Source organism: Collinsella sp. SGI.180 (assembly GCF_050313455.1).
Classification (GTDB): Bacteria; Actinomycetota; Coriobacteriia; order Coriobacteriales; family Coriobacteriaceae; genus Collinsella.
In genome coordinates, this window is record NZ_JBNPLL010000002.1 from 57,672 (window position 1) to 173,014 (window position 115,343).

Here is a 115,343-nt window from a genome sequence, read left to right on the forward strand (position 1 = left end):
ACCATCGAACATATACACGATGCGCTTGGCAAAACGGGTGAGCGTCTTTACGTGATGTTCCGTCAGCGCCGTGCCCAGCGTGGCGACGACGTTTTTGATCCCCGCCTCCCAGCAGGCGATGCAGTCGGTATATCCCTCCACCACGATGGCGGTATCCTGCGCGACGATAAACTCCTTGGCCCAGTTAAAGCCGTAGAGGTTTCTCTTTTTATGAAACACGCTCGTCTCGGCGGTGTTGAGGTACTTGGGTTGGCCGTCGCCCATAATACGACCGCCAAAGGCGATGTTATGACCCTGTTCGTCAAAGATGGGAAACATCACGCGGTCGTAAAAACGATCGGCGAGCTGTCCGCGCCCGCGGCTCACGGCCACGTTGGCGTCGATCATCTCCTGCGGGGTAAAGCCCTTCTGCGACAGATGGGCCACCAACATATTGCGACCCGGCGCAAAGCCCAGGCAGTAGCGACGGCAGACGTCGCCACCCATACCGCGGCTGGCAAAGTACTCGCGCGGACGGCTGTCCTTACCGCGCATGAGCATGGTGTGATAGAACTGGGCCGTCTCGGCGCACAGGTCATAGATGCGGGCGCGCTTGGTGCCGCGATCGCGCTGCGCGCCGGTATCGTGCAGCTCAATTCCGGCACGATCGGCCAGGTAGCGAATCGACTCGGGAAAGCTCAGGTTCTCGCGCCTCATGATGTAGGTGAAGACGTCGCCGCCCTCGCCACAGCCAAAGCAGTGCCACACCTGCGTAGCGGGGATAATGTGAAACGATGGGGTCTTTTCGCCATGGAAGGGGCAGCAACCCCAAAACTCATGGCCGCGGGGCTTGAGCTCAACCGTTTCCTGCACGATGGCAACCAGGTCGGACGCAGCGCGCACCTGGTCTTTCTCCTCATCGCTAATCACGGATGCCCACCCCCTGCTCACCCAAGTTATGACGGATGTCGTCAATATTACCCTCGACGGTCGCGATAAGCTCGTCCAGCGAATCAAACACGCGCGAAGGACGCAGCCAACGCGTAAACGCCAACGAAACCGAACGTCCATACAGGTCGCCCGCATACCCGATCAAGTTGGCCTCGAGATGCGCCGAGGCGGCATCGTCGGCATACGTCGGCGGCAGGCCCACGTTGACGGCAGCGGGCCACACGGTATCGTCGACCAGCACAAGGCCCTCGTAGACGCCATCGGCAGGCAGCTGGATTCCGTTTGGCACCAGCAGGTTTGCCGTCGGAAATCCCATATCGGAGCCCTCGTGGCGACCGCGAATCACGCCGCCGCGCACCATATAGGGACGGCCGAGTAGATCGGCCGCCAGCTCAACGTGGCCCAAGCTCAGCTCACGTCGAATGCGGGTGGCGCAGATAGCCTCGCCGGCCTCGCACAGCAAATTGTGCCCATACACGTCAACACCGCGCTCGACACCCCATGCCTTCATCTCGGCAACGCCCGAGGCACCGCCGCGGCCCAGCCTAAAATCGCTGCCAACGCGAATGGAGCGAATGTCGACAGCATGCGCCAACAGCTCAAGAAAGCCCACGTGGTCGAGCGACGCTACCGCAGGCGTAAAGGGAACAGCCACCACGGCATCGACCCCAGTCTGAGCCAGGGCATGTAGGCGGTCGGCCGTCGTCATCAATTTTTGAGCGGGCGCAGGGCTCACCACAACATCTGGATCAGGGTCAAACGTTACGACAACCGCTTTGCAGCCGCGGACGCGCGCATCGCGAATGACCGCGTCGATCAGCTCACGATGTCCCCTATGTACGCCATCGAACACGCCGATGGCAATCGAGGCGGCACCCATAGACTCGCAGTCACCAAAAGCATCAGCCAAAACGATGCGGGCCTCCGCCGCCGCGCCCACAAAAAATGTGCGCGCGAGCTCGCGAGGGTCCAGCATCATCGAACACCGCCGATCGCCTGCGGAAAGACGTGCTCCATCACAAAGCGACCATCCTCGATACGAGCCAAAGCCTTGAACCCGCCATCGAGCACCAGCGCAAACGGTGCTTTAGACACATCGAAGCCGGCGAGCGCGCGATCAATAGGAATACGACGACCGCACAGCAGATCGTCGGCAAGATTGCCCGGCAAGTCGACGCGCGTGGCGCCGAGGGCCGCAATGGGGTCCAAGGCAAAGCCGGCAGCGGACTCGGCAGAAAGCTCCTCGACTGCATGGCAGGCACCGATGGAGACAATGCCAGAAGCGGTACGGCGCAGCGCGGAAATATGCGCGGCACTATCGCAGGCGCGACCCAGGTCGCGAGCGAGCGCACGGATATAGGTGCCCTTGCTCACCGAGAAGGCAACGGTCCAAATGCAGGAATCGCCCTCGCCACTCACGGCGATCAGGTCGGCAGAATATACCTCGACCGGGCGCGCAGGCAACTCAACGGCATTGCCCTCACGTGCAGACTTATAGGCGCGCACGCCGTTGACCGAAATAGCCGAAAACGCCGGCGGGACCTGCATCTGAGGGCCCAGCATGGCGCTCAAGCGCTCACGGGCATAGGCCGGATCGCGCAGATCAGGTGCAATGGCAACAGTACGGATGGCCTCGCCTTCCGCATCGTCGGTATTGGTCTCGGCGCCAAACGAGATATCGGCGACGTAACTTTTGGTATCGAGGGTAAGCATGCCCAGCAGACGCGTAGCCTGGCCCACGCCCACCACCATGACACCCGACGCCATGGGGTCGAGCGTGCCGGCATGACCGACGCGCCGCTCATGGAGGGCGCGCCGGCACCGCGATACCACGTCGTGGGACGTGCAGCCCACCGGTTTATCGACGGCGAGCAGCATATTCAATTGAGAAGGCGTACGACGAGCCATGTACCATCCAAAAAGTTAAAGCTCGACGGTCACCGAAGCGGGGTCCTCCCCTACCAGCTCGGCCAGCATGGGAAGTGCCGCGGTGAGCGTCTCGAAAATCGTTCCGTTATTGGTAAAGCCGGCGGCAGCGTGATGTCCGCCTCCGCCAAAGTTGGCCGCAATCTCGGAGACATCCATGTCGCCCTTGGAGCGCAGGTTTCCGCGCACCTTGGTATCGCCCTCGATGCCCTTAAGGAACAGGCAGACCTCGACACCCATCACCGAGCGCACCACATCGACCAAGCCGTCGCACTCATCCGAGGTGACGCCACATTCCTTAAGGTCGCTTTCGTACGCGTAGCTATACGCCACGCGCCCGTGCGCGACCGTCTTGATGCGGCCCATGACGATGGACTTGAGGTGCAAGAACTCGACGCGCATGCTCTGATAGACCTCGAGCGCGACACGCGCCGGGTCGGCACCGTGCGCCACCAGGCGCGAGGCCGCATGGAACGCAGCGGCATCGGCATTCTGATACTGAAAACGACCGGTATCGGTAACCAGGCCGCAGAGCAGACAGGTGGCGATGCGATCGCGAACGACAATGCCGCAATCATCCAGAAAGCGGTCGATGATCATGGCGCACGCCGCAGCATCGACACGCCTCAGGCTTACCTCGGCAAACTCCTCGCGCGCCGGATGGTGGTCAAAGCACACCACATGTTTGGAGCGGCGGAGCACGTCGGCCGAGTTGTTCAGACGCTCGACAACCGGCACATCCACCGAGATAAACAGGTCGGGATCGCCCGTAAAGCTCGAAGCCGGCACCAGACGATCGGCGCCTTCCATAAAGCGGTAAATACGCGGAACGGGATCGTCGTCTGCGAGCAGCAGCGCGATGTCCTTGTCGGGGAACGCCTTCATGAGCGAGAGACCCAGGCCCAACACGGAGCCCAGGGCATCGCCGTCGGGAGAGGTATGACCCGAGATCGCAATGGAGGACGCACCCTCGATAAGCTCGAGGATGCGTCGTTTAATATCTGCAGACTCGCACGAGACGAGGTCGGCGGAATTAGTCATCTAAAGCTGCCTCCTGGGCGGCATCCGCTATGGGATAGCCGTCCTCGTCCTTTTCGATCGCCAGCGTGGCCGGGACATTCTCCAGCGCACGCGTAATGCGCTCGGCCTCATCGGTCGAGCGATCGATGCGAAAATCGAGCTCGGGCGTGACGCGCCAGTCGAGCGAGCGAGCCAACAGGCTGCGAATGCGACCCTTGGCGCTGGCGAGCGCCTCCATGACCTCATCGTAGCGGCTCGCATCGCACGACACGTACACGCGCGCGAACGAACGGTCCACCGCGACCTCGACCGCGGTCAGGGTGACCAGGTCGAGACGCGGATCGGAAACCTCAAAGAGAAGGATATAACCGAGCTTCTCGCGAAGCTGCTCGCCCAGACGGCGGGTTGCCTGCGTTTGCTTCATAGCGCTACCCCCTACTCGGTACGGGCAACCTGGTCGATACGGTAACCCTCAATCTGGTCGCCGGGCTTGATGTCCTGGAAGTTCTCCAGGCCAATGCCGCCCTCGGAACCGCTCTTGAGGCTCTTGGCCTCGTCCTTGTAGTGGCGCATCGAGGCGATCTTACCGTTAAAGACAACGATGCCGTCGCGCACCAGGCGCACGGAATCGGTCGCGGCGATCTCGCCCTCCTCGACGCGGACACCGGCGGCGATACCGACTTTGGGCACCTTAAAGGTGTCCAGGACGGTCGCGGTACCCGTGGAGACCTCGACCTCGGTGGGCTTGAGCATGCCGATACGGGCAGCGTCGAGCTCCTCGAGGCACTTGTAGATAACGTCGTAGCAACGAATCTCGACGCCCTCGCGCTCGGCAGCGGAGCGGGCCTTACCGTCGGGACGCACGCCAAAGCCAATGATGATGGCGTTGGAGGCGTCGGCCAGGACGACGTCGGTCTCGTTGATGGCACCGACCGCGGAGTGGATCGTGTTGATGCGGACCTCGGACTGATCCATCTTGTCGAGCGAGTCCTGAAGGGCCTCGATGGAGCCCTGGACGTCGGCCTTGATGATCAGGTTGAGCTCCTTGACCTCGGCGTCGGCGATGGTCTCGAAGAGGTTCTCGAGCGTGACGTGCTTCACGCGGCTCTGCTCCTCGATGCGGGCCTTGAGCGAGCGCTCATCGGCCAGGGCGCGCGCCTCGCGCTCGTCCTCGAATACCCGGAACTCGTCACCGGCGTTGGGAACGGACTGCAGGCCCAGGATCTCGACGGCGTCGGAGGGACCGGCCTCGGTGACGGCGCGGCCCTTGGGGTCGAGCATGGCGCGAACGCGGCCATAGGTAAGGCCGGCGACCAGCGTATCGCCCACGTGCAGGGTACCGCGGGTCACGAGCACGGTAGCGACCGAGCCGCGGCCCTTGTCGAGCTTGGCCTCGAGGACGTTGCCCGAGGCGAAGGTATCGGGATTGGCCTTGAGCTCGAGCACATCGGCCTGGAGCAGCACGGTCTCCAGAAGGTCGTCGATACCGATCTTCTGCTTGGCCGAGATGTTGACGAACATGTTCTGTCCGCCCCACTCCTCGGGGATAACGCCGTACTCGGTGAGTTCCTGGCGCACGCGGTCGGGGTTGGCGCCGGGCTTATCGATCTTGTTGACGGCGACGACGATGGGAACGCCGGCGGCCTTGGCGTGGTTGATCGACTCGACCGTCTGGGGCATGACGCCGTCGTCGGCGGCGACGATCAGGATGACGATGTCGGTCACCTTGGCGCCACGGGCACGCATGGCCGTAAAGGTAGCGTGGCCCGGGGTATCGATGAAGGTGATCTTGCGGTCGTTGATCATGACCTGCGATGCGCCGATGGCCTGGGTAATGCCGCCAGCCTCGCCGGCAGCAACGCCGGTGTGACGGATGGCGTCGAGCAGGCTCGTCTTGCCGTGGTCGACGTGACCCATGACGGTGACGACCGGGGCGCGGGGCTTAAGGTCGGCGGGATCGTCGTAGAACGAGAAGGTGTTCTCCTCCTCGGGGGTGATGATCCTGATCTGACGGCCCAAGTCGTCGGCAACGAGCTCGACAAGGTCGTCGGACATGGACTGCGTCATGGTGAGCGGGGTGCCCAGCAGGAACAGGCGCTTGATGATGTCGTTGGCCGGAACGTCGAGCGCCTCGGCAAGCTCCTGGACGGTAACGCCCTGGGAGACCTTGATGGCGTCGAGCTCCTCGGGGTTCACGCCCTGGGCCAGCGCCTCCTCAATCTTGCGCTCCTCCTGAGCCCTAGCGGCCTCGCGCTCGCGCTTCTCCTTGCGCTTCTTGCGGCGACCGGTGGACTCGCGAGAGGCCTCCTCGACGGCGGCACGGGCCTCCTCGAGAACCTTCTCGCGGCTGTACTCCTCGGCCTCGCGCGCCATGCGGCTGTAGTGGTCCTCTTCGCTGTTGTGACCACCCTTGCGCTTCTTGCCCTTGCCCTGCTTATCGGGGTTGGGGAAATCCATGCCGGCAGCGACATTGTTGCTGGCATTGGTGCGATGGCTGTGCGGGCGGCTCTCGGAGGCGTTGCGGTCGTTGCGACGGCCGCCACGACGATCGCTGTTGCCGCCGCGACGGTTGCCGCGCTCGGCCTTGGCCTTGTCCTCGGCGTCCTTCTTCTCCTTGAGCACGGTCTCCTGTGCGGCGATCTGATCGAGCAGCGAACGGAAGCGCGAACCGGAGTCGGAAGCGGGAACGGCGCGGCGCTGGGCCTCGCGAGCAGCCTCCTCCTTCTCGCGGGCAAGGCGCTCCTGCTCGGCCTTCTTCTTGGCCTCGGCCTCGGCACGGGCTGCCTCCTCGGCGGCCTGGGCGGCGGCAAACTGGCGGCGCTCCTCCTCGCGTGCCTTCTCGGCGGCGATGCGCTCGCGCTCGGCCTCGGCGGCACGCGCTGCCTCCTCGGCGGCGGCAGCCTCCTCCTCGGCCTGCTTGGCGGCCTCGACTTCCTGGGCGCGGGCCTCGATCACCGAGGCAAGCTGCTTGCGGACCATGGCAACATAAGCGTCCTCCAGGGCGGAGGAAGCAGACTTAGCGGGAATCTTCATTTCGGCGAGGTGACCCATCAGTTCCTTGGAGGTCATGCCGAACTCTTTGGCCAGGGTGGACACACGGACTTTTGCCATATGACTTCACCTACCCTTTCTGGCACCTTGGGTGCCTAGAGACTGAACGAGCGTGGGATGTGCGCCGGAACCTGTCCAGCGCAACCGCGCGCTAGATCAGGTCCTCCGCATCATCGAAGGCGTCGGTGTCGTGGACACCGCAGAAACGGGAACCGGGACGGGCCTGGTTGCGGCACTGGATGCCGTCCTCGGACACGTACTCGCAGCGACGGGCGTCGTCATCCTCCTCGTCACCGATCAGGTCGGCGGCAGGCTCCTCGTGAACGGGAACGTTCTTGAGGATGTCGGCGGCAAGGGTCTCGGACTTAATGTCGATGTGCCAGCCGGTCAGGCGTGCGGCCAGGCGGGCGTTCTGGCCCTCCTTGCCAATGGCGAGCGAAAGCTGGTCGTCGGGCACAATGACGCCGGCATAGGCCTTCTCCTCGTCGATAAGGACGCGAGTGACCTTGGCGGGCGACAGGGCGTTGGCGACGTAGACGGCCGGATCGGCATCCCACAGGATGACGTCGACGCGCTCACCGCGCAGCTCACCCACGACGGCGCGCACACGGCTGCCCTTGGGACCGACGCAGGCGCCCACGGGATCCAGGCGGTCATCGAGCGAGTGGACGGCGACCTTGGAGCGCTGGCCGGGCTCGCGGGCGATCGACTTGATCTGGACGGTGCCCTCGTAAATCTCGGGCACCTCCTGCTCAAACAGACGACGCATGAGCTCGGGGTGGGTACGCGAGATAACGATCGGCGGACGGCTGTGCTCGCCGCGAACCGGCGGAAGCGTGGAGTTGGGGTCGCGAACGTCAATGATCACGGCCTTGATGTGCTGGTTGTGCAGATAGCGCTCGCCCATGGGACGCTCGTTGCGCTCGTTCTCGTAGCGGCGCTGATCAAAGTGCGGAAGCTCGGCCTCGACGCCTTCGCGGATCTTGACGATCGTAAAGTCGGGTGTGGACTGCAGTACGGTACCGCTGATGAGGTCGCCGATACGGCCGGAGAACTCCTCGTAGATCTGCTCGCGGGCGGAGTTGCGCACGATGGCGTTGATCTCGGCCTTGGCGTGCTGGGCGGCGATACGGCTGGTGTTCTTGGGGGTGACGTCGATCTCCTCGAACTCGGTGAAGTTGCCCTCCTCGTCCATGGAATCGTCGATCGGCTCCAGGCGGTAGACATAGATCTTGCCGGTGGTGCGGTCGATGGTCACCTTGGCGCCCCACTCAAGATGCAGGATCTCGGCATAGCTCTTGGCGAGCGACTGCTCCAGGCGGTCGATCAGGTAGAGCTGGTCGATGTGCTTCTCCTGGCAAAGCTCCATCAGGGCGGACATCATGTCGGATGCTGCCATGTTAGTTTCCTTCCTTCGCGGGCTTGAAGTCATAGACGGGCTTCAACTTACACTTTTTAACATCGGAAAAATCGAGGGTGACAGACTCGCCGTCCTCGAGCTCGAGGGTTACGTTGGTCTCGGTCGCGGCGGCAATCTTGCCGGAGTACTTGCGACGGCCCTCGGTGGCGGTGGAGGAAAGCTCGCAGTCCTCGCCCACAAAGCGGGCAAAGTCACGCGGACGGCGCAGCGGGCGCGCCATACCCGCGCTCGACACCTCGAGCGTATAGCTCGAAGAGATGGGGTCGAGCTCCTCAATCACGTCGCCGACCCACTTGGTGTTGGCCGTGACGTCGTTGAGCGACAGGCTCTGACCCTCGGCACCCTCGATACGCACACGCACGCAGGGGGCCTTGGTGGCACCCACGAGCTCAACGTCGACAATATCGACATCGTGCTGGGGGGCGACGGCCTCGAGCGCGTCGATGATCGCCTGCTCGATCTTGGTCTTGACCATTGCGGCACCTCCATCCATACAAAAAAGAAGCGGGGCCGAAACCCCACTTCTTTCAATTACAACTTCATTTGCAAGCAAACTATACCAATACCTGCGAAAACGTGCAACCATAGCACAAACCCGCAGGTCAGCGTGAGCACAGGTTCTCCACAAGAAATGGATAATTGGGTGTAGTCGCAAGTATCCATATCCAAAAAGAGGGACGAACCAGCCGGATCGTCCCTCGTCTATTGTGCATCAACTATATGCGCAAGGTTTACTTAACCACCAGGTTGACCAGCTTGCCGGGCACGCAGATGGCCTTGACGACCGTCTTGCCCTCGAGCCACTTGGCAACAGCGGCCTCGGCGGCAGCCTGCATCTCCTCGTTGGAGGCATCGCGGGCCACATCGATGCGGCCGCGGACCTTACCGAGCACCTGGACCACGATCTGCACCGTGTCCTCGATGGACTCGGCCAGGTCAAACTCGGGCCAGGCGGCGGTGTAGGCGTTGCCCTCGCAGCCGAGTGCCTCGTGCCACAGCTCATCGGCCCAGAACGGGCAGATGGGGGCAAGGACGCTCACGATGTCCTTGGCCACGCCGTAGCACAGTGCCTTGTCGCGCGATGCGCCCTCGGTGGCGTTGAGGTAGGCGCTCGCCGCGTTGACGAGCTCCATGACGGCCGAGATCGCGGTGTTAAACTGGCCGCGATCGAAGTCCTCGGTGCACTTGGCGATGGTGCGGTGACGCTCGCGATAGAGCTTCATCGCGGTCTCGTCGAGCACGGACTTGTCGAAGGCAACGTTGGCATCACCCGACTGGACAAGCTGCCACACGATACGCCAGGCGCGCTTGATAAAGCGGTTGGCACCCTCGACGGCCTTGGGATCCCAGTCAAAGTCCTTCTCGGGCGGGGCGATAAACAGGATCGCCAGACGCATGGTGTCGGCGCCGTAGGGCTCGATAACCGAGCTCGGAGGCACGACGTTGCCCTTGGACTTGGACATGGTGTCGCCGTTCTCGTCCTTGACCATGCCCTGGCACAGCAGGTTGGTAAAGGGCTCGTCCACGCTGAGCAGACCCAGGTCGCGCAGCGCCTTGGTAAAGAAGCGGCTGTAGAGCAGGTGCAAAATGGCGTGCTCGATGCCGCCGATGTAGTTATCGACGGGCATCCAACGGTCTGCCGCCTCGCGGGAGAAGGGCAGCTCGGTGTTGTGCGGGTCGGTATAGCGCAGGTAATACCAGCTGGAACAGGTGAAGGTGTCCATGGTATCGGTCTCGCGCTTGGCCGGGCGGCCGCAGACCGGGCAGGTGGTCTCGTAGAAGTCCTTGCACTCGGCGAGGGTCTCACCGGCGCCCAGGTCCAGGTTCTCGGGCAGCGTCACCGGCAGCTGGTCCTCGGGCACGGGCACAATGCCGCAGTGCTCGCAATGGATGGCCGGGATGGGGTTGCCCCAATAGCGCTGACGGCTGATGAGCCAGTCGCGCAGGCGGAACTCGACCTTGCGACGACCGCAGCCCATGGCCTCGAGGTCGGCCACGATGGCAGCCTCGCCCTCGGAGTGCTTACCGCCGCGCATGCCGGTGTACTTGCCGGACTGAACGAGCGTGCCCTCGGCAGCGTGGGCGCAATCCCAGTCGACGGTCTCGGCATGGAAGGTATCGATGGTCTCGCCACTGGCCTCGACGGCAGCGCGGTCGTCATCGTCCAGGATGATCGGGACGATCGGGAGATCGTACTTGCGGGCAAACTCAAAGTCGCGCTGGTCGCCGCAGGGAACGGCCATGACGGCGCCGGTGCCGTAATCGGCAACGACATAGTCGGCAACCCACACGGGAACCTTCTCGCCGTTGACGGGGTTAACCACGTAGCGCCCCGTAAAGGCACCGTGCTTCTCGAGGGTGCCCTGGGCACGCTCGACGGCAGAGATATGCTTGGAGTCCTCGACGATCTTGGTCACGGCCTCCTCGTACTCCGTGCCCTCGACGAGCTCGTGCAGACGAGCGTACTCGGGAGCCAGGACAAAGAAGGAGACGCCAAAGAGCGTGTCGGCACGCGTGGTGAAGACGGTGATCTTGCCCTCGTCGCCCTCGATGGGATCGCCGTTGGCATCACACAGGGTAAAGTCGACCTCGGCGCCCTCGGAGCGGCCGATCCAGTTGGCCTGCATCTGCTTAACGCGCTCGGGCCAGCCGGGGAGCTTCTCCAGATCGTCGAGCAGCTCCTGGGAGTACTCGGTAATCTTGTAGTACCACTGCTCAAGGTCGCGCTTCTCGGGCTCGGTGCCGCAGCGCCAGCACTTGCCCTCGGTAACCTGCTCGTTGGCCAGAACGGTCTTGCAGTTGGGGCACCAGTTGACCGGGTTCTTCTTGCGGTAGACCAGGCCCTTTTCCCACATCTTCTCAAAGATCCACTGACCCCAGCGGTAGTAGTCGGGGCTGCAGGTCTTGACCATGCGATCCAGATCGTAGGAGAAGCCCATGCGCTTCATCGTGGCGAGCGCCTGGTCCATGTTCTTATACGTCCAGGCGGCAGCCTGCGTGTTGTGCTTGATGGCGGCGTTCTCGGCGGGCAGGCCAAAGGCATCGAAGCCAATGGGATGCAGCACGTCAAAGCCGCGCATACGGGCCTGACGGGCCATGGCATCGCCGATGGTATAGTTGCGCGCGTGGCCCATGTGCAGGTCGCCCGAAGGATACGGGAACATCTCGAGCACGTACTTCTTGGGCTTGCTGGCGTCGGTGTCGACGGCAAAGAGGTTGGAGTCCTCCCAGGCCTTCATCCACTTGGACTCAATGGCCTGCGCGTCGTAGGCAGGGATCTCGTCCTTATGATCTGTGCAATCGCACATATCAGCTCCTTTAATCTTAGCTGGGGTCGGTCGGCTTGGCTTTATTCGCTACTGCGGACAGTCCTGCGCAAGACGAAGAGCACATTAAGTGCTCTTCTTTGCGTGCGGAACTTGTAGCGAACAAAGCCAAGCCGACCGACCCTAAGGTTAACTTGACTGATGATAGCAAATACGACAAGCGAGATGCCTGCGACTTGCAGGCATCTCGCTTTATCTTAATAACGTGGTTGTGAATCAACCGCTAATTGTTACCTGCCCAAGCATGGTCGGGTTTTCCAAGTGCCGCAGATTGCCGTGAAAGAGGAGCGACGCGTACTTTGGTACGCGAGCGACGGTTTGAACGGCAAGGTGCGGTGCTTGGGAAAGCCGCTTAGCGGTAGCTGACGCTTTGCTGCGAATCCTTGACGACTACGTCGTGGGCGCCGCCTTCGACGATCGAGGTCGAGCTCACCAGGGTCAGGCGTGCCTTTTCCTGGAGCTCGGGGATCGAGAGGGCACCGCAGTTGCACATCGTGGACTTGATCTTGTAGAGCGTGCCGCCCACGCCGTCCTTAAGGGAGCCGGCGTAGGGAACGTAGGAGTCGACGCCCTCGACGAAGCTGAGTTTCGCGGCGCCGCCCAGGTCGTAGCGCTGCCAGTTGCGGGCACGCGCAGAACCCTCGCCCCAGTACTCCTTCATGTACTGACCGTTGACGTTGACGCGCTCGGTCGGGCTCTCGTCAAAGCGGGCGAAGTAGCGACCCAGCATCATAAAGTCGGCACCCATGGCAAGGGCGAGCGTCATGTGGTAGTCGTAGACGATACCGCCGTCGGAGCATACGGGCACGTAGACGCCGGTCTCCTCGTAGTACTCGTCGCGAGCGCGGCAGACGTCGATCAGCGCGGTGGCCTGGCCACGGCCGATACCCTTGGTCTCGCGGGTAATGCAGATGGAACCGCCGCCGATACCCACCTTGATGAAGTCGGCACCGCAGTCGGCCAGGAAGCGGAAGCCCTCGGCGTCAACGACGTTGCCGGCACCGACCTTAACATCCTCGCCGTAGTTGGCGCGGATCCACTCGATGGTGCGCTTCTGCCACTCGCTGAAGCCCTCGGAAGAGTCGATGCACAGGACATCGGCGCCGGCCTCGATGAGCAGCGGCACGCGCTCGGCATAGTCGCGGGTGTTAATGCCGGCGCCGACCATGTAGCGCTTATCGCCGTCGAGCAGCTCGTTGGGGTTGGTCTTGTGGCTGTCGTAGTCCTTGCGGAAGACGATGCCCATAAGGTGATCGTTGTCGTCGACGATGGGCAGGGCGTTGAGCTTGTTGTCCCAGATGACGTCGTTGGCAACCTTGAGGCTGATGTTCTTGTCGCCCACGATGAGCTGCTCACGCGGGGTCATGAACTCGGAGACCTTCTTTTGGTGGTCATCGCGGCTGGGGCGATAGTCACGGCTGGTGACGATACCCAGGAGTTTGCCCTTGGGAGTGCCGTCGTCGGTGACCGGCATGGTGGAGTGACCGGTCTTCTCCTTGAGCTCGATGACCTGCTCCATGGTCATATCGGGGGTCAGCGTGGAATCGGACTGGACAAAGCCGGCCTTGTGATCCTTGACGGCCTTGACCATGGCGGCCTCGGACTCGGGGGTCTGGGAACCGTAAATGAAGGACAGGCCACCCTCGGTAGCGAGCGCGACACCCATGTCGACGCCCGAGACGGACTGCATGATGGCGGAAACCATGGGGATGTTCAGGGTGATTGCCGGCTTCTCGCCGCGCTTAAAGCGGGTTAGCGGCGTCTTAAGAGAGACGTTGTTGGGGATGCACTGCGAGGACGAATAACCAGGGACCAGCAGATACTCCGAAAACGTGTGGGACTCACCGGGAAAGAACGTAGCCATGTTTCTCCTTTTTCCATGCGACCGGTCGGCTGCAGGCCTCGTAGGACCCAGCCCAACCTTGGGCGCCCAATACTGGGCAAGTATCTTAACGCACTTTGACTGCTACAATGCATGATTTAAGAAGAGCACACGAGGGCTTAACGCAGGCTTTGCGTTTGCCCAGCAAATACTTTAGCGGAGAGACGTGGAGCGCATGGAGTACAAGACGACGGCAAAACTGGTCATTCAGTCGTGCGACAAAGATCTGCCGGGCGTGTTCGGCCACGGCTGCGTCTTGCTGCTGCAGGGTATCGCCCGCGAACACTCGATCAACCGCGCCGCCAAGAGCATGGGCATGGCCTATTCCAAGGCATGGCGCATTGTAAACGAGGCCGAGGGGCAGCTGGGGTGCAAGCTCATCGAGCGCGACGGCGCCCGCGGGAGCTCGCTCACCCCCGCCGGCGAGCGAGCCATAGCGGCCTACGAGGAGCTGCAGGCCGACATAAACCAGGTCATAGCCGCAAGGGCCAACGACCTGATCGACACCATCAAAGAGTAGCTAATTTGGGACGGGGCTTTTTTAGCTACCCATCCAGAGCATTCTTAACTCATAGCCAAAAACTGACATTGGGTAGCTAAAAAAGCCCCGTCCCAAATTAGCTACTGCCGGAGGGCGTTATCGAGGGCGGCGGCTACCGTCAGGGGATCGTCGGTGCCGGCGAAGAGGCGGATGGTGTCCCCCTGCTTGCCACGTGGGGCCGAAAGACGCGTCGTTGCGCCGCCGGCGAACGATGTGCGAAACTCCCCCGGCAAAGCGTCGAACAACTCTCCCGCGCTACGCTCGATAAGGTCAAACTCAACTGCCGGGCCAAAGCCATGCTCGAGGATTCCCGTTGCAACCGCATGGTCAGGATGCGAGCTCAGCCCGGGATAGCGCACGTTGCGCACCATCTCGTTCGCGGCCAGATACTCGGCCAGCGCACGGGCGCGGTCGAAATGCGCCTGCATGCGAGCGTTAAGCGAGGAAAGCCCGCGCTCCAGCACGTCGGCCTCCTCAGCATAAAGATCGAGCGCCGACGCACCGTAGCCCACAAACAACGCATGCGCGCACTCAGCCGCGGCGTCCACACGATGGCGCTTGAGCTGCGATCGCGCCACCGAAGCGGCAACGAGCTTACGCGGGGCCTTACCGGCACACACGCGGTCGAGTGCCTCGAGCGACAGCACGGCGCCCAAGCTCAGCGGATTGCAGCCAAAGACGTCAGCCACGGTGTTGTCAACAACCAGCAGCGCATGGGCCTCACGCGCGGCGCGGCCTAACGCGCGCAAATCGGGCACACGCAAACCGAACGCGCCAATGGAGTTGGCGAACCACCACAGGTGCGGCCCCTCGGCATCAAGCGAAGCATCAAAGCCCTCGGACGCAGCAGCAAACGCCTCGGCGGACGGCGAGCCCACCAGCACGACATCGCAGCCCTCAAAGCCGCAAGCAAACGCTTCGGCAAAGTCATCCGCAAAGGCCACCAGGCGATCGCCGGGGCGCACAATCCCCAGAAGCGAAAGCGCCGCCGGCACATGCGAGGCTGCAACCAGTCGCACCTCGCGCGCGCCAGCCCTTGCAGCCCAGGCCTCTTCTAGCTGTTGTGCGTCCACGTGACACCGTCCCTTCAAAACAAAAGCCCACGATGCGGATGTTTCCCCAATCTACTCGCTAGGGTTCTAGCCGTGGTATTCGCCGTTGTATTGGATGAGCGTTAGGTCCTCCACGCCATCGAGGGCACGGATGGCGTCGGCATAGGGCATATCCACACCGTCAGAGAACACCTCGACGGCCATCTCCACCTTGTCGCCGCGCATAGTCTTGGACTTAACGGTGAACTTGGTGCGCCCAAACGCGCGCACGATATCGTCGCCAGCGGTCTGGCCCGTGTAGTGAATGACCATCATGTACACGCGCGACTTGTCCTGGCGGCTCGCAAAGCCGGCGATCATCAGCACGATCACTGCTGCCGTGAGCCCCACGAGTGCATACATGCCGGCTCCCGCCGTAATGCCCGTGGTAATGGACCAAAACAGATACAGCAGGTCGAGCGGGTCCTTGACCGCCGTACGGTAGCGGACGATGGACAGAGCACCGACCATACCGAGCGAGATGACCACGTTTGTCGAGATCGCGAGCGTGACCATGCAGGTGAGCACGCACATGCCCACGAGCGTCACGGCAAAGCTACGCGAATACACCACGCCGGTAAAATAGCGCTTGTACACGTAATAGATCAGGATGCCCATGGCGAGCGCCACGAGCAGCGACAGACCGATCTTGGCAGGGTCGACCTGACCAAACGCCTCCAAGACGGAGTTCTTAAAAAAGTCCCTGGTGCTCATGGTCTAAATATCCCCTCGGTTCTCAAAATCCGATTCCCAGTAGTCAAAACCGCGCAGGTAGGCGGTCTTTTCGTAACACAGGCAGTACTTGGAGACCGCCGTAAGCTCGGCCGCGCCCGGCGGCACCATATCGCGCACCAGCTGCGGACAAAACTCGGTAAACTTGACCTCCATCACCAGCTTGCCCGGCTCCAGCACGGGCAGCGCGGGCAGGGTCGCGTCAAAGATGTCAAAGCTACCCACCGCGGCACGCACGTTCATGTCAAACGTAATGCGCACGGTGCCCTCATCCATCACCCACGGCTCGCGCTCGTAGTCCACGATGGTCCGCGGGCGCATCATGTTGCAGATACACTCGATGTAGAACTCGCGGCAGAGTTGGTGCGGGCTCCTCAGCAAAAAGCCGTAGTCGCCAGCCAGAATCTGCTCAAACTCGCCGCGCGTGAGCGGCGCGTCCTCCTTGTAGATCCAGCTGCCGTACTTCTTTTTGCGCTCGAGCTTAATCACCCTGCCGCTGCCGTTATAGATGCGCACGCGATACTTTTTGCGCATGAGAATACCGGCGTCTTTTTCCTCGTAGGCCGAGTTGCAGTAGTCGTCAAAGTACAGGCTGCGAATGGTGTAGCCACCCGAGCGCGCATGCTTGTCCAGTTTAAAAACCGGCGCCATGCGACAGGCAAGCGCGGAGTGCTCGCCCTCGTTAATGAGATATTTGAGCTCGTGGCGATAACGCTCCTGCGTGGCACGCGCAGGCGGGGCCGCCAGGCGCTCAAGCAACGCGCTAGCCCTCCTCATACGTGTCCTCCACGACCTTACCGCCGTCTTGCACGTAAAAGCACTTCATGCCGTACTGCTTGCCATCGTCGGTCACATAGTAGTCAAACGCATCTTGCGTATAGCCGTCGGAGTTGGTGGCACGCACGCGTACAAAGTACTGGCCGGTATCGGGCGCATCGCACGTTACCTCGGGCAGCAGCACGTCCTCGGCCTTAAAAAGCACGTCATTGATGGCGTAGTCGCGCGCAAGCTCGACGGTATAGCGAATATCGCGCGCCTCAAAGTCGTACGCAGCATCCCAGTTCACACGCAACTTGCCGTTATCGATCTGCGGCACGCCAATGTAGAACGGCATGGGCTTCTTATAGCTCTCGCGGAAGCTCTGGTAGTTCTCCTCGATTTCGGACGGAATCGCCGCGGCGATCTGCTCGTATTCGTCCTTGGTCACGGGCAGATGCTCCAGGTCGGGCGCAGCAAAGACGAGCGGCTCCGTGACCTCGCGATAATGCTCGATCATCTTGCTCAGGCGCTCCTCAGTCAAATACGAGCGCAAGTCCTTGACGGCACGGTCGAGTTCGCTGCGGAACGACTTGCTGCGCAACGCGCGGTTAAACAGCACGTTGCCCCAGTAGTTGCTCACGCCGCGCTCCCAGCTCGCATAATCCGAGAACCCCGTCAGGCTCAACTCGAGCTTGCGCAGCATGCCGTCGTTATCCCAATCCAGGATGTACCAAACCTTGGAGTTAAGCGGGCTGTACAGATAGCAGTTACGGTTCTGCGTGTCGCAGTTGCCCGTCAGAATCTGAAACGCCAGCCAATAGACCAGGTTCTCGGTATCAAAGTAGGTGTCGAGCACGTCATCGATCTTTTGCGATTCGTCGTTGAGCGCATCGAGCATCTCGATGAGCTTGGTGTGGTCCGAGTCGCCCTTAATCTCGAGCATGCCCTCAAACGCCGCCTGGTTATAGTCGGGGTCATCGGTGAGCTTAATGGTGTCCTCAAAGCGATGGAAATCGAAGCTGTTCACCTTATACAGATGCCCGCTCTTATCCAGACCGTGGGCCTTGAGCGCCGTCTTGTTGAGCTGCTCGACCTGCGTAAACAGACCGTAGTCTTCAAAGGTGTCGTTGGATTTTTCGGTCTGGTCGCACACCCATAAGTGCACAAACTGCGTGCGCAGGCCCATCATCTGGGGAATGCCACGGATCAAATCGTAGGCCATCTTGTTACGAAAGCGCATGCCCTCGCCCATATGCTTGTTGAGCGCAATCGCGCGCTGCTGACGCCACGTGCCCTTGCCCTTTTTGAGCTCCACCTTGTAGTTCTTTTGCGTATAGGTACTCGACGTCTGACCGCGCACTTGCACGGTGGCGTTGGGGGCCTCCTCGCCATAGCCCACCTCGCCAGCAACGGGGCCCTTATCATCGCCTGGCTGCAGCAGGCCCATAACCTGATAGCGTGTCACGCCCATGTCGGCATAGTCGTACACCGAGTACGTATTAATCTCGGCCCAGCTATGATCGGTGTTCTCGGAGCTGTTGCCGCGCGAGACCGTCAGGTACATGGTCACAATGCCCGAGTCGTCGTAGACCTCGTACAGTTCGTCCTTATCGCGCAGGTGCTTGGCCTCTCCCGAGGTCTCGGCCTTGTTAATCTTGCCCTGCTTCTTGGCCTTTTTTGTCGAGGATTCGTCCTGCGCAGAGCAGCCCGAAAGCAGCAGTGTGCCGGCAGCCGCCTCAATCAAGCGGCGACGCGATATCATCCTATCGGTCATCAGGACCTCCCCAATGGTTGCGATACACACGGACCACCGTGCGTTCAAACGCGCCATGTGGCTCGCCCTTATGGCGGGCTTCCTCATAGCGCCGCTCGGCACGGTCGAGCAAGCGGCCCAGCTGTGTAAAGCGACCCGTCTTGTCGGTCGCCACCATGGGCTGCTGGCTCAGAATACGATACGGCAAGTTGGCAGTATAGGTGTCGAGTCGCAGCAGCGCCACGATAAAAAACACCGCCGCACCCAACAAAAAGCCAAAGCCGTAAAACTGCTGCGGCAAGAGCAGCGACACGGCAGTCGCCAGCCCCGCCACACCGGCAAACAGGCCCGAGGCCAGCACGGCCCCCTTGTAGTCGGTAAAGTACAGCAAGACGAGCATCACCGTATTGCCCACGGCATACAGGCCATAGCCCACGCATAGCGTGCGAAAATACCCGTGCATAAGACTGTTAAAGCCCAGCGGCAGGGCCGAGAGCACCGTGGTCTCGAGCGAAATGACCGCCGCCGTCACAAACAGCTGCTTGAGCGCGCAAAAGCGCAGTTCGCTGTTGAGCGTGGAGAGCATCTCCTCCTCGGCCACCACGATGTCGCCCACCACGCCGCCGTCGTTGAACAGGCTGTAGTAGTCGCGGTAGCGCGGATAAAAGTTGACCTCGACCGAGACCACAAAGTTGACGGTCGTCACCAGGATCGTCAAAAACGCGATGAGCGCCGGAACATCGTGGTAGGGCGCGCCATAAAACAAGCCCTTGACCTGCACGCCAATGGGGCCGGCCCAAATAATTACCAGGTGCGCAAAGAGCCCCAGGTTGGTAAACAGGCCCGTGAGCGCCAGCGGCATAAACCGATCGAGCCAGCGCAAAAAGAGCCAGGGGCTGCGGTCACTCTGCGGAAAATACCGGTACAGCAGCACCACGTCCCAGGCGAGCATGACGCCGTAGCCCAGGGCGATTGACGCCAGTAGGCCCTCGACCGGCGGCAGCCCCAGCGCCAGCGCGGCCAGGGCGCACAGGCACGCCACGCCAATGGCAGCCACAAAGCTGCACAGAATGCCACGGTAGTCCTTAATAGCGGTGAGGTAGTTCATGCCGTTCCAGTTGACGATCATAATGTTGAACAGCCACAGGCACAGCAGCCCCTGAAGCAGCGTGGCGCCCGAAAACAGCAAAAAGACGCCGTAGAGCGCCGCGCCCGTAACCAGCATGATGGCGTTGGAACCCCAAAACGAGGGCAGAATCTCATCCTCGCGCTCCGCAAACAGCATGTCCGCCAAAAAGCGCGTGACCGGCATGGAGAAAAAGCTCGTGAGCGTAAGCGACGCTAGCAGCGTATAGGTCACCATGCACACCAGCAAATCCTGGTTGGCGCGGCCCACACCCCACAAACCGCACAGCACCAAGATACCCACCTGGAGCAGCACGCCCAGCAGCATGGGGCCCGTGCACACAATGCCGGCGTAGCCGTAGGCGCGCATCGTGGCAAACAGACCCTTGCGTCTAAACAGGCGCTTGAGCTCAAAACCGATTCCGGCCACCGGCTACTCCCCCTCTCTGGGCAAATCATACGCACGCGCTGTCTCGTCGTACAGCGCGCGATAGTTGGCGAGCATCTGCTCGTGCAAAAAGTACGTGGCAACGCGACGCTGGCCGCGCTCCCCCATCTCGATACGGCGGGCACGGCTTGCGCACATGCGCTCCATGGCATCGGCCAGGCCCTTGCGATACATAGGCGGCGTCACAAATCCCGCCACGCCAAAGTCGTCGCCCGGGGCGCCTTCGAGCAGCTCACGGCAGCAGCCCACCTCGGTCGTCACGCAGGGACGACGCGCGGCAAGCGACTCCAGCACGCTGAGCGGCTGGCCCTCGGAGATGCTCGTCAAAATGGTAAAGTCCAGCTTTTCCATGTACTCGACCACGTTGACGCGGCCGGTAAAGATCAGGTCGCGCACGCCCAGGGTATCGACCAGCGCGTGGCACTCGGCGCCGTACTCCTCGTCGTCCACGCCGCCCATGATATGCAGGCGCACCTTAGGGACGCGCTCGTGCAGCTCAAAGAAGGCATAGATCATGGTCTTGACGTCTTTGATGGGCGCCAGGCGCACCACCGCGCCAATGTCAACCCAGCCGTCATCGGGCTTTAAGGGAATGTCCTTAAAGCGGTCGAACTGAATGCCATTGGGGATGACCAGGCACTTGTCCGCATCGCAGCCCATGTCGATCTGCGTCTTACGGGCGTTATGAAACAAACTGGTCACGCGGAAGGCGCGACGGTAGATCTCCTCCGAAAGCAGGTAGAAAAAGCGAATCCAGCGGTCCTTAAACGACGGCACCACCCAGTCGGCGCGAATAATCTCCTCCTCGCGCTCGCGCGTGTAGATGCCGTGCTCGGTGAGCAGCACCGGCGCATGGTGAACGCTTGAACCCAAGCAGGCGAGCAGGCCGCCGTAGCCGGTCGAGATGGCGTGGTACACATCGGCCACCGGCACCTCGCTGCCCAGCAGGTAGAGCACGGGCAGCAGCATGGAGCGCATGGTATGGAATGCGTCGGCAAAAGGCGTGTAGGGGTACTCGGCCAGGCACACGTCGCGAAAGATATCCATAAACGTGCGGCTCTGCAAAAACGAGAGCGGATGCACGCGACGACGCTGGAAGATATCGAACAGCACGTCCCAATCCGGATTAGAGAGCGACACCAGGCGGCGCAGCGCATCGCGCTCGCGGTCGTTAAAGTCGGCCTCTTCCTGCTCGCCCGAAAGGCGCAAGGCGTCGTCCAGAAACACCTCGTGCACCTCGACCACGTTTTTGGGCAGCTCGTAGACAAACTTGCCGCGGTCGGCCGCATGCGCGCCAATCACCCACAGCACAAACTCGTGCTCGGGCATGGCCTGTATATAGCCGTGCATCCAGGTGGACACGCCACCGTGCACATAGGGGTAGCAACCCTCGAGTACCAAGCAGATTCTCATTTGTCGCCACCCTCCTTGCGCGCAATAGTAACCGTCTTGTCCGTAGCTTTAACCAGGTACAGGTCGCCCGTCAGATGCGTAATCTCGCCACCCGTGACTGCTCCCGGCTCGCCGTTATTGGCACGGAACATGAGCCACGCCTCGTCGTGGAAATTGCCCAGGTTAAGCGTCCAGGCATCCGCGCCTGTATTCACGCTCACCGTCACGGACGAAAAGCGCTGGATGGCGCCCGAGCATTCCGAGCCGGTCTGGCGACGCAGGTCGGGCGCAGACTTGGTAAGCCAGTCCAGGTAGTCGGTCAGGCCGCCCTTATAGATCTCCCAGCCTTGCCTGGCGCCGCGATCGGGATCGAGCAAGTCGTCCGGGTGCATAAAGTGCGTACTCACATAGTGCATGTTGAGCTCGGACACGGCAGCCAGGCGCATATAGGAATCGTCGACCATGCCGCCCGAGACAATACGCGGCTGCTCCACAATGCCATCGCTCGCCACGCTAAACTCCTGCACGTACGGCAGGTCGGTACCATCCTCAAAATACGTACTGGCGATGGTCTTAATGCGCGGCACGTCCTCGCCAATAATCTTGCGGGCGCGAGCCGAAAGGATGTTTGACGGCGGCACGTAGACCGAGCCGTGCGCGTTGGGCAGCACCTCGTCCTGAAAGGCGATAAGCTCGTTGAGCGATGCAACAAGCGTCTCCTTGTTCTTCCACGTCTTGTAGTCGTACAGCGTGCCATAGTCGGTATCCCAGAGCGCCAGCGGCTGATGGTTGTAGCCGTGAAAGCCCAGCTCTCCGCCCATCTGCAGCAGCATGCCGCCAAAGTAGCGAAACTGCGTGGTATCGGCCTGACGCGCGGGCTCGGTCTGGTTGACCGCGTCCTCGTAGTTTTCGATCATCACACCGGTAAAGCGAATGCCGTATTTTTGCGCGAGCTTTTGCAGATCGGGCCACCAGACCTTGGCATAAAAGTCGGCGATGGAAAGCCCGTAGTCGCGCTTGATGTAGGTGCCGTCGCCCGAGGGCACAGGGCTGGGAAAGTCGTCCAGATAGAAGACGGCACTGTTGATGACCGGATAGGCCGTGGCATCGCCGAGCAGGCTGATCGCCGCGGCGTAAAACCCGCGCATGACCTTGTCGTAGACACCGATATTACATACCACGGTGCGTCCGCTACCGCAGTCATTGGACCAAATGAGCGGGGCGCCTGCATCGCCGGTCTTAGCCCACACACGCGCCGTCTCGCGCAGCGAAACCGAAAGCGACGAATCAAAGGGGTCCGAGAGCCCGTAGCGCTCTCCCCCGCCCAGCATAAAGTCCTCGCTCGGCACAATGCTTTCGGCTATTACATAGTCGTATCCGGCCGATTCAATACCAAGATTGGGAGCAATCACCTGCAGATAGCTCGAATTATCCGGCGGCATGGCGAGCATAAGCGAACCGCCGGCACTCACCCAACTCATAATATCGGTCAGGTGCGTACCGAGCCCATCGAGCGACGGCATGAGCAAAATCACGCGATCGAAGGACGTCAGCGAGGGAATGGCATCCGCGCCGTCCAGGGCAAGGTCCACGTCGCGGTGCGCGATCTTCATGTCGAGCAGAATCTGGTCGAACTGCTCCTTTACGTCCTCGACGCCCGTCTGATCGGAATCGGTAATGACCAGGCACGTGGGCTTTTGACCAAATATTGCCGAGGAGGCCGGCACCGCATCGTTGGCGGCAAGCATCCCCAGCTTATGCTGGCCCGCACTGTACTGCACGCCGGCACGCTCCACCAGCAGCACGGCGGCCATGGCAATAAAGACCGCCCACACCACGAGCAGGCCCCTCCAGCGAAAATGGCCCGCACGGTCGCGGATATGCTGAACCACGCTCATCGGGCCTCCTCCCCGTCGCGCCAAAAAGCCAGCTCCTCGCGGTTGGCGGCGCTCAAGTACACATGCTGTTTGTCGATCGCATCGATCACGCGGTGGACCTCGTCACCGTCGCGGCGCATCACGGCCAGGCGCAGGCAAAGCATCCAAACCTCCTGCTCCTCGGGCGCGTCGAGCACGAGCTGGTCGGTCACGGCCTGCGCCTCGTCGATCTGGTCGACATCGGCCAGCGCCGCGGCATACCGAATGCGCAGCTCAAAGGTGTCCTCGCGCTCACAGCGGCGCGCAAGCAGACGTGCGTACTGTTGACGCTGAATCTGAGCCACGCGCCCCTCAGCCAAACCCGAGTCTAAATACTCACCAAGAAAATCGCAGTATTCGTTGAGGTTTTGCGCGCTCGGGTCGGTCTTAAAGGCGCGCTCCAGCTGCTGCAGTTTAAGGTCGGACTCCTTGGAGATCTGCGCCACCGCCGTCGCGGCATAGTGCGCCACTTCAACGTCGTCGTTCAGCTTAGCCGCCTGCAGCTGCGCCAGGTACGCATCGGGCTCCTCGGTAAGCATGGAGAGCATGAGGCGGCGCCGGTCTGCCGGGTCGTTGACGATGAGCGCCTCCTCGAGCGGGATCACGCCCGCATCGGCTTCACGGTCGTGCACCAAGATGCTGCGATGCAGCTCGTCGTTAATGCGCAGCGACTCTAGCGTGGCGTCCTTAAGGTCCGCGCCAAACACGGCGCTACGCGTGATAAGCAGCACCACCAGCAGCGGTCCCCACAACGGCACGAGTACCATCACGGCCAGCATATGCCCGCGCACCGGCAGCAGGCCCAACTTCATAAGCGTCCACAACACCAGGCAAACCAGCGCATGAATCAGCAGCAAGACGGCAGCAACGACAAGCGAGATCAAGCGACATCCCCCTCACCGTCACCGGTGTCAGCGATGTGCTGCAGAAGCGCCACGATGTCCTCGCCGTCGACGGGCTCCACCGCAATCCGCTTCGCGCTCAGGCGCTCGCGGATAATGGGGAGGTCGCTCGCCTTTGCCTGGCGCATAAGCAGGTAAAGCACGTCACCGTCGACCAGGCCCGCCGCATCGCTCTCGCGGATTGCCGACCCAATTGCGCCCACCAGCTCGCCGACAGGCTCCATGCCCGGCACCACGCGCAGGAGCAAAAAGCTGCCCATCTTGCCATCCGACAGCGCCTGCTCGGCCGCGAGCTCTTGACCAAAGGCCGCCTGCTTGAGCACGCACGTGCCATCGACGCAGCGTTTATCCTGCGCCACCGCCTCATAGTCAAAGGCACGGCCCAGCGCGCTTTCGACCAGTCCGCACAAGATGCGGAACAGGTTTTGGTAATAGAGCGTCATTTGGTTCTCGGCCGCACGACGCACAAAGATCAACACGGCGGGCGCCCCGTCGCGCTCGATCGTATATCCAAACATGGGAAGCCCCGGCGTTAGCTCGCGATTGACCCACAGGTTCGAACGACCCCCGCCGCCCAAAAGGGGTGCAAGTTGCTCAAGCGTGAGCGAGCGCGTGGCGTCTTCGGCAATCACGGGACTCGCCGCCACCAGACGTGCAAACGCCCCGCCCGAAACGTGGTAGATCGTCACCGAATTGTTTTCGAGAATCTCACCCATGAGCTCACAGCACTTGCGGTAGATGTCGCGCGGGTTGAGCACGTCGAGCTCTTGCGTCACGGCAAAGATCTTGCCAAAGCTATCGTGACGCCCCACAATCTGGCGCTTGTAGGTGCGCTTGTCCTCGATAGCATCGTGATAGAGCTGCGTGAGGAACGTATTGCGATTACGCACGAGCTCGTTTTGGTCGCGCTCCACCTTAATGGCCTCGCTATTGCGCAGCTGCACGTAGCCGCATACGGCACCCACCACAAAGTACGCGATAAACGGCAGCCAGTTGGACGGCTCGTAAAAGAGGCCCTGGAAGGTATAGCCATACTGGGTAAAGTAGCTCACAGCCAACCCAACCGATGCCAGCAGCGCCGCAACCAGACCAAAGTCCAGGCCATACAGCGTGCCGATGAGCACGACGTAGAGCAGGCGATAATCGAGCACGTTGAGCTGGGCAGATTGCGAGAACAAATACTCCAGCACCTCGAACAGGACCCAGGCAACGCCCGTCTCCAGGCATTTAATAGGCAGCGTGTGCATCTGGATGCGGTCGATGGCGGCGCGCAAGGGGTTGACCTTCCCTGCGCGGCCAGCATCCCAGCGAGCATGAATGGTCGAAAGATCACGAAACGGGTCGTAGCGCTGAAACCAGCCATAGCGAACGCGAACGATGTCGCTGACGGGCAGGGCATAGCCGGCAGAATCGCCATAGGCAACTGAAAGCCCTGGGAACAGCGCCTTGAGGGCCTCGCCCACCTCACCTGACGTGTGATGGAAGGTATCGGCAACATCGAGCGTCTCAAAGGAGGCGTCCCAGCTGTCAAAGATGCGATGCACCAGCACCGCGAGTTCCTCGGCACACAGCAGCGGAAACGGCGCGTCCTCCGCGCCCTGCAAAGCGACCGATCCGGTTGAGCACGCGTCAAATAGCGGCACCAAAAACGGGTCCTCCAGTGCGGCAGACGCGGTATACAGGAACGGCACGCGCAGGATCTTGGTTTGAACGCCCTCGCGAGCAGCGTAGTAGCGGCACAGGTCGTTGGCTGCGCGCGCGATAATGCCCTTGCCCGTTCGCCCCGTGGCATCGGCGGCACCCGCGGCACCCGCGGGCCCCGCTACATACAGCAGCTGGACCCGGCGACCCGCGCACGCACGAAAGACCGAGCGCAGCAGCTCGATATCGCCCACGATATCGGTATGCGGGGTAAGGTAATTGGATAGGTAGACCACGCGGTCGAACTCGTAGGCCTGCTCCAAGTGCTGGAGGAGCTCATTCCACGAGGCATGGGGCGACGATTCATCGCGGCGCGCTTCCGCGGCAGCGACGACCTTAACGTGGTCCCCGGGGAACGCCTTGGCACAAAAGTCATCGTCAACATATGCGGTGTTGCCAACAACCAGCACCTCCATGGCGCACCCCTCCCCTGAATTCCACATTTGCCATAGTCAAACATGCGTATTGTACGCCGTCAACGCGAGCCGGGACGCCTTTAAGGCAGTTTTAAGAACATCTTTAGAGGATGAAAACCAAGCACCCTAAGGCAAAGGCACGATAAGAGACCACTCGGAAAACAACCTTTAGAGCAAATTGACCTAAATCTCCCGACGACGAGCCCGCCCTCCAGTATGAGCTTGCGTGCGCAGTTGCTGCTACGTCCAGCAATACCAAGCGAAGTGCCATAGTAATCAAGAAGAGCGAGTACCTTAGCCACCTCTGACTCGCGAACACCCTTGGCGCCGCATTGTCTGTTCCATCCCTTGCCCCCTTAACTTGCGTCCGCGACACACACGGATGCAGGGGCGTTAAGAACAGGCTTCTCGCTCGCAGCTAGGCGCAGTCGCAAAAGTACAGTTTTTCGTATCTTTCGACGAAGCTCGTTATACGGGTAAATTCAGATCGTTTTCCCAGCTTGCGCAAATTGCGGCGCGAGCGGGCACATCTCCATACCCCACTTCAAAAGCCTTTACCTTTTTGCACAACAAAAAAGGCGACCGCCCGCGAGGACGATCGCCTTTACTGCTTCTTGTGTTGTTCGCCTTAGGCGCGAGTCTTAATCTCCTCGGTCACCTTAGCCACAAACTCATCGACGCTCATCTGAACGGTCTCGTTGGAGCGATCGCGGACGGAGATGTTGCCGGCCTCGACCTCCTTCTCGCCCAGGATGAGCATATAGGGCACGCGGTCGATGCTGCGGGCCTCGCGGATCTTGTAGCCGATCTTCTCGTCGCGGTCGTCGCAGACCACGCGAATGCCGGCCTCCTCCAGCTTGGCGCACACCTCGTGGGCGTAGTCGCGGCTCTTCTCGGAGACCGGAAGCGCCTTGACCTGCACGGGAGCCAGCCAGGTGGGGAACTTACCCGCAAAGTGCTCGATCAGAATGCCAATAAAGCGCTCGATGGAGCCAAAGCACACGCGGTGCAGCATAATGGGGCGCTTCTTGGTACCGTCGGCGTCCACGTACTCCAGATCAAAGTTGAGCGGCATCTGGAAGTCGAGCTGCACGGTACCGCACTGCCAGGTACGGCCGAGCGAGTCCTCCAGGTGGAAGTCGATCTTGGGGCCGTAGAAGGCGCCGTCGCCCTCGTTGACCTCGTAGTCCATGTGCAGCTGCTCAAGAGCGGTGCGCAGGCCCTCTTCGGCGCGTGCCCAGTCCTCATCCGAACCCATAGAGTCCTCGGGGCGGGTAGAAAGCTCAACGTGATACTTAAAGCCAAACTTCTGGTACACGGAGTCGATAAGGTTGACCACGCCCACAATCTCGTCGGTCAGCTGGTCGGGGCGCACAAACAGGTGGGCGTCGTCCTGGTTAAAGCAGCGCACGCGGAACAGGCCGTGCAGGGCTCCGCGCAGCTCGTGGCGGTGCACCAGGCCAATCTCGCCGGCGCGGATGGGCAGCTCGCGGTAGGAGTGCGGCTTGGAGGCGTACACCAGCACGCCGCCCGGGCAGTTCATGGGCTTAATGCAGTACTCTTCGTCGTCGATGACGGTGGAGTACATGTTGTCCTTGTAGTGGTCCCAGTGGCCCGAGGTCTTCCACAGCTGCTTGTTCATGATGAGCGGCGTGGAGATCTCCACGTAGCCGGCCTTGTGGTGGATCTCGCGCCAGTAGTCCAGCAGCGTGTTCTTAAGGATCATGCCGTTGGGCAGGAAGAACGGGAAGCCGGGGGCCTCGTCTCGCATCATAAAGAGGTCCATCTCGCGGCCGATCTTGCGGTGGTCGCGCTTCTTGGCCTCCTCCAGCATGTGCATGTGCTCGTCGAGCTCTTCCTTGGTGGCAAAGGCGACGCCGTTGATGCGGGTGAGCATCTTGTTGTCTTTGTCGCCCTTCCAGTAGGCGCCCGAGACACCGGTGAGCTTAAAGGCCTTGAGGGCCTTGGTGTAGCAGATGTGAGGGCCGACGCACATGTCGATGTAGTCGCCCTGCTGGTAGAAGGTGATGCGGGCGTCGTCGTCCAGATCGCCGATGTGCTCGACCTTGTACTTCTCGCCGCGCTCCTCCATAAGGGCGATGGCCTCGGCGCGGGGCTTCTCGTACACGGTGAACTTGAGGTTCTCCTTGACGATCTTTTTCATCTCGGCCTCGATCGCGGGGAAATCGTCCTCGCTGATCTTGACGCCCTCGGGCAAGTCGACGTCGTAGTAAAAGCCGTTGTCGGTCGCGGGGCCGTAGGCAAAATCGGCCTGGGGGTACAGGCGCTTGATGGCCTGCGCCATGATATGCGCGGCGGAGTGGCGGATGACGTGCGTGACCTCGTCCTGCGGGAGCTCGGCCACCGAACCGTCATTGTAGAGTGCCTTCATGGGTATGTTTTCTCCTCTCGGATGCCTTGTGCAAGTGCTGCTTGGCGCCGTGCGGTGTGCATTGCGCTTGCCGGCGCGTGCGTTTTGACTTGCATCATTATAGGCAGGTTACCTAGGTATACAAGCGCCCGCCGCACCTGAATGGCACGGCGGGCGAATTTCTACGCATGCTTCATCGCGTGGGGCGCATGCGGAGCGCGCGGCGTTCGCGCGGCGCGCGGGGCCCGTGGCTTGCGGCCGGCCCGGCGATGGATGCGCTACTGGATGCGAGTTCGGCAGTAGGGGCAGACCTTCCAGTGTGCGTCGAGCGGGCGATGGCAGCTGGGGCACACGTTGCGCACCTGGGTATCGCACACCGGGCAGACCACAAAGTCCTTCTCGATGGGCGCACCGCACTGCGGGCAGGTGCCGTACTGGGCAAGCTGACGCTCGCGCAGGGCCATGTCCAGCTCCTGCTCCTCGCGGTCGGCCGCATAGGAGTGCGGGCGCAGGACCAGGTAGGCGATGAGGCCTACAAACGGGATGAGGGCAATGATGCCCCATGCCACGTAAGCGCTGGCGCCGCGGCGACGGGCGTCAATAAACACATAGACGACCGACAGCACGTACAGGGCGATGATAAAGCCAACAAAGGCATAGATGACGCCCATAAGCTGCGGCGACATGAGCTCGGAGATGTACTTGGACATAAGGTGGGCCTTTCGGGGTAGTTACAACTCGAGTTAGTGTAACACGGGGGTTAACGATTTGGCAGGTCGCAGGCATGGGCGGATAGAAACATCTCAATCTGTAACAGGTGAGAGCGGAATCCGGGTCCAGATGTTACAAAATTAGACAAACCGTTCTCTCCCCGACTACAATCTCGATCTGTAACATCTTGGCTCCAGAATCAGTCCCTACTGTTACAGATCGAGATGAGCGGTGAGCCCTCCGTTAAATATCTCAATCTGTAACAACTAGGGGCCAGAACCCCTTCTATCTGTTACAGATCAAGACAAAGGAAAATGCCCAATCTCAATATCTCAATCTGTAACAACAACTCGGCAAAAACAGGTCTAACTGTTACAGATTTAGACATTCGAAACCGACTGATGGGTTCATCTAAATCTGTAACATCTAGACCCCAAAACGGTACCGAGATGTTACAGATCGAGACAGATGACCTCTCCCTGACTTTAAATCTCAATCTGTAACACATAGGAAATCTGTAACACATAGGACCGATTTTCTACTCTTACTGTTACAAATCAAGACAAACAGAGGGCCCGCCTGGAAACGTCTCGATCTGTAACATCTGGAACCCAACTCTTCTGCTTACCGTTACAGAACGAGACAAACCTTTGACAACAGGGGTGCCAGACGAGGTCACCGATTGACCTGAGTCTCCCCTCGCCTGCCGTTGGCGGATGCAGCGGTGCTATTCGCCGCATTGCCGCTGCGCTGGGGGTGTGCAGACCGTAGGATAGTCCTATTGACAGCCTGTCAACTCGTCTGGGAGGCACTGTGACAGAAACGTTTGATATCGCGATTGTGGGCGCGGGCATCACCGGATGCGCCATCGCACGGCAGCTCGCACGCTATGACCTGTCCATCTGCGTGGTCGAGGCGGCCAACGACATTGCCCTGGGCGCGTCGAAGGCCAACGGCGGCCTGGTGCACGCCGGCTACGATCCGGCGCCGGGCACCGTAAAGGCGCAGGTCAACGCGCGCGGCTGCGAGCTATATGGCACGTGGGCCCAGGAGCTGGGGTTTTTGTTTTGCCGCACCGGGTCCATGGTGCTGGGCTTTAGCGACCAAGACCGCGCGCAGCTGGAGCAGCTGCAAAGCAACGGGCTGGCAAACGGCGTACCCGAGTTGGCGATCATCGGGGCCGAGCGCATCCACGAGCTGGAGCCGCGCGCCAGCGCCCAGGCCACGTGCGCGCTGTGGTGTCCCTCGACCGGCTATGTCGATCCGTTTGAGGTCGCCATCGCCGCGATGGAAAACGCCGTAGCCAACGGCGTGACGTTTGTGCGCTCTGCACCGGTGGAGACGATCGAGGTAGCTCCCGGCGCTGGCGACAGGAGCGGCGACGGGACCGCTCGTTTTACGCTGGTAACACCGGCCGGTGATGTGCGCTGCCGCTATTTGATTAACGCGGCGGGCAACGGCGCCGCAGACATCACGCATATGGCGGGCGCCGAGGAGTTCCAGATGGTCTGGCGCCAGGGCAACATTGTGGTGCTGGACAAGGAGCCGCGCGCGCTCATGCCGCTCTACCCCGTTCCCACGCCGGTTTCCAAGGGCGTCATCGTTACGGGCACCGTCCACGGCAACACGGTGATCACCGCGACGGCCGCTGTGCGCGAGCCCGGCGACACGCAGACCTATGCGGGCGATGTCGACGCGCTGCTGAGCGGCGCGCGCAAGCTCGTGCCCGATCTGGACACGCGCCGCGTGGTGCGAGCGTTTGCCGGCGGGCGTCCGGTCATTAAGGGAACGAACGACTTTTTTATTGGACAGTCCGCCGTGGTGCCGGGGCTGTTCCAGGCGGCGGGCATTCAGTCGCCGGGCGTAGCGAGCGCTCCGGCCATTGCCGAGCGAATGGAGCAGGTGCTGCGCGAGGCGGGCGTTGCTTTGCGCGAGCGGGCCGATTGGGATCCGATTCGCCGTGCGCCGGACGACTTTGATCGCGCGCCGCTTGCGCGCAAGGAAGAGCTGATCGAGTCCGACCCCGCGTGGGGGCAGATTGTCTGCCGCTGCGAGACGGTGCCCGAGGCCGAAATCGTGGCAGCGATCCGACGCCGCCCGGGTGCGGTTTCGGTCGAGGGCGTCAAACGCCGCTGCCGTGCCGGCATGGGTCGGTGCCAGAGCGGCTTTTGCCAGAGCCGCGTGGTGGCGATTCTGGCCCGCGAGCTGGGCTGCGACTCCAGCGAGGTACCGTTGGAAGACGATGGATCCTGGCTGGTAGAGGGACCGTTGAAGGGAGTGCGCTAGGATGGCGACGAGTATCGATATGGGTGCGGTATCGGGTGTCGAGTGCACTTGCGCAGATGCCGACAGGGCATCAATTGCTGCCGGCGCCGTGCAGACGCAGGCGTTCGACGTAGTCGTTATCGGCGGCGGACCTGCCGGCATGGCGGCCTCACTTGCCGCACACAAGGCCGGAGCGCGCGTGGCCATCGTGGAGCGCGAACAGCACCTGGGCGGCATCCTGCGCCAGTGCATCCACCCGGGCTTTGGCCTCTCACACTTTAAGCAGGAACTGACCGGTCCCGAGTACGCACAGCGCTTTATCGACCAGGTGCGCGAAACCGATATCGCACTGTTCCTGGACAGTATGGTGATTGGGATCGACTCAAGCGAGGACAAAGTCGCAGGCACGGGCGCAAGTGGCGCGGCGAGCGATGCCTCGGCACACACCGTCACGCTCATGAGCCCCGCCGGCATGTTGCAGCTCATCGGGCGCGCCGTCGTCCTTGCCATGGGGTGTCGCGAGCGCACGCGCAGCGAGATCAAGATTCCCGGCAGCCGCCCCGCCGGCGTGTTTACCGCCGGCCTGGCGCAGCGATACATCAACATCGACAACCTCAAGCCCGGCTCGCGCGCCGTCATTTTAGGCTCGGGCGACATTGGGCTCATCATGGCGCGTCGCTGCACGCTCGAGGGGATTTCGGTCGAGGGCGTGTACGAGCTTATGCCATACGCCAACGGCCTGCGCCGCAATGTAAAGAATTGCCTGGACGATTTTGGCATTCCGCTGCACCTGTCCACCACCGTCACACGCGTGATTGGGCACGACCGCGTGGAGGCCGTCGAGGTGAGCCAGGTCGACGAAAATCTGGCGCCCATTCCGGGGACCGAGCGCATCGTTCCGTGCGACACACTGCTGCTTTCGGTAGGTTTGATTCCCGAGAACGAGCTTTCGGTAGGCGCGGGTGTTGAGCTTGACCCGCGCACGCGCGGCGCCGTGGTGGACCAGAGCCTGCAGACGGGCGTGCCGGGCATCTTTGCCTGCGGCAACGTGCTGCACGTGCACGACCTGGCCGATAACGTGACGACCGAGTCCGAGCGTGCCGGTGCGGCTGCGGCGACGTACGCGCTGGGGACCGGCGCGGATGTCGAGACGGGCGTTGGCTGCCAGCTCACGGTCTCCCCTGCCGACATTGCCGGCTACGCGCTGCCGGGACGCATTACGGCCGTGGCACTCACCAGGCTCAACTTCCGCGTGCGCCGGCCGGTCGATGCCGCCCGAGTGCGCATTCTGGCGGGCGACGAGGAACTGCTTACGGGCAAGGTCCGCGCGTTTAAACCGAGTGTTATGGAAAGCTTCCCGCTGCCGGCAAAGGTGATACAGCGAGCGCTCGACCTGGGTGCCAGCGAGATTATCCTTTCCGTCGAGCCCGTCGAGGAGGCATAGCCATGGGCACAAATGCGATCGAGACGCTACAGTTCAACTGCACCACCTGCCCATCCGAGTGCCTCCTTACGGTGGAAGTGGAGCGCGGGGCCGACGACCGCGTGGCGACGGTGCGCGCCGTGACCGGCAACAGCTGCCCGCGCGGCGATAAGTTCGCACATCAGGAGCTCACCTGCCCCATGCGCGTCCTCACTACCACCGTGGCGGTATCAGGCGGCGACGAGGCGCTGCTGCCCATTCGCACGGCCGAAGCCATCCCGCTCGAACTCCATGCCCAGACCATGGACCTCATCCGCGGCCTAGTGGTCAAAGTCCCCATCCGCATGGGCGATGTAGTCCTCCCCAACCTCCTAGACACCGGTACCGACCTCATCGCCAGCATGGACATCGACCCGGCCTAAGCAGCTCGTTTGGGACGGTGCTCTTTTAGCTACCCCGCATCCGCCCCGCCCCTCCTCAATTGCGGTGAAATAATTCACGATTTCCGCCAAAACCCCGGCATCAAGGAACTATTCCACCGCAACTTGCCTTGGGATCGGTATTTAGCTTGTGCCTACTTTAGTGCCATTTCAAAACTATGCCGGATTACGGGGCTGATTCGGAGATCCCCACCCATACCGGCAATTTTCGATTTTTGATAAGCCTTCTACCTGCGGTTTTAATTTCGCTATTTTTCCCATGGTCAAGTAATACAGGTCCAGCCCCGTAATCCGCCATAGTTTTGAAACCAGCCCATTTGGGACGGGACCATATTGACTACTTTTACCTATCAGCTCGCATGTTTGACGCAGCTAAAAGAGCCCCGTCCCAAATTGACTACCCTGGCATTGGGGATACCATGGTGGCAACCTAACGAAAGGACGATGTATGGCACATGTCGATGACCAGCGCGTGGCACGCGTGCTCGATGCGCTCGAGGCTCAGCACCCCGGCGCGCAGCTGCTCGTAAACGACCCGTGGTCGATTTATTACCTGACCGGCTTTTATGCCGATATGTTCGAGCGTTTTTGCGGCGTACTGCTCGCACGCGGTAGCGAGCCCGTGATCTTGGTCAACGCGCTGCATCAGCTGCCCGAGTATGACAATGCCCGCGTCGCGTACCACACCGATACCGACGTCGTGGCCGACGCCATCGCTCGCGAGGTTGATCCGACCAAACCGCTCGGCATCGACACCGTCATGCGCTCCGGCTTCTTGATGCCCCTTATGGAACGCCATGCCGCGTGCGAATTCTTCCTAGGCGATTTTGCCGTGACCGCCGCGCGAACCTACAAAGACGCCGCCGAGCAGGAGCTTATGCGCGTGTCCTCGGCCGCTAACGACGCCGTGATGGCCGACGCGATCGAGCTCGTCCACGAAGGCGTGACAGAGCGCGAGATCGCCGACCAGATGCTTGGCCTGTATCGCAAGCACGATTGCGAGGGCTTTAGCTTTCCGCCCATCGTGAGCTTTGGCGCCAACGCCGGCGACCCGCACCACGAGCCAGACGATACGGTACTCAAGCGTGGCGACGTGGTACTGTTCGACATTGGCGGGCGTCGCCGCAACTATTGCTCGGACATGACGCGCACGTTCTTTTGGGGCGAGCCGGACGAGGAGACGGCACGCATCTACGACATCGTGCGCCGCGCCAACGAGGCCGCCGAGGCGCTCATCGCCCCGGGCGTGCGCATGTGCGACCTGGACCGTGCCGCGCGCGACGTGATTGAGGACGCGGGTTATGGCAAGTACTTTACGCACCGTCTGGGACACTCGATCGGCCTGCAAGACCACGAGCCGGGCGACGTCTCGCTCGTCAACGAGCAGGTCGTGGAGCCGGGCATGACGTTTTCCATCGAGCCGGGCATCTACCTCCCCGGCCGCACCGGCGTCCGCATCGAGGACCTTGCCCTGGTCACCGAGAGCGGCGTCGAGATCCTCAACGCCTACCCCCACGATCCTGTCCGCCTAGACTAGGCAATGCGGCAAAGGGACAGCCCCTTTGCCGCATCACATGAATGCCGCCACGAAATGGGCCTATCTACTACGTTTAACCCGCATGGGGCGACCATGCGGGTATTTTTTGAAAATTGGCAAGCCTTCTACCTGCGGTTTTGATTTTGCGATTCTCGGCATGGTTGAGGGTAGCCGGTCAAACGTAGTAGATAGGCCCATTTCGTGGCGAGCAGGCAAACTAGCTACCCTGCGGAAGGGATCTAGCGGAGCAGACCGGCAACTTCGCCGGTCAGGGTGATGGTACCTGCTGCTACGAAGGGCTCGCCTGCGGCCTCAAAGGCTGCGAGGGCCTCGGACACGCTGGGGTACACGCCTGCGAGCTTATCGGAGTCCACCAGGGCAGCAAGCTCCTCCGCCGGCAGGGCGCGATCGGAATCGGTCTGTGTGACGACCACGCGCGGGAAGGCCGGGATCAGCACGTCGACGATACCCGCCACGTCCTTGTCTGCCAGCGCGGCGCACAGCAACGTGGGGCGATTCTCTACGCGCGGATCGATCTCGTCCAAGGCGCTCACAAAGTTCTCGCAGCTCTGGGGGTTATGGCAGGCGTCGATCAGCTTGAGCGGGTCGGTTCCCAACACATCAAAACGGCCCGGCGTAGGGCAGCCCATAAGCGAAGCATCAAGCGCCTCGTGGTCGAGCTCGCGACCCAGATACCCCTCGCAGAGCATAATCGCGCACGCGGCATTCTGCGGCTGATACGCCGGCTTAACCATGCTCGACGTATAAATCGCACGCGGCGTGGTACAGCTAAACTCAACCGTATCGCCCACATGCGCCGGCACCTTGGTCGTGGCGTGGCTCACCACCAGCGGCACCACACCACACTCGCGACAACGGGCATCCATAACGCGCTGAACGCTCGGCTCATGCGTGCCCTCGCCCAGCACAACCAGGCGTCCGGGCTTAATGACGGCGGCCTTCTCCCCCGCAATGGCCTCGAGCGTATCGCCCAGAATGCGCGTGTGGTCGAGTCCGATGCCCGTGATGGCAACGGCAACGGGATCGGTCGCGCTCGTGGCGTCCCAGCGACCGCCCATGCCGACCTCGAGCACGGCAACATCCACGCGAGCCTCGGCAAACACCACAAGCGCGGCGGCCGTCAGCAGGTCAAACGGCGTGATGGTATAGGCACGCTCCCCCGCCACCACGCGGCGCGCATTCACTCGATGCCCCGCCTCAACAGCAGCAGAAACGCCACGGGCAAACGCCTCATCGCTCACGACGTGCCCATCGACCTCCATGCGCTCGGGATAGCGAACAAGCTGCGGCGACGTATAAAGCGCAGCCTTGAGCCCCTCGCCGCGAAGGATAGCAGCCGAAAAACGCGCCGTCGAAGTCTTGCCATTGGTACCGGCAACCTGAATGCAATCAAAGTACTCGTCCGGCCGCCCCAGCTCATCGAGCATATCGACAACTGTCTCGAGCAGAGGACCAGCATCCCCAGAAATCCGCCCCGTATCGGCAGCAAGCCCCACAGCCTCACTAAACGAAAGCAAATCAAACGAGAAAGGAACGACATACGACCCAGAACGCTTAGCCATAACCCAAAGTCCCCTCAACATAAAAAGAGGCCCGAATCAACAACGAGCCCTTCCCATTCAAAATATCAGCCAAACACCGCTTTGCAGCAGAATCAAGGCCACAGCCAAGTGGCCTAACCCACCAGTTGCAAACAACCACGTAAACGACCTGGGAGCGGTTTGGGGCTTTGCTCGATACAAGTTCCGCACGAGCCGAAGGCCACTTAATGTGGCCTTCGTGCGAGCAGGACTGTCCGCAGTAGCGAGCAATGCCCCAAACCGCGTCCCCCAGTAACGCCTACGAGAAGTCAGCAACCTGAGCAGTCAGCGCCTCCAGGATCTCCTTGAGCTCAGCTGCACGGTCCCTCTTCTTCTGGACCACCGCGGGCGCGGCCTTGGCCACAAAGCCCTCGTTGGCGAGCGTCTTCTCGCAGCCGGCGAGCTCCTTCTGGGCCGCGGCAATCTCCTTCTCCAGACGTGCCTTCTCGGCCGAAAGGTCAACCTTGCCCTCGAGCACCACAAAGACCTCGACGCCGCTGTCGACCACGGCGATGCTCGCGGCCGGCTTCTCAACATCGGTACCCATGACCAGCGAGGCGGTATTGGCCAGCGGCTCGATGGTCGAGCGCAGGCTCTCGAGCTTCTCGATGTCCTCGGCACCGGCACGCACGACCACGTCGAGCTCGGCCTTGGGGCTCAAGCGATAACGCGAACGCGTGGCGCGGGCGGCAGAAACGACGGTGCGACACAGCTCAAACGCGCGCTCAGCGTCCTCGTCGACATACTTGACATAGTCGGCAGGCTCGGGCCACTTGGCGATCATGAGCGCCTCGGCGCGGTCCACGTTGCCCTCGGCGTCCAGGTCGAGCACGCTCGCCGGCATGTTGTCCCAGATCTCCTCGGTGACAAACGGCATGAGCGGGTGCATCAGGCGAATAGAGGTATCGAGCACAAAGATCAGGTTTCGCTGCGCCTGGAGACGGCCCTCGCCCTTCAGGCGCGCCTTGGTGACTTCGACGTACCAGTCGCAGACCTCGTTCCAGAAGAACTGCTGAACGCCGCGGGCCATGTCGCCAAAGGTGTAGTTCTCGATGCCCTCGGTGACCATCTTGACGGCCTTGGCCAGACGGCTGAACATCCAGGCGTCGGCCGGCGTCTCCACGACAGGCTCGCCGGGCGTGTAGCCCTCCATGTTCATAAGCAGGAAGCGGCTGGCGTTCCAAATCTTGGTCACAAACGACTTGGCCTGCTCGGTACGCGGGCTGTCGATAAGCTTCTTGGTCTTCTTATCGATGTTCGCGTCAAACTTGACATCCTGGTTGTTGGTGCAGAGCGTCAGCAGGTTGAAGCGCATGGCGTCGGCACCGTACATGCCAATGAGGTCCATGGGGTCAACGCCGTTGCCCTTGGACTTGGACATGCGGCTGCCGTCCTTGGCAAGAATCGTCGGGTAGATGACGACGTCCTTAAACGGCACCTCGTCCAGGAAGTACAGCGAGCTCATGACCATGCGGGCGACCCACAGCGCGATGATGTCGCGCGCGGTGACGAGTGCCGTCGTGGGGTGATGTCCCTCGAGCAGCTCCGGCTTTTGGGGCCAGCCCTGCGTGGCGAAAGTCCACAGCTGCGAGCTGAACCAGGTGTCCAGCACGTTCTCGTCCTGATGCACGTGGCGACCGCCGCACTTAGGGCACACGTCGGTGTCCTCGGTAAGGGCATCCTCCCAGCCGCAGTCCTCGCAGTAGAACACGGGAATACGGTGGCCCCACCACAGCTGGCGGCTGATGCACCAGTCCTTGAGGTTCTCCATCCAGGTGGTATAGGTCTGCGTCCAACGCGCGGGGTGGAAGGTCACCTTGCCGGAGTTGACGGCATCGAGCGCCGGCCCCTTGAGCTTGTCGACGGCCACAAACCATTGCTCGGACAGCCACGGCTCCAGTGCGGAGTCGCAACGGTAGCAGTGCATGACGGAGTGATCGTGATCCTCGACGTGATCGAGCAGGTCGTGCTCCTCAAACCACTTGATGACGGCCTCGCGGCACTCCTCGCGGGTCATGCCGATAAACTCGCCGTAGCCCTCGACGACCACCGCATGCTCGTCAAAGATGTTGATCTGCGGCAAGTCGTGGGCCTGACCCATGGCGTAGTCGTTGGGGTCGTGGGCCGGGGTGACCTTGACAAAGCCGGAGCCAAAGTTGGCGTCGACATGCCAATCCTCAAAGATGGGGATCTCACGGTCGACGATGGGGAGCTTGACGGTCTTACCCACAAAGGCGGCCTTCTCGGGGTCCTTCGGGGAGACAGCCACGCCCGTGTCGCCGAGCATGGTCTCGGGGCGCGTAGTGGCGACGACGATGTAGTCCTGGCCGTTGACCGGCTCGGTCAGCGGGTAGCGCAGGTGCCACAGGTGACCCTTCTCGTCCTTGTACTCGGCCTCGTCGTCCGAGATGGCGGTGGTGCAGTTGGGGCACCAGTTGACGATGCGCTTGCCGCGGTAGATCAGGCCGTCGTGGTACCAGTCGCAGAACACCTTGCGCACGGCCTGGGCGTAGTCCTCGTCCATGGTAAAGCGCTCGTTATCAAAGTCGACGGAGCAGCCCATACGCTTGATCTGCTCGACGATGATGCCGCCGTACTCGTGGGTCCAATCCCAGCAGGCGTCGACAAACTTATCGCGGCCGATCTCCAGGCGGCTGATGCCCTCGCTCTTGAGCTTCTTGTCGACCTTGGTCTGCGTGGCGATGCCGGCGTGGTCGGTACCGAGCACCCAGCGGGTGGACCTGCCGCGCATGCGGGCCATGCGGATGATGGCATCCTGGATGGAGTCGTCGGTGGCGTGACCCATGTGGAGCTTGCCGGTCACGTTGGGAGGCGGAATGGTGACAGTGCAGTCGCCCACGCCCTCACGGCGCTTGTAGTAGCCGCCGTCGAGCCACTTCTGCAGGATCGCCGGCTCGTTGGTCGACGGATCGTAGTTTTTGGGCATCTCTTCCATATATCTCTCCCGTCCCACCGGGGAGGAATGTAGGCCCGCCAGGGTCTGCATTCCTCCCCTTAGGTATCGATTACTTCAGTCTGATACGACTTCGCTGAGGCTTAAACAAACACACAGAATAACACAGGTAGTTGGGGTTATTGCGTATATATAAAATAGCCTCCGACCGCGGGTGGTCGGAGGCTATTCAAATTCACATTTGCGAAACCTACCATTTAGGGACAGGTTTATTTTGGTCGGTTTTATATGGGCAAACGTCATTCTCCCTGATAAAACCTGCCAAAATAAACCTGTCCCTTTTTGGCAGGTTTACCCGTAGATGCGCTGGGGCTGTTCGGTGCCCTTTACGGAGGCTTCGGTCACGATGACCTTGGCGACTCCTTCCTCGCTCGGCAGGTCGAACATCGTCTGCTGCAGCACGTCCTCGCAGATGGAGCGCAGGCCGCGGGCGCCGGTCTTGCGGGCAAGCGCCATGCGGGCAATCTCGTGCAGGGCGGCGTCCTCAAACTCAAGTTCAACGTCCTCGAGCTGGAACATCTTGCGGTACTGACGCACAACGGCGTTCTTTGGCTCGGTCAGGATCGACACCAGGTCGTCCTCGTCGAGCGCCTGTGTCTGGGTGACGACGGGCGTACGTCCCACAAACTCGGGGATCATACCAAAGGCGTTGAGGTCCTGCGGGAGCACCTGACGCAGCAGGTCGTTCTCGTCGACCGAGGTGGGGCCGGCGATCTCGGAGTTAAAGCCCACGCCCTTGTTGCCCACGCGATCGGCGATAATCTTGTCCAGACCCACAAAGGCACCGCCGCAGATAAACAAGATATTGGTCGTGTCGATCTGCAGCAGCTCCTGCTGGGGGTGCTTGCGGCCGCCGGTGGGCGGAACGCTTGCCACCGTGCCCTCAAGGATCTTAAGCAGCGCCTGCTGAACGCCCTCGCCCGAAACGTCGCGGGTGATGGAGAGGTTCTCGGCCTTGCGGGCGATCTTGTCGATCTCGTCCACGTAGATGATGCCGACCTGCGCACGCTCGATATCGCCATCGGCAGCATTGATGAGCTTGAGCAGGATGTTCTCCACGTCCTCGCCCACGTAACCGGCCTCGGTGAGTGCGGTGGCGTCGGCGATGGCAAACGGCACCTCGAGGATGCGCGCGAGCGTCTGGGCGAGCAAGGTCTTACCGGTACCGGTGGGACCGAGCAGCAAGATGTTGGACTTGGCGAGCTCCACCTCGTCCATATCGTCGTCGAGCCGCGAACCCGCACCCGAGGCCTCGTCAAAGGCCGAAAGCGCGGCGCCGCCCTCGATCACGCGACGGTAGTGGTTGTACACGGCAACCGACATGGCGCGCTTGGCGTCTTCCTGACCCATGACATAGGCCGAAAGCTCGTCATAGATCTCGTGCGGGGTCGGCACGTGCGTGATGACCTGACGCACGTCGTCCTCGAGCTCAAAGCCCTCGGGCTCGGGATCCATGGCAGGCTGCCCGGCAGCCTGACCGTGGTCGTTGAGGAAGCCCGGCAGCTTGCCGTTGCAGGCGGCATCCATAAAGTCCGAAGCCAGCGACTCCTCCAAGATCTCGGAGCAGGCGGCAACGCACTCGTCGCAGATAAAGATGTTGGTAGGGCCCTTTACAAGGCGGCGCACCTGACCCTGCTCTTTTCCGCAGAAGGAGCAGCGGATGGGGTTGCCGTTCTCGTCAAAGTTGTCCTGCATGTTACCGGCCATCATAGGCGTCCTTCGCGGCAAGATCGCGCGAGGTGACGATACGGTCGATCAGGCCGTAGTCAAGCGCCTCGGCAGCGGTCAGGTAGTTGTCGCGCTCGGTATCGGCCTGGACCTTCTCGATCGGCTGGCCCGAGGCGTCGGACAAGATCTGGTTGAGCTCGCGACGGGTCTTCTTGATCTCCTCGGCCACGATCTCGATCTCGGTCTGCTGACCCTGGGCACCGCCACTGGGCTGGTGAATCATGACCTTGGAGTGCGGCAGGCAGAAGCGCTTGCCCTTGGCGCCGGCCGAAAGCAGCACGGCGGCCATAGACGCAGCCATACCGACGCAAATGGTGGAGACCTGCGGCTTGATAAAGTTCATAGTGTCCAGAATCGCCAGGCCCGAGTAGACCTCGCCACCGGGCGAATTGATGTAGAGCGAGATATCCTTCTCGGCATCCTGGCTCTCAAGATGCAGCAGCTGGGCAACGACCAGGTTGGCGCTGACGGAGTTGATCTCCTCGCCCAAGAAGATGATGCGGTCGTTGAGCAGGCGCGAATAGATATCGTAGCTGCGCTCGCCGCGCGGCGTCTGCTCGATAACGTATGGCACGAGGGCGGAATCGAACTTAGCGATCATACGCATCTCCATTTCTCTCTTGCGGACCAAATTGGTTCTAGATAAACGTACGGTGCCCGCATGCTATGCATTGGCTGGCACCGTACGAAGCAACCGAATAACCGGTTTATAACTTTACCCCATCACGGGCGCCTGCATGCGCTCGCGGGAAAGGTGGCGAGAATTACTCGGCGTCCTTGGCGGTCTCGTCGACCTCGGTCACCTTGGCGTTCTCGACCAGGTGGTCGACGGCCTTGGAGCGACGGATGGACTCGCGGACGGCAGGCATGCGTCCATCGGCGATGAACTCGGCCTTGGAAGCCTCGACGTCCTTGACGCCAGCCTTCTCGAACTCGGCGTTGACGTCGTCCTCGGTGACCTCGATCTTGAGCTCACGGGCGAGAGCGTCGAGCGCCAGGGACTCGCGGGCAACATCGTTGGCCTGCTTGTGCAGGTCGCCGATGAACTGCTCCATGGTCAGGCCGGAAGCGGGCAGCCAGGTGTCCAGCGTCATGCCGCGGGCAGCGAGGTTGGACAGGAAGTTCTGGCCAAGCTCCTCAAAGACAGACTGCTCGTAGTCGGCGTCCATCTCCTCGAGCTGCAGACGCTCGGCGAGAGCGGCGACGCAACGGTTCTCCTTCTCGGCCGGAAGGCGGGAAGCCTTGTCCTGCTCGATCTCGAGCTTGATGGCGTCGCGCATAGCGTCGATGCTGTCGAAGCCAAAGTCGGACTTGACAAGCTCGTCGGTGAGCTCGGGGGTGTTGCGGACCTTGATGCCCTTGACGGTGACCTCGACGGTGTGGGTCTCGGCCTCCTCGCCATCCTCGACCTCGTCGGTCCAGGTGACGGTCTTGACGTCGTCGACGTTAGCACCGATCAGAGCCTCGTTGAACTCCTTGGGGTTGCTGTCGCTACCGGCGATGAGCATGCGGCCCTCGGCAGCGAAGTTGTCGGCGTTCTCGACGGCCTTGAGGTCGACGGTAACGTAGTCCTCGGCCTCGACGGCACGATCCTCGACGTCCTCGAAGGTGGCACGGTAGTTGAGGAGCATCTCGACCTGCTTGTTGATCTCGGACTCGGTGACCTCCGCGGGAGGCATCTCGATCTCGACGGCGTCGTAGGAGGAGAGCTCGGCGGCAGGACGCAGAGAGAACTCGACGGTGTAGGTGTAGTCCTCGTGATCCTTGGCGAGGTCGAGCTCCTTGTAGTCACCGTTCTTAGTGGGGACGATGTCCAGCTCGTTGAGGACGGCGGGCTCGTTGGCGGCGATCAGATCGTTGGTGGCCTGGGCGAGGGTGGCCTCGGCGCCAAGAGCAGCGTCGATGACCGGACGGGGAGCCTTGCCGGCACGGAAGCCCGGGAAGCGGTACTTCTTGGCGGTGTCCTTGTAGGCCTTCTTGATCGCGGCGTCGACGTCGGCGGCCGGGATGGTGACCGTAGCGGTGAGCTTGGCGTCCTTGACGTCAGAAGCGGTGATGTTCAACACGTTCCTCCTCATACTGCCCAGCTTATCTGAGGTGCTGGTACCTTTATGCAACAAAGTGTCGCGACGGCCGAGGCCGACGCAGGTGCGTTGGTGCGGGCGAAAGGACTCGAACCTTCACGGGAATCCCACCAGAACCTAAATCTGGCGCGTCTACCAATTCCGCCACGCCCGCATGAGCGCACAGACTAGGAATGATAGCAGATACGAACGGCAAGCGCACGCACACCTTTTTAGGCCCACGACCTCACCACGAGTTACAGCGGAACAGGGTAGCTAATTTGGGACGGGGCTTTTTTAGCTACCCCGCTTGTGGGGGTAGCTAAAAAAGCCCCGTCCCAAATTAGCTACCCCCATCGGCTATCTCCCGCAGCCCACAATTCGGTTGAAAAGTGGGCTGCAGTTTCCTCGGGCTTGCCAAAGAGCGGCGGCTGCCGCGCCTCGCCTACTCCCCCAGCAGGGCCTTCTCGGGCGTGATCGGCAGCGAGCGAACCTGGTGGCCGGTGGCGTGCGCCACGGCCGAGGCAACGGCGGCGAGCGGTGTGTTGATGACGACCTCGCCGATCGACTTGGCGCCAAACGGGCCCGTCGGCTCGTAGCTCGGCTCAAAGGCCACACGAATGCTGCCGATATCCAGGCGCGTGGGCAGCTTGTAGCTCATAAAGTTACCGGTGCGCAGGCGGCCGCGTTCGTCGTGCTCGACAATCTCGTAGAGCGCGTGACCGATGCCCTGGGCAATGCCGCCCTCGGCCTGGACGCGCGCGAGCGCCTCGTTGATCACGGTGCCGCAGTCCACAGCCGCCGCATAGTCCACCACAGTCACCTTGCCGGTGGCCTTGTCGACCTCGACCTCGGCAATGCCGGCCATAAACGGCGGAGGCGAAACGGGCAGGCAGGCAGAAGCATGCGAGGTGAGCGCGTCGCCGCCCGCGATGTTCTTGACGCACAGGTTGGCAAAGTCGCGCAGCGTGAGGTAGCGGCCGCACTCGCGAGCGGCGCGCTCGTCAGACAGACGCACGTACTGGCCATCAAAGACCACGTCGGCGGCGTCCACGTCCCACATCTGGGCGGCCTTGGCGCAGATCTTCTCGCGCAGCTCGGTCGCGGCATTTTTGGCTGCCAGGCCCGTCACGTACGTGCCCGAGCTCGCGTACGAGCCGGCATCGAACGGCGAGACGTCGGTGTCCACGCCGCGCACCACGATAAGCGAGCTCTCCACGCCCAGCTCCTCGGCCGCAATCTGCGCCAGGATCGTGTCGACACCCATGCCGTTATCGGTGGCGCCGGTGCCGATGGTAATGAAGCCGTCCTCCTCCAGGCGCATGTCGATGCCGCCGATATCCACGTTGGAGATGCCCGAGCCCTGCATGGTGAGCGCGCAGCCCAGAGCACGCACGCGGTCGCCCAGGTCCACGGCCAGCGGCTTGTCGCGCCAGCCGATCATGTCCATCGCACGCAGCAGGCAGCGGTCGAGCGCGCAGGCGTTGAGCTTCTCGTTGTAGTACTGCGGCATAATCTCGCCCTCGCGCACGATGTTCTTAAGACGCAGGTCGGCGGGATCCATGTGCAGCATGTCGGCGAGCTCGTTGACGGCGCTCTCCACGGCAAACTGGCCCTGGGTGGCGCCGTAGCCGCGATACGCACCGCCACGGTTGGTGTTGGTGTAGACGGCGTCCCACCTAAAGCGGCTCGCCTTCACGTGGTTGTAGATGGGCAGGCTCTTGTGACCCGAGAGGCCGATCGTCGTGGTGGCATGTTCGCCATACGCGCCGGCGTTGGACAACGTGTGCAGGTCGATGGCCGTGATGGTGCCGTCGTTCATGGCGCCCAGTTTAACGGTCATCTGCATCTGGTGACGCGAGTTGCCCGCAGTGATGGTCTCCTCGCGGGTGTAGCAGCAATAGCTCGGACGGCCAGTCTGCTGCGTCACGAACGCCACGAAGATCTCGCAGCAGCCCGTCTGCTTGGAGCCAAAGCCGCCGCCGATGCGCGGCTTAATAACCTGCACCTGCGACTGCGGAATGTCGAGCGACTGCGCGACCATGCGGCGCACATGAAAGGGCACCTGCGTGGAGGTGGTCACCGAGATGCGGCCGAACGCGTCGGTCGTCGCGAAGGCACGGAAGGTCTCCATGGGCGCGGTCTGCGTGGCCTGGCTGGTGTAAGTGCGCTCAAAGACGATGTCGCTCTGGGCGAAGGCCTCGTCCAGGTCGCCAAAATCGCTGGTACCGCTGCACACCAGGTTGCGAGCAACGTCGCCGCCCTGCGGGAACATAAAGGTCACGTCGCCCTCGGGGTGGACCACGATGTCGTTATCGAGCGCCTGGGTAAAGTCGAGCAGGGGCTCGAGCACCTCGTAGTCGACCTTGATGAGCTTGAGTGCCTTGTCGGCGGCCTCCTCGGTCTCGGCGGCGACGATCGCCACCTCCTCGTTTTGGTAGCGCACCAGGTTCTCGAGGATCAGGCGGTCGTAGGGGCTCGGCTGCGGATAGCTCTGGCCGGCGATGGTAAAGCGGCGCTTGGGCACATCCTCGTAGGTGTAGACGCCCACGACGCCGGGCACCTTCAGGGCGCGCGACGTATCGATGGAGCGGATCTTGGCACGGGCATACGGGCTGCGCTTGAGCTTGACGATAAGGGCGCCGGCGGGCACCAGGTCTCCTGTGTAGACGGGACGCCCCTCGAGCAGGGCCTTCGAGTCCTTCTTGGGCTGCTTATGGGTGATCTGCTTGTACGAGACGCCATCGCAGCTGGTGTCGTTGACCGGAAGCTCGGGCATCTCAAAGCCCACCTGCACGCCGGACTCGTTAAGGAAGCGGACGATGGCGCGCAGCTGGCTCTCGTAGCCGCTGCAGCGGCAGAGGTTGCCGGCGAGCTGGCGCGAGAGCTCCTCGCGCGTGGCGACGAGGCTCGGGTCCTCCTTGGCGGCGCGGGCAAGCGCCAGCACGTTCATGATGAGGCCGGGGGCGCAAAAACCGCACTGCTCGGCGCCTTCGGCAGCCATTGCGTGGGCGAGCGCCTCGGACTCGGCCTTGAGGCCCTCGAGCGTGGTGACGGAGCGGCCCTCGACGCGCGCAGCGGGAACCGAGCAGCTCAGCACCGGGTCGCCGTCGAGCCACACCGTGCACAGACCGCAGTTAGTAGTCTCGCAGGCGCAGCGCACCGACGCGCAGCCCTGCTCGCGCAGCAGCGCAAAGAGCATGGTGTCGGGGGCAATCTGAACCTTGACCTTGCGGCCGTTGAGCGTAAAGGAAAGATCGATGAGTTTGGCAGCCATTAGCGCACCTCGCTAGAATCGACGCCGGGCACGCGGCGGCAGGAATACTCGTCCGTGGCAAACTTAGGCACTTGCACGCCCTCGAGCTCGCGGGCAAGCGAGGCCGAAAGCTCGATGCCGGCGGCGCGGCACACGGCCTGAATCGCCAGCGGCGCCGAGATGCAACGGCGATAGTCGGCCGAGCCCCACAGGTTGGTGCCGTAGCTCAGTGCGCGTACGGACGTGGCCAGGGCGCGCAGCTCGTCCTCGGGAGGCTGCTCGCTCACCAGGCCGCACGCCTCGCCCTGCAGCGGGGTCGCGCGCAGCGGGCGTGCGCCCACGGTGACATGCCAGCTGTTGTCCCACCAGGCAGCGGTGACGTTTAAGGAGGGGAAGTCGGTCGCGGCCTTGCGCACGGCCTCGTAGCTTGCGCGGTAATCGTGCTTAACGACCACCACGTGCTCGATCACGTCGCGCACGTAACCCATATCCACGAACTCGGCGAGCGGCACGCGGCCGGCACCCGTCAGCTCAACGTACGAATCGAGCGCCAAAAAGGCCGAGAGCACGTCCGAGAAACCAAAGCGACCGTAGATGCTGCCGCCCACCGTGGCGGTGTTGCGCAGCTGCACGCCCACGATATCGTGGACGGCGAACTCAAAGACATGGTTGACAAGCGCGTTGAGCTCGGCATGGCGCTCGAGCTGGCGCAGGGTGCACATGGCACCGATGCGAAACTCGGTCTCGGTCTCCTCGATCTGATCGAGTCCGCAGGCCGAAAGGTCAATCGCCGTCGCCACGCGACGCGAACCCAGGCGCATCCAGATGCCGCCACCCACAATCTTGTTGTTGCGGTTCTTCTGTAAGAGCTCATAGGCTTCGGCCGCGTTTCCAACGCGAACGTAGGTACCGAACTTGAGTACGTTCTCCCCCATCTCTTCACTTGTCCAGTACCTCTAAGTGTACCAAACGAGGGCGCACAGCCCTCGCCACCATAGAAAAAGGCTCCCAGCCGGATGGCTGGGAGCCTCATCACATGCTATGTCGAGCGAAGATTTAGCAGACGCCCTGGGCGAGCATGGCGTCGGCGACCTTCAGGAAGCCGGCGATGTTGGCGCCCATGACAAAGTTGCCCTCCTGGCCGTACTCCTTGGCGGTGTCGTCCACGTTGTGGAACATGCCGCGCATGAGCTGCTCGAGCTTGCCGTCGACCTCCTCGAAGGTCCAGGACAGGTGCTCGGCGTTCTGGCTCATCTCCAGGCCGGACACGAGCACGCCGCCGGCGTTGGCAGCCTTACCGGGCATAAAGGCGACGCCGTTCTCCTGGAAGTAAGTCGTGGCCTCGATGGTCGTGGGCATGTTCGCGCCCTCGCCGACCACCTTGCAGCCGTTGGCGACGAGCGCCTGGGCGTCCTCGAGCAGCAGCGTGTTCTCGCGAGCGCAGGGCAGCGCGATGTCGCAGGGCAGCTGCCACACGCCGCGGCCGTCGCCCTCGTGCCACACGGCGTTGGGCTTCTCGTCAACATACATGGCGAGCGTAACGCCCTTGTCGTGGCCGGAGCGCTTCTTGTTGTAGACGTGCTCGAGCACGGTGTAGTCGATGCCGTCGGGATCCTCGACCCAGCCGTGGGTATCGGAGCAGGCGAGCACCTTGCCGCCGAGCTGGGCGACCTTCTGGACCGCGTAGATAGCGACGTTACCGGAGCCGTGAACGACAACGTTCTTGCCCTCGAAGGAGTCGCCGCGGCTCTTGAGGTACTCGTCCACAAAGTAGACCAGACCGTAACCGGTGGCCTCGGTACGGGCGAGCGAGCCGCCAAAGGAGAGGCCCTTGCCGGTAAGGACGCCGGTCCACTCGTTGGTCAGGCGCTTGTACTGACCGAACATGTAGGCAACCTCGCGGCCGCCAACGCCCAGGTCGCCGGCGGGAACGTCGGTGTTGGGGCCAATGTGGCGATAGAGCTCGGTCATGAAGGACTGGCAGAAGTGCATGATCTCGTTGTTGGACTTGCCCTTGGGGTCAAAGTCGGAGCCGCCCTTGCCGCCGCCCATGGGAAGGGTGGTCAGGCTGTTCTTGAGGATCTGCTCCAGACCCAGGAACTTGAGCATACCCAGGGTGACCGTCGGGTTAAAGCGCAGGCCGCCCTTGTAGGGTCCAATGGCAGAGTTGAACTCGACGCGGTAACCGCGGTTGACCTGAACCTTGCCCTGATCGTCGACCCAGGGAACACGGAACATAACGATGCGCTCGGGCTCGACGAGGCGCTCCAGCAGGGCGGCCTCCTCGTACTCGGGGTGGGCGTCGAGCGCCGGCTGGATGGTGCCGAGGATCTCGGTCGCGGCCTGGATGAACTCAGGCTGCTCGGGATAGCGGGCCTTGAGCTCTTCGAGAACTTTCTGCGTGTAGCTCATGCTTCCTCCAATGATGGGAAACGAAAATGTCGGTCACGGCACCCCATGCGCCGCGAACTTTATCGTGTATGGATAATATCGCACTGTTGCAGCAAAGTTTCGCATAAGCCGACGAGCAGATGTTTCGTTTTGATTACGATGCAGGTAGAAGCGTTTTTGAGCACCCGACGTACAAATCGCGTGTTTCGAAGCTGTTTCGTCCACATGTTCCAAACCACCACATTGGGGACACATGATGCGCCCGGGCACACCGGCGGCAAGACAGACGACACGGCCGACCCGCACAAAAACAAAACAGCGCCTTTGCGGCACGCAGCAAGACCGCGAGCACAAAAGCGCTGGTGGCGTGTGGCGGGAACGTATGTGAATCGAACACATCCAAGACGTTTTGCACGCCTCGCAACGGTTTTGAGGACCGCGGAGCCCACCGGAGCCCATCCGTTCCCAAGTGCGGCGGTATTTTACCAAACCGAGCAGCCAGTCTAGCGTAGGGACCTCAGGCCGCCGGCTTCCTTGTCGAGCACCGTAAAGCGCACGGCATCCAGGTGCTCCAAGATGCTGATGGCACGTTTGCGCGACACGCCCAGCGCCTCGCGCAGCACACTCGTGGTGGCAGCGCCGCCGGCTGCCTCAATGGCAGCGGCGACAAGCTCGCGCGCATGGGCTTCCGAGATGGCAGACAGGGCAACGTCGCGCTCGACCTTAACGATCGAGCGGTTGAGCGAAAGCTCGCGCAGGGCGCGCGTCATGGTGTCGCGGTCGAGCTGCAGTCGCTCACCCACCTCGGGCAGCGTCGGCGCATCGAGGCCGGCCCCGTCGAGCAGCGCCACAATGCGCTCACACGCCTCGCGCACCACACGCGCCGCGGCGGCAACGGAGTGCGGGTCGAATATCTCGGCGCCCTCGGCGGCGCACACGCCACGCGAGCAGCCCTCGGCAATCAGAGCCGCGGCAACGCCTTCATCGGCGGCAGGCCACGCAGCATGGGCAACGGCGCCGGGCGTAAAACCCGTCTCCCAGGGAGCCGCCGCGTGCATGGCAGACAGGGTCGCCGCCAGCACGTCCATGGCGGCATCGAGCACGGCGCCATTCGCATACAACGTGCCGCCCGAGCCGGCAAGCTCGCAAACAACACCTCGCGCCACCAACTCGCCCAGTGCGGCATCGACCTCACCGGCAACAAGATCGAGCGCCTCGGCAACATCAGCCGCCGCAACCGGCAGCGCTTGCAGCGCCAGCCACGCGTCTACGCCAGCAACGGCATCGCCGGCTTCAAGCGCCGCAAACAGCGCACGCTCGCCGGCCGAAAGCTCGCGCGAGCGACGGCAGCGCGAAAGCAGCACACGCCCGCCGCCGATGAGCATAACGGGCGAATACGACAGCACCACGGCATGGTCTCCGGCGCGCAGCGGCAATGGCTCCTCCAGGCGCACCTGCACGGTACGGGTCTCGCCCACCGCCATGGGGGCCTCGCCCTCCAAAAGCATAACGCGGCCGACGACCTCGGCCGTGCCGGCCATCACGTGCACGCGCGCGCCCGACTCGAGCACGCGCGGCTTGGCGCCCTCGCGGCCCAGGTAGGTAAACGTCATCATAAAGCTCAACGTCTGACCAAAGCGACCCTCCACGCCCAGCATCTCACCACGGTCAAGCGCCGCGACACCGTCACCGACCAGGTTGAGCGCCACGCGTTGCCCAGGCAGCGCGCGCGGCGTATCGCCATGCACCTGAATCCCGCGCACACGACAGACCGTACGCGACGGCAAAGCCATCAGCTCGTCGCCCACCGCAACCGGCGCATCGTGCAGCGTTCCCGTAACGACGGTGCCGACACCCTTGATCGTAAAGCAGCGGTCAATCGGCAGGCGAGACGAGGCATCGCTCCGATCGGAACGGTCGCGGCAAGCATTCCAGCAGGCACTTACCTGCTCGTCGAGCACCGCAAGCAGCCCGTCGATCCCCTCGCCCGTCTTGGACGACACGGGCACAATCGGCGCGCCCGCAAACACGGTACCCGACAAAAAGTCATCGACATCGAGCTCGGCAAGCTCGGTCATCTCGGCATCGGCCAGGTCGCACATCGTCAGCGCGACCACCATATGCGTAACGCCCAGCAGCTCCAGCACATGCGCGTGCTCGCGGGTCTGCGGCATCACGCCCTCGACGGCCGAAACCACCAGCACGGCCACGTCGATACCCGTGGCGCCCTGCACCATGGCGCGCAGGTAGTGGGCATGGCCAGGCACGTCGACCAGGCCGACAATCTTGCCACTCGGCAGCGCCAGCTCGCCAAAGCCAAGCTCAACGGTCATACCTCGACGACGCTCAACCTCCAGACGGTCGGGATTCTTGCCGGTCAGTGCCTCGATCAATGCCGACTTACCGTGGTCGACGTGGCCCGCCGTGCCAACGATAACGGGACACTCCACCAGCGCCTGGACCTCACTCATCGAGCAAGCGCCTTCTCAACGCATGCGGCAAGCGTCGACGCCGCCGTCTCGATATCGCGGTCGCCCACGAGCGTACGGACGTCAAACAAAAAGCGATCGTGCGAGGTTCGCGTGACGACCGGCGTGTCGAAGTCCTGGACAAGCGAGCGCTTGAGCGCATCGACCGTCAGGCGCGCGTCAACAAGACGCACGGCAACGCACATCGTGGGCAGCTCCATGGTAGGCAGCGAGCCGCCACCGGGGGTCGACGATTGCTCGACGATCTCCACCTGAACGGCGCACGGGCAACCGGCCTTATCGAGCCCGGCGACCATACGATCGCGCAGCTTGCGGGCACGTCGCTCCAAATGGGCCTGCGGCAGCGTAAGCATGCTGAGCACCGGGATATCGCGATGGGCAACATCGGCGCCGTCCATGTAGATACGCAGCGTGGCCTCGAGCGCCGTAAGCGCCAACTTGCCCGGACGCAGAGCGCGCATGAGTGGATGTGCGCCGCAGGCCTGGACCAGATCGCGACGGCCCATGATGATACCCGCCTGCGCCGCGCCCAGCAGCTTATCGCCCGAACACGACACGATATCGAGCCCCGCCGCGACCGAAGCCGGCGTGGGTTCCTCGCCACCGCGCTCCAGGATGTCATCGGGCAGGAGCGCGCCCGAACCCTGGTCCTCATAGAACAGCAGGCCATGCTTGTGAGCAAGCGCCGCAAGCTCCCGAGAGTTCACTTCCTCGTGAAAGCCCTCGATGCGATAGTTGGAAGGATGGACCTTGAGAATCATGGCCGTATCGGGCGTGATGGCTTGCTCATAATCTGCTAGGTGCGTGCGGTTGGTGGCGCCGACCTCGACGAGCTTGGCGCCCGAAGACGCCATGACATCGGGGATGCGAAAGCTGCCGCCGATCTCGACAAGCTCGCCGCGGCTAACGACGACCTCCTTGCCTGCGGCATGGGTCGCCAGCACCAGCAGCACCGCGGCGGCGTTGTTGTTGACCACAAGCGCGTCCTCGGCACCGGTGAGCGAGCGGATCAGCTGCGCGGCGTGTTCCTTGCGCGACCCGCGCGAACAGGTGTCCACGCTGTACTCGAGCGTACTGTACCCGCGCGCAACCTCGGCCACGGCCTTTGCCGCCGACTCCGCGAGCGGGGCGCGGCCCAAGTTGGTATGGATGACCACGCCCGTGGCGTTGACGGCAGGGCGCAGGCTCGGCAGCGCGGAGCGGTGCGCACGCCACTCGATCGCCGAGGCCAGGTCGCGCTTAGAGCGCGGGGCGGCACCGGCGCGAATGGCGGCGCGTTCCTCGTCGAGCTCGGCCGTGACGGCGGCATGCACCACCGCGTCGCAGGTCTCCCCCGCCGCCTTCACTACCGGCCACTCGGCGAGCAGCTCGTTGACGGAGGGAATGGCGCGCAGGCGGGCGCGAACCTCATCGGACATGTTCTGGCTATCGCTCATGTGCGGCCTTTCAAAACCAAAGGTGAATCAATCGTTCGAACGTCAAACTATCGGCCGATTCGATCGGCTGAATCAATCAATCGCTATTATCCTCGCACGGCGACACCCCGCGGGAGGTCCAACGTCAAACAGACGGTACCCTACGCCTCAGACTTCTTGGCGTAGATAAACCAGTAGCCGATCGCGACCAGAACCGCACCGCCCACGATGTTGCCCAGCGTGGCGGCGGACAGGTTAAACGCAATGCCCGCGGCGTTGAGCGCATCGGCGCCGGCGACGTCGGCACCATAGCCGCACGCGTGCATCACGGCACCCATGGGCAAAAAGTACATATTGGCAACGCAGTGCTCAAAACCGCAGGCCACAAAGGCGGCGATGGGCAGCAGAATGCCCACGACCTTATCGACCACGGTCTTGCCGGCGGTACCGATCCACACGGCCAGGCACACAAAGATGTTACACAGGATGCCGCGGAAGAAGATCGTCAGCCAGTCGATCGTCACCTTGCCGGCGGCGACACTCACCATGGAATTGGCGACCGCCTCGCCGTTGAGCTTGTAAACGCCGGCCATGTACACCAAAAAGACGATGAACAGGGCACCGGCAAAGTTGCCAAGCCACACGACGACCCAAGCCTTGAGCATCTGGACCAGGGTGATCTTTTTGCTCTTGAGCGCGCAGACCATAAGCGAATTACCGGTGAACAACTCGGCGCCACACACCAGCACCAGCACCAGGCCCAGGCAAAAGCACAGGCCGCCCACGACGCGCTGGGCACCCCAGCCCAGCGTGCTGTCGCTCAAAAACACCGTAAAGAACAGACCGCCGAAGGCGATAAACGCACCGGCGAACATTGCCAACAGAAAGGCCTTATCGACCGGCAGGTTAGCCTTGGTCACGCCGGCAGCCTCGGTCTTGGCCTCGATCGCGGCGGGCGCCAGGCAATCGGGGGCAGGGTACTCCACCTTGGAATCTGCCATGTCAATCACTTCTTTCCTAATCACCAGGGACAAGCGCTGCTACAACTCCTGTCCCAAGCGGACAAAGTGGGAAAAGTCGTTAGCGGCCACGGCGTCGTACACGGCGTCAACGGCGTCAAAGACTTCCGGGAACATGGGGTTGTAGAACTCCGTGTCGCCCGGCTGAATCCCTATGAAGAAGATATCATCGCACGATTGCTCGATTTCTTCGATCAGAATCGACAAAGGGAGCGAATGCGTGGTGAACATCGACTTACGGGCTACGTCGCGTTTGTCGAGCAGGCGGATGGTGCCACCTGCTGAGCATGCAGGCCAAAGTCGTCGTCAAACACCGAGATGCCGGCCTTGGCCGACCCGCGAAAACCGCGCTCGTCGAGCAGTGCATCGCAGGCCTCGAGTAGCGACGGCACGTGCCAACCATAATCTGCCAGATAATAGCCGGCGTTTCCTGGCCGAGCAATCTCAACCTGAAGCTCAGGTGCAAGTTGCGGTGAAATACGGACTACATGGGCCATAAAAGCCGGAAAACAGTCCGTATTTCACCGCAACTTAGGAGGGGATGTGGGGTCTCCGGCATGTATATGAAAATGCTCTGCTTCCAAAAGGAAGCAGAGCCATTCATCAATCTTATAGAGCGGGCGACGGGAAGTCCAAGGGTTTGCTTCGCAAACCCTTGTTTCGCTGCGGGCCATTGGCCCTTGCGTGCTGCGCTGGAAAATGCTCACGCATTTTCTCAGCTTCGCACCCTGCCGGGTTCGATTCCCGTCGCCCGGCACGCTTATGAAAACGGCTCTGGCACCAAATAGAGCCAAAGCCGTTAAAACTATCCTATGGAGCGGGCGACGGGAATCGAACCCGCGTCATCAGCTTGGAAGGCTGGGGTTCTACCATTGAACTACGCCCGCAAGATATGGTCGGGACGACAGGATTTGAACCTGCGACATCCTGCTCCCAAAGCAGGCGCGCTACCAAACTGCGCCACGTCCCGAAGGTGTTGAGCAGCTAAGGTCTAAACCTTGCGTGTCCCAAAGCGAAGGAAATTATAGGGGAGACTTCCCTCCTGTGCAAGCGACGATACCCTAGCTCCTCGAATGTGTGACAAACTGGCTATGGAGCAGGCCAATCACAAACGCCACAACGGCGGCCGGCGCCCACGCGGCTCCAATATCCGCCAGCGGCAGCGCATCGAATGGCAGCCACGCGCCCGCAAAAAACGCGTCGCGGACCGAGGTGATCACGCTCTGCACCGCGACGACGCCGCCGACCCAGACCCACACCTGCGGATGAGCGTCGCAAAAGCCGTGCACCAGGCCCATAAGCACCAGCACGATGGCAACGGGATACAAGGCGTTGAGCATAGGCACCGAGAACATGAGGATCGCGTCGAGGCCCACGTTGGAGAGCACGCACGAAAACGCCGCGAACACAAAGGCGAGAACCGCGAAGGGGCGGCGCATAGCCTCCTCGGAAGCCTCCGCTCCCCCTTCGACCACATACGTCTCGCAGAAGTAGCGCGAGCAGCAGCTGATGAGGCCGATGCACACGTTCATGCAGGCGAGGAAAAAGATCGCAAAGACCACGACCGTGCCGGCAAGACCAAAGTGCATGGAGGCAGAGCGGGCAAGGATGGCGGCACCGTTGGTAGCGTCGGGTATAACCGTGCCGAGCTGCATTCCGGCAAGCGCCAGGCCGCAGTAGATGATGGCCATGAGCACGCCGGCGATCACACCGGAACGTGAAATCTCGAAGGCCACGCGCTTGTCATCGGTCACGCCCAGCTCGTGGATGGTCTCGGCGATGATAATGCCAAAGGCGAGCGACGCAAGCAGGTCCATGGTCTGGTAGCCGGTCAGAAAGCCCTGCACGGCGGCGCCCGCATCGTAGGGAGCCTGCGGCGCGGCAGCGGGACCCAACGGCGAGACCACGGCGGCACCCACGACCAGCACGATGAGCGCAATGAGCGCGGGGCCCGTAATGCGACCGAGCACGCGCGTGATAACGCCCGGACGCAGCGTGAGCACAAACGCGACGACGAAGAACCCGATGGCAAACACCAGACGTGCCGTGCCGAGCGAGACGCCCTCCGGCAGCAGCGGCACCAGCATCTCGAAGGCCGTGGAGCTCGTGCGCGGAATAGCCAGGCACGGGCCGATGGCTAGATACACCGCCGCAACGAAGAATTCGCCAAACTTAGGATGCACACGCCCGGCCAGCTCGCGCGCCGTTCCGGCAAGCGCCACGGCGATAAAGCCCATGACGGGCAGGCCGATGGCGGCGATGAGAAAGCCGAGCATGGCGAGCGGCGTGGCAGAGCCTGCCTGCAGCGCCAACAGCGGCGGAATAATGAGGTTGCCGGCGCCAAAGAGCATCGAGAACAGGGCGATGCCGACGGTAACGACATGGTCGGAGCGCAGGCCGCGCGGGGCGGATGAGGCCATGGGACCACCTTTCGGGTCGAAACAAAAACGGGACGGGCAAAAGACCCGTCCCGCAAGTATAAACGTTTGAGCAGGTCAGATGATGCAAAGCATCAATCTGGTTGCCTCTTTAGATCCGCTACGCGTCAGAGCGACGGCGACGCAGCAGCTCGAGCCCCAGTGCGACAAGCGCAACAGCACCCGCGGCCACAGCGACAGCCAACGGCGTGCGATCGCCCGTATCGGCGAGCTGCTGAGCACTCGACTTGGAAGACTCCTTCTTACCGGAGTTTTCCGCGCCCGATGCCTTTGCCTTATCGACTGCGGAGTCATCCGAGCTACCGGGTTTTGTCGGATCCTTTGAATCCGGCTGGTCGGAATCGGGCGTTCCGGGCTTTTCCGGCTCCGGCTTACTCGGGTTGTCAGGCTCGGGCTTATCCGGGTTTTCCGGGTCCGGCTTGTCCGGCTGATCAGGCTCCGGTTTATCGGGCTCAGGCTTGCCCGGGTCCGGCTGGTCAGGCTGGTCAGGCTCGGGCTTGTCCGGCTGGTCCGGGTCGGGCTTGCCCGGATCGGGAACCACCGGGTCCGGGTCGACAGGCTCCTGCTTCTTCTTCACCGTCAGCGTACCGGGCTCAACCATGACATCGAAGTTCGGGTCGGTGACCGTCGCCTCGATCTGGTACTCGCCCGCCGGGGAACTCTCATCGGCGACGCAGGAGTACTCGACCTTCACGCCCGAGGTATTGGCCGAGCTCTTTAGGCTCGAGGTAAACGCGGGGTTCGCCTCTCCCTCGAAGCGTTCAGCATCGTCGACCTTTACCTTAAGCTTCGCCGGCGCAATCTTGAAGTTGCGCGAGGCGGCGCCGATATACCCGTTGCTTCGCAGCGTGGCAACGGCGCGATACGTGCCCGCATCGGTCGGGGCCTCACTCGACGAATAGTGTGTGCCGCCCGTCCCGTAATACCTGACCCTCAAGTCGCCTTCGCAGGCCTTGGGAACCCCCGTGACCTCGGGCGCCTGGGCGTCACCACTATAGACGAAGTCGCCGCCTGCAAATGCGAGCTCGACCCGCTTCGCCTGAACGACCAGAACGAAGTGCGCGGTCGCGGTCTTGCCATGAGCATCCTTGCACATGACGTCAAAGGTAGACACTCCGGCCTTGGACGAGGTGCCCGAGAGCGTCAGACCGCCCGCCGTGCGGATGAGCTTAAATCCGTCTGGGAGCTTAGCGTCGTCCCACGTGTACTCATACGGGGCTTCGCCACCCGCGGCACCCAAAATCGTCGCGCGATACGTGTTATGCGCACGTGCGACCGGCAGCAGACCGCCGTTGAACACGAGGGCATCCCGGGGCACAACGGAAACGACGGCGCGATCGCTGTCCACCTGTGTCTCGGTACGAAGATATCGCTGAGTGACGCGGCAGGAATACTCGCCGGCGCAATCCTCATCGAGGCCCTCGATGAGGAGCGTCTCCTCCGTCTCGCCCTCAAGCGCCACAGCCTCGCCGCCCACCATGTGGAACCACTGATAGGAAAGCTCAATCTCGGCAGCAGAACCCGTGGACGAGGACGCGTGGTCGAGGACGCCCTTGCCCGCCTCGGCAGCAACCGAGAGCACAACAGCATCGTCCTCGTGGGCACTCGCATCCTGCGGCTGCGCGACCACATGCGGAGCGTCCGCCTTCACAAACTCGAACGTGACCTCCTGCGATGCGGTGACATCGCTCAGCGTGACCTCGTACGCCCCGCCCTTGTAATCAGAAATGTCGAGGTCAACAGTCGCATCCGAGCCTGCCTGCGCGACCGTCACGCGCTCGAGGTAGCAGTCCTCGTCGGGCGTCGCCGAGAGGATCGCGTCCCCGCCCTCAACAACCGAAACCGAAGCATTGTCGACCGAACCGTTGACTGCCTTCGCCGTCACCTTGTAGTGCTCGGGCTTCTTCTTGACCGTCAGCGCGCCGGGGTCGACCGCGACATCGAAGTTCGGATCGGCGACCGCCGCGTCGATCTGGTATTCACCCGCCGGCGATTTCTCATTCGCCGAGCAGAAGTACGTAACCTTTACGTCCGACGTGTCGCAACGACTCACCAAGCTGGAGGTAAACTCGGGGTTCTTCTGACCCTCAAAGCGCTCGGCATCGTCGACCTTCACCAGCAGCTGAGCCGGCGCAACAGCAACCGTCAGTTCAACGTCTTCGGCAGCAAGATAGTTACGCGAGGCAGCGGCATGGGCGACAACACGCGCCGTACCGGCGGCCTTCACCGTCGCACAACGCCCCTTAATCGAAACCGAGCTCGCATCGTCATCGGAATCAACCAGCTCAAAGCTCACGGGAGTCTGGGCAACGTTGTTAAACACAATGGGGTCTCCACCGTAAACACCCGAATAGCTCGTCGTTCCCGTAATGACCTGGCTTGCCTTTGCAATCGAGAACTCGGCGGACTTTTTACCCTGATAGTTGGGGTCAGTCACCGTAACCGTGACGCGGTAGTTGCCACTGTCGCACGGCTCCAGCGCCGTCGGACCATAGGACGTTCCATCTATACCGCGATAGGTAACGGAATAGGCAGACGCATCAAGGCCGGCAACCGCAACCGCCGCACCGTGTCGTGCGCCATCGTATGTCACATCAGACGTCTCGATCGAAATATCGACCGGGGCCTTCTCGATCGTGAAGTCACAGGTGGCATTACCGACATATCCCTTGGCGTCGAGCGTCACCACCGCACGATACGTGCCGGCATCCACCGGCGCCTGATCCGACGAGTAATGTGTGTCACCCGTGCCGACATAGATCAGGTTGACATCGTTCTCGCAACCCTCGGGCACGCCCGAAAGCTTCGGGGCCTGCGCCGTCGCGTTGTAGGTAAAGGTCTGGCCCTCAAATGCAAGCGGGGCTTTCTTCGCCTTCACGAGCAGCGCGAAGTGTGCATCGCACTTGTCGCCCAGGTCATCGGTGCACGAAATCTTAAAGCGACAAACACCCGTAGCCGCAGTCACGCCCGAGAGCAACAAGGCGCCCGATCCGTCATCTGCCAGCGTCAGCTGCATGCCCTCAGGAACCTCAACATCATCCAAGTTGTACGCATACGGTGCCTTGCCGCCCGTAGCGCCGGTAATCTCTGCACGGTACTCATCGTGAGCGGTCGACACCGGCAGCACACGCCCGTTAAACACAAGTGCTTCTCGGGGCACGATGGATACCTTCGCATGTTCGGTGTCCGTCTTTGTCACCGTGCCCAGGTAGTTCTGCGCAATGCGGCAGAAGTACTCGCCCTCGCTGTCACTGTCGAGCTGGGCGATTGAAAGAGTCTCCCCCGTCTGGCCCTTTAGCGGCTCTACCTTGCCACCATCGACGGGCACGCGATACCACTGGTAGCTCAGCGTAACGTCTGCAGCGGATCCAGAAGACACGTCCGCATGGGCGCGAACATTGCGCCCCGCCTCGGCGGTGACCGAAAGCTCAACCGGATCGCCCTCGTAAGCACTCGCATCCTGCGGCTGAGCGAGCACCTCCGGAGCCGCAGCCTTCGCGAATTCAAACGTGACCTTTTGCGGAGCACTCACGCCACTCAGTGTGACCTCGTACGCCCCACCCTTATAGTCAGAAATATCAAGGTCATAGGCATTGCCAGCCGAACCTTCATCACCCGCTTCTTCGGCAACAGTCACGCGCGTCAGGTAGCAGCCCTCATCGGGCGTCGCCGAAAGCGTCGCCTTGCCATCCGTAGCGACCAAAGCAGACTCCGGATCAACCGATCCGTTGACCGCTCGGGCCGTCACCTTGTACTTAGGCGCCTCCGCAAAGCGCGCCTCAACGGTCATGTTGTCCTCGGGGACAAACGTCCAGGTAGCATCCGTGCTCAGCGGCTCATCGCCCAACGACCCATCATCATTGCGTGCATACCACCCATCAAACACATAGCCCGCATCGGGAACGGCAGTCAGGGTCGCGGACTCACCGTTCTCGACTTCGTTGGTCACGGCATAGCCCAGAGATTCGTCCTCGGAGGAACCATCGACGTGTCCGCCCTGACGCGAATCCACCGCCGTAACCGTCATCGACGCCCGCTCATAAACGGCCGTAAAAGTACGGTTGCCAAACACTACGCGGTTGATCACCGGAGTGGCGCCCACAGGCATGCCGTTCTCGTCGACCCAGCATTTAAACTTCCAACCCTCGTGCGGCACGGTAAACATAATCGCCGCGGAGTGGTAGGAGCCGCCGGTACCAAGCGCAACCATGCTAAAGCCCGCGCCCTTGGGATACGTAGCGACCTGGACATCGCAACCCGTCTCATAGAACACGGCCGTAAGCTGCCTATTCTCCTTTGCGGTACCGATATAGAATGCGCTGTAGCTCACCGTGACACCCGCATCGTCGACCCAATGCGAGAAGTGGTACTTCTTCCACGGGATCGCGATCGCCATAAACATGTCGCCCCTGTCGTACGACCTGCTACCGGCAGGAATGCCGTCAACCAGAAGGGCCGTACCGCGGAAGATGGACGAGCCGGTGACGGTAATGGTCACCTGTCCATCGGATTCGAACTGTGCGTAGTACGTTATGTCTTGCATGGCGGTCACATCGAGGGTCGTCGCGGTCTCGACAATCGAGGTGCCCTCCTTATCGGTGCTCCAGCCGACAAAGCGATAGCCCATACCGGCAACAGCAGTCAGCTCCACATGATTGCCCACGGCAAAGCTACCGCTGCCCGTAACGCGGCAGCCCCTGTTCGAAGCTTTGTCCTTTACCACGACCTCGCCCGTAACGGTCACCTCGTACGGATCGGCAAACACGGCCTGGAGCTCCAACGTATCGTCCTCGAGCCCCTCGACCATATCCTTGTCGAGCTTAACCCAGCAATGGGCGTCGCAGCTCAGCAGCGACTTGTTGCCCTCGGCATCCAAGACATACCAACCGGCAAATCGCTTGGTACCCATAGGTGTAGCGTTGAGTTCGACCGTATCACCGAATTGATAGGAGCCCTCGCCGCTCAGAGTGCTAACGCTATCGTCACTCGCGCTCAAAACGACCTGATAGGACTTAGGCGCAAAGGTCGCCGTGTAGGTAGCGTCGTCCGTGACCTTAACGGTATAGTCGGTGTTCTCGCTGACTGTCCCGCCCTTGTCGTCCGTCCAACCCGCAAACGAATACCCGGTGTTTGCAGTCGCACGAAGCGTTGCGCGGTCGCCGGCCTCATAGCCACCAAAGCCGCTCACGGCTCCGCCCTCGCCAGGCGAAGCAACGGTATGCACGACATACGAACCCGACGCAAAGAGGGCATAGAGCGACGTATCCTCACGCACGGTAAATCGATAGGTTTTCTTGGAGCTCACGCACGTGCCGTTACGGAGCCAGCCCACAAAAGCCGTATCCTCGGCGGCGACCGCACGCACGGTTGCGACCTGTCCGGCGGCATACGTCCCCGCGCCCTCGACCGTGCCCATACTCTCCTCGCACGAGACGTCCACCGTACATTGCTTTGCCGAGAACACGGCCTGGAGCGTCGTGTCAGACGTCGGCACTACGTGATAGGTGGTGTCGCGGCTTACCACGGCGCCCGAGGCATCGGCCCAATATTCAAACGCATAGCCCGAAAGCGCATGCGCAGTCAGCGTGGCGGCATGCCCCGCCTCAACGGTACCTGTGCCCTCGACCCAGCCGGCGACGCTCGATTCGACCAGCGAACCGGTGCCGGAATCGACTACCGTCGTGGCGTCGACTTCATAGCTTTTTGCCATAAAGCGAGCGACGTGCACGTGGCTGCGCTCCTGGTGGCAGGTAAACTCCGCATCGGCAGACTCAAACGCGCCGTCGGCCGTATACCAACCAGTAAAGACGTAACCGGGATTGGGCGTCGCCTTAAGAGCAACCTCAGCGCCGCGGTCGGCAAGGACGCGGCTCGCCTTGACGGTGCCACCCTCCGCAGGATCGGCGAGGGGCACGCAGACGGTATCGATAGGCACAAAGGCCGCGGTAATAACGCAGTGCCCGGTTTTACCGCGAGCCTTTGCAACCAACGAGGTCTCGTGCTTAAGGCTCTTCAGGCGACCATTGACGTACCAACCCCAGAACAAAAAGCCAGGATGGGCCTTGGCCGTCAGATGAAGGGTCTCCCCTAATTTGAACGTATCGGTCGTAGGCTTCACCACGGTCCCATTGCACGTCACGGTGCCGCCAAGCCATGAATCGGCCGTGACCATGACCTCGGGCTTTGAATTGGTAAAGATCGCGGTATAGGTATCACTCTTGGTAACCTTAACGACCAGCTCGGCGGTGTCGTACTCCTTACCGGAGTCATCCTTCCAATGGTCAAAGCGGTAGCCGTCATTGGCCTTTGCCTTGAACATCACCGTGTCGCCATATCCGCAGGTAACCGAAGATGCCCCGGGTGCCCCTCAATCTCAACCGTACCGCGCTCCACAAAGGTCTTCTTGGCCTTCGCCGTTACGGTATAGGTATTTTCCTCAAACACCGCGCGCACGGTGCATTCCACGTCCTCGGGATAGAACTCGAGGTAGCTGGGGTCGGTGCCCAAAAGCAGGTCCGTCTTGGCGTCGTACCAACCCTTAAAGGTAAATTGTTTGCTCGCCTCCGCCGTGAGCTCAATGCTCAGCGTGGCAGGCTCGCCCTTCATGCAGTAGCCCTCACCGTGCACCATATATTTGCCCGCCATGGCCGCGGCCGGCTCAACGACCACGTCTACCTTGCAGGCACGCGTAAACTTCGCCTGGATCACACAGTCGGTAATTGGTTCAAAGGTATAGGAACGCTCGCTCGAAACCAGCGTCGACGTAGTATCCGAGCCACCATTGCTCAGATACCAACCGTCAAAGATATAGCCCTCGGATGGGGTGGCCTCCGCGGTCACGCGCTCACCTTCGGGAACCTCGAGCACCATGCCGGCAGTCTCGCCGCGCTTCAGCGTAACGGTGCCGCCCTCGAGCGGGTCGGCCTCGGCACGCACGGTATGCGCATCCCTGCCGTCCATTACAGCCTCGATCCGGGCATTCCCGTTAACGCGGTATTCGCAAACTTCCTGCTTGTTGGCAATCGTGATGCCCTGCGCATCGGTTTCTCGCCACTCTACAAACCGGTACGTTTTTTCCGGATTGTCGGGGCGCACCTTGGGCCGCATCGTAAACGTAAGAATGTCCCCATCCTTCGCGCGAACCTTGCCATCCACGACCGGCACGCCATCGCACAGCACCTCGGCGCTATCGAAGGGATCGGTATTCACCAGGATTGTCTTATCCGCCTTGCGGAAGCGTGCAACCAGATGGCGGTCGACCTCGGCCTTGAAGATATACGTACGCTCGGGCGAGACCTCGATGCCGTCCTCAAACCATCCCACAAAGGCATAGTCGGGACCCTCGCTCGCGGTGACCATAGCCTGATCGCCACGCGTAATGCTCTGCTTTACGGGGCTTGCGGTGCAGCCTGTCGAAAAATCGGCCTGAATGCCATCGGCTTCGGCAACCGCCGTAATCTCAACTTTTTTCTCGAAAACGGCCGTCATTTTTACGACCTCGGGCGTCAGGTCCGTGATCGTCATCGTCTTGAGAGGTGATGTCGAGACCTCGACACCGTTCTCTTTCCAACACACGAAGCGATAGCCGGGATTGGCGACAGCCTCCAGCGTGGCGACCGTCCCCTCATAGTGGATACCGCCTCCGGTAACGACGCCGCCCACCTCGGGCTGCGCGGTGGCAATTATTTCGATCTTATGGTCGCCATGAGGCTTGGGCTTCTTGTGGTCGTCGATGATGTCCTTAATCTCCTTGAGCACCTTCGTGCCGACGGCGGCAACATCCTCAATGTTGTCGGCCATACCGATCTCGATCACCGCATCGGCCGCGATGGGGTCGACGATCTCGCCCAGCCCATACATGGTAGCGAGGACGGCCGCAGCCGTAATCGCGGCGATGAGCGCAGCCTTAAGCGCTGCGAGTGACTCGTCGGGGTCAGTCGCAGCGCGGAAATGCGCGGTGTACTGCACATCTCCCTCGAGCACAAACGTGTAGGACGGACCATCGTCGCCGGTAAAGACAACGTTGCCGAGGGCATCGGTCGCGTAGTCAAACACATAGCCAGGCATTGGCACCGCCACGACCGTTACGCGCGACCCGATACCGTACAGACCGGTAGAGAGGAACTGTCCGAGCGGCTGCCCGTTCTCATCGACCCCGTCCACACCCAGCACAACGCTCGCCTGCGGAGCGCAGTAGCGCGGAGTGATCTCGATTCTAGCGTCAGTCTTGTCCTCGGACACAATCGCGTCCGCCTTGTCCACCGTATAGGTAAAGTCAAGCTGATCGCTCACGGCGTACGCATCATCGCCCTCGCCCAGATACCAGCCCAGGAACAGCGCGTTATCCGTGACAGCGGAAACCTCAACCGTCTCGCCGGCATTGCGATAGCAGTTTTGAGCGGTAACACTCAGGTGCGCAAAGTCCTGCGACGAGTCGGTCGCCTGCGCATCGTTGACGTACACCGCATAGTCCTTGAGCTTAAAGCGAGCCTCCAGGGACAGGTCCTTATCTGGCGTAAACGTGTAGACCGGCTCCTTGGAGATGTACTTGCCGGACTCGGTGTCATACCAGCCCTTAAACGTGATGTTGTCGTTGAGCATCCCCAAAGTACCGGCATCGAGCGCGACTTCGGCACCTGCGTCGATCGTCATCGTGCCGGAAACATCGGGAAGCTCAACGCCATCCATCAGCTTGTGTTCGCCCTTATCAATCGTTTGGGCATAGGAAATCTGGAACGATGTCGGCGTGGGTTTCTTAAGCTGTAGCGTGCCCTTGGTTTGGGTTTCGAAATGCGAATAGCCGTCGTCATACACGAGCTTTACGGGCTGTCCGTCCATCGACTCATCGAAGACATCACCATCGCAGGGGGTGGCCGTAAGGTACTCGCCGAGCTCTTCCTGTATGAGGGCCTCGTAGTCCCAAATCGATACCGAATGCGGGTAATCGAGCTCGACGTTCATGCCCTCGAGCGAAATGGTCTCCCCCGTCTCATAGGTCATGTTGTTGGGGTCGCATGAAATCTCAACGTTCTCGAGCACCTTGCCCACCGGGACGGGCAGGCAGCCGTTGCACCTCTCCCAAACAGCTTTGGGATGCCCGTTAGCATACTTCGGAATCATCTTGGCGGGGACCATGACGGTCATGTTGTATTTGGGGAACGTGTCGGTGTTAATGAGCACCGCATTGTTGCACCCAAAGAACACGGTCTCGAGATTGGTGCTGCCAAACGCCTTTTTCGGCAACTCCTCGATCTTGGAGTTATATGGCAGTGTCAGCCCGCCGCTCAAGTCGGTGCCGTAGAAGCAGGTGTGACCAAGCGTTTCGACCGTTGTGTTGCTCTCGAGCCCCGTGGTAGCAAGGTTCGAGCAGAACCTAAACGCGCAAACGCCAATCGATGTAATGGAGGTATTCTTGTCCAGGCCGGTATCGGTCAGAGCTCTGCAGCCTTCGTAGGCTCTGTCGGGAATCGATGTGAGGCCGACAACCTTGTCGAGCCCCGTGGACACCAGCCCACTCTCGGCAAACGCGGCGTCGCCCATAGAGCCAATGGCGGCAACCTCGTTGATGTTCAAACTCGTAAGCGACTTGCAGCCATAGAATGCCTCTTTCCCGATGGTACCGATGGTCATGCCGGAAAGGCTGATATCGGTGAGATTCGGGCAGTTATAGAAGGCGTGCAGTCCGATTTTGGAAATGGAACTGTTCTCAAAGCGCACTGAGCACAGATTGGTAGAGTCGGCGCAGAGCTGTGCGTCGACTTCATCAACCCCGTAATCGACAATCAAATTCGTTACCATTCGACCGTCGACGGAGTTCTCGCGCGGGTTGTTTTCATCGATTTCTACCGTAAGATTTCCGTTTGCGTCGCACGGATACAGGTAGTAGTTCGGCATGAACTTGGCATACTCGTAGGCCGCCTGCTGCAGGTTGCCCTTGCTGTACGCGACAAGGCGCGTGTGGCCATCGTCGTACACGAGCTGTATAGGTTCTCCGTCCATCGACTCGTCGAAGACATCACCATCACAGGGGGTCGCCGTAAGGTATTCGCCGAGTTCGTCCTTTATGAGCGCTTCGTAGTCGCTATCCATCGTCGAATGAGGATATTGGAACGTGACGCTCATGCCCTCGAGTGAAATGGTGTCACCCTGCTGATAGGCCATCTTGTCGGGATCACGCGAGACCTTAATCTTTTGAAGCATCTTGCCCACGGGGACGGGCAGGCTGCCATTGCAACTCTCCCAAACCTCGTTGGGGCGACCGCTTGCGTATTGCGAAACCATCTTGGCAGGGACCATGACGGTCATGTTTTGCTTGGGGAACGTGGTGGAATTAATGAGCACCACATGGTCGCATCCAAAGTACACAGTTTCAAGCTTAGAGCCATAGAACGCACGGCTCGGCAGTTCCTCGACCTTGGAATAAAGGGGCAGCGTCAGCCCGCCGCTCATATTGGTCCCGGAGAAACAGCCTTCGCGAAGCGTCTTGATCGTCGTATTGTTCTCGAGCCCCGTCGTCGCAAGGCGAGAGCAGTTTTTGAACGCATTAACGCCGATTGATGTGATAGATGTGTTCCCTCCCAGACCGGTATCGGTCAGAGCGCTGCAGCCATTATAAGCGTTCTCAGGAATCGAACTGAGACCAACGACCTTGTCGAGCCCCGTAGACCGCAGCCCGCTCCAGGCAAACGCGGCATCGTCCATAGAGCCGATGGTAGCAACGTCATTAATGTTCAGACTCGTAAGCGATCCGCACCCAGAAAACGCTTCTGTTCCGATGCCCCCAATGGTCATACCGGAAAAGCTGATATCGGCGAGATTCGAGCAGCCAGAAAAGGCGTGTAATCCAATTGAAGAAATAGAGCTGTTCTCAAAACGTACCGAGCGCAGATTGGAGGAGTACTCACAAATATATCCGGGGACCCCATCCACTCCGTAATCAACAATCAGGTTGGTCACCAATTTACCATCGACAGAGTTCTCATTCGGGTCGTTTTCATCAATCTCTACCGTAACGCTTCCGCCAGCATCACACGGATACACATAGCCGTTCGGCATAAGCTTGGCATACTCATAGACCGTTGGGTCCTCATACACGAGGGGATCGACTTCGCTGTCATCGGACGAGGGTTCCGCCGTTGCAGGCGAGGTCTTTGCTGCATCGGAGTTGGTCGCGGAGCTCGAAAGATCTTGGGCCAGGCTCGACGTGGAAGTGCTGGTATCCGAGCTGGACGATTCGTCCAGAGCGTTATTCGTTTGGTCGGAAGTTGTGGATGAGCCGCCCTCGCCCAAAGACGACGCGTTATCGACCGCATCGGCATCAGCGTCAGAGCCCGAGTCGGTCTCTTGGGCCTCGTTTTCGACGGCGACCGCCCCAGCATCATCGGCATAGGCTGTGCTGGGCGCAAGGGGTATCGAGGTCACGACCATCGCGACCGAAAGATAGACGACCAAAAACCTATAGAAGGCAGCAGTGATCCTGTTCATAAGAACCTTCCCGCAATTCGCAAAGATACCGAGGACCCAGTGCGGGCCATCATCTCACAATACCCTGTATAAGCGACAATGCGGGAAGGTTACGCAAACGGTTTATCTAAGGGCGCAGAAGGTTGGTCTAATCGCAGCTCAAATCGCGCAAAGCGTCAATCGCGGTGTCGACTTCCCCGTCCGTGTTGAAATACCCAAACGAGAAACGAACGACACCCTGACGCTCAGTCCCGAGCGCGCGGTGCATGAGCGGGGCGCAATGGGCGCCGGGGCGCGTCGCAATCCCCCACCCCTGCATAAGCGCGTCCGAAATCTGGGCAGAGTCGATATCACCCACGTTGAGTGAGACGATCGCCGAGCGCACGGGCTGGTCAAAGGCACCGTAGAGCTTAATCCCCGGAATCTCGCGCACGCCGGCAAGGAAGCGCTCTGCAAGGAAGCGCTCATGCGCCGCAATCGCCTCGACCCCGCCTTGTGCCTCGATAAAGTCGAGGCCGGCAGAAAGGCCCGCGATACCGTGACCGTTGAGCGTGCCCGCCTCAAGGCGCGTGGGCCACTCAAGCGGCTGCAGCGCATCGAAGCTGTGAACGCCCGTGCCGCCCATGGCCCACGGTGCCACGTCAATGCCTTCCGCAACGGCCAGGCCGCCGGTCCCCTGCGGACCCATAAGCCCCTTGTGACCGGTAAAACACACCACGTCGAGCCCCATGGCGTGCATATCGATATGCGCCGTGCCGGCAGACTGCGAGGCATCGACGATCACCAGCGCACCTGCCGCATGGGCCATGGCCGCTACGCGCGCAATGTCGACCGCGTTGCCGGTCACATTGGAGGCGTGCGTCACCACCACAGCACGCGTGTCCGGCGTAACCAACCGCTCGAGCTCGTCGTAGTCGAGCACGCCGTTCGCGTCGCAGCCCGCATGCTCAACGGTCACACCCTGTTCCGCCGCCAGGCGATTGAGCGGGCGTAACACCGAGTTGTGCTCGAGCACCGTCGTGACCACACGGTCGCCGGGGCGCACCACGCCACAGATGGCGGTGTTGAGCGCCGCGGTGGAGTTGGGCGTAAAACAAACATGGTCAGCACGTGGGCAGCCCAGCAAGCGCGCGAGCTTGACACGGCAACCGTGAATCGTACGAGCCGCATCGAGCGCACCCGACGTGGCGCCGCGCCCGGCATTGCCGAGCGAGCACATCGCCTGCGTCACGGCATCGATGACCGCCTGCGGCTTGAGCATGGTCGTCGCCGCGTTATCCAGGTAGATCATCGCACGACCTCCCACATGTCAATCACCGTAAAGCCCTCGGTGGGAACACCAGCTGCGGCAAGCTCGCCGCGCAGCAGCTCCTCATCGGCAGGCAACGCCTTCCACGCCAGACCGCAGCCGGCAGCGACCTCCCCGGGCACAGGAATCGTTCGCCCGGGAAGGCCGCGCTCGATGCACAGGGACTCGCACCCCATGGCGGCCGCCGTGGTGGGAAACGTGATGACAAGCGCCGGACGCTTCTCCCTCATGGCAACTCCAACCAATACGCTACGGGCGCACGACGCGCACGGCCTGCTCCATCTTCTCCACGATCACGTACATGTTGGTGACCTCGCCCACCGCAAGCTGGTCTTTAATGCCAAAGTGGTCCAGGCAGGTACCGCAAGTGAGAATCTCGACGCCCTGCTCGGCCAGGCCCTTCAGGTCATCGAGCACCGGAGAGCACTCGACGGTGAGCTTGGCGCCGCCGTTGTAGAACAGCATGGTCGCGGGCGGCTCCTCCTGCTGCGTCACGGCAAAGATGAAGGCCTTCATGAGCTTGTGGCCCAGCTCGTCGTCGCCGCGGCCCATGCAGTCGGTGTAGACGGAAATGACGAGCTTGCCCTTGCCGGCGCTGGCATCACAGAAGGCAGCGCCATCCTGCTCGGGATCAGCCACGGCAACGGCGCCAGAGGTCGCCACGGTCACGTGCCACTCGGCGTCAGAAACCTTCTCGAACGAGGCCGTGCAGCCCTTCTCCTGCGCCATCTTGGAGATGTTCTTGACGGCGGTCTCGTTATCGACCGAGGTCACGACAACGCCCTCGCCATCGAGTTGCTTGAGCGCCTTAAGCGTCTTGACGACGGGCAGCGGGCAGGCATCGCCCATGGCGTTGACTTCAATCTTGGTAGACATAGCCTTTCCTTTCGAAAGAACCGTTCTAGAGAACGGTAAACAGTTACATAAACGTGCGGGCTAGCGGACAACGAGGACGGCAGAACCACCTGGCACCGGCTCGCACACGCGGCCGACGACGGAGGCAACGCGCCCCTCGGCATGCAGACGGCGCGCAAGCTCATCCACATCGGCAGCAGGTGCCGCGATAAGCAGGCCGCCCGAGGTCTGCGGATCGTACAGCGCGTCGAGCATCCCCGGCTCCAGACCATCGTCGACTGCCACGCGCGGGCCAAAGAAGTCCTGGTTGCGGTAGGCGCCGGCAGGGATAATGCCAAGGCGTGCCATGTCGAGCACCTGGTCAAAGAGCGGCACCACCCCCGACACAAGCTCAATCTGCACGCCCGAGCCCTCGGCCATCTCGCACGCATGTCCGATCAGGCCAAAGCCCGTGATGTCGGTGCAGCCATGAAGCTCGAGGTCCTCGGCCAGACGAATCGGAGCCTCGTTGAGGGTCCGCATCGAGTCAAACATGGCTGCGGCCTCGTCCTGTTCGATGAGCTCGCCCTTAATGGCCGTAGTGATGATGCCCGAGCCGATCGCCTTGGTCAGCAGCAGAACATCGCCCACGCGCGCGCCGCTGTTGGCGAGCATACGGTCAAGCGCGACAAAGCCACTCACGGACAGGCCGTACTTGGGCTCGTCGTCGTTGATGGTGTGGCCGCCCGCGATGGCACAGCAGGCCTCGACGCACTTGTCGGCGCCACCCGCCAGAATCTGGCCGGCAAGCTCAACGCCCAGGCAACTGGGTATGCAAAGCAGGTTCATGGCATGGCTCGGCCGTCCGCCCATGGCGTATATGTCCGACAGCGAGTTTGCCGCGGCGATCTGGCCAAACAGGAACGGGTCGTCGACCATCGGTGGGAAGAAGTCGATGGACTGCACGAGGCCCAAGTTATCGCCAACGCGGAAGACGCTCGCATCGTCGGAGGTATCGAACCCCACGAGCAGGTTGTCGTTATGCACATTGGGTAAGTCGCCCAGGACCTGGGCGAGGGCTCCAGGAGCCAACTTAGCGGCTCAACCGCTCGCGGCAGTCATCTGCGTGAGCTTCATGAGATCGTCAGCCATCGATACCTCCTCTCATCGGTCAATCAGTTCCCCCAAGTATACGCATGAATGCGAGCCTACAACGGATGCATTAATTGAGCGCTTGTGCGCGAATGGCCGCGCCGATGGCACCGGCAAAGCGGGCCTGAGGCGAGGTGGTGACCGGCGAGCCCACCAATGCGCCAAGACGCTCGACGACATAGGCGTTTTCGCACAGACCACCGGTCAGATAGTACGGGGCGCCCGCGGCTTGCGAGGCCATGGTCGCCACACGCGACACGACGCTCTCGATCACACCGCGGGCAATGTTCTCGCGCGGCTCGCCGCGGCCGATCAGACTAATGACCTCGCTCTCGGCAAACACCGTGCACATGCTGGATATCTTGGTGGGCTCGCCGGAACGCGCCAGGTCGGACATCTGCTGCTGGGTAATGCCCAGGCGGTCGGCCATGATCTCCAAAAAGCGCCCCGTACCGGCGGCGCACTTGTCGTTCATGGCGAACTTTGCCACGCGGCCGCCCTTGATCGTAATGACCTTGGTATCCTGGCCGCCCACGTCAATCACCGTGCCATGGTCGCCAAAAAGACGCACGGCACCGGTACCGTGGCAGGTAATCTCGGTCACAACCTTGTGCGCATAGGGCACGGCGACACGACCGTATCCGGTCGCGACCACGCGCACATCGTCGGCAGCCACGTCATAGCCAGCCGCGGCAAGCTCGCCACGCAAACGCTCGGCCGCATCGACCGACGAGAACCCGGTTGGCTGCACGCACGTCCACGCCACCAAACCCTCCCCATCGACCACAGCGGCCTTAGCCGCCGTAGATCCAATATCGATCCCGATCCCTATCATGGCTCTCTCCTAATCTAAACATCAAAGGTAGCGGCGCGTTCAGGCGCCTTAGCTCTAGGTTTCTCAGGTGCCGGAGATTGCCCCGAAAGAGGAGCGCAGCGTACTTTGGGTACGCAAGCGACGGTTTGAGGGGCAAGATCCGGTACCTGAGGAAGCTAGAGGGTTTCGATGAAGGCGGCGATGCGCGTCTCGATCTGGCCCATGTCGCCATTGCTGTAATCGGTCTCGATCTTCATATACGGAATGCCTGCGCCCTCAACGGCCTCCTGCATGCGTGCACTCTCCACGTTAAAGGTGTGACAAGCCTGCAGCACGCTCTCCACTACACCATCGACGTGGTACTTCTCGCACATGGCCAGCGTGTTTTCCATACGACCGTCGTTGGGCGTCATGACCGAGCAGTTGATGTCCAGGTAGCGGTCGGCGATGGCGCGCAGAATGTCGGGCGCGTCCGGGTCGATCATCATGGCCGCCGTGCGCTCGCCCGAGCAATCGTCCATGCACACGACCAAGCCGCCGTTGGACTCGATGGTGCGACCGATCTTGTTGATCACGCCGCCCACCGGGCAGCCGGTGATCAGAATGCGCTTGGCATCCGCCGCAACTGGGCGCTCGCCCGCGTCATAGGCCTCGCGCAGCTTGGCAACCTTTTGCTCTAGCTGCTGCGTATAGGCCTCGATATCAAAGCTGAACGTACCGGCAAACATGGTGCTCATCAGGTCGACGCCGCTCATGGCCGCCGGCTGATTGGCCTGCAGCGCAAACATGTCGAGCTGGGCCGCACGCAAGCGGTTGCGACGACGGACGGCAGCGCGCAGGTCATCGTCGGTAATCGTGATGCCGTAGAAGCCCTCGAGCTCCTCCTTGAGCAGGCGGCACTCCTCGTACCAGCCTTCACGCTCGTAGGCGCGGTCGCGACCCTGAGGAAGATGCAGAATGTGCGTGCGCTTGAGCTCCCCCAGCAGCTCGTACATCTTCTTCTTGCCGTCACAGGTGGTCTCGCCGATGATCATGTCGCTAAAGTACGTAAACGGGCACTTTTGCGAGTAGGCAAAGCCGTACGTCGACTTGATGAGCGGACATAGATTTGCCGGCAGCACCTTCTCGGCCTCGGGAATCACCTCGTCGGACGTACCGCACAGAGCCACGCTTGCAGCCCCGCGGCATCGGTAATCTCGAGCGGCGTATAGCTGCACAAAAAGCCGACCAGGCGATTGCCCGCCTGCTTATAATCCTTGACGCGAATAAACGCCGCCTTGCGCTGCTCGTTGAACTCCTCAAACGTGCTGGGCAGCTTAACCTCTTCGATCGCTTCAGTCATAACGGTTCCCCTCTCGAACCAAAAACGGATAACAGCGGTATCGATGCACGACGGACGGCGATTGCCCGGCCGCGCTCAAACCCGGAATTTTGGGGAACCTGCTTTGCAGCTGATTATTTAGTTGTGCGTCGTCTCTCCCGGAGCCGTGAACATACCTGCTCATATGCGGCTCCGAGCCATATATAGGGCACGCGCGGCAACGCGGCGAATGTATGTCGTCTGCGGCATGTGCGCACCCTCCTTAACCAGTTGAGGTCAACTATATCAACGGTCATCGACCATGCGAACACCGTTGACATTCGTACGACAGCGTCGTGTGCCGTCGTTTAATAAATAATTATCTTAATTGATAAGAATTTGTCATCCCTCATTCGGCGAACGGCAAGACAAAGCCGCCGAGACTTATATCCCCGACGGCATTACCCGGCGCTATCGACAGACCAAATGAATCCTGCTCGCATCAAAATGCATGCGCAGCGTCTCGCCCGCTTGCGGCAGCCCGTCGACAGGTACGCTCACCTTGTTGACCTTCCACTGCAGACGCGTTGGCGCATCGACGCGCGGTACGTCCAGCAGCACCAGGCGCTCAAAGCGCGAATCGCTCACTCGGGCCACGTGCAAATCATAGCTGTTGCGGCCCCGCTCGGCACGGTTGTCCACATGGAAGTAACTTGCGCGAATGCCCAGGTACACCACATTATCGGGAACCTCGCGACCCACGTTAAAGGTCATGCCCCAGTCGAGGGCCTCAACTTCCTCGGGCCCGATCTTTCGTGCGCGGCTTGTGTTCTTGCAGCCCGTCAGGCGCAGCGCCGCCAGCGTCTGCGGACGGCGGACCACGTCCTCGACGGAGCCGATCTCCTCCACATGCCCGTTATGCATCACGCAGATGCGCTGGCAGAGGCGGCACGCTTCGTCAATGTCATGGCTCACGTAGAGCACGGTGCGGTTGCAGACATCGAACAAGTCGAGCATGTTCTGCTCGAGGGCGCTCTTAAGATAGGAATCAAGCGCGCTCATGGGCTCGTCGAACATAAAGATGCCCGGATGCGCCGCCACCATGCGGGCGAGCGCCACGCGTTGCTGCTGCCCGCCCGAAAGGCGCGCGGGGTAGCGGTCGGCAAAATCGGCCAGGCCGAAAATGCCCAGATAGCGCTCCGCCAACCTTTTGCGCGCCGCGGCGTCGCCCGCGTCCTTTACGCCGGCACATACGTTATCGGCCACCGTCATGTTGGGAAAGAGCTGATAGTTTTGGAACAGCAGGGCACATTTTCGCTCCTGGGGCGACAGGTTGATGCCCGCCGCCGAGTCAAAAAAGGTCACACCGTTGACGACGATCTTGCCCTCGTCGGGCGTCTCCACGCCGGCAATGCAGCGCAACGTACAGCTCTTGCCGCAGCCCGAGGCGCCCAGCAGCGCCACACGCTCCTCGCCGGCCTCAAGCTGCATGTCGAGTGTAAACCCGGGATAGTGCTTTTTGATATCCAGAACGAGCGACATGGCCTATCGACTTCCCTCCGAGACGGCGTCATCGCGCATGAGCTCGGCCAGCGCCTCGCGATCGATACGCAAGGCATCGCCGCCCGCCGGGTCGAGCGAATCGCCCTGTCCGGCGAGATCTTTGGCCTGCTTGCGCTCCGCACGGGAAAGGCCGCGCTCGCGGTACTTTTGCGAATGCGCCGTGTACATGTTGATGAACAGGATGACCAGGAAGCAGAACATGATCACGACGGCGACCCAAAAGAGGGCCACCGACGTGTTGCCGCCCATCCATTCAAAGTAAATGGCGATGGGAATGGTCTGCGTAATGCCGGCGTAGTTGCCCGCAAAGAACAGGGTGCAGCCAAACTCGCCCATCGCGCGGGCAAAGGCGAGCACCGTGCCGGCGGCGATGGAGGGCCAGCCGAGCGGCATCATGAGCTTGGCAAAGATGCGACGTTCGGACCATCCCAAGGTTCGCGCGGCGTCGAGCATCTGCGTGTCGAGGCTCTCGAAGGCACCGAGTGCCGTACGGTAGACCAGGGGAAACGACACCACCACGGCAGATATCACCGCCGCCGGCCACGTAAAGACAATCGAGATGCCGTGCGCGATGAGCCACTGGCCCGCCCCGGTCGAGCGGCCAAACAGCATGAGGAGCAAAAAGCCGCAGACCGTGGGCGGCAGCACCATAGGAATCGTAAAAACCGAATCGAGCAGGCCCTTGATGCGACTCGAGGTACCCATAGTCTTCCACGCGGCAAACAGGCCCAGCGCAAAGGAGATCAGCAGGGCAAGGCCGCTCGTTTTAATGGACACCCAAAACGGGCGATAGTCGATGTCGCCAAAGAAGGCTGCGGCGCGCTCCGCCAGCGACGGCGGCACCGTCGTCGACACGTCCGCATACCGCACGAGGGCGGCGTTATCGCTCCACAGGACGCCGTCACCCAAATCTAGCTCGGCATTCGCGGCGTCGGCGGCATTCACTACCGTGTAGTAATCGCCGTTGCCGCCCTTCACCTTAAACTGATAGCGGTAATCGCTCTGCACCAGCGCGTTATCCGAGGTAAAGACCCATTCGAGATTAGAGTCCTCCAGCAACGCCCCACCCATGGAGTGCGACTTGTCGAGCCCCACGAGCATCTTCTTGAGCGCCTTTTGGTCATCTGCCTTTGAGATATCGAGCCCCGCGTCTTTGGCGGCATGGGCGTCGAGCCAGACCACGATGCTCTCAGGCGTCGTCACCGTCACGAGGGTCGTCTTCTTGTAGATAGGAAAACGGTAGCCCTCGGGCTGACCCGCAAACGCACGGGCCGTGCCCTTGGCATTGCGCTCAAACGCGTTGAGGCCAAACCCGACGCCATCGATAAGCGCGGAATCTTCGGTCGCCTGGCGGCCATCGGCGGTGGTGAAGAGTGCCTCGGCCCGAGCAACCCCGGGCGGTGCGGTCAGCACGCACAGAACCGCAGCCAGCACGGCGAGCAGGCGAATCGTTTTCCTTGGCACGGGCGACTCCTCAAACACAGGGCAACGGCGCGCGGACACGCCGGTTCAATCAAAAGGGCGGGCGATCGCGAGAACGCCCGCCCTCAAGCATATCGTTATGCAGCGATGTTGCGAACTACGCGGAAAGCTCAAAGCCGTACTTAGCCCAAATCTTCTGGGCTTTCTTGTTGGTCAGGCAGAAGTCGATGAACGCCTTGGCCTCGTCGGCGTGCTCGGAGATATCGTCGACAGCGCCGGGATACACGATGGGCTTGTGCGAGTCCTCGGGGCACACGAAGGTCTCCTCGATGCCGTCGTAGCGGAAGATATCGGAGCTGTAGACAAAACCGGCCACGCAATCGCCCGTAGAGACGTAAGACGCAGCGGTGCCGACCTTGTCGGCCAGAGCCACCTTGTCGGCGAAATCGGGTGCATACTCGCCGTCGTCGCCCTCGGTGCCGGTGTAGAGGCCCACGGAGGCCAGGGCCTGGTTGGCGTACTTGCCAGCGGGAACGGTCTTGGCGTCGCCGATGGCAATCTTGCCGTCCAGGTTCGCGACGTCGGCGATGGCCTCGACCTTGATATCGGAGCCCTCGGCACGAATGACCACGAGATCATTGACGAACATGTCCTCACGCGTGTCGGCGTCGACGAGCTCGGCGGCCTCGGCGTCATCCATGGTGCCCTTGGAGGCCGTGATGAGTACGTCGACGGCGGCACCGGCGCGCATCTGCTCGACAAGGTCGCCGGAAGCCTTAAACTGCGTGTCGGCAAACGTGGTGCCGGTCTGGTCGGTATAGAGCTTCTGAACCTCGGGCAGGGCCTTCTCGAGCGAGTTGGCAGCAAAGACCTGCAGCTCGACAGCCTTCTTGGACGAAATCTTGGCGGAGCCGGCATCGGAGCCAGTCGACTCAGGCTCCTTCTTGCCGGAACAGCCGGCAAGCCCAAGGCCGGCAGCGGCGACAGCGGAAAGTGAAACGAACCCGCGGCGAGAAACCGTATCGAACATGTTCAACCCTTTCGAAGGCTACGCCCGGGCACCCCGCCGCAAGCTTTATTCTGTTACTAGATTATACTTTTTCGCGAATAATGTTTGTGATAAATATTTCTCGTCTAATAACTTTCTTTTACCGCTAACCACGAGACGGCCCGCACTGTCGCTGCATAAAAAAGGCGGAGCAGCCCGTAAGGTCACTCCGCCGCAGGTAATGCGCTTATTTGGCGTGCCCGCCCCCCGCCGTCATTTGAGCTGCGTGCTCCAGCTGGTCGCTCACAGCCTCCCAGCTTTCGCGGGCCGCTTTCGTTGATCCCGGAAAGTTGATGACAAGCGTATGCCCACGCTGCATGCACACGGCGCGCGAAAGCATAGCGCGGCGCGTCTTGGTCATGGAGTACGCACGGATTGCCTCTGCAATGCCCGGTACATCGCGGTCGCAGACGGCACGCGTCGCCTCGGGCGTCACGTCGCGCATCGAAAGGCCCGTGCCGCCGCAGGTGAGCACGACATTGGCGTGGCACTCATCGGCCGCTTCCACAATGGCATCACCGATCTCGCTGACGTCGTCGCGCACGACCACATGTGAGGCGACCGTCCAGCCCTGCGCCGCGATGAGTTCCTCGAGCGCAGCACCCGCCTCGTCCTGGGCAAGATCGCGCGTATCCGAGCACGTCACAATCGATATCTTCAGCTCCATAGCATTCCTCCTATAGCACCGCGCCCTCAGGCAAGTCGACACGCACGACATCCACGACGTCGCCCGCCCTGAGGTCACACGGGCCTTCGTCAATACGCAGCAGGCAGTTGGCCCGCTGCATCGTGCCGAGCAGCGCCGAATTCTGCGTCTTGGCCTCGGTCACCAACAGCTCACCGGTCTCGGGGTCGCGCAAAACCGTGGCGCGATCGAAGAAGCGTCGGTCCTGGCGCTTCTTCACGCCGTGTGTGAGCTTCGCCTGCTGCACGGGACGCACGCCCTCGGCAAAGCCACGCATCTTGCGGATCGCCGGGCGGGCGAGCATCTCAAAGCCCACATACGCCGCCGCGGGATTGCCCGAAAGTCCCAAATATGGCTTGCCCCCCAGCAGGCCAAACGTGATGGCCTTGCCGGGACGCATCGAGATGCGGTCGAACAGCACCTCGCCCTCGCGCCGAACGAGCGCCGTCACATAGTCGTAATCACCCGCAGAGGCGCCACCACTCGTAATGACAAAATCGCACTCCTGCGCGGCGCGATGCACCAACTCGGCAATCGCCTGCTCATCATCGGGCGCAATGCCGTAGAATACGGGCTCGGCTCCTGCATCGAGCGCCTCGGCCATCAACGCCGACGAGTTGGAGTCGCGAATCTGCCCGCGCGCCGGCACGTTACTCGGTGCGACCAGTTCCGTCCCCAGCGAGATAATGCCCACGCGCGGCGCGGCATGCACCTTCACGCTCGCATACCCGGCGCTCGCCAGCAAGCCGGCGCCCGCCGGAGCCACAACCTCTCCAGCGTACATCACGACGTCGCCAGTATGCGCTTCCTCGGCAGCCGATCGAACGTTCTCCCCCACCTTGGCAGGCGCCGAGAATCTCACACGCGAACCCTCGTTGCCGTCACCGTCGAGCACATCGACGATCTCGTACTTCACCACGGCATCGGCACCTTCGGGTACCGGCGCGCCCGTCATGATACGAACCGTGTCGCCCGCGCCGATTGCGCCCTCAAAGACATGGCCCGCTGCCTCGTGCCCTACGACAGAAAGCGTCACGGGCGCCTCGCCAGATGCCTGCACCAAGTCCGCCGAGCGCACGGCATATCCGTCCATAGCGCTGTTGGCAAACGGCGAAATGTCGATATCGGCCACCGCGTCCTCGGCCAAGGGAAGACCGGCGGCCTGCCACACGGGAATCTCGACGAGATCGGTCGGAGCAACGTGAGACAGAACAATCGACTGCGCGTCCTCCAGCGGAATGAGTTTCTCTGCCATATGCACCTCTTAATGCCACAGCGCACAACGGGGGCGCCAATTCTTTATGCTTGTCTCAGTATAATCCCCTGCCGCACGACGGCGAAACGACCCACGTTCTCGAATACATCTGTCGGCCGCAAGCCGCGAAACAGAACCGAAACCAACCTGCCGGTTTGTCACGTTTGGCACGTTCTATAATGCTCGTGTTGCAACCTAAAAGAGGAACGTATGGCTTTTACCGAAAAACCCGAAAGCGCAAACGAGGCGCAGGATCATTCCCAGTCGCTCGACGACGGCGGCTTTTTCTCCCTGAACGACGTCATCATGGCAGGCAGGCAACAGCTCACCCGCTCCGAGCATCTCTTGGCTGCCGACACGCGCCGCAATGCCCACAACCTACTCGCGAGCGCTAAGTTGCTCGTGCTCGTCGTCATCGTCTCGCTCGCCATGGGCGTTGCCGCTTGGGCGTTTTTGGCCTCGTTGAATATCGCGACCGACTATCGCGAGCACCATACGTGGATCTACGCCATGCTTCCCGTTGTGGGCGTTGCCACCGCATGGGCGTACAAAAACCACGGTCTTGCCGCCAAACGCGGTAACAACCTGGTCATCGACTCCGCTCTGGGTACACGCCTCATCCATATGCGCATGGCCGTCCTCACCTTCGTCTGCTCCACGCTCACGCACCTAACGGGCGGATCGGCCGGTCGCGAGGGGGCCGCGGTGCAGATTGGCGGCACCATCGCCAGCAACATCTCAAGCCTCGCCCACCTCAAAAAGCATGACCACCACGACCTCATGCTCGCCGGCATCTCGTCGGCCTTTGGCGCCGTATTCGGCTCGCCCCTTGCCGGAGCTTTCTTTGGCATGGAGATGTGCTTTATCGGCAAGATCGACTACACCGCAGGGATCTACTGCCTGGTCGCCTCGTTTACCGGCTACTTTACATCACTCGCCCTGGGTACCGAGTACGAAGCGAATGCCATCGCCAGCGTTCCCGCCATGACGCCCAAAACGGTCGTTATCGTTGTTATCAGCGCCATTATCTTCGGTCTGACGGCACGCCTCTTTGCCTGGTCGGTTCGAACCGTCAAGAGCCTGTACGGTCGCTTTATCACCAATTACCTCGTTCGCGCCCTTATAGGCGCACTCGTGGTTTTGGCTGTCTATGCTCTCCTCGACGCCTGGGACTACGCCGGCCTTTCCACGTGGCTTTCGGGCGCCGGGTTTGCCGGCAACACCACCCTCGCCGACGCCGCCATCAAGCTCGTCGTAACGGCACTCACCCTGGGTGCCGGTTTCCAAGGCGGCGAGGTCACGCCCCTGTTTGGCATCGGTGCGGCACTCGGTGGCTGGATCGGTTGCCTTACCGGGCTCGACCCCAGTTTTCTGGCGGCTCTCGGCATGCTCGGCGTGTTCTGTGCCGGCCTTAACGTGCCCATCACCACCTGCATGATGGCCATCGACCTGTTCCACGGCACGGCCGCCGGGTTCTTTGTCATCGTGGCCTTTATCAGCTATCTCGCCGGCGGACACCGCGGCGTGTACCCTGCCCAGCGCATCATCTCACCCAAGCGCCGTTCGCTTATAGTGGATGAGGGCGGTACGGTAGCGGATGCTATCGAGCGCCACAACGACCTGATAGAGTAGACGTAAGTATTCGCCGTGCAGCCACAATCGGGGGGCAATTCGACCCGAGCGCGACCGCACCGTCACGCCATATGCCGGGAGTCGCCCATGCACGCAACTGATTTTGGTCGCACGCTCATCATCGCCAACCCCGCCGCCCAATCGGGTGCGGCGCGCGAAGTTGCCGAGCGCCTGCAACGCTTTTTGGACATGACTGCACGCGCATCCCAGTTTGACCTGGTATTGACCGAGTGCATGGGGCACGCCAAGGAGCTGGCCGCACAGGCTCAGGGCTATCGCACCGTTATCGCCCTTGGCGGCGACGGCGTGATCCACGAGGTCGTCAACGGGCTTATGGCACAAAAGGAGGACCCCCGCCCCGCTCTTGCCATCCTACCCGTGGGTTCCGGCAACGATTTTGCCCAAACGCTCGGTATAGAAGATTTCTCCGGCAAGGATTTTGCCGCGCTGCTCACCTGCGAGCTGCAGCGTCAGGACATCGGTCGCATTCGCTCATGGAACCCCGCAAGCGGTAGCGGCGAGGCTTGCGTTGAGTACTACGACCAGACGCTCTCCGTCGGTATTGACGCCGCCATCGGCCTGGGCACCACCGAGCTGCGCAAAAAGACGGGCCTCACCGGCGCTCCGCTCTACACCCTCTCGGGACTTGAACAGTTTGGCCTGCGCTATCGCAACTACCCCATGACAGTCAGCTTTGACGGCGCGCCCGCCGAGCGCGTGAGGGCGATCATCATGGCGATTCAGCTGGGCCCCACCTATGGCTCGGGCTATCGTATCTGTCCCGACGCCGACCCGTGTGACGGCATGCTCGACGTTTGCTACGCCTGCGGCCCCGTTCCGCGCGCGGTCGCGCTTCCCATGTTCCTTTCGGCCAAGGACGGCCACCATACCAAGTTGCCGCCGGTTTGCATACGCCGCTGCCGCCATGCCGAGCTCACCTTTGAGGAGCCCGACTACCCCATTCAGGCCGACGGCGAACCTGTTATCGCCTCGCGCATCGAAGTCGACATCCTACCCGGCGCCCTCCAAGTCTGGCGTCCAACCCGCTAACCACCCCTAAGTTGCGGTGAAATAGGGACCGTTTATGCAGGTAAAGCCGCAAAACAGCCCCTATTTCACCGCAACTTATCGAGAAGATCACTCCTCCCCGCCCGGCTTGCGGCGGTTGGCCTTTTTAATGGCGTTGAAGTGCTTGTCATTAAGTCTGCGCTGGCGAGAGCGCTGAGGCACCTTGGTCTTTACGCGTCGACGCGGTGGACGCCCGCGACGCTCAAGCTCAGCGCGCAGCTTACGTAAACAGCAGCTACGATTTTGGAACTGACTGCGACTCTCGCGCGCCGTCACGGTAATCCCCGTAGGGATATGTTTCATGCGCACCGCCGAGTCCGTCGTGTTCACGCCTTGCCCGCCCGGACCCGTCGCGCGAAACACCTGCACCTCGCAATCGCGCGCCAGCTCCTCGACCGACATCTCGGCATAGCGCGCATACTCACGCCATCCCATCGTGTTCTCATCCATATCAACACCTCCCCTCATACAAAAAATGTGACAAAGGGACACCCCCTTTGTCACATCGCATACCAATCGCTTGTGTTGCGCGCTTAGGCGAAGGTGATCTCGCCGTTCTCGCAGTCCATATCGGCGATACGGGCCAGGCTCTCAACACGGAAGCCGCGCTCGCGGAGCTTATCGCCACCGCCCTGGAAGCCCTTCTCCACCGCAATGCCAATGCCGGACACCTCGGCGCCTGCGGCCTCGCAGATCTTGATAAGACCCTCGAGCGCGCATCCGTTGGCCAGGAAGTCGTCGATAATCAGGACCTTGTCGCCCTCGGACAGGAAGCGCTTGCCAACGATGACCGGGTACTCCCTCTGCTTGGTAAAGGAGTAGATGGTCGTGGCATACTGCTCGCCGTCGAGGTTGATGGACTGCGCCTTCTTGGCAAAGACCACCGGCACGCCGCCAAAATGCTGGGCTGCGATGCAGGCCATGCCAATGCCCGAAGCCTCGATCGTAAGGATCTTGTTAATCTCGACATCCTCGAACAGACGGGCCCACTCGGCGCCCATGTGGTCAAACAGCTCAACGTCGCACTGGTGGTTGAGGAAAGCATCAACCTTAAGGACATTACCAGCCTTTACGATGCCGTCATGGCGAATACGGTCCTCAAGCTCCTGCATGGCGCAACCCCTTCTCGCGGCAACGATACCGCGCGATTAATAAACGTTGCTCGATAGTCTACCACGGACCGACCCCCGCCCGCCCCACAAGCCGCATCGCACCACAAAGCCGCATCGCACCGCAAAGCCGCAAGCAGATAAACCGAGCTTACCAGCTGAATGCGATCGAGGCCCACGCCCAGCTCCTTTTGCATCACGGGCAGCGCCACGGTCACGACGGTCGAATCCAGACACACCATAAACGTCATGATGAGCACCGTAAACAGAATCGCCCATTTGTTCTTGCCATGGGTGTCCCCCTCAACAGCTATGTGTTCGTGGCGCAGTTGCTCTGCGGTTTCTCCATATCCATCCTTTCGAGTGGCGCAACACAAAAACGGGGCCCCAATCGCCTGCAAACAGTCGCGATTGGGGCCCCGCCTACGGTATCGGAGCTAAAGGTCGCCGAAGCTTTCTGCCGGCATCGGCGCCTTGCACGAACGCTAGCCTAGCACTGCTCGAGCGCCTGCTCAAGGTCGGCAATCAGATCGGCCGTGTCCTCGAGGCCGCACGACAGGCGCACCATGTCGGCGGAGATGCCACAGGCGATAAGCTCCTCATCGTTCATCTGGCGGTGCGTGGCGTTAGCGGGGTGCAGGCAGCAAGTGCGGGCGTCGGCCACATGCGTGGCGATCTGAGCGAGCTTGAGGCTCTTCATAAAGGTCTCGGCCGCCGCGCGACCACCGTTAAAGCCAAAGCTCACAACGCCGCAGGTACCGTTGGGCATGTACTTTTGAGCTAGGTCATAGTACTTGTCGCCCTCCAGACCCGGATAGCTCACGAAGCGCACCTTGGGATGGCTCTGCAGGAACTTGGCAACAGCCAGGCCGTTCTCGCAATGACGCGGCATGCGCACATGCAGGCTCTCGAGCGAGCTGTTCAGGAAAAACGCCGCCTGCGGGTTCTGCATGGGGCCGAGGTCGCGCATGAGCTGAGCGGTTGCCTTGGTAATGAAGGCGCCCTCGCGACCGAACTTCTCGGCATAGGTCACGCCGTGGTAGCTCTCATCGGGCGTGGTGAGACCCGGGAACTTGTCCGCATGGGCCATCCAATCAAACTGGCCGTGGTCGACGATCACGCCGCCCAGGCAGGCCCCATGTCCATCCATGTACTTGGTGGTGGAGTGCGTAACGATATCGGCGCCCCACTCAAAGGGACGGCACATCACGGGCGTCGGGAAGGTGTTGTCGACCATCAGCGGCACGCCGTGGTCATGCGCGGCCTTGGCAAAGCGCTCAATATCGAGCACGGCAAGGGCGGGGTTGGCGATCGTCTCGCCAAAGACGAGCTTGGTATTGGGCTCAAAGGCTGCCTCGAGCTCCTCATCGGTGCAATCGGGGGCAACGAACGTGCAGGTAACGCCCATACGACCCATGGTATGGGCAAGCAGGTTGTAGGTACCGCCGTAGATGGCCGAGCTTGCGACCACATGATCGCCGGCGCCGGCCACGTTAAAGATTGCGAGGAAGTTCGCAGCCATGCCCGAGCTCGTGAGCATCGCAGCGGTGCCGCCCTCCATCTCGCAGATCTTGGCGGCAACCAGATCGCACGTAGGGTTCTGCAGACGGCTGTAGAAATAGCCAGACTCCTCCAGGTCAAACAGCTTGCCCATGTGCTCGGACGTGTCATACTTCCACGTGGTGGACTGGTAGATGGGCACCTGGCGCGGCTCCGCGTCTCCCGGGTGATAGCCGCCCTGAACACATGTAGTACCGATGGTCTGCTCGCTCATATCTAGCTCCCTTGCCTGGGTTACATTTTTATCCGGTTCACGATACCGCTACCCCGCACCCCTCTCAACCCATCCCCAAGGTAGGTTATGAGACAAATCAACAGGGGGCATTTATCGCAGATCTTGGCATTTATTCGATAGATAAAAATGAGGCATACATGAGGCTTTCGATGAACAAATGCATCGGCAAGGGTACCATAGGCGAGTACACCGTTACCGAGGAGACAACGATGAAGCAAATCGATACTGCCCAGCTCGACATCACCGCCTGTCAGGCTCAGGCTGCCGAATACCACGCCCGTGGCTTTAACTGCGCACAGGCCGTCGCCTGCACGCTCGCACCCGCCGTCGGGCTCGACCCCCAGACCGCCTTTATCCTCACCGAGGGCTTTGGCGCCGGCATGGGCGGCATGACCGAGACCTGCGGCGCTATCTCGGGCGCCGTGGCCATCATGGGCTTTGTAATGAGCGACGGCATGGATAACCCCAAGACCAAGGGCCAGACTTACAAGCTGTCGCGCGAAATCGCCAAGCGTTTTAAAACGAAAAACACGACGACCGTCTGCGGCACGCTCAAGGGCATCGGATCGGACAATGGTCCGCTCCGCAGCTGCCCCGGCTGCATCGACGACGCCATCGAGATCGCCTGCGATGTGCTAAAGCAGCTCGCCGAGTAAACGGCGGCAACAGAAAACGACGGCCGGCGTGCTTGGGATTCATCCAAAAGCACGCCGGCCGTCGCCGTTAGAACTCGGCAAATTTGGGAGCGCCGACCTCAATCTCCTCGCGCCCCGCCATAAGCTCGCGCATCTTAGCGCAAAACGGCTCCTGCTCCCCCGCCTTAAACACCAAATGAATCGTCACGGCATCCGCGTAATCGGTATCCGAAACCTTGGCACCCGAATCCTGCGCCAAACGAAGCACCTGCTCATACTGCGGATAGGCCACGTGCACGTCAACAGGCACGACGCTCGTCATCTCAACGACCTGCCCTGCCTCCTGAGCAGCTGCCACCGCCGCCTGCGTCGCCGCGGTATAGGCGCGCACCAAGCCACCGGGCCCCAACAGCGTGCCGCCAAAATAGCGCGTCACCACGCAGCAAACATTTTTGAGCCCAGCGCCGCGCAACACCTCGAGCGTCGGCATGCCGCTCGTGCGGCTCGGCTCACCGTCATCACTCTGACGCTCGCGTCCATCGACCAAAATCCACGCGGGAACATTGTGTCGAGCGTCGTAATGACGCTTGCGAACCATCTCGATGAAGGCATTCGCCTCATCCTCGGATTCAATATGGACCAGCTGGGCAATAAACCGGCTCTTGCGATCCACAAACTCGCCAGAAGCCTCAATATTCGATCGCAGAGTAAAGTAGCTGTCCAACAAAGCCCCTCAACAAAACTAAGCGCGGCAACAAACAGCCTCAATAATACGGCAAAGACAGCACCGTTGTCCTCGCCAACAAGAGCGAAAACACCAATGATGCCGTCACCAACAGCGAGAACCCGCCAGCGCGAGCAAGGTGCCTTGAAAGACGAGATTGCAACAGAAAGGAGCCGATGACCAGGCAAAAACAGCGAGATGCCAAGAACGGAACCGCCGATGATTCCGTCAACGAAAGCGAGAACCCGTCAGCGCGAGCAAGGTGCCTTGAAAGACGAGGGCATTGACCTTATGGTCATGCCCGAAGGCTTGAAAGGCAGATTGTCGCGCTGACGGGTTCGCAGCGTCAACAAAGTGCCGAGTGGGCCTATAAGCCGGGTTCTGTCGTGAACGGTCATTTATCTTGTCTGCACGTTACCGTGCAGCTCCACGCACGCTACCCGAACGCGGACCGGGCCGGCCCATAGCGTTCCTATTCGCGCTTGCTCCGGATGGGGCTTGCCAAGCCGCCGTGTTGCCACGACGCTGGTGGTCTCTTACACCACCGTTTCAGCTTTTCCCTTTACGCCTTGCGGCGCAGGTGGGAGTCTTCTTTTCTGCGGCGCTTTCCGTCGGATCACTCCGCCCGGCCGTTAGCCGGCATCCCGCCCTCTGGAGCCCGGACTTTCCTCACGCGTGCCGCAAGCAGCACATCGCGCGACCGTCTGGCCCACTCAGCAGTGCAAGAGTGTAACACACCGTTGCCGCAGGCAAAGGCACAACACAAGCGTTCGACACGATATACCAAGAACCATGCCATGCAGTACAATAGGGCTGTCGATGGGCAACGTCGCCAGTCGAGACGCGACCGCGCTCCGCACCCCTCCGTCTACTCGGTGCGTTCCCGCCTCCTCCCCGAGGCGGGATGTCGGCATTTTCATGCACCGACAACCCAATAGCCCCCGTGAACAGCCCGGACAGCATTGCGCACGAGTAGCATTGCGCACCTCACCGGCAAACGCAAAAAGGGACCCGTCCATTGCGGACGGATCCCTTAAAGCAAGTGATCGTCAAACCGATTTACTCGGCGTCGGTCTCCTCGTCCTTCTTCTCGGAAGGCAGCGGGGTAACCTCGATCTCGACGCCCAGAGTCTCAGCAGCGGACTTCATAGACAGGGAGATACGACGACGGTCGAGGTCGATCTCCATGACCTTGACCTGAACCTTGTCGCCCACGTGGGTGACCTGAGAAGGCTGGTCGACGTGCTTGTTGGCCATCTCGGAGATGTGCACCAGGCCCTCGATGCCCTCGCCCAGATCGACGAAAGCGCCAAACGGGACAAGCTTGGTCACAGTGCCCTCGACGATAGCGCCGACGGGGTACTTCTTGACCAGTGCGCGCCACGGATCCTCGGTGGTCTGCTTGAGACCCAGGGAGATGCGCTCGCGGTTGAGATCGACGTCGAGAACCTCGACCTCGACCTCCTGGCCGACCTTGACAACCTCGGAAGGATGGTTGACGTGGTTCCAGGAGAGCTCGGAGATGTGGATGAGGCCGTCGATACCGCCGAGGTCGACGAAGGCGCCGAAGTCGACGATGGAGGAAACGGTGCCCTGGAGACGCATGCCAGACTTGAGCTTGGACAGGATCTCGGAACGCTCGGCCTTACGGGACTCCTCAAGCACGACGCGACGGGAGAGAACGACGTTGTTGCGGTTGCGGTCCATCTCGATGACGCGGGCCTCGATGCGGGTGCCCATGTAGGAGGTGAGATCCTTGACGCGACGGAGGTCGACGAGGGAAGCGGGCAGGAAGCCACGCAGGCCGATGTCGAGGATCAGGCCGCCCTTGACAACCTCGATAACCTCGCCCTCGACGTTCTCGCCGGAGTTGAACTTCTCCTCGATGCGGTTCCAAGCACGCTCGTACTCGGCACGCTTCTTGGAAAGGACCAGACGACCGTCCTTGTCCTCCTTCTGGAGAACCAGGGCCTCGATGGAATCACCGAGTGCAACGATGTCTGCAGGGTTAGCGTCCTTGCGGATGGACAGCTCGCGGACCGGGATAACGCCCTCGGACTTGAATCCGATGTCAACGAGCACCTCGTCATGCTCGATCTTAACGACAGTACCGTTAACGAGATCGCCCTCATCAAAGTCGGTAATCGTACCGTCGATGAGGTTGTTCATCTCCTCCTCGTTGACATCGTCAAGAGAGAAAATGGACGAGTTCTGAATCTCACTCAAAGGTGGACCCCTTTCGAACTACGGGGCCCCGATTGCTAGGACCTACAGAAGGGTGCGACAAGCACACAACGTTTAGGAACACTCGGGAGCCGACAGATACTAATGTGACGCTTATGCAATCACGTTCGTATAGGTTACGTGGAAATCACTTCGATTTCAAGCGTGAACTGCGATTTTTTACTCGTATGGAGACTTTTTCGCAATCTTGTGAACGACCGTCTCCATAAGTTGACGATAAGCAGTTGAGTATACGGCTTTGGGGTAAAGTATCCGGAGCCAACGTTCTAAACGATTTTTCGAGAAAGGTGCCCGCGTGCTCAAAGCAGTCGTTTTCGATATGGACGAGACGCTTCTCAGCATCAATCTCAACGCGTTTATCCTTCGCTATTTTAAGGATGTCTCGTCAATGCTCGCGGATATCGGACGATGCAGCCGCGGTGGTACGATGGCACGCCTCGGCACCATCCTGATCGACCTCAACGCCAATCGCCGCAGCAGCACGGACAATCGCACCAATCTTAAGTTTTACCAGACCGAGATCGAGCGCCGGTGCGGCATTTGCCTCTCGGACCCACTTATCTACGAGGCGTTTACCTACTACGATCACGAAGTTCTGCCGTACAAGAACGATGACATGATCAACGCAAAAGCCATGCCGGGTGCGCACGCCGCGCTTCAAGCCGTACAGGACGCGGGGCTGCGCTGCGCGCTCTTCACCAACCCCAGCTTTCCCCAAGGGGCCATCGAGTGCCGCATGGGCTGGGGCGAGCTGACAGACGCGCCCTTCGAGCTCGTAACGCACATGGGCAACGCCACGCGCTGCAAGCCCGATGCCACATATTATCTAGAGCAGCTGCAGGTCATGGGGCTCGAGCCGCACGAGGTCCTTATGGTGGGCAACGATCCCAAGCGCGATTTCCCCAGCCCCGCCTGCGGCATTCAAACTGCCTATGTTGGCCAGGGAAAACCCAGTCGAGCCACCTGGCGCGGAACCATGGAAGACTTCGCCCGCGACTTTAACGCCGTAGTAGAAGCCTTCTACGAGCACCAAATAGCCGACGAACTAAGCTAGTCCCCAAATCAGGAATGGGGCGCACGTTTGCCCCACGCTTCGTTACGTGGGCAACGGCTTGAGGGCAAGATGCGATGCCCCAGTGTCCTAGGCCGTGATCATTTTGACGCGTTCGCCGATTTTGGAGTCGCGCCTGTCGGAAATAACAGTAAAGCCCTCCAGGTCGCACACCTTTACATTTGAAAACACGTGGAACTTGGAGCTATCGGCGAGTACGTAACTCGCCTGGGAATTCTGCATCACGATACGTTTTTTGATAGCCTCGGGATAACCTGGCGTCATGATACCGCGGTCCTCGTCCACCGCGTTGACACCTATAAACGCCCGGTCAAAGTACAGCTCGCGCAGCGCGCTCTCAACCATAGGACCGGTGAGCGAGCAGGTAACGGGGTTGAAGTCGCCGCCAATTACCACCACCTTAGCAGCAAGCTCGCCCGTAAACCGACATGCATAGCCGTTGGTGGTGTAGATAGTCACCGGCTTGTCGACGAGCAGGCTCAGGAGCGCCGTCGCGGTGGTACCGGAGTCGACAGCGAGATGAGACCGTCACGCCCGAAGACCCCGCTTTCGCCGCCGAGGAGCGCGCGGCGCACGTGGCCCATGAGGAGCGGCTCGAGCATATCGAGGGGCTCCTTCCCAAGAAGGGAAACGGCCCTGCGGGACGACACGGCGAAAACCATCGTTGATTCCGGCAAGAGACGCCGTTTCTCTGGTAGCTTCATCTTCAACCAAGACCGACAATGCCGGCCAGGCACTTAACCCAAAAGGAGACAGCATGCCCAACGAGCTCAGCTATGAGGTCAGCCTCGAGCGCAGCAACCAGATCCGCGCCGACCTGCCGCAGCACCCCGAGAAGTACACCATGCTCACCGGCGACCGCCCCACCGGCCGTCTGCACCTGGGCCACTACTTCGGCACGCTCAAGAGCCGTGTCGAGCTGCAGAACATGGGCGTGCACACCAACGTGCTCATCGCCGACTACCAGGTCATCACCGACCGCGACAGCACCGATAACATCCAGGACAACGTCTACAACATGGTCATCGACTACCTGGCCTGCGGCCTGGACCCCGACAAGACGATGATCTACACGCACTCCGCCGTGCCCGCGGCAAACCAGCTTATGCTGCCGTTCTTGTCGCTCGTCTCCGAGGCCCTGCTGCAGCGCAACCCCACCGTCAAGGCCGAGATGGAGGCCAGCGGTCATGAGCTCACCGGCCTTTTGCTCACCTACCCCGTGCACCAGGCGTGCGACATCCTGTTCTGCAAGGGCAACGTGGTGCCGGTCGGGCGCGACCAGCTGCCGCACATCGAGCTCACCCGCACCATCGCACGCAAGTTCAACAACCGCTACGGCAAGGTGTTCCCCGAGGTCGACGCGCTGCTGTCCGATACGCCGCTGCTGCCCGGCCTTGACGGGCGCAAGATGAGCAAGTCCTACGGCAACGCCATCAACATCTCCATGACCGCCGAGGAGACGGCCAAGCGCATCAAGAAGAGCCAGACCGACGGCGAGCGCATGATCACGTTCGACCCCGAAGCCCGTCCCGGTGTGTCCGGCCTGCTCTCCACCGCCGCCATCTGCACCGGCCGCTCCGAGGTCGAGATCGCCGAGGAGATCGGCATGGGCGGCGCAGGCGCGCTCAAGAAGTACGTCACCGAGAGCGTGAACGAGCACTTCGCCCCCATCCGCGCGCGCCGCGAGGAGCTCGTGCAGGATATGGACTACGTCAAGGACGTCCTGCACGAGGGCAACCGCCGCGCTAACGAGGTCGCCGAGGCCACGCTCGCCGAGGTGCGCGAGGCCATGGGCATGGTGTACTAGCATGTACCGCCTTGTTGCAAGCGATATGGACGAGACCTTTCTCGACTCCAATCACGCCATCCCCGAGGCGAACATCCGCGCGCTCAAGCGCATGAAGGAGCTGGGGGTTCTGTTCGTCCCCTCAAGCGGGCGCTGGTACTCGTCCATCATGCACAATTTCGCGGCCGTCGATGCGTCGCTGCTCGAAGGCGGATACGTTCTGTCGTACAACGGCGGGTTTATCAACCGCGTGGGCGACCCCTGCCCGCTCACCACCTGCGGACTCTCGCGCGACTGTGCCGAGCAGCTCTATCAAAAGGGCCTTGAGCTGGGGCTTAGCATGCACATCAACGTCGCCGACGGACACGTCTTCGTGCCCGATGCGGACGACGACGAGCGTGCGTACCTCACCTCGATCAGCGGCGTGACGCATATCTCGAGCGCAGACCACCCCGACCTGTCCTTCCTGGATGGGCGCGACATCGTGAAGATCCTGTTTGTGAACAGGAACTTTGACGCGCTGCAGAAGCTCGGGGGCGATCTTGAGCCCCTGGCGCAGCGCCTTGGCGTCGAGATCACGTTCTCCTCGAAGCGCTACCTCGAGTTCATGCCCGCAGGCGTGAACAAGGGAGTCGGCCTGATGCGCCTGGCCGAGATGCTCGGTATCCCCATGAGCGAGGTCATCGCGGTGGGTGACTCCGCCAACGACCTCTCCATGATCCAGGCCGCCGGACTCGGCGTGGGCGTGGCGAACGTCACCGACGACGTGCGCCCCCACTGCGACGGCGCGCTCGAGACCACGGGCATGGACGGCGCGTTTGAGGAGCTTGTCGAGAGGTATTTGGAGGCGTAGCGCGTCCGCTGCTCGCGGGCGCGCCGATACCCGCGCACTGAAAGGTTTGTGATGGCTGATAGCAACCGCGAGGGCTTTTTCGGGAGCGTCTACGAGATGGTCGCACAGGTTCCCGCGGGCATGGTCGCCACCTACGGGCAGATCGCCAAGCTCGTCGGCGAGCCCAGGCGAGCCCGTTACGTGGGATATGCCCTGCACGTCAACCCTCAACCGGGCGTCATCCCCTGCCATCGCATCGTGTTTGCCGACGGCCGCCTCGCGGAGGGGTTCGCCTTCGGTGGGCCCGAGGCGCAGCGCACACTGCTCGAGGACGAAGGCGTTGCCTTCCTCGCCAACGGACATGTCGACCTGCAGGCCTCTCGCTGGCCAGCGGGCCTGGTATGACAAGGGGCGCCGACAGCGCCCCTTCCCGTTTTGGATCCTTGGCAGGCAACCCAATCAAACGGTCGCCTCGAGTGCGTCCCCCGCGCGGTCGAGTGTGCTTCTGACCTTGGCACCCTGTTTGAACCACGTGCGCAGGTCCTCGAGCGTGCTGCCCGCTTGCATACACCTTGATTTTGCGACCACCCCTCGTGGTCACCGTGCAGCGGTCGCCGCTCTCGCTGTTCTCGTGCGCCGTGATCTTCTTGAGGTAATCGCGGCGAAACGCCACGACGCGGGCGTTGCTGATCTCGATGAACCAATCGTCATCGACAAGCGAAGTACCCGTGGCACCTCGGCTTGCCATCTCCTCGGAGAAGGAGAAACCGAGCGCGCGCTCCTGCCTGCCGATCTCGAGGATGCCGCGGGCCGGCATGCCGAGCATGAGCAGGGGCAGGAACCCCCCTATGAACAGGAACAGGAACGGGATGAGCACGAGCAGGCGCGCACCCTCGTCGGTGAAGACCGCCATGAAGGCGAGGACGAGCGAGAAGACGAGGGCCATGCCGTTGAAAACAATCGTCAACGGCTTGATGGCAGACCAACACAGGCCCGCCTTGGTCATGGGACCGTCGACGGCGTCCGAGACTTCGATGCCCTCTTCCTCCAGACGGGCGAGGAGGTTGAGCGAGCACACCCCCTCGAGGCTTATCGAGCAGAACTTCCGGTCGCCCTCGAACAGGTCGATCCTCATCATCTGCGCGTGAAGCGTTGCACGGGTGATGTTGCCAAACGTCGTCTCCTTGCGGATGCCGAAGGCGTTACGCGAGAGAATGCGCCCACCGTCCACGTCGATACGCGGGATGCTCAGCAAGGCCCAGATAGCCATACCCGCGAGCGCCATGGCATGACCGAACCACACAAGTTCGTGGTCCCACTCGCCCAGCGAGACGCCCTGCCAGACGTAGACACCCAGCATGAGCAGTTCGAACGCGACGGCGCAGCAGGCGATGATCGTGCGGATGGCTGCGGGCATGCGCACCGTGAAGCAATCGAGGCTGTCCGTTGCCTCGCTGCGCTCGCTCGCGCCGCGGCGGGCGACCCATGCAGTGAGCGGGCCGACGATGAACACGGTCATACCGACGCGCAGAATGGATTCGAGCAGATTACTCATAGGGGCCACCGCCTCGAGCTCTGGAGATTAACTGCAGGAAACGCTGCCAGAACGATGGGATGCGCACAACGTAAGGAGCCGCGTATCGGCAAGCGGCGGCATCGCAATCGCCCGGCGAACAGATGATGATCGGCGCCGGGCCAGACGAATTAAACAAAAGGGTGGTCGACGGCGCCCTCGCAGGCGCACCGTCGACCACCCTTCACGTCGCAGCGACCCTACGAGCCGTCCGAAACGAAACGCACTCCGCCAGAGCGCTACCCAATCTTGCGGATGCTCGGGATCGCCCAGGTGATGCCTGCTAGGATCACCATTGCAGCACCGATGAGCACGAAGCACGCGCTTACGCCGATGGCGTCCGCGAACAAGGTCGATGCGACGAGCCCCACGGGCATAGCCCAGCTGCAGACCGCTCCGTACAGACCGAAGACGCGGCCCATGCACTCGGGATCGACGCGCTCCTGCATGAGCGCCATCTGCGGCGCGCTGTACAGCGGACTCGAGACCCCCATCGCGAACGTAAGCCCCAGAAACACAACGAGCGCGGAAGGGGGCACGAGGCCGCCCGCGAGCGCGGCGGCTCCGATGAGGCCGATGGCCAGCGTGCACGAAAGAGCGCGGTTCTTAAGGCCACCCGTCGCCCCGATCCAGCCGCTCGCCGCGATCATGCCGACCGAGAACGCGATCTCCGCGATAGCCGACTGCGTAGTGGTGCCCCCAAAATGGTCGAACACCATGAGCGGGAACAGCGCGGATATGGGCGAGAACAGGACCGAGAAGGCGAAGCCGATCCAGAGCATGGCGAACAGACCGTGATGGCGTTTGAGCTCGCGGTACCCGTTGGCCGTCTCCAATAGGAAGGCCCGCACCGCGCGGTGCGACGCCTCGGCGTTCTCCTCGGGCGTATGGCGCTCGGGCGCCGGCGTCTTGATGCCGGAGGTCGCCACCGCGATGCTCGCGAGCACCGCCCCGGCGACATCGAGCGCGATCATGAAAGTCAGACCAAACGCCGGGTAGACCGCCGCGGCGATGGCGTTGCCGATGATATAGCTACCCGACTGCATGAACTGCAGCATGCCCGCCAGCTTGCCGAGCACCTCGGGCGGGGCGATGAGCGGTGTGAGCGCGTTGAAGGCGGGCGTATGGAGCGTGCTGCCCAGCGCACGGACGAACAGCACCGCCGCCACAACGGCGACAGAAAGGTCGCCCCGAAGCGAGCCGAAGACAAGCGTGAGGCTCACGGCCGCGATGAAGAGATCGGCGCCGATCATGAGACGCTTGATGGACGTGCGGTCCACGATGGTGCCCGCGAAGGCGCCGAGGAGCGCCATGGGCAAGAAGGCCGCCAGGCTCACGAACGACAGGGCGCTCGCGGAGCCGGTGGTGAGGGTGACGTGCCAGATGAGACCCATCTGCAGAATGGAGCTCGTGAGCACGGAGAAGAACTCGCCGATCCAGACGATGGCGAGCGAGCGCTTCCAAGAAGCGCAGGGATTCGGTTGTGTCATGGAATAATCCTTTGATGCGATCGGTGGTATGCAGCGAAGTACCGGTCGCTCACGCGACCGTGGCTAGAGCCAAATGGAAGCAAGCATGGTGCAGCTCCCCTTTCCAAATCTAGAGGTAAACCTTCAGCCGTGAGTGGAGCTATTATAGGGACTTGCGAGCCAAGATGCAACAGGAAGACCTCTACGGAGCGTAGATGCCGGGCGCCCCGAACCACTTATGCCATGAGAGACGGCATCCGATTCTCCTTGACTTGGTCTCAATGTGATATCACAATGCAATCAGCAGTCGCACGGACTGCTCGGGGACTCGCCTCCTCCCCATCGCAATCTGGAGCGCGGCGCCGGGGACGTCACGCAAACGCCGGCGCAGTCGTGAAAGGAACTCACAATGAGCGTGGAAAAGCAACTCAAGGCCAAGTCGGGCTACGGCATGCTCGTCGCCGTGGCGGTGGCGCTCATCGCCATCATCGGCCTCTTTATCTGGAGCACCATCGGGCTCGCGAGCACGCCCGACGGCGTCGACGCGCCCGCAGTCTACGGATGGGGGCTCGGCCTCAGCATCCTCGCGTTTTGCCTGTGGTTCATCCCACTCAACGGATTCTTCTCGCTGCAGCCCGGCCAGGCGCGCGTGTGCATCCTGTTCGGCAAGTACGTGGGCACCGTCCGCGACGAGGGCTTCTTCTGGGCCAACCCGTTCTTTAGCAAGAGCATGGGCGGATCGGCCGGGATCGGCGAGATGATCGAGCTCGAGATGAGCGATTCCAAGGCCGCCAAGGCCGCGGCGCAGAAGGCCGCCAAGGGCAACCCCACCACCATCTCCACCCGCGTGCGCACCCTGAATGGCGAGCGCCTGAAGGTCAACGACAAAATGGGCAACCCCATCGAGATCGCAACCGTCGTGGTGTGGCACGTCGCCGATACCGCCAAGGCGCTCTTCGACGTCGACGACTACCAGAGCTATGTCGCCATGCAGGCCGAGACGGCGCTGCGCCACGTGGCGAGCGTGTACGCCTACGACCACCTGGAGGACGAGTCCGATGCCGCCGGCGCCATCACGCTGCGCGCCAATGTGGAAGAGGTCTCCGAAGCCCTGCGCCGCGAGCTCGCGATGCGCCTGGCGCCCGCCGGCGTCGAGGTCGACGATGCACGTCTCACGCACCTCGCCTACTCCCCCGAGATCGCCCAGGCGATGCTGCGCCGCCAGCAGGCCGAGGCCGTCATCGCCGCACGCAAGAAGATCGTCGAGGGCGCGGTCTCCATGGTCGACATGGCCGTGAAGGAGATGGCTGCCGGCGGCACCATCGAGCTGGACGACGAGCGCAAGGCGCAGATGGCCAGCAACCTCATGGTGGTGCTCTGCGGTGAATCCGAGGCGCACCCGGTGCTCAACGCAGGCTCGCTGTACTAACCCCAACACCAATGAGTAATTTGGGACGGGTGCAGAATTGCACATTCGACAAGAAGGCACGTCATGGCACGCAAGCAGTATCCACTCCGTATAGACCCCGCTATCTGGGAGGCCGTCCAACGCTGGGCGGACGATGAGATGCGCAGCGCCAACGGTCAGGTGGAATGGATCTTGCGAGACGCCCTCAAACGCGCGGGAAGGCTGCCGAAGAAAGAGCCCTCGTCCAAGGACGCACCCAAAGGCGAGGAGGGCTAAGCTGGAAGACAGGGCTCGGCCGCTGCCGACGTCGGGACAAAGCCGCGCCCCGCGCCGCGGTCGAGGCAGAGCTGAGCCCCGCCGCTCCAAAGTCGAGCCGAACGGCGGGGCCAACACCAACCCAAAGCAAGCTCGCCCCCTCTATACGCACCAACCGGTCCCCGGAGGCATCCGCCTTTGGGGACCGTTCTTTTCCCAGCTAGATGTCGTATATAAAGCCTTTTGACAGCTCGATTTTGCCCCGTGGGGGTCAAATATAAAGACCTTTGATGGTACGATGCTCGCGTCAATGACATGGTGGCTCTCGACAGGGGTCACCCCGACCCTCTAGGGAGCAAACGCATGGAGCTGGGCTCGCACATCAAGGAGCATCGCACGGAGCTCGGACTGTCCCAAGACGATCTGGCGGAGCGCATCTACGTGTCGCGCCAGACCATCAGCAACTGGGAGTGCGGCCGTACGTATCCGGATGTCCAGAGCCTGCTGCTGCTTTCCAACGTGTTCGGGGTGACCGTGGACTCCCTCATCAAAGGAGATGTGGAAACCATGGCACAGGTAATGAACGAAGCGGTCAAGAAGTACAACGCCCTCTCCACAATCACGGTCGTGAGCGCGGTCGTGTTTTTGGTGCTGAGCGCGTGGGCGGCGTTCCAGCTCGAATGGGGCTGGGGCATGCACATCGCGCCCACCGCGGCGTTTGCCGCCGTGGCGCTCGTCGTGATGCTCGTGGCGTTCGTGTATATGGAACGCATGAAGAAGCAGCACGACCTCGTCACGTACCGCGAGGTGTTGGCGTTTAGCCGCGGCGAGCAGGTCGATCGCGACACGCTCGAGGGGCGCCGTGAGCGCGAGATGAACCCTTGGGTCAAGGGCACGCGCAACGCGGTGCAGATCATCATCGGCGCCATCGCCGGCGGACTGGTGGGCGTCGGCATCGGCATGCTCGCCAAGATGCTGAGTTAAAAGCGCGGGTACGCGCCCGTTCCCCGAAATGGTATCCCCCTTAGCCCCCATTCTGAAGATGTATGCCAGAATGGGGGCGATTCCCGTTAGCAGGTGCCCCATGAACGTCACCGTACGCGCGTCCCTCATCGCATTGATCGCAATCGTTGGCGCCTGCTGGGCAATCCCCGCCCTCCTGGTGAGCTTCGTCCCATCCGATGCCGGTATGATCGCCATGATGGCGCTGATCTACCTCGTGCTCCCCGTAACTGCGATCGCCCTCGGCCTGCTCGCCGCAAACTCCGCGAGGACGCTCTTCTGGGTACCCGCGGCGCTCGGAATCGGACCCGCGGTCCTGTTTCCCCTCGCGGTCGAGGGCAGCCAGGACCTTGCGTTCCATGGGGTTGCCTATACCGCAATCGGCTACGCCGCCATGGGCCTGTACACTTGGATGACTGCTCGACAACATCGCTAAGCCATCGCAGCAACAATCATGCAGGTAAACCCCGTGCAAAACAGTTTTTGCAGCGCCCGGCAAGCCTTGCCGCATATGATGTACAACAGATTCGATAGCGCACCCGGCGTGTTCGCGGGACGCTCCTTCACGACCGGGAGGTGACGATGGACATCAGCAACCAGATCAAGACGCGGCGCGAGGCGATGGGGCTCTCCCAAGAACAACTCGCCGAGAAACTCTACGTGTCGCGTCAGACGATCAGCAACTGGGAGCGGGACAAGACGTATCCGGACGTCCAGAGTCTGCTCATGCTGAGCATCCTATTCGACACCTCCATAGACACGCTCGTGAAGGGAGACGTGACCGTTATGGAAGAGGCAGTCGAAAGAGATCGCAAGCGCATGGGAACGCGGATGCTATGGCTGGCCGTGCTGATGCTCGCGTTGCTGGCGGTGGCGTTCGCACTGATACTGTCGCCGGCGTTTAACTGGATGGAGGGCACCTGGGGCGCCGGCGTCGCCGCGGCTGCGGCGTTCCTGCCGGCGATAGCGGCGCTTGTTGTCGCGACCGTCCTCGAGCGCATCAAGCGCGAGAACGACCTGGTGACATACCGCGAGATCCTCGCTGTCCGCAATGCAGACAGGTGCTTTACAGCCACAAGCGCGATAGTTTCAACAACAAGATGCAGTGCCCCAGAGCCCCTAGCAGTCGACGATGGTCTTGCCGATCATGATGTTGAGGATCTCGACGTCGGTATCCTTCATGCCAACGCGGCCCACATAGCCCATGCTGGCGATCGTCTCTTCCACCGTATCCTGAATCAGGCCCTCGCCGGCACGGAAGCCGCGGCCCTGCATGGCCATATCGTGGCCCAGAATCGCCGCATCAACGGCAGCGGAAATCTTAGCGGCGCAGCTTGCCTTGGCGCCATCGCACACGATGCCGCCCACGTTACCGAGCGTATTGGAGACCGTCGCGCCGATCTGCTCGCGCGTGCCACCGCACAGCCAGGTAATCGCCGCGCCGGCACCGCACGCAGCGCAAATAGCACCGCAAAACGCCGAGAGCGCACCAATATAGCTCTTGATATGCACGGCAATAAGATCGGACAGCATCACGGCGCGCACCAGGCGCTCGTGGTCGCAGCGCAGGTAGTCGGCATATTCCATAACGGGCAACGCACAGGTAATACCCTGGTTGCCCGAGCCGCACACAATGGCGACCGGTAGCGCACAGCCGTTCATACGGGCGTCAGACCCGGCGGCGGCACGCGCACGCGCACGGCAGGCGACGTCGTCGGCGCGAGCGCCCAGCAGCGTACGGCCCACCTCGGCGCCCCAAGCGTTCGCCAAGCCCTCGGCGCTAATAGCGCCGTTCAGCTCAATCTGACGCTCAACGGCAGCGCGGGCGCCCTCGATGTCGCCGTCCTCGATAAAGTCAATGATAGACTCAATCGACATGGGCGTATCGGCGTTATCGGCGGCACGCTCGGCCACGACGCGCTCGGCGCAGGCGGCACACTCCCCCACCGACTTGCCGCACACCGGAATACCGTCGAGTGTATGGCACGTAACATTGGTGTGGTGGTCGGTAATCTCGACGACCGCGGTATGCCCCCCGGCCGTGGCAGTCACCTTGATGTAGAGGTTGGGCACGCCCTCGACAAGCGACACATCGCAGTAGCCGGCATCGGCGAGGAGCTCGGCCACGCGAGCACGGTCTTTATCGTCAACACTCTCGAGCACCTCGAGCGCGCTCTTGGCGTCGCCGCCCACAGCACCCAGCACGGCCGCGGCTTCAATACCATGCATACCGCCCGAGTTAGGCACGGTCACGCTCTTTACGTTCTTGATGATGTTGCCCGAGCAGGCAACATCCATATGGTCGGGTTCGCAGCCGAGCGTCTGGCTCGCCAGCGCCGCTGCATAGGCAACGGCAATGGGCTCGGTGCAGCCGAGCGCACAGACAAGCTCGCGGTTCAAAACATCGCAAAACGCGGTATCACGAAGGGAATCGGCAGGCATAGGTATCTCCTACTTGTATAACGGGCTGGGCTCTCAAAATAGTTCGTTATTTTATTTGATAACAATGCATCAAAAACCACAACCATGGTTCCGGCGGACGGCGCTCGAGCACAAATTGGCGGCATTATTTATGATAAGCCGGTCTTATTGCATGCTAAAGCGTTTGAGCAAAAAACGCCCGAGCGTTTACACAAAAGTCGCGCTATCATGCAGTCGAACGCGGTAAAACCTTTAGCAATCTCGCCGCACAGACCAGAGAGGAAGCATCCATGAAGATCGGTATCGGTAACGACCACGCCGCCGTCGAGCTCAAGAACATCATCTCCGAGCACCTGAAGGAGCGCGGCTGCGAGGTCGTGAACTTTGGCACCGACACCTCCGAGAGCTTTGACTACCCCATCGCCGGCTACAAGGTGGGTAAGGCCGTTGCCAACGGCGACGTCGACCTGGGCATCATCATCTGTGGCACCGGCGTCGGGATTAGCCTGGCTGCCAACAAGGTCGAGGGCGTACGCGCCGTCGTGTGCTCCGAGCCCTTCAGCGCCAAGCTCTCCCGCATGCACAACAACACCAACGTGCTCGCCTTTGGTGCCCGCGTCGTGGGCTCCGAGCTCGCCAAGATGATTGTCGACGAGTGGCTCGACGCCGAGTTTGAGGGCGGCCGCCACGAGCGTCGCGTCAATCTCATCAACGAGATTGACCAGACCCGCGGACTCAAGGTCGTCGACGAGGCTTAAAGACCTACAACACCATACGTTAACGACAGCCCCCGTCCGGAACACACATCCGGACGGGGGCTGTTTAGTAGATTTTTGGGATATACCTAGAAATCTACTGGAATAAAAAGGGCGCCGCGGATGGAATTCCGCGGCGCCAAAGCCACACGCTAACAGCTTTGAGGAGTCAAAGCTGGTTTAGCCAAAGAAGCGCTTGATCTCGATCTCGGCGTTCTCCAGGCAGTCGGAGCCGTGGATCACGTTGGCGTTGACATCGACAGCGAAGTCGCCGCGAATGGTGCCGGGGGCAGCGTCAAGCGGGTTGGTAGCGCCCATAAGGGTGCGCATCTTGGAGACGGCGGAGAGACCGGAAACGACCATCTTGACGACCGGACCGCTCGTCATAAAGTCGCAGAGACCGCCAAAGAAGGGCTTGTCGGCCAGATGGGCGTAGTGCTCCTCGACGGTAGCACGCTCGAGCGTGGTCATCTCCATGCGTTCGATGACAAGGCCGCTACGCTCAATGCGAGCGACGATCTCGCCGATCTTGCGATCGCGCACAGCGTCGGGCTTAATCATAATGAAGGTCTTCTCGATAGCCATAAGGTAGCCTTTCAAGTAGGTTCGCGCGTGCCCAAGTCCCATTCCGGCACCCGCCTGGACTGCATCGTAACAGAGTTTTAGCTGCAGTTAAACAAAAAACTGTTTATTGAAACACTACAATTTATTAAAACGTTCCATATGTGTCACTTCTGTTTCGAAGCCCGATTAGAGTACCATCCGACCGCGCATCAACCGCACCGAACCGAGCGGACGGTCGGTTGCCGCCCGTGAACGTAGCCCCTTCACAACCTGCCCAAAGGTCCTACAGAAGTTATCGACAAGCCCCTTCCCCATTACAACAAAATACGGGCGCCCGCAGCAACAGACGCCCGTAAAAGCAAAAACGATTTATCAATAAATGGCCAAAGCCGCTTCAACTAAACCCTTACTTTGCCCCGTGGCCCATCTCGACGACCTTGGTCAGCGATCCAAGCACACCTTCGTCGGCAACGAGTTGTGCCTGGGCACGCTGCAGCTGCACGGCAACGGCGGCAGGGGCGGTACCGCCCTCGGTCGTGCGTGCAGCGACAATCGACGGAATGTCGAGCGCCTCGGTAATGTCGTGCTCAAAGAGCGGGCTAGCCTCTTGGAACACCTCAAACGGCAGGTCCTCAAGATTGCAGCCGCGCTTCTCGCACATCAGGACCAAATGGCCCACCACGGCGTGGGCCTCGCGGAACGGCAGGCCACGCTTGGCCAGGTAATCGGCAACATCGGTGGCGGCAAGGTGCCCCACGCCGCACTCGCGCGCCATGGCATCCTCGTTGACGGTCCAGGTCGAAATCATACCGGCCATAACGGACAGGCACTGCATGAGCGTATGGGCGGTATCGAGCGCGCCCTCCTTGTCCTCCTGCAAGTCCTTGTTATAAGCGAGCGGCAGGCCCTTCATGGTCACGAGCAGCTGCACCAGGTTGCCATAGACTCGGCCGCTCTTGCCGCGGATAAGCTCGGCAAAATCGGGGTTCTTCTTCTGCGGCATGATGGACGAGCCAGTGGAATACGAGTCGGAAAGCGTGATAAAGCCAAACTCGGAGCTCGACCACAGCACGATCTCCTCGGAAAGACGCGACAGGTGCATCGCCATGACGGAGCCGGCGTAATGCAGATCGAGGAGGAAATCACGGTCGGAAACCGCATCGAGCGAGTTGGGAATCACGCCCGCAAAGCCAAGTTCGGCGGCCGTCATCTGACGATCGAGCGGATAGCTCGTACCGGCAAGCGCGGCAGCGCCCAGTGGGCAGTTGTCGGCAGCATCAAAGGCGGCCTTCAGGCGTGTAAAGTCGCGCGCGAACATCCAAGAATACGCCAGCAGATGATGCGACAGCAGCACGGGCTGAGCATGCTGCATGTGCGTGTAACCCGGCAGAATCACCTTGTCGTACTGTTTGGCCGCATCCACCAGCACGTGGCGCAGCTCAAGATTGGCCTCCATGAGCTCCTTGGCCAGCGCCTTGACGCCCAGGCGCGTATCGGTCGCCACCTGGTCGTTGCGCGAACGCCCGGTATGCAGGCGCTTGCCCGCCTCGCCGATGCGACGGGTCAGCTCGCTCTCGATGGACATATGAATGTCCTCGTCGTTGATATCGAAGGTGAAGTCGCCGGCATCGATATCCTGTTCGATTGCGGTCAGACCCTCGGCAATCGCCTGCTCGTCCTTTGCACTGATAATGCCCTGGGCCGCCAGCATCTTGGCATGTGCCTTAGAGCCAGCGATATCCTGCTTATAGAGATGTTTGTCGACCGGCAGCGACGCGCCAAACTCCTGCGTGACCTCGGCCACGCCTGCCTCAAAACGACCGCCCCAAAGAGCCATGGAACCGTCCCCTTTCTCTAAATACCAAAACAAGCGCCCAAAGCAAAGCGCCATGTCGCTAAAGCGATTTATCAACCGCTAGTTTTGCACATTCCCCACCGAGCGCGAGACCATGTGGCTAATTTGCAAAGAAGTGACGCACCAGGCACTTGGCGCCCATCGACTCCCGCCAGCCGTTGTTTGCCGAGCCGTCAATCCATGCCTTCAGGCTCATAGGGACATCCTCGACCTTTGCAGCATCGAACTCGGGCGCGAGGGCAAGTAAAGCATGCGCGATAGCATTGAACATAATGGATACTCCTCAGATATATATAGGCGCAGAGCCGCCAAATTGATAGAAGGAGCCCCGCCGGACAACCCCGGCGGGGCTCGGACTCAGCCGCAGACGCGGCATCATATATGCGGGCGGAATGTAGGGGCCACCGATGTTAAGAAGTGTCAGCAAGCATAACGAAAGGTAGGGACCCCATGCGCCCGTTATGTATCACGCGGATGGGCCGCGCGGATACCAAGGGAGAAAGACTTAAGCCTGAGCGGCAGCAGAGCTGGGACCCTGGACCTTGGCCCACGTCTTGAGCGACAGCGTGTCGATCTCGATAAAGCCGGCGCTGGCCTTCTCGTCAAACGTGGTGTCGCGGTCGTAGGTGGCCAGACCGTAGTCATAGAGGCTGAAGGGGCTCTTGCGGCCGACAACATGGCAGTTGCCCTTAAAGAACTTCAGACGAACGGTACCGGTCACGAACTTCTGGGTATCGGCCATAAAGGCGTCGAGTGCGTTTTTGAGCGGGCTGTACCACTGGCCGTTGTACACGGCGGTGGCCCAATCCTGCTCGAGCTTAATCTTGGTCTTGAGCAGATCGCCCTCGACACAAATATCCTCGAGCGCCTTGTGGGCGGTGATAAGCGTCAGGGCGCCGGGAACCTCATAGCACTCGCGGCTCTTGAGGCCCACCAGACGATCCTCGACCAGGTCGAGACGACCAAAGCCGTTATCGCCCGAAATCTTGTTGAGGGCGATGACGATCTCGGAGAGCTTCATCTTCTTGCCGTCGACGGCGACGGGCTTGCCGGCCTCAAACTCAATCTCGGTGTAGGTCGGGGTGTCGGGCGTGTCCTCGGGATTCTTGGTCATAACCCAGGCGTCGTCGAGCGGCTCGTTCCAGGGATCCTCCAGGTGGCCGCACTCAATGGCACGACCCCACAGGTTGTCGTCGATGGAATAGGGGTTGTCGTTGGCACCCTCGGGAACCGGCACGTTGTGGGCGTGAGCATAGGCGACCTCGTCGGGACGGCACTTCAGATCCCACTCGCGAACCGGGGCGATAACCTTAAGCTCGGGGTCGAGGGCCTTGACGGCAGCCTCAAAACGAACCTGGTCGTTACCCTTGCCGGTGCAGCCGTGGGCGACGTAGGTCGCGCCAAACTCGTGGGCGACCTCGACAAGCTTCTTGGCGAGCAGCGGGCGAGACAGAGCGGAAAGCAGCGGGTACTTGTTCTCGTACATGGAATTTGCGGCGATGGCCTTGGTCAGGAACTCATCGGAGAACTCATCGCGCAGGTCGAGCACCTGGCAATCAAGAACGCCCAGGTCGAGCGCTTTCTGTTTCTTGGCATCCAGGCCGGTCTCCTCCTGGCCCACGTTGCCGCAGACGCAAACAACATCGAGATTCTTCTCGTCCTGGAGCCACTTGACACATACGGATGTATCAAGACCACCGGAATATGCGAGAACTACTTTTTCCTTGCTCATGGCTGTTTCCTTTCGCCCTTGGTAGCTAGTTAGAACATCGGTCAGTTGCAAGTCATTTCAAGGTCACGTACCGTGCAATATCAGGTTAAATAGCAAAAATCAGCACATACATGCCCTAGAAACATGCAGCAATGTCGTGCTAAAACCCAACGACCTTAAAACGACTCTGTTGAGGCAATTCGCCCCATGCGGACAGAGACGATTGTTATCGTCGTCGGGAAATTGCGCGCTGGCGTCGGAGGGCATTGTCTGCAGTGGTGATGATCTGTACGAACTGCATCTGCCTCTCCTTTCACACATCGCCGGGCGCAATTCTAATATCGCAAACGGTACCTTTTCCTCGGTAAGCGGCTCTTTTGCCGTCTCCGTTTTCGATGGTCGCTATATTACGCTAAAGTGCCTGCTGCACAAGCGACAAATTCAAATTTCTGAAAAGTTTTTTCATTAGTTTGTGAAATGCAGTGCAAATACGCTCCGTTCCTGCGAAAATACGCCTGGTTACGAGTTGTTGGTTATAACGTCTGAAACAATTTCGAAACGAAAGGCTCGCTTTTATGCAAACTTACGAATCGGACGCCAATATCGGAAACATTAAGCTCATCGCCGTCGACATGGACAAGACGCTGCTGACCGACGAGCGCGTGCTGCCGCAAGGCCTTGACGAACGCCTGGACAAGCTCGCCGAAGCCGGCATCGTATTCTGCCCCGCCAGCGGACGTCCCGCCCCCAAGCTCGAGGAGATGTTCGAGGACATCAAGAGCCGCATCGCTTTTTGCCCCGATAACGGCGCGTGCGTGATATATCGCGGCAACTATATCTATAAGAGCAATATCGATGTGGCGCTCTACCACAAGGTCCTGGCACATGCCGTGGAGGACCCGCGTGCCGTACCCGTCCTATGCTGCTATGACGATGCTTACGTTTTGGCGCACGACCACAAGTACCACGACGAGATCAGCATCTACTATTCTGCCATCAACTACATCGACACCTTTGAGGGTCTTGACGTCGAATCCAACAAGATTTCGATCTTCTTCCCCGCCTACGACGCCGAGCCTGCGTTCCGCGAGACCTATAACCCCACGTTCTCGGACAAGCTCTACGTCACCAATGCGGGCCGCGAGTGGATCGACTTTATGAACCTGGGCGTCGACAAGGGCGCCGGCGTCGCGCACCTGTGCGAGCACTTGGGCATCGATATCGCCGATGCCGCCGCCGTGGGCGACACCTACAACGACATCCCCATGCTCGAGCGCGTCGGGCATAGCTTTATCGTGGACAATGCCGAAGAGCATATGAATGCGCACGCCAAGTGGCGCATTCCGAGCAACAACGACGGGGGCGTACTGACGCTCGTCGACGCCATCTTGGCGGCTCGGTAATCTATCTCGTCGCCATGCCCGGGGCCGGCCGTTTGATTTTTGCTCGGTCAGGTCCTGGGCTCGCTCGGAAAGCACATTAAGTGCTTTCCGGCTCGTGCGGAATCTACAAAAATCAAACGGCCGGCCCCGGGCATGGCTATGTTGACTTGCTTGCCGCCTAGATGGCGTCTTGGGTGTCTAGATACTTGGCTGATTTTTTGGAATGAAGGGGGCTCCTTGTTGGCAAGGAGCCCCCTTCTGCCTTTAGTTACTTTGGAACTGTGGTTGCTTTCCTATTTCGCGTCGGACCAGGTTATGCCGGTGCTGGCTTCGGCGATGAGGGGTACGCGGAGGTCTACTACGTGCTCCATGACGTCGCGGACCATGGCGGTCAGGCGCTCGACTTCGTCGACGGGGCACTCAAAGTCCAGTTCGTCGTGCACCTGCAAGATCATGTGGGCGGCAAAGCCCTCTTCTTCCAGGCGGCGGCTTACGCGGGCCATCGCGATCTTGATGATGTCGGCCGCAGTGCCCTGCATGGGATGGTTCATGGCCGTGCGCTCACCAAAGCCGCGGAGCTGTGGGTTTTTGGCCTTGAGCTCCGGAATATGACGCCGGCGACCGTACATGGTCTCGGCGTAGCCCGTCTGCTTGGCGCGCGCCACCACGTTGTCGAGGAACGTGCGCACGCCCGGGTAGGCCTCGTAGTAGCGATCGATCATGCCACGCGCCTCGGCCATCGAGATGTGCAGCGACTGCGACAGACCGTACGCCTGCTGACCATACACAATGCCAAAATTCACGGCCTTGGCGCGACTGCGCAGGTCGGGCGTTACCTCGGACACGGAAACGCCAAACACGCGCGCGGCCGTCTCGGCATGGAAGTCCTCGCCCTCGTTAAAGGCGCGCACCAGGTGCTCGTCACCCGAGAGATGCGCGAGTAGACGCAGCTCGATCTGCGAGTAGTCCACCGCCAAAAAGACGCTGCCCTCGCCTGCCGAAAACGCCGTCTTAACGGTACGGCCCAGCTCAGAGCGCGTCGGGATGTTCTGCAGGTTCGGGTCGCTCGAGGACAGGCGACCCGTTGCCGTGATGGTCTGGTTGTACGTGGTGTGCACGCGACCGTCACCACGGCGCAGCGGACCTAGCGTGTCCAGATAGGTCGACTTAATCTTGGACTTCTCACGCCAGTCCAAAATCAGGCGCACGATTTCGTGGTCGCGCGCAAGGTCGCTCAGCACTTTGGCGTTGGTCGAATAGTACCCGCGCTTGGTCTTTTTGAGGCCCTTGGTCGGAAGCCCCATAACGTCAAAGAGCACGTGCGAGAGCTGCATGGGACTGCCGATGTTAAACGTCTCATCACCTGCCAGGTCGCGAATGCTGCGCTCGACCTCGGTGATCTGGGTCGCCAGGCCCTCGGACAGGCTGTGCAGCCGGTCGGGATCTACGAGCATGCCCGCGCGCTCCATCTTGGCAAGCACCGGCACGAGCGGCATCTCAATGCCATCGAACACGTTGGCGGCGTTCTCGCGGGCCATGCGGTCGCGAAGCGGCGCCACGAGTGCCAGCGTCAACGCCACGGTACGGGCAGCAGGAGCAGGAGCGTCCTCGCCAGCACCATCCGCACCGCGCGCCGCAGGCAGCGCCATCTGCAGATAGGTATCGGCCAGATATGCCTCGTCAAACTCGGAACGGTCGGAATCCAACAGGTACGCGGCAACCACGGTATCAAAGATGCGCACGGAATCGACTGCCAGCGGGTCCATGAGCTCGGGCTCAGAAGAATCGATGGGCGAAAGCTCATGCAGCAACGCCTTCATGTCCGGGCTCGCCACGCGGCCCTCCATAAACAGGCGCGCGAGCACGCCAGCGATAACGCCGTGGACAGAATTGAAGCCCCCGACAGCGGCAGGCGTGCCGTCATCGGCTTCCTCGAGCGAAAAGAGTCCCTTGGACGTCGCCAGCCACAGCGTACGCGTCAGGCCAAAGAGCGCACCCTCCTCCTTGTCATCGTCCACCACGGCGGCGACCCACTCGCCCGCATCAATCGCGCGAGAGATCTCGGCCGCCACAGCAGCAAGCGCCTCAGCATCGCCGGCGGCGGCACGCGAAACCGCGGGTATCTCGAACGCGCTGGCAGCGGGCACGACCCCGCCCTCGCCGCCAATCAGCGCCAGGAAGCGGTTCTGCATGGCCGTAATGCCAAGTGCGCCCAGCGCCGCGGACACCTCATCGGCAGAAAACGATGGGAAGGACGTCGCGTCAAAGTCGAGCTCGACAGGTGCATCGGTGCGGATGGTCGCAACCTTGCGGCTCAGCAGCGCATCGTCGATGTGTGCACGCAGGTTCTCGCCCATCTTGCCCTTGACCTCGTCAGCATGCGCAATGACCTCGTCCAAGCTGCCGTACTGCGCGATGAGTGCGCTCGCCTTTTTGGGGCCGATGCCCGGTACGCCGGGAATGTTGTCCGACGTATCGCCCTTCAGGCCGTAAAAATCGGGCACGAGCGCCGGCGTAATGCCGTGATACAGGTCGTCCACGCTCTCGGGCGTCATGATCGCCACGTCGGACAGGCCCTTGCGAGTCGAGACCACGTTGACGTGCTCGGTCACAAGCTGATACATGTCACGGTCGCCGGTCACCAGCAGCATGTCGCAGCCGGCCTCCTCACCCAGGCGCGCCATGGTTCCCAGAATATCGTCGCCTTCCCAACCCTCGGACTGCAGAATTGGCACGTTGATCGCCGTGAGCAGCTCCTTAATCATGGGAAACTGCGCATGCAGATCGGGGTCCATGGGCGGGCGCTGCGCCTTATACTGCGGCAGCATCTCCATGCGCACGCGCGGCTTGCCCTTGTCAAACGCCACGACCACACCGTCGGGGTTAAAGGCATCGATCATCTTAAGAAACATGTTCAGAAAGCCAAAGATCGCGTTGGTGGGGCGACCGTCCGGCGCGTTCATGGTCGGCGGCACGGCGTGGAAGGCGCGGTGCATGAGCGAGTTGCCGTCGATAACGGCAAAGGTGCGGCGCTTGTCAGACATATTGAATACCTCGCTTTGGACTGGGCACGGCTTGCTCACTCCAGTTTACACGCTCCCCGCCCCGCGGCCACCGCGCATCAAGCTCCCCCGCCACCGTGAGCCCGCGCGTGATACGATGGCTCACGGTACAACAACCAGCACGATCGATCCGAAAGGAGCCTGCGTCATGGAGCGTCCCTGCGCATGGAAAAAGTACACGCCACAGCAAATCGAGGAGCTCGAGGAGCTTTGCCGCGGCTATAAGCAGTTTTTGAGCGAGAACAAGACCGAGCGTCTGTGCGTCAAGACCGGCATCAAGATGGCCGAGGAGGCGGGATACGTCGACCTGGAGACCGTGATCGCCGAAGGCCGCGAGCTCAAGGCAGGCGACAAGGTGTACGCCGCCAACCACGGCAAGGATCTTATGCTCGTCAACCTGGGCACCGCCCCGCTCGAGCAGGGCTTTAACATCCTGGGCGCCCACGTGGACTCGCCGCGCCTGGACCTCAAGCAGAATCCCGCCTTCGAGGCCGGCGACATGGCCTACCTCGACACGCACTACTACGGTGGCGTCAAGAGCTACCACTGGGTGGCCTCCCCGCTCGCACTCGTGGGCGTCATCTGCAAAAAGGACGGCACCACCGTCGACATCAACATCGGCGACAAGGCCGACGATCCGGTCTTTACCATCTCCGACCTGCTGATCCACCTCTCGAGCGAGCAGATGTCCAAGCCCGCCAAGGACGCCGTCGACGCCGAGATCCTCGACGTGATCGTGGGCGGCCGTCCCGTAAAATTTGACGAGGACGACAAGGACGCTCCCACCGAGCCCGTCAAGCAGATGTTCCTGGATATCCTCAAGGAGCAGTACGACGTCGAGGAGGAGGACTTCCTCTCCGCCGAAATCGAGGTCGTGCCCGCCGGCCCCGCCCGCGACATGGGCCTCGACCGCTCCATGATTTTGGGCTATGGCCACGACGACCGCGTCTGCGCCTACCCCTCCATGCTCGCCCAGATCAATGTGGCCAACGTGGAGCGCACGAGCATCACGCTCATCGTCGACAAGGAGGAGATTGGCTCCGTGGGCGCCACCGGCATGACAAGCCGCTTCTTCGAGAACACCGTCGCCGAGATCATGACGCTCGCCGGCGAGGGCAGCCCGCTGGCCCTGCGCCGCGCACTCGCCCGCAGCCGCATGCTCTCCTCTGACGTATCCGCCGGCTTCGACCCGGGCTACGCCGGCAAGTTCGAGACCAAGAATGCAGCCTTTATGGGTCGCGGCCTGTGCTTTAACAAGTACACGGGCAGCCGCGGCAAGGGCGGCTCCAACGACGCCGACGCCGAGTATATGGCCCTCATCCGCGACATTATGGACGAGGCCGGCGTGGACTTCCAGACCTGCGAGCTCGGTCGCGTCAACGCGGGCGGCGGTGGCACCATCGCCTACATCATGGCCAAGTACGGCATGAACGTCATCGACTCCGGCGTTGCCGTCCTGTCCATGCACGCCCTGTGGGAGGTCGCCAACAAGGCCGATATCTACGAGGCCTATCGCGGCTACAAGGCCTTCATCGAGCGCGCCTAATCAACCCTTCATCAGTTGCGGTGAGATACGGACTAAACTGGCCCATAAACGGCCAAAACAGACCGTATTACACCGCAACTTCCTTTTTGACAGAGGAGAGGCCATGCTGCAGGTCATCATTTCGCCCGCCAAGCAGATGCGCGCGGCCCAAGATGCTTTTGAAGTCCTGGGCATTCCACCCTTTGTGCGCGAGACGGCTCGCCTCCACCGCGCACTGCTAGATATCGAGCGGAATGAAGGCAGCGGCAGCCTGCAGACGCTGTGGAACGTGAGTAACAAACTGCTGGGGCCCTGCCTCAACACCCTGCATGAGTTCGAGCCCATCTTGCAAAACGGCGATCTCGACAATCCCGCACTCGCCCGTCACCTCTCCCCTGCCGTCATGTCCTATCACGGCATTCAATACCAAAGCATGGCGCCCGAGGTGATGGATTCCGCACAGCTCGCATGGCTGCAAGACCATCTGTGGATCCTCTCGGGCCTTTACGGATGCGTACGCCCCTTTCATGCCGTTGAACCGTATCGGCTGGAGATGGGCGCGAAGCTTGCCGTCGACGATGCCCGAGACCTCTACGCGTTTTGGGGCGACAAGCTCGCACGGGTCATCGCTCCGGCAGGCTCCAACGCCACGATCGTCAACCTCGCCAGCGCGGAATACGCCAAAGCCGTTCTGACCCGCCTCACCACCGACGCCACGGTCGTCACATGTCTCTTTGGCGAAGGCATCCGCAACGGCAAGCCCATCCAACGCTCGACCGCCAGCAAAAAAGCGCGCGGCTCCATGGTGCGCTGGATGGCAGAAAACAAGTTCGAGGATGTAAGCGGGCTCACCGCGTTCGACGTTGGTTATCGTTACTTTCCCGAGCTTTCAAATAAAAACACTTTGGTCTTCCTGAACGAACAGGCCTTGTAGGACTAACGCTTCTTTTGAATGTGCTGCCTAGGCACGGCGTCTATTCCGCCAGGCCGTCGGCTTTTGCAATCTCGCTCGTCGAGCCATCTTGGTAGGTAACCTTAACGTGCTCCACCTCGGACGCCTCAACACCCGACGGAGGCTCCAGGCGCCATTCCGTCAGGGCTATATCCATGGTCGTGGGTACATCCCCCTGATCTTTGAGCTCGACCGACAGCGTCCTAAGCGACGCATCGAAGGTCACACGCTCGATCTCTTCACCAGGAATGGAACCACCACTCAGCTGCAGTTGCACAAACTTGTCGCGCGGATACCAATAGTCGCCCGGCGCGGCAACGGTATTGCCACCCGCGACCTTCGCCGTCATAATCGGCAGGCTATCGTCCGCCTCAAACGTCCAGGAAACTCCCCCACGCCCGCCAAATGTCCAGATACAACAGGCAATCACCATCACGACAAGAATCGCGAAACCAATTGCGACCAGCCCATGATGGGCGCGGCTCTCCTCGGCCGACACATCCCACTGCGTCTCTCGATACAGATGCTTGTCTTCCATGTTCGCCTCCCCGCGGGCATGCTCGTCGCGTCAATCGTACCCATTCGAGCTATACTTGAGCCCACCACATAAACGGGGAGCTTGCAGGACAAGACGGCAGGCTGAGACTGGGCGCGCCCGCCCTGACCCGCAAACCTGATATGGGTAATGCCAACGAAGGGAGCCGTGCCAATGAGCACACAGACCGAGCCCAAGCTCGTCACGCAAATCGACTTCGCCCGCGCCGGGCAAATCACACCGCAGATGAAGGAGGTTGCCGAGCGCGAGCATCGCGACCCCGAGTACATCCGCGAGCGCGTGGCCGACGGCCGCATCGCCATTCCCGCCAACATCGTGCATATCAAAAAGGGCATGCGTGCCTTTGGCGTCGGCGAGGGCCTGTCTACCAAGGTCAACGTCAACCTGGGCATCTCGGGCGACAAGGCCGATGCCGCCGAGGAATGGAAGAAGGTCAAGATCGCCGAGGACTTTGGCGCCGACGCCATCATGGACCTCTCCAACTCGGGCAAGACGCGCCAATTCCGCCAGCAGCTCATCGACGAGACGCCGCTCATGGTGGGCACCGTCCCCATGTACGACGCCATCGGCTACATGGAAAAGCCGCTTGTCAAGCTTACCAAGGACGACCTGTTCGAGGTCGTGCGCGCGCACGCCGAGGACGGCGTGGACTTTATGACCATCCACTGCGGCATCAACAAGTCGGTCACCAAAACCTTTAAGGAGACCGGCCGTCTCATGAACATCGTCAGCCGCGGCGGCTCACTGCTGTTTGGCTGGATGGAGGTCACCGGCAACGAGAACCCCTTCTACGAGTACTTTGACGAGCTGCTCGAAATCTGCCACGAGTACGACGTGACGATTTCGCTCGGCGACTCCTGCCGCCCGGGCTGCCTCTACGACTCCAACGACGCCACCGAGACCGCCGAGATGATCGAGCTGGGCAAGCTGTGCAAGCGCGCTTGGGCCGCCGGCGTCCAGGTCATGGTCGAGGGCCCGGGTCACATGGCGCTCGACGAGATCGCCGCCAACATGAAACTGCAGAAGCGCCTGTGCCACAACGCCCCGTTCTACGTGCTCGGGCCGCTGGTGACCGATATCGGCGTGGGCTACGACCACATCACCGCAGCCATCGGTGGCGCCATCTCCGCGAGCTCGGGTGCCGACTTTTTGTGCTACGTGACACCGGCAGAGCACCTATGCCTGCCTAACGCCCAGGATGTGCTCGACGGCCTCATGGCCACCAAGATTGCCGCACACGCCGCCGACATCGCCAAAAAGGTGCCCCACGCCCGCGACATGGACGACAAGATGGGCCAGGCACGCCGCAAGCTCGACTGGGACGCCATGTGGAAGTGCGCGCTCGACCCGGTCACCGGCAAGAAGCGCTACGAGGAATCCCCTGCTGCCACCGAGGGCACCTGCACCATGTGCGGCAAGATGTGCGCCGTCCGCACCGTCAACAAGGTGTTCGAGGGCACGACGATCGACCTCGGCATGGAGGACTAACTCGTCACCGGACCCATAATCGGCCACAAGGCGTTCGTCAATTGTTGACGTGTGAACATTTTCTTACTTTTACGTAAAGATTGCACCACCCGCCCGGGATCGGCATACAGCCGGCCCGGGCAACTTTATAATGTGGGCAGGAGACCCATTTGAATCCGACCGAACAAGGGAGCGAACATGGATCGCAGCAAGGTACCAGCCGTTCTATCCATCGCAGGATCCGATTCCAGCGGCGGTGCCGGCATTCAGGCCGACATCAAGACCATCACGGCGCACCGCCTGTATGCCGAGACGGTCATCACGGCCATCACCGCACAGAACACCCTAGGCGTCACCGCCGTGCAGAACATCTCCCCGGATATTGTCGCGGCGCAAATCGATGCCGTTTTTGACGATATCCGCCCCAGTGCCGTCAAGATCGGCATGGTTTCTTCTGCCGAGATTATCGAAGTCATAGCCGACCGCCTGAGCGCCTGGGACGCACAAAATATCGTCGTCGACCCCGTCATGGTCGCCACTTCGGGTGCTCGTCTCATCGCCGAGGACGCCGCCGAAGCGCTTACACGCCGCCTGTTCCCGCTGGCGACCGTCATCACGCCCAATATTCCCGAGGCCATGGCGCTGCTCGACTACGAGGTCGATTCCGAGCGCACACAGCAAAACGCTGCCATGCTCCTCACCCGCCGCTTTGGCTGCGCGTCCCTCGTTAAGGGCGGGCATTTTGTCAACGAGGCCAACGATGTGCTAGCAGAGCCCGCGCCGCTCGATGACGAGGGCAACCACCTGGGCGATCCGCTCACCACGTGGTTCCGCCACAAGCGCATCGAGACCGCCAACACGCATGGTACCGGCTGTACGCTTTCGTCCGCCATCGCCTGCGCGCTGGCCCAGGGCATGGATCTTGCCGATGCCGTCAACGCCGGCAAGGCCTACCTAACCGGCGCTCTCGCCGCCGGCCTGAACATGGGCAAGGGCTCCGGCCCCGTCAACCACATGTGGCAGTACTAAAAAGCCAGCAGCCAAAACCACCGCACAAACCACCGCAAAGGCGCCTGTCCCTTTGTGGTGGTTTGGGGTCGCGCTACTGACCGAGCATCTCTTGGAGCTTGGCTGCCACGGCGTGGCCCAGGTTCTCATGGCTTTCGGGCATCATGTGCAGATAATCGATATC

Annotated in this window: 86 protein-coding genes, 4 tRNA genes, 1 other RNA gene and 1 pseudogene (2 of these 92 cut by a window edge); 23 read left to right on the top strand and 69 right to left on the bottom strand. The window is 61.4% G+C overall.

The window, feature by feature from the left end; all coding sequences use genetic code 11:
• The 10 genes from dnaG to ACQRAP_RS01150 form a co-directional block, all read right to left on the bottom strand.
• Positions 1-909, bottom strand: the 5' end (the start) of a protein-coding gene (gene dnaG / locus ACQRAP_RS01105; RefSeq protein WP_427794679.1) for a DNA primase. 1,200 nt of this gene lie to the left of the window's left edge; only the first 909 of its 2,109 coding nucleotides appear in the window; the start codon lies at positions 907-909; the stop codon falls past the left edge of the window.
• Positions 902-1,909: a riboflavin biosynthesis protein RibF gene (ribF, locus tag ACQRAP_RS01110; protein ID WP_427794680.1), complete on the bottom strand. Its 1,008-nt coding sequence runs from the start codon at positions 1,907-1,909 to the stop codon at positions 902-904. Before ribF ends, dnaG begins: the two co-directional genes overlap by 8 nt.
• Entirely contained in the window at positions 1,906-2,838 is a 933-nt protein-coding gene (truB, locus tag ACQRAP_RS01115; RefSeq protein ID WP_427794681.1) for a tRNA pseudouridine(55) synthase TruB, read from the bottom strand. Before truB ends, ribF begins: the two co-directional genes overlap by 4 nt.
• Before the next feature lie 15 nt (positions 2,839-2,853).
• Positions 2,854-3,897 carry a DHH family phosphoesterase gene (locus ACQRAP_RS01120; RefSeq protein WP_427719632.1) on the bottom strand — a complete coding sequence of 348 codons (1,044 nt, stop codon included), beginning with the start codon at positions 3,895-3,897 and terminating at the stop codon, positions 2,854-2,856.
• Positions 3,890-4,300, bottom strand: coding sequence for a 30S ribosome-binding factor RbfA (gene rbfA / locus ACQRAP_RS01125; protein ID WP_006234038.1), 411 nt, complete (start codon positions 4,298-4,300; stop codon positions 3,890-3,892). Before rbfA ends, ACQRAP_RS01120 begins: the two co-directional genes overlap by 8 nt.
• A gap of 11 nt (positions 4,301-4,311) precedes the next feature.
• On the bottom strand, positions 4,312-6,987 hold the full coding sequence (gene infB, locus ACQRAP_RS01130) for a translation initiation factor IF-2 (protein ID WP_427794682.1): 2,676 nt from the start codon (positions 6,985-6,987) through the stop codon (positions 4,312-4,314).
• Between the two features lie 91 nt (positions 6,988-7,078).
• On the bottom strand, positions 7,079-8,326 hold the full coding sequence (nusA, locus tag ACQRAP_RS01135) for a transcription termination factor NusA (protein WP_154515419.1): 1,248 nt from the start codon (positions 8,324-8,326) through the stop codon (positions 7,079-7,081).
• A 1-nt stretch (position 8,327) separates the two neighbouring features.
• A complete protein-coding gene (rimP, locus tag ACQRAP_RS01140) occupies positions 8,328-8,822 on the bottom strand; it encodes a ribosome maturation factor RimP (protein WP_427794683.1) in 495 nt (164 codons plus the stop codon).
• Between the two features lie 256 nt (positions 8,823-9,078).
• Positions 9,079-11,655: a leucine--tRNA ligase gene (leuS, locus tag ACQRAP_RS01145; RefSeq protein WP_427747319.1), complete on the bottom strand. Its 2,577-nt coding sequence runs from the start codon at positions 11,653-11,655 to the stop codon at positions 9,079-9,081.
• A gap of 370 nt (positions 11,656-12,025) precedes the next feature.
• The gene (locus ACQRAP_RS01150) at positions 12,026-13,537 is read right to left on the bottom strand and encodes an IMP dehydrogenase (RefSeq protein ID WP_427794684.1); all 1,512 of its coding nucleotides are present in this window, start codon (positions 13,535-13,537) and stop codon (positions 12,026-12,028) included.
• A 193-nt stretch (positions 13,538-13,730) separates the two neighbouring features.
• On the opposite strand from ACQRAP_RS01150, the gene ACQRAP_RS01155 reads away from it, so the two are divergent.
• Entirely contained in the window at positions 13,731-14,075 is a 345-nt protein-coding gene (locus ACQRAP_RS01155; protein WP_427794685.1) for a winged helix-turn-helix domain-containing protein, read from the top strand.
• Positions 14,076-14,176: 101 nt separating this feature from the next.
• Here the strand turns inward: ACQRAP_RS01155 and ACQRAP_RS01160 are convergent, their stop codons facing one another.
• From ACQRAP_RS01160 to ACQRAP_RS01210, 11 genes are all read right to left on the bottom strand, one after another.
• Positions 14,177-15,169, bottom strand: a complete 993-nt coding sequence (locus ACQRAP_RS01160; RefSeq protein WP_427794686.1) for a PLP-dependent transferase — start codon at positions 15,167-15,169, stop codon at positions 14,177-14,179.
• A 66-nt stretch (positions 15,170-15,235) separates the two neighbouring features.
• A complete protein-coding gene (locus ACQRAP_RS01165; protein ID WP_427794687.1) occupies positions 15,236-15,901 on the bottom strand; it encodes a DUF4956 domain-containing protein in 666 nt (221 codons plus the stop codon).
• A 3-nt stretch (positions 15,902-15,904) separates the two neighbouring features.
• The gene (locus tag ACQRAP_RS01170) at positions 15,905-16,696 is read right to left on the bottom strand and encodes a polyphosphate polymerase domain-containing protein (RefSeq protein ID WP_427794688.1); all 792 of its coding nucleotides are present in this window, start codon (positions 16,694-16,696) and stop codon (positions 15,905-15,907) included.
• The gene (locus ACQRAP_RS01175; protein ID WP_427794689.1) at positions 16,683-18,452 is read right to left on the bottom strand and encodes a CotH kinase family protein; all 1,770 of its coding nucleotides are present in this window, start codon (positions 18,450-18,452) and stop codon (positions 16,683-16,685) included. Before ACQRAP_RS01175 ends, ACQRAP_RS01170 begins: the two co-directional genes overlap by 14 nt.
• Positions 18,442-19,986 carry an exopolysaccharide Pel transporter PelG gene (gene pelG / locus ACQRAP_RS01180; RefSeq protein ID WP_427794690.1) on the bottom strand — a complete coding sequence of 515 codons (1,545 nt, stop codon included), beginning with the start codon at positions 19,984-19,986 and terminating at the stop codon, positions 18,442-18,444. Before pelG ends, ACQRAP_RS01175 begins: the two co-directional genes overlap by 11 nt.
• A 3-nt stretch (positions 19,987-19,989) precedes the next feature.
• A complete protein-coding gene (gene pelF, locus ACQRAP_RS01185) occupies positions 19,990-21,417 on the bottom strand; it encodes a GT4 family glycosyltransferase PelF (protein ID WP_427794691.1) in 1,428 nt (475 codons plus the stop codon).
• Positions 21,414-23,294, bottom strand: a complete 1,881-nt coding sequence (locus ACQRAP_RS01190; protein ID WP_427794692.1) for a DUF2194 domain-containing protein — start codon at positions 23,292-23,294, stop codon at positions 21,414-21,416. Before ACQRAP_RS01190 ends, pelF begins: the two co-directional genes overlap by 4 nt.
• The gene (locus tag ACQRAP_RS01195; RefSeq protein ID WP_427728720.1) at positions 23,291-24,196 is read right to left on the bottom strand and encodes a hypothetical protein; all 906 of its coding nucleotides are present in this window, start codon (positions 24,194-24,196) and stop codon (positions 23,291-23,293) included. Before ACQRAP_RS01195 ends, ACQRAP_RS01190 begins: the two co-directional genes overlap by 4 nt.
• A complete protein-coding gene (locus tag ACQRAP_RS01200) occupies positions 24,193-26,331 on the bottom strand; it encodes a DUF4118 domain-containing protein (protein ID WP_427728718.1) in 2,139 nt (712 codons plus the stop codon). The genes ACQRAP_RS01195 and ACQRAP_RS01200 overlap by 4 nt, the downstream gene beginning before the upstream one ends.
• Before the next feature lie 628 nt (positions 26,332-26,959).
• A complete protein-coding gene (thrS, locus tag ACQRAP_RS01205; protein WP_035138071.1) occupies positions 26,960-28,723 on the bottom strand; it encodes a threonine--tRNA ligase in 1,764 nt (587 codons plus the stop codon).
• A 257-nt stretch (positions 28,724-28,980) separates the two neighbouring features.
• Positions 28,981-29,412, bottom strand: coding sequence for a double zinc ribbon domain-containing protein (locus ACQRAP_RS01210; protein WP_006234085.1), 432 nt, complete (start codon positions 29,410-29,412; stop codon positions 28,981-28,983).
• An 814-nt stretch (positions 29,413-30,226) separates the two neighbouring features.
• On the opposite strand from ACQRAP_RS01210, the gene ACQRAP_RS01215 reads away from it, so the two are divergent.
• The 4 genes from ACQRAP_RS01215 to ACQRAP_RS01230 all read left to right on the top strand — a co-directional run bounded on the left by ACQRAP_RS01215 (position 30,227) and on the right by ACQRAP_RS01230 (position 35,078).
• Entirely contained in the window at positions 30,227-31,699 is a 1,473-nt protein-coding gene (locus ACQRAP_RS01215; protein ID WP_427794693.1) for an NAD(P)/FAD-dependent oxidoreductase, read from the top strand.
• 1 nt (position 31,700) lies between these two features.
• Positions 31,701-33,122: an NAD(P)/FAD-dependent oxidoreductase gene (locus tag ACQRAP_RS01220; RefSeq protein ID WP_427794694.1), complete on the top strand. Its 1,422-nt coding sequence runs from the start codon at positions 31,701-31,703 to the stop codon at positions 33,120-33,122.
• A gap of 2 nt (positions 33,123-33,124) precedes the next feature.
• The gene (locus ACQRAP_RS01225; protein ID WP_427794695.1) at positions 33,125-33,523 is read left to right on the top strand and encodes a DUF1667 domain-containing protein; all 399 of its coding nucleotides are present in this window, start codon (positions 33,125-33,127) and stop codon (positions 33,521-33,523) included.
• Between the two features lie 466 nt (positions 33,524-33,989).
• A complete protein-coding gene (locus ACQRAP_RS01230; protein ID WP_427794696.1) occupies positions 33,990-35,078 on the top strand; it encodes a M24 family metallopeptidase in 1,089 nt (362 codons plus the stop codon).
• A 239-nt stretch (positions 35,079-35,317) separates the two neighbouring features.
• Here the strand turns inward: ACQRAP_RS01230 and ACQRAP_RS01235 are convergent, their stop codons facing one another.
• The 32 genes from ACQRAP_RS01235 to ACQRAP_RS01390 form a co-directional block, all read right to left on the bottom strand.
• Positions 35,318-36,661 (bottom strand): bifunctional folylpolyglutamate synthase/dihydrofolate synthase, encoded by a 1,344-nt coding sequence (locus tag ACQRAP_RS01235; protein ID WP_427794697.1) that lies wholly within the window; start codon positions 36,659-36,661, stop codon positions 35,318-35,320.
• Positions 36,662-36,938: 277 nt separating this feature from the next.
• Positions 36,939-39,635 (bottom strand): valine--tRNA ligase, encoded by a 2,697-nt coding sequence (locus ACQRAP_RS01240; protein WP_427794698.1) that lies wholly within the window; start codon positions 39,633-39,635, stop codon positions 36,939-36,941.
• A 309-nt stretch (positions 39,636-39,944) separates the two neighbouring features.
• A complete protein-coding gene (gene clpX, locus ACQRAP_RS01245) occupies positions 39,945-41,360 on the bottom strand; it encodes an ATP-dependent Clp protease ATP-binding subunit ClpX (RefSeq protein WP_427794736.1) in 1,416 nt (471 codons plus the stop codon).
• The gene (locus tag ACQRAP_RS01250; RefSeq protein WP_427794699.1) at positions 41,350-41,982 is read right to left on the bottom strand and encodes an ATP-dependent Clp protease proteolytic subunit; all 633 of its coding nucleotides are present in this window, start codon (positions 41,980-41,982) and stop codon (positions 41,350-41,352) included. The genes clpX and ACQRAP_RS01250 overlap by 11 nt, the downstream gene beginning before the upstream one ends.
• 163 nt (positions 41,983-42,145) lie before the next feature.
• Positions 42,146-43,447 (bottom strand): trigger factor, encoded by a 1,302-nt coding sequence (gene tig / locus ACQRAP_RS01255; RefSeq protein WP_427794700.1) that lies wholly within the window; start codon positions 43,445-43,447, stop codon positions 42,146-42,148.
• Positions 43,448-43,535: 88 nt separating this feature from the next.
• A tRNA-Leu gene (locus tag ACQRAP_RS01260) sits at positions 43,536-43,619 on the bottom strand.
• Between the two features lie 270 nt (positions 43,620-43,889).
• The gene (locus ACQRAP_RS01265; RefSeq protein ID WP_427729288.1) at positions 43,890-46,721 is read right to left on the bottom strand and encodes a molybdopterin-dependent oxidoreductase; all 2,832 of its coding nucleotides are present in this window, start codon (positions 46,719-46,721) and stop codon (positions 43,890-43,892) included.
• Positions 46,721-47,635 carry an FAD binding domain-containing protein gene (locus ACQRAP_RS01270; RefSeq protein ID WP_427794701.1) on the bottom strand — a complete coding sequence of 305 codons (915 nt, stop codon included), beginning with the start codon at positions 47,633-47,635 and terminating at the stop codon, positions 46,721-46,723. Before ACQRAP_RS01270 ends, ACQRAP_RS01265 begins: the two co-directional genes overlap by 1 nt.
• 121 nt (positions 47,636-47,756) lie before the next feature.
• Entirely contained in the window at positions 47,757-49,112 is a 1,356-nt protein-coding gene (gdhA, locus tag ACQRAP_RS01275; RefSeq protein ID WP_154515369.1) for an NADP-specific glutamate dehydrogenase, read from the bottom strand.
• A gap of 349 nt (positions 49,113-49,461) precedes the next feature.
• Positions 49,462-49,558: transfer RNA gene (locus ACQRAP_RS01280), tRNA-Sec, on the bottom strand.
• 36 nt (positions 49,559-49,594) lie between these two features.
• Positions 49,595-51,562, bottom strand: coding sequence for a selenocysteine-specific translation elongation factor (gene selB / locus ACQRAP_RS01285; RefSeq protein ID WP_427794472.1), 1,968 nt, complete (start codon positions 51,560-51,562; stop codon positions 49,595-49,597).
• A complete protein-coding gene (gene selA / locus ACQRAP_RS01290; RefSeq protein WP_427794702.1) occupies positions 51,559-53,016 on the bottom strand; it encodes an L-seryl-tRNA(Sec) selenium transferase in 1,458 nt (485 codons plus the stop codon). Before selA ends, selB begins: the two co-directional genes overlap by 4 nt.
• Positions 53,017-53,156: 140 nt before the next feature.
• Positions 53,157-53,996, bottom strand: a complete 840-nt coding sequence (locus ACQRAP_RS01295; RefSeq protein WP_427794703.1) for a formate/nitrite transporter family protein — start codon at positions 53,994-53,996, stop codon at positions 53,157-53,159.
• 39 nt (positions 53,997-54,035) lie between these two features.
• Positions 54,036-54,245, bottom strand: a complete 210-nt coding sequence (locus ACQRAP_RS01300; protein ID WP_427794704.1) for a hypothetical protein — start codon at positions 54,243-54,245, stop codon at positions 54,036-54,038.
• A gap of 11 nt (positions 54,246-54,256) precedes the next feature.
• Positions 54,257-54,406, bottom strand: coding sequence for a hypothetical protein (locus tag ACQRAP_RS01305; protein ID WP_427747744.1), 150 nt, complete (start codon positions 54,404-54,406; stop codon positions 54,257-54,259).
• 421 nt (positions 54,407-54,827) lie between these two features.
• Positions 54,828-54,901 (bottom strand) — tRNA-Gly (locus ACQRAP_RS01310).
• Between the two features lie 6 nt (positions 54,902-54,907).
• A tRNA-Pro gene (locus ACQRAP_RS01315) sits at positions 54,908-54,984 on the bottom strand.
• Between the two features lie 91 nt (positions 54,985-55,075).
• Positions 55,076-56,434, bottom strand: coding sequence for a branched-chain amino acid transport system II carrier protein (gene brnQ / locus ACQRAP_RS01320; protein ID WP_427794705.1), 1,359 nt, complete (start codon positions 56,432-56,434; stop codon positions 55,076-55,078).
• A 118-nt stretch (positions 56,435-56,552) separates the two neighbouring features.
• Positions 56,553-62,771 (bottom strand): InlB B-repeat-containing protein, encoded by a 6,219-nt coding sequence (locus tag ACQRAP_RS01325; protein ID WP_427794706.1) that lies wholly within the window; start codon positions 62,769-62,771, stop codon positions 56,553-56,555.
• The gene (locus ACQRAP_RS01330; protein ID WP_427794707.1) at positions 62,771-67,936 is read right to left on the bottom strand and encodes a leucine-rich repeat protein; all 5,166 of its coding nucleotides are present in this window, start codon (positions 67,934-67,936) and stop codon (positions 62,771-62,773) included. The genes ACQRAP_RS01325 and ACQRAP_RS01330 overlap by 1 nt, the downstream gene beginning before the upstream one ends.
• A 127-nt stretch (positions 67,937-68,063) precedes the next feature.
• Positions 68,064-69,206 (bottom strand): aminotransferase class V-fold PLP-dependent enzyme, encoded by a 1,143-nt coding sequence (locus ACQRAP_RS01335; RefSeq protein WP_427794708.1) that lies wholly within the window; start codon positions 69,204-69,206, stop codon positions 68,064-68,066.
• On the bottom strand, positions 69,203-69,454 hold the full coding sequence (locus ACQRAP_RS01340) for a DUF3343 domain-containing protein (protein ID WP_117847551.1): 252 nt from the start codon (positions 69,452-69,454) through the stop codon (positions 69,203-69,205). The genes ACQRAP_RS01335 and ACQRAP_RS01340 overlap by 4 nt, the downstream gene beginning before the upstream one ends.
• A 19-nt stretch (positions 69,455-69,473) precedes the next feature.
• Complete coding sequence (gene yedF, locus ACQRAP_RS01345; RefSeq protein ID WP_427794709.1) at positions 69,474-70,100, bottom strand: sulfurtransferase-like selenium metabolism protein YedF; 627 nt, start codon at positions 70,098-70,100, stop codon at positions 69,474-69,476.
• Between the two features lie 60 nt (positions 70,101-70,160).
• On the bottom strand, positions 70,161-71,210 hold the full coding sequence (gene selD / locus ACQRAP_RS01350; protein ID WP_427794465.1) for a selenide, water dikinase SelD: 1,050 nt from the start codon (positions 71,208-71,210) through the stop codon (positions 70,161-70,163).
• A 70-nt stretch (positions 71,211-71,280) separates the two neighbouring features.
• Positions 71,281-72,045, bottom strand: a complete 765-nt coding sequence (locus ACQRAP_RS01355; RefSeq protein WP_427794710.1) for an acyl-CoA dehydratase activase — start codon at positions 72,043-72,045, stop codon at positions 71,281-71,283.
• Between the two features lie 155 nt (positions 72,046-72,200).
• Positions 72,201-73,193: a double-cubane-cluster-containing anaerobic reductase gene (locus ACQRAP_RS01360; RefSeq protein WP_427794711.1), complete on the bottom strand. Its 993-nt coding sequence runs from the start codon at positions 73,191-73,193 to the stop codon at positions 72,201-72,203.
• Positions 73,163-73,366 (bottom strand): hypothetical protein, encoded by a 204-nt coding sequence (locus ACQRAP_RS01365; RefSeq protein ID WP_427794712.1) that lies wholly within the window; start codon positions 73,364-73,366, stop codon positions 73,163-73,165. Before ACQRAP_RS01365 ends, ACQRAP_RS01360 begins: the two co-directional genes overlap by 31 nt.
• 429 nt (positions 73,367-73,795) lie before the next feature.
• Positions 73,796-74,866 (bottom strand): sulfate/molybdate ABC transporter ATP-binding protein, encoded by a 1,071-nt coding sequence (locus ACQRAP_RS01370; protein ID WP_427747751.1) that lies wholly within the window; start codon positions 74,864-74,866, stop codon positions 73,796-73,798.
• A 3-nt stretch (positions 74,867-74,869) separates the two neighbouring features.
• Complete coding sequence (gene modB / locus ACQRAP_RS01375; RefSeq protein WP_427794713.1) at positions 74,870-76,351, bottom strand: molybdate ABC transporter permease subunit; 1,482 nt, start codon at positions 76,349-76,351, stop codon at positions 74,870-74,872.
• A 115-nt stretch (positions 76,352-76,466) separates the two neighbouring features.
• Positions 76,467-77,339 (bottom strand): molybdate ABC transporter substrate-binding protein, encoded by an 873-nt coding sequence (modA, locus tag ACQRAP_RS01380; protein ID WP_427794460.1) that lies wholly within the window; start codon positions 77,337-77,339, stop codon positions 76,467-76,469.
• A gap of 205 nt (positions 77,340-77,544) precedes the next feature.
• Complete coding sequence (locus ACQRAP_RS01385) at positions 77,545-78,024, bottom strand: MogA/MoaB family molybdenum cofactor biosynthesis protein (protein ID WP_427794485.1); 480 nt, start codon at positions 78,022-78,024, stop codon at positions 77,545-77,547.
• A gap of 10 nt (positions 78,025-78,034) precedes the next feature.
• Positions 78,035-79,297 (bottom strand): molybdopterin molybdotransferase MoeA, encoded by a 1,263-nt coding sequence (locus tag ACQRAP_RS01390; protein ID WP_427794714.1) that lies wholly within the window; start codon positions 79,295-79,297, stop codon positions 78,035-78,037.
• 210 nt (positions 79,298-79,507) lie between these two features.
• On the opposite strand from ACQRAP_RS01390, the gene ACQRAP_RS01395 reads away from it, so the two are divergent.
• Together ACQRAP_RS01395 and ACQRAP_RS01400 are read left to right on the top strand one after the other, a co-directional pair.
• The gene (locus tag ACQRAP_RS01395; protein WP_427794715.1) at positions 79,508-80,929 is read left to right on the top strand and encodes a chloride channel protein; all 1,422 of its coding nucleotides are present in this window, start codon (positions 79,508-79,510) and stop codon (positions 80,927-80,929) included.
• A gap of 87 nt (positions 80,930-81,016) precedes the next feature.
• Positions 81,017-81,979 carry a diacylglycerol/lipid kinase family protein gene (locus tag ACQRAP_RS01400; RefSeq protein ID WP_427794716.1) on the top strand — a complete coding sequence of 321 codons (963 nt, stop codon included), beginning with the start codon at positions 81,017-81,019 and terminating at the stop codon, positions 81,977-81,979.
• An 87-nt stretch (positions 81,980-82,066) separates the two neighbouring features.
• On the opposite strand, the gene ACQRAP_RS01405 is transcribed toward ACQRAP_RS01400, so the two are convergent.
• The 3 genes from ACQRAP_RS01405 to ACQRAP_RS01415 all read right to left on the bottom strand — a co-directional run bounded on the left by ACQRAP_RS01405 (position 82,067) and on the right by ACQRAP_RS01415 (position 84,880).
• Positions 82,067-82,465: a peptide chain release factor family protein gene (locus ACQRAP_RS01405; RefSeq protein WP_427794717.1), complete on the bottom strand. Its 399-nt coding sequence runs from the start codon at positions 82,463-82,465 to the stop codon at positions 82,067-82,069.
• A gap of 65 nt (positions 82,466-82,530) precedes the next feature.
• A complete protein-coding gene (locus tag ACQRAP_RS01410) occupies positions 82,531-83,109 on the bottom strand; it encodes a xanthine phosphoribosyltransferase (protein WP_154515325.1) in 579 nt (192 codons plus the stop codon).
• A 487-nt stretch (positions 83,110-83,596) separates the two neighbouring features.
• Positions 83,597-84,880 (bottom strand): O-acetylhomoserine aminocarboxypropyltransferase/cysteine synthase family protein, encoded by a 1,284-nt coding sequence (locus ACQRAP_RS01415; protein WP_427719685.1) that lies wholly within the window; start codon positions 84,878-84,880, stop codon positions 83,597-83,599.
• 230 nt (positions 84,881-85,110) lie between these two features.
• On the opposite strand from ACQRAP_RS01415, the gene ACQRAP_RS01420 reads away from it, so the two are divergent.
• Positions 85,111-85,557 carry a C-GCAxxG-C-C family protein gene (locus ACQRAP_RS01420; protein WP_154515321.1) on the top strand — a complete coding sequence of 149 codons (447 nt, stop codon included), beginning with the start codon at positions 85,111-85,113 and terminating at the stop codon, positions 85,555-85,557.
• Between the two features lie 67 nt (positions 85,558-85,624).
• Here the strand turns inward: ACQRAP_RS01420 and ACQRAP_RS01425 are convergent, their stop codons facing one another.
• The 3 genes from ACQRAP_RS01425 to rpsA all read right to left on the bottom strand — a co-directional run bounded on the left by ACQRAP_RS01425 (position 85,625) and on the right by rpsA (position 88,486).
• Positions 85,625-86,263, bottom strand: coding sequence for a YigZ family protein (locus tag ACQRAP_RS01425; RefSeq protein ID WP_195838524.1), 639 nt, complete (start codon positions 86,261-86,263; stop codon positions 85,625-85,627).
• A gap of 351 nt (positions 86,264-86,614) precedes the next feature.
• An RNA gene (gene rnpB, locus ACQRAP_RS01430) (RNase P RNA component class A) lies at positions 86,615-86,976 on the bottom strand.
• Positions 86,977-87,319: 343 nt separating this feature from the next.
• The gene (rpsA, locus tag ACQRAP_RS01435) at positions 87,320-88,486 is read right to left on the bottom strand and encodes a 30S ribosomal protein S1 (protein WP_154515317.1); all 1,167 of its coding nucleotides are present in this window, start codon (positions 88,484-88,486) and stop codon (positions 87,320-87,322) included.
• A 313-nt stretch (positions 88,487-88,799) separates the two neighbouring features.
• Here rpsA and ACQRAP_RS01440 point away from each other — a divergent pair, with 313 nt between their 5' ends.
• Positions 88,800-89,558: an HAD family hydrolase gene (locus tag ACQRAP_RS01440; RefSeq protein ID WP_427794718.1), complete on the top strand. Its 759-nt coding sequence runs from the start codon at positions 88,800-88,802 to the stop codon at positions 89,556-89,558.
• 87 nt (positions 89,559-89,645) lie between these two features.
• Here ACQRAP_RS01440 and ACQRAP_RS01445 read toward each other — a convergent pair whose 3' ends face one another.
• Positions 89,646-90,035 carry a hypothetical protein gene (locus tag ACQRAP_RS01445; RefSeq protein WP_233543837.1) on the bottom strand — a complete coding sequence of 130 codons (390 nt, stop codon included), beginning with the start codon at positions 90,033-90,035 and terminating at the stop codon, positions 89,646-89,648.
• Positions 90,036-90,333: 298 nt separating this feature from the next.
• On the opposite strand from ACQRAP_RS01445, the gene trpS reads away from it, so the two are divergent.
• From trpS to ACQRAP_RS01460, 3 genes are read left to right on the top strand one after another with little or no spacing between them, the layout of a single operon-like run.
• Positions 90,334-91,383 carry a tryptophan--tRNA ligase gene (gene trpS, locus ACQRAP_RS01450; protein ID WP_427719689.1) on the top strand — a complete coding sequence of 350 codons (1,050 nt, stop codon included), beginning with the start codon at positions 90,334-90,336 and terminating at the stop codon, positions 91,381-91,383.
• A 1-nt stretch (position 91,384) separates the two neighbouring features.
• Positions 91,385-92,215: an HAD-IIB family hydrolase gene (locus ACQRAP_RS01455; RefSeq protein WP_427719690.1), complete on the top strand. Its 831-nt coding sequence runs from the start codon at positions 91,385-91,387 to the stop codon at positions 92,213-92,215.
• 51 nt (positions 92,216-92,266) lie between these two features.
• Positions 92,267-92,599, top strand: coding sequence for an MGMT family protein (locus tag ACQRAP_RS01460; RefSeq protein ID WP_427719691.1), 333 nt, complete (start codon positions 92,267-92,269; stop codon positions 92,597-92,599).
• A 1,407-nt stretch (positions 92,600-94,006) separates the two neighbouring features.
• Here the strand turns inward: ACQRAP_RS01460 and ACQRAP_RS01465 are convergent.
• Positions 94,007-95,257, bottom strand: coding sequence for an MFS transporter (locus tag ACQRAP_RS01465; RefSeq protein ID WP_427719692.1), 1,251 nt, complete (start codon positions 95,255-95,257; stop codon positions 94,007-94,009).
• Between the two features lie 388 nt (positions 95,258-95,645).
• Here ACQRAP_RS01465 and ACQRAP_RS01470 point away from each other — a divergent pair, with 388 nt between their 5' ends.
• The 5 genes and pseudogenes from ACQRAP_RS01470 to ACQRAP_RS01490 form a co-directional block, all read left to right on the top strand.
• Positions 95,646-96,665, top strand: coding sequence for an SPFH domain-containing protein (locus tag ACQRAP_RS01470; protein WP_117734981.1), 1,020 nt, complete (start codon positions 95,646-95,648; stop codon positions 96,663-96,665).
• Between the two features lie 63 nt (positions 96,666-96,728).
• The gene (locus tag ACQRAP_RS01475) at positions 96,729-96,920 is read left to right on the top strand and encodes an Arc family DNA binding domain-containing protein (protein WP_117743601.1); all 192 of its coding nucleotides are present in this window, start codon (positions 96,729-96,731) and stop codon (positions 96,918-96,920) included.
• Between the two features lie 342 nt (positions 96,921-97,262).
• Positions 97,263-97,883, top strand: a complete 621-nt coding sequence (locus tag ACQRAP_RS01480) for a helix-turn-helix domain-containing protein (RefSeq protein ID WP_368145195.1) — start codon at positions 97,263-97,265, stop codon at positions 97,881-97,883.
• 100 nt (positions 97,884-97,983) lie between these two features.
• Entirely contained in the window at positions 97,984-98,337 is a 354-nt protein-coding gene (locus ACQRAP_RS01485; protein ID WP_427747764.1) for a hypothetical protein, read from the top strand.
• A 146-nt stretch (positions 98,338-98,483) separates the two neighbouring features.
• Positions 98,484-98,654, top strand: a pseudogene (locus tag ACQRAP_RS01490) (helix-turn-helix transcriptional regulator); the annotation flags it as partial.
• Positions 98,655-99,020: 366 nt separating this feature from the next.
• Here ACQRAP_RS01490 and ACQRAP_RS01495 read toward each other — a convergent pair.
• A complete protein-coding gene (locus ACQRAP_RS01495) occupies positions 99,021-100,343 on the bottom strand; it encodes a serine dehydratase subunit alpha family protein (protein WP_427794719.1) in 1,323 nt (440 codons plus the stop codon).
• Between the two features lie 269 nt (positions 100,344-100,612).
• On the opposite strand from ACQRAP_RS01495, the gene rpiB reads away from it, so the two are divergent.
• Entirely contained in the window at positions 100,613-101,080 is a 468-nt protein-coding gene (gene rpiB, locus ACQRAP_RS01500) for a ribose 5-phosphate isomerase B (protein ID WP_427727588.1), read from the top strand.
• A gap of 177 nt (positions 101,081-101,257) precedes the next feature.
• Here rpiB and ndk read toward each other — a convergent pair whose 3' ends face one another.
• The 4 genes from ndk to ACQRAP_RS01520 form a co-directional block, all read right to left on the bottom strand.
• On the bottom strand, positions 101,258-101,662 hold the full coding sequence (gene ndk, locus ACQRAP_RS01505) for a nucleoside-diphosphate kinase (protein ID WP_055251725.1): 405 nt from the start codon (positions 101,660-101,662) through the stop codon (positions 101,258-101,260).
• Between the two features lie 385 nt (positions 101,663-102,047).
• On the bottom strand, positions 102,048-103,478 hold the full coding sequence (argH, locus tag ACQRAP_RS01510) for an argininosuccinate lyase (protein WP_427794720.1): 1,431 nt from the start codon (positions 103,476-103,478) through the stop codon (positions 102,048-102,050).
• A 118-nt stretch (positions 103,479-103,596) separates the two neighbouring features.
• On the bottom strand, positions 103,597-103,767 hold the full coding sequence (locus ACQRAP_RS01515) for a hypothetical protein (RefSeq protein WP_427794721.1): 171 nt from the start codon (positions 103,765-103,767) through the stop codon (positions 103,597-103,599).
• Positions 103,768-104,001: 234 nt separating this feature from the next.
• Entirely contained in the window at positions 104,002-105,228 is a 1,227-nt protein-coding gene (locus ACQRAP_RS01520; RefSeq protein ID WP_035138001.1) for an argininosuccinate synthase, read from the bottom strand.
• Positions 105,229-105,782: 554 nt separating this feature from the next.
• Here ACQRAP_RS01520 and ACQRAP_RS01525 point away from each other — a divergent pair.
• Positions 105,783-106,610 carry an HAD family hydrolase gene (locus tag ACQRAP_RS01525; protein WP_427794722.1) on the top strand — a complete coding sequence of 276 codons (828 nt, stop codon included), beginning with the start codon at positions 105,783-105,785 and terminating at the stop codon, positions 106,608-106,610.
• A 272-nt stretch (positions 106,611-106,882) separates the two neighbouring features.
• On the opposite strand, the gene polA is transcribed toward ACQRAP_RS01525, so the two are convergent.
• Complete coding sequence (polA, locus tag ACQRAP_RS01530; RefSeq protein WP_427794723.1) at positions 106,883-109,633, bottom strand: DNA polymerase I; 2,751 nt, start codon at positions 109,631-109,633, stop codon at positions 106,883-106,885.
• Positions 109,634-109,799: 166 nt separating this feature from the next.
• Between polA and ACQRAP_RS01535 the strand changes: the two genes are divergently transcribed.
• Positions 109,800-111,197: an aminopeptidase gene (locus ACQRAP_RS01535; protein WP_427794724.1), complete on the top strand. Its 1,398-nt coding sequence runs from the start codon at positions 109,800-109,802 to the stop codon at positions 111,195-111,197.
• A gap of 103 nt (positions 111,198-111,300) precedes the next feature.
• Positions 111,301-112,110, top strand: a complete 810-nt coding sequence (locus ACQRAP_RS01540; RefSeq protein WP_427794725.1) for a YaaA family protein — start codon at positions 111,301-111,303, stop codon at positions 112,108-112,110.
• Between the two features lie 40 nt (positions 112,111-112,150).
• Here the strand turns inward: ACQRAP_RS01540 and ACQRAP_RS01545 are convergent, their stop codons facing one another.
• Positions 112,151-112,666 (bottom strand): hypothetical protein, encoded by a 516-nt coding sequence (locus ACQRAP_RS01545; protein WP_154515290.1) that lies wholly within the window; start codon positions 112,664-112,666, stop codon positions 112,151-112,153.
• 171 nt (positions 112,667-112,837) lie between these two features.
• Here ACQRAP_RS01545 and thiC point away from each other — a divergent pair, with 171 nt between their 5' ends.
• Positions 112,838-114,172: a phosphomethylpyrimidine synthase ThiC gene (gene thiC, locus ACQRAP_RS01550; protein WP_099431544.1), complete on the top strand. Its 1,335-nt coding sequence runs from the start codon at positions 112,838-112,840 to the stop codon at positions 114,170-114,172.
• Between the two features lie 177 nt (positions 114,173-114,349).
• The gene (gene thiD / locus ACQRAP_RS01555; RefSeq protein ID WP_154515288.1) at positions 114,350-115,180 is read left to right on the top strand and encodes a bifunctional hydroxymethylpyrimidine kinase/phosphomethylpyrimidine kinase; all 831 of its coding nucleotides are present in this window, start codon (positions 114,350-114,352) and stop codon (positions 115,178-115,180) included.
• A gap of 73 nt (positions 115,181-115,253) precedes the next feature.
• Here thiD and ACQRAP_RS01560 read toward each other — a convergent pair whose 3' ends face one another.
• A protein-coding gene (locus ACQRAP_RS01560) for an SGNH/GDSL hydrolase family protein (protein WP_427794726.1) crosses the window boundary here: on the bottom strand, positions 115,254-115,343 show its 3' portion. 570 nt of this gene lie beyond the right edge of the window; the window shows 90 of its 660 coding nt (coding positions 571-660); the start codon falls outside the window, past its right edge — the gene reads right to left on this strand; it ends in the stop codon at positions 115,254-115,256.

Excerpts from the sequence above, each read along its gene's own strand:
- ndk (WP_055251725.1), bottom strand. The coding sequence starts at position 101,662 with ATGGCTATCGAGAAGACCTTCATTATGATTAAGCCCGACGCTGTGCGC.
- ACQRAP_RS01155 (WP_427794685.1), top strand. The coding sequence starts at position 13,731 with ATGGAGTACAAGACGACGGCAAAACTGGTCATTCAGTCGTGCGACAAA.
- ACQRAP_RS01225 (WP_427794695.1), top strand. The coding sequence starts at position 33,125 with ATGGGCACAAATGCGATCGAGACGCTACAGTTCAACTGCACCACCTGC.
- thiD (WP_154515288.1), top strand. The coding sequence starts at position 114,350 with ATGGATCGCAGCAAGGTACCAGCCGTTCTATCCATCGCAGGATCCGAT.
- ACQRAP_RS01365 (WP_427794712.1), bottom strand. The coding sequence starts at position 73,366 with ATGACTGAAGCGATCGAAGAGGTTAAGCTGCCCAGCACGTTTGAGGAG.
- ACQRAP_RS01230 (WP_427794696.1), top strand. The coding sequence starts at position 33,990 with ATGGCACATGTCGATGACCAGCGCGTGGCACGCGTGCTCGATGCGCTC.
- ACQRAP_RS01340 (WP_117847551.1), bottom strand. The coding sequence starts at position 69,454 with ATGAGGGAGAAGCGTCCGGCGCTTGTCATCACGTTTCCCACCACGGCG.
- ACQRAP_RS01265 (WP_427729288.1), bottom strand. The coding sequence starts at position 46,721 with ATGGCTGCCAAACTCATCGATCTTTCCTTTACGCTCAACGGCCGCAAG.
- ACQRAP_RS01165 (WP_427794687.1), bottom strand. The coding sequence starts at position 15,901 with ATGAGCACCAGGGACTTTTTTAAGAACTCCGTCTTGGAGGCGTTTGGT.
- ACQRAP_RS01495 (WP_427794719.1), bottom strand. The coding sequence starts at position 100,343 with ATGCCTGCCGATTCCCTTCGTGATACCGCGTTTTGCGATGTTTTGAAC.
- ACQRAP_RS01470 (WP_117734981.1), top strand. The coding sequence starts at position 95,646 with ATGAGCGTGGAAAAGCAACTCAAGGCCAAGTCGGGCTACGGCATGCTC.
- ACQRAP_RS01525 (WP_427794722.1), top strand. The coding sequence starts at position 105,783 with ATGCAAACTTACGAATCGGACGCCAATATCGGAAACATTAAGCTCATC.
- trpS (WP_427719689.1), top strand. The coding sequence starts at position 90,334 with ATGCCCAACGAGCTCAGCTATGAGGTCAGCCTCGAGCGCAGCAACCAG.
- ACQRAP_RS01415 (WP_427719685.1), bottom strand. The coding sequence starts at position 84,880 with ATGAGCGAGCAGACCATCGGTACTACATGTGTTCAGGGCGGCTATCAC.
- ACQRAP_RS01515 (WP_427794721.1), bottom strand. The coding sequence starts at position 103,767 with ATGTTCAATGCTATCGCGCATGCTTTACTTGCCCTCGCGCCCGAGTTC.
- modA (WP_427794460.1), bottom strand. The coding sequence starts at position 77,339 with ATGTTCGATACGGTTTCTCGCCGCGGGTTCGTTTCACTTTCCGCTGTC.
- ACQRAP_RS01475 (WP_117743601.1), top strand. The coding sequence starts at position 96,729 with ATGGCACGCAAGCAGTATCCACTCCGTATAGACCCCGCTATCTGGGAG.
- polA (WP_427794723.1), bottom strand. The coding sequence starts at position 109,633 with ATGTCTGACAAGCGCCGCACCTTTGCCGTTATCGACGGCAACTCGCTC.
- ACQRAP_RS01400 (WP_427794716.1), top strand. The coding sequence starts at position 81,017 with ATGCACGCAACTGATTTTGGTCGCACGCTCATCATCGCCAACCCCGCC.
- ACQRAP_RS01395 (WP_427794715.1), top strand. The coding sequence starts at position 79,508 with ATGGCTTTTACCGAAAAACCCGAAAGCGCAAACGAGGCGCAGGATCAT.
- leuS (WP_427747319.1), bottom strand. The coding sequence starts at position 11,655 with ATGTGCGATTGCACAGATCATAAGGACGAGATCCCTGCCTACGACGCG.
- ACQRAP_RS01520 (WP_035138001.1), bottom strand. The coding sequence starts at position 105,228 with ATGAGCAAGGAAAAAGTAGTTCTCGCATATTCCGGTGGTCTTGATACA.
- ACQRAP_RS01250 (WP_427794699.1), bottom strand. The coding sequence starts at position 41,982 with ATGATCGCTAAGTTCGATTCCGCCCTCGTGCCATACGTTATCGAGCAG.
- truB (WP_427794681.1), bottom strand. The coding sequence starts at position 2,838 with ATGGCTCGTCGTACGCCTTCTCAATTGAATATGCTGCTCGCCGTCGAT.
- ACQRAP_RS01420 (WP_154515321.1), top strand. The coding sequence starts at position 85,111 with ATGAAGCAAATCGATACTGCCCAGCTCGACATCACCGCCTGTCAGGCT.
- infB (WP_427794682.1), bottom strand. The coding sequence starts at position 6,987 with ATGGCAAAAGTCCGTGTGTCCACCCTGGCCAAAGAGTTCGGCATGACC.
- ACQRAP_RS01405 (WP_427794717.1), bottom strand. The coding sequence starts at position 82,465 with ATGAGGGGAGGTGTTGATATGGATGAGAACACGATGGGATGGCGTGAG.
- thiC (WP_099431544.1), top strand. The coding sequence starts at position 112,838 with ATGAGCACACAGACCGAGCCCAAGCTCGTCACGCAAATCGACTTCGCC.
- brnQ (WP_427794705.1), bottom strand. The coding sequence starts at position 56,434 with ATGGCCTCATCCGCCCCGCGCGGCCTGCGCTCCGACCATGTCGTTACC.
- ACQRAP_RS01465 (WP_427719692.1), bottom strand. The coding sequence starts at position 95,257 with ATGACACAACCGAATCCCTGCGCTTCTTGGAAGCGCTCGCTCGCCATC.
- ACQRAP_RS01390 (WP_427794714.1), bottom strand. The coding sequence starts at position 79,297 with ATGGCAGAGAAACTCATTCCGCTGGAGGACGCGCAGTCGATTGTTCTG.
- ACQRAP_RS01460 (WP_427719691.1), top strand. The coding sequence starts at position 92,267 with ATGGCTGATAGCAACCGCGAGGGCTTTTTCGGGAGCGTCTACGAGATG.
- yedF (WP_427794709.1), bottom strand. The coding sequence starts at position 70,100 with ATGTCTACCAAGATTGAAGTCAACGCCATGGGCGATGCCTGCCCGCTG.
- ACQRAP_RS01175 (WP_427794689.1), bottom strand. The coding sequence starts at position 18,452 with ATGACCGATAGGATGATATCGCGTCGCCGCTTGATTGAGGCGGCTGCC.
- ACQRAP_RS01370 (WP_427747751.1), bottom strand. The coding sequence starts at position 74,866 with ATGTCGCTCGTTCTGGATATCAAAAAGCACTATCCCGGGTTTACACTC.
- ACQRAP_RS01480 (WP_368145195.1), top strand. The coding sequence starts at position 97,263 with ATGGAGCTGGGCTCGCACATCAAGGAGCATCGCACGGAGCTCGGACTG.
- rpiB (WP_427727588.1), top strand. The coding sequence starts at position 100,613 with ATGAAGATCGGTATCGGTAACGACCACGCCGCCGTCGAGCTCAAGAAC.
- ACQRAP_RS01295 (WP_427794703.1), bottom strand. The coding sequence starts at position 53,996 with ATGGCAGATTCCAAGGTGGAGTACCCTGCCCCCGATTGCCTGGCGCCC.
- pelF (WP_427794691.1), bottom strand. The coding sequence starts at position 21,417 with ATGAGAATCTGCTTGGTACTCGAGGGTTGCTACCCCTATGTGCACGGT.
- ACQRAP_RS01300 (WP_427794704.1), bottom strand. The coding sequence starts at position 54,245 with ATGTTCACCACGCATTCGCTCCCTTTGTCGATTCTGATCGAAGAAATC.
- ACQRAP_RS01330 (WP_427794707.1), bottom strand. The coding sequence starts at position 67,936 with ATGAACAGGATCACTGCTGCCTTCTATAGGTTTTTGGTCGTCTATCTT.
- ribF (WP_427794680.1), bottom strand. The coding sequence starts at position 1,909 with ATGATGCTGGACCCTCGCGAGCTCGCGCGCACATTTTTTGTGGGCGCG.
- ACQRAP_RS01540 (WP_427794725.1), top strand. The coding sequence starts at position 111,301 with ATGCTGCAGGTCATCATTTCGCCCGCCAAGCAGATGCGCGCGGCCCAA.
- ACQRAP_RS01545 (WP_154515290.1), bottom strand. The coding sequence starts at position 112,666 with ATGGAAGACAAGCATCTGTATCGAGAGACGCAGTGGGATGTGTCGGCC.
- ACQRAP_RS01485 (WP_427747764.1), top strand. The coding sequence starts at position 97,984 with ATGAACGTCACCGTACGCGCGTCCCTCATCGCATTGATCGCAATCGTT.
- ACQRAP_RS01220 (WP_427794694.1), top strand. The coding sequence starts at position 31,701 with ATGGCGACGAGTATCGATATGGGTGCGGTATCGGGTGTCGAGTGCACT.
- ACQRAP_RS01150 (WP_427794684.1), bottom strand. The coding sequence starts at position 13,537 with ATGGCTACGTTCTTTCCCGGTGAGTCCCACACGTTTTCGGAGTATCTG.
- ACQRAP_RS01170 (WP_427794688.1), bottom strand. The coding sequence starts at position 16,696 with ATGAGGAGGGCTAGCGCGTTGCTTGAGCGCCTGGCGGCCCCGCCTGCG.
- ACQRAP_RS01120 (WP_427719632.1), bottom strand. The coding sequence starts at position 3,897 with ATGACTAATTCCGCCGACCTCGTCTCGTGCGAGTCTGCAGATATTAAA.
- ACQRAP_RS01235 (WP_427794697.1), bottom strand. The coding sequence starts at position 36,661 with ATGGCTAAGCGTTCTGGGTCGTATGTCGTTCCTTTCTCGTTTGATTTG.
- ACQRAP_RS01200 (WP_427728718.1), bottom strand. The coding sequence starts at position 26,331 with ATGGAGGTGCTGGTTGTTGGCAACACCGCATATGTTGACGATGACTTT.
- ACQRAP_RS01335 (WP_427794708.1), bottom strand. The coding sequence starts at position 69,206 with ATGATCTACCTGGATAACGCGGCGACGACCATGCTCAAGCCGCAGGCG.
- rimP (WP_427794683.1), bottom strand. The coding sequence starts at position 8,822 with ATGGTCAAGACCAAGATCGAGCAGGCGATCATCGACGCGCTCGAGGCC.
- rbfA (WP_006234038.1), bottom strand. The coding sequence starts at position 4,300 with ATGAAGCAAACGCAGGCAACCCGCCGTCTGGGCGAGCAGCTTCGCGAG.
- argH (WP_427794720.1), bottom strand. The coding sequence starts at position 103,478 with ATGGCTCTTTGGGGCGGTCGTTTTGAGGCAGGCGTGGCCGAGGTCACG.
- ACQRAP_RS01240 (WP_427794698.1), bottom strand. The coding sequence starts at position 39,635 with ATGGAAGAGATGCCCAAAAACTACGATCCGTCGACCAACGAGCCGGCG.
- ACQRAP_RS01355 (WP_427794710.1), bottom strand. The coding sequence starts at position 72,045 with ATGATAGGGATCGGGATCGATATTGGATCTACGGCGGCTAAGGCCGCT.
- selB (WP_427794472.1), bottom strand. The coding sequence starts at position 51,562 with ATGAGTGAGGTCCAGGCGCTGGTGGAGTGTCCCGTTATCGTTGGCACG.
- ACQRAP_RS01270 (WP_427794701.1), bottom strand. The coding sequence starts at position 47,635 with ATGGGGGAGAACGTACTCAAGTTCGGTACCTACGTTCGCGTTGGAAAC.
- ACQRAP_RS01455 (WP_427719690.1), top strand. The coding sequence starts at position 91,385 with ATGTACCGCCTTGTTGCAAGCGATATGGACGAGACCTTTCTCGACTCC.
- selA (WP_427794702.1), bottom strand. The coding sequence starts at position 53,016 with ATGAGCGATAGCCAGAACATGTCCGATGAGGTTCGCGCCCGCCTGCGC.
- ACQRAP_RS01385 (WP_427794485.1), bottom strand. The coding sequence starts at position 78,024 with ATGGAGCTGAAGATATCGATTGTGACGTGCTCGGATACGCGCGATCTT.
- clpX (WP_427794736.1), bottom strand. The coding sequence starts at position 41,360 with ATGGCCGGTAACATGCAGGACAACTTTGACGAGAACGGCAACCCCATC.
- ACQRAP_RS01190 (WP_427794692.1), bottom strand. The coding sequence starts at position 23,294 with ATGAGCGTGGTTCAGCATATCCGCGACCGTGCGGGCCATTTTCGCTGG.
- nusA (WP_154515419.1), bottom strand. The coding sequence starts at position 8,326 with ATGGCAGCATCCGACATGATGTCCGCCCTGATGGAGCTTTGCCAGGAG.
- gdhA (WP_154515369.1), bottom strand. The coding sequence starts at position 49,112 with ATGAGCTACACGCAGAAAGTTCTCGAAGAGCTCAAGGCCCGCTATCCC.
- ACQRAP_RS01535 (WP_427794724.1), top strand. The coding sequence starts at position 109,800 with ATGGAGCGTCCCTGCGCATGGAAAAAGTACACGCCACAGCAAATCGAG.
- ACQRAP_RS01210 (WP_006234085.1), bottom strand. The coding sequence starts at position 29,412 with ATGTCCAAGTACATCTCCGAGCTCATGTCGCCGCAGCTTATGGGCGTC.
- thrS (WP_035138071.1), bottom strand. The coding sequence starts at position 28,723 with ATGAAGGCACTCTACAATGACGGTTCGGTGGCCGAGCTCCCGCAGGAC.
- ACQRAP_RS01410 (WP_154515325.1), bottom strand. The coding sequence starts at position 83,109 with ATGCAGGAGCTTGAGGACCGTATTCGCCATGACGGCATCGTAAAGGCT.
- ACQRAP_RS01325 (WP_427794706.1), bottom strand. The coding sequence starts at position 62,771 with ATGTTCAAGGCAAAGGCCAATGACGGCTACCGCTTTGACCATTGGAAG.